This window comes from Streptomyces sp. P9-A4, from assembly GCF_036634195.1.
In the GTDB taxonomy this organism is placed as follows: Bacteria; Actinomycetota; Actinomycetes; order Streptomycetales; family Streptomycetaceae; genus Streptomyces.
Genome location: NZ_JAZIFY010000001.1, coordinates 2,705,452 through 2,820,794, shown reverse-complemented (window position 1 = coordinate 2,820,794; position 115,343 = coordinate 2,705,452). Strand labels below are relative to the sequence as shown.

Annotated in this window: 83 protein-coding genes, 3 rRNA genes, 1 other RNA gene and 1 pseudogene (1 of these 88 running past the window's edge); 60 read left to right on the top strand and 28 right to left on the bottom strand. The window is 71.6% G+C overall.

Going from position 1 to position 115,343, the window contains the following annotated elements; translation table 11 throughout:
* Positions 1 to 165 carry the beginning of a TIGR03089 family protein gene (locus tag V4Y03_RS12625; RefSeq protein WP_317878174.1) on the bottom strand. The gene continues 588 nt to the left of window position 1, outside the view, so only the first 165 of its 753 coding nucleotides appear in the window; the start codon lies at positions 163 to 165; the stop codon falls past the left edge of the window.
* Positions 166 to 302: 137 nt separating this feature from the next.
* Between V4Y03_RS12625 and V4Y03_RS12620 the strand changes: the two genes are divergently transcribed.
* The 3 genes from V4Y03_RS12620 (at position 303) to V4Y03_RS12610 (ending at position 4,274) form a co-directional block, all read left to right on the top strand.
* Positions 303 to 1,895 carry an N-acetylmuramoyl-L-alanine amidase gene (locus V4Y03_RS12620; protein ID WP_332434978.1) on the top strand — a complete coding sequence of 531 codons (1,593 nt, stop codon included), beginning with the start codon at positions 303 to 305 and terminating at the stop codon, positions 1,893 to 1,895.
* A 172-nt stretch (positions 1,896 to 2,067) separates the two neighbouring features.
* Positions 2,068 to 3,150, top strand: coding sequence for an NDP-sugar synthase (locus tag V4Y03_RS12615; protein WP_332434977.1), 1,083 nt, complete (start codon positions 2,068 to 2,070; stop codon positions 3,148 to 3,150).
* A gap of 92 nt (positions 3,151 to 3,242) precedes the next feature.
* A complete protein-coding gene (locus V4Y03_RS12610) occupies positions 3,243 to 4,274 on the top strand; it encodes a DNA-3-methyladenine glycosylase family protein (RefSeq protein ID WP_332434976.1) in 1,032 nt (343 codons plus the stop codon).
* A 28-nt stretch (positions 4,275 to 4,302) separates the two neighbouring features.
* On the opposite strand, the gene V4Y03_RS12605 is transcribed toward V4Y03_RS12610, so the two are convergent.
* From V4Y03_RS12605 to V4Y03_RS12590, 4 genes are all read right to left on the bottom strand, one after another.
* The gene (locus V4Y03_RS12605) at positions 4,303 to 4,824 is read right to left on the bottom strand and encodes a hypothetical protein (protein ID WP_332434975.1); all 522 of its coding nucleotides are present in this window, start codon (positions 4,822 to 4,824) and stop codon (positions 4,303 to 4,305) included.
* Between the two features lie 145 nt (positions 4,825 to 4,969).
* Positions 4,970 to 6,277 (bottom strand): coenzyme F420-0:L-glutamate ligase, encoded by a 1,308-nt coding sequence (locus V4Y03_RS12600; protein ID WP_317876954.1) that lies wholly within the window; start codon positions 6,275 to 6,277, stop codon positions 4,970 to 4,972.
* The gene (cofD, locus tag V4Y03_RS12595; RefSeq protein ID WP_332434974.1) at positions 6,274 to 7,230 is read right to left on the bottom strand and encodes a 2-phospho-L-lactate transferase; all 957 of its coding nucleotides are present in this window, start codon (positions 7,228 to 7,230) and stop codon (positions 6,274 to 6,276) included. The genes V4Y03_RS12600 and cofD overlap by 4 nt, the downstream gene beginning before the upstream one ends.
* A 21-nt stretch (positions 7,231 to 7,251) precedes the next feature.
* Complete coding sequence (locus V4Y03_RS12590; protein ID WP_317876956.1) at positions 7,252 to 7,797, bottom strand: cysteine dioxygenase; 546 nt, start codon at positions 7,795 to 7,797, stop codon at positions 7,252 to 7,254.
* Between the two features lie 654 nt (positions 7,798 to 8,451).
* Here V4Y03_RS12590 and V4Y03_RS12585 point away from each other — a divergent pair.
* The 3 genes from V4Y03_RS12585 (at position 8,452) to V4Y03_RS12575 (ending at position 14,236) form a co-directional block, all read left to right on the top strand.
* On the top strand, positions 8,452 to 8,715 hold the full coding sequence (locus tag V4Y03_RS12585; protein ID WP_015033978.1) for a WhiB family transcriptional regulator: 264 nt from the start codon (positions 8,452 to 8,454) through the stop codon (positions 8,713 to 8,715).
* 263 nt (positions 8,716 to 8,978) lie between these two features.
* Positions 8,979 to 12,680 carry a glycosyltransferase family 2 protein gene (locus tag V4Y03_RS12580; RefSeq protein WP_332434973.1) on the top strand — a complete coding sequence of 1,234 codons (3,702 nt, stop codon included), beginning with the start codon at positions 8,979 to 8,981 and terminating at the stop codon, positions 12,678 to 12,680.
* Positions 12,677 to 14,236 (top strand): DUF5719 family protein, encoded by a 1,560-nt coding sequence (locus tag V4Y03_RS12575; protein ID WP_332434972.1) that lies wholly within the window; start codon positions 12,677 to 12,679, stop codon positions 14,234 to 14,236. The genes V4Y03_RS12580 and V4Y03_RS12575 overlap by 4 nt, the downstream gene beginning before the upstream one ends.
* A gap of 73 nt (positions 14,237 to 14,309) precedes the next feature.
* On the opposite strand, the gene V4Y03_RS12570 is transcribed toward V4Y03_RS12575, so the two are convergent.
* A complete protein-coding gene (locus V4Y03_RS12570) occupies positions 14,310 to 14,765 on the bottom strand; it encodes a metallopeptidase family protein (RefSeq protein WP_317877895.1) in 456 nt (151 codons plus the stop codon).
* Between the two features lie 299 nt (positions 14,766 to 15,064).
* Between V4Y03_RS12570 and V4Y03_RS12565 the strand changes: the two genes are divergently transcribed.
* From V4Y03_RS12565 to V4Y03_RS12530, 8 genes are all read left to right on the top strand, one after another.
* Positions 15,065 to 15,499 (top strand): DUF3499 domain-containing protein, encoded by a 435-nt coding sequence (locus V4Y03_RS12565; protein ID WP_317877896.1) that lies wholly within the window; start codon positions 15,065 to 15,067, stop codon positions 15,497 to 15,499.
* Positions 15,500 to 15,602: 103 nt separating this feature from the next.
* On the top strand, positions 15,603 to 16,967 hold the full coding sequence (locus V4Y03_RS12560; protein WP_317877893.1) for a phosphomannomutase/phosphoglucomutase: 1,365 nt from the start codon (positions 15,603 to 15,605) through the stop codon (positions 16,965 to 16,967).
* Positions 16,968 to 17,068: 101 nt separating this feature from the next.
* Complete coding sequence (locus V4Y03_RS12555) at positions 17,069 to 17,251, top strand: Trm112 family protein (protein WP_317877894.1); 183 nt, start codon at positions 17,069 to 17,071, stop codon at positions 17,249 to 17,251.
* Between the two features lie 229 nt (positions 17,252 to 17,480).
* Entirely contained in the window at positions 17,481 to 18,632 is a 1,152-nt protein-coding gene (locus tag V4Y03_RS12550; protein ID WP_332434971.1) for an SIS domain-containing protein, read from the top strand.
* A 232-nt stretch (positions 18,633 to 18,864) separates the two neighbouring features.
* Complete coding sequence (gene manA, locus V4Y03_RS12545) at positions 18,865 to 20,016, top strand: mannose-6-phosphate isomerase, class I (RefSeq protein ID WP_317877651.1); 1,152 nt, start codon at positions 18,865 to 18,867, stop codon at positions 20,014 to 20,016.
* 66 nt (positions 20,017 to 20,082) lie between these two features.
* Complete coding sequence (locus tag V4Y03_RS12540) at positions 20,083 to 21,060, top strand: cation diffusion facilitator family transporter (RefSeq protein ID WP_332434970.1); 978 nt, start codon at positions 20,083 to 20,085, stop codon at positions 21,058 to 21,060.
* A 304-nt stretch (positions 21,061 to 21,364) separates the two neighbouring features.
* Positions 21,365 to 22,819, top strand: a complete 1,455-nt coding sequence (ahcY, locus tag V4Y03_RS12535; protein WP_332434969.1) for an adenosylhomocysteinase — start codon at positions 21,365 to 21,367, stop codon at positions 22,817 to 22,819.
* Between the two features lie 153 nt (positions 22,820 to 22,972).
* On the top strand, positions 22,973 to 23,587 hold the full coding sequence (locus tag V4Y03_RS12530; RefSeq protein ID WP_317877654.1) for a hypothetical protein: 615 nt from the start codon (positions 22,973 to 22,975) through the stop codon (positions 23,585 to 23,587).
* A gap of 3 nt (positions 23,588 to 23,590) precedes the next feature.
* On the opposite strand, the gene V4Y03_RS12525 is transcribed toward V4Y03_RS12530, so the two are convergent.
* Positions 23,591 to 24,493 (bottom strand): RDD family protein, encoded by a 903-nt coding sequence (locus V4Y03_RS12525; RefSeq protein ID WP_332434968.1) that lies wholly within the window; start codon positions 24,491 to 24,493, stop codon positions 23,591 to 23,593.
* 119 nt (positions 24,494 to 24,612) lie between these two features.
* Here V4Y03_RS12525 and V4Y03_RS12520 point away from each other — a divergent pair, with 119 nt between their 5' ends.
* The 4 genes from V4Y03_RS12520 (at position 24,613) to rrf (ending at position 31,328) form a co-directional block, all read left to right on the top strand.
* A complete protein-coding gene (locus V4Y03_RS12520) occupies positions 24,613 to 25,620 on the top strand; it encodes a stage II sporulation protein M (protein WP_332434967.1) in 1,008 nt (335 codons plus the stop codon).
* A gap of 580 nt (positions 25,621 to 26,200) precedes the next feature.
* Positions 26,201 to 27,726 (top strand): 16S ribosomal RNA (locus V4Y03_RS12515).
* 289 nt (positions 27,727 to 28,015) lie between these two features.
* Positions 28,016 to 31,137, top strand: a 23S ribosomal RNA gene (locus V4Y03_RS12510).
* A 74-nt stretch (positions 31,138 to 31,211) separates the two neighbouring features.
* Positions 31,212 to 31,328: ribosomal RNA gene (gene rrf, locus V4Y03_RS12505) — 5S ribosomal RNA — on the top strand.
* The 16S, 23S and 5S rRNA genes sit together here, the layout of an rRNA operon.
* Before the next feature lie 101 nt (positions 31,329 to 31,429).
* Here rrf and V4Y03_RS12500 read toward each other — a convergent pair.
* From V4Y03_RS12500 to V4Y03_RS12480, 5 genes are read right to left on the bottom strand one after another with little or no spacing between them, the layout of a single operon-like run.
* Positions 31,430 to 32,740: a DUF58 domain-containing protein gene (locus tag V4Y03_RS12500; RefSeq protein ID WP_332434966.1), complete on the bottom strand. Its 1,311-nt coding sequence runs from the start codon at positions 32,738 to 32,740 to the stop codon at positions 31,430 to 31,432.
* A 12-nt stretch (positions 32,741 to 32,752) separates the two neighbouring features.
* Entirely contained in the window at positions 32,753 to 33,736 is a 984-nt protein-coding gene (locus V4Y03_RS12495; RefSeq protein WP_332434965.1) for an AAA family ATPase, read from the bottom strand.
* Complete coding sequence (locus V4Y03_RS12490) at positions 33,733 to 34,929, bottom strand: DUF4350 domain-containing protein (RefSeq protein ID WP_332434964.1); 1,197 nt, start codon at positions 34,927 to 34,929, stop codon at positions 33,733 to 33,735. Before V4Y03_RS12490 ends, V4Y03_RS12495 begins: the two co-directional genes overlap by 4 nt.
* The gene (locus V4Y03_RS12485; protein WP_317877308.1) at positions 34,926 to 35,618 is read right to left on the bottom strand and encodes a DUF4129 domain-containing protein; all 693 of its coding nucleotides are present in this window, start codon (positions 35,616 to 35,618) and stop codon (positions 34,926 to 34,928) included. The genes V4Y03_RS12490 and V4Y03_RS12485 overlap by 4 nt, the downstream gene beginning before the upstream one ends.
* Positions 35,619 to 35,622: 4 nt before the next feature.
* Positions 35,623 to 36,837: a DUF7544 domain-containing protein gene (locus V4Y03_RS12480; protein WP_332434963.1), complete on the bottom strand. Its 1,215-nt coding sequence runs from the start codon at positions 36,835 to 36,837 to the stop codon at positions 35,623 to 35,625.
* 330 nt (positions 36,838 to 37,167) lie between these two features.
* Between V4Y03_RS12480 and mtrA the strand changes: the two genes are divergently transcribed.
* From mtrA to V4Y03_RS12450, 6 genes are all read left to right on the top strand, one after another.
* The gene (gene mtrA, locus V4Y03_RS12475; RefSeq protein ID WP_010356958.1) at positions 37,168 to 37,845 is read left to right on the top strand and encodes a two-component system response regulator MtrA; all 678 of its coding nucleotides are present in this window, start codon (positions 37,168 to 37,170) and stop codon (positions 37,843 to 37,845) included.
* 1 nt (position 37,846) lies between these two features.
* The gene (gene mtrB, locus V4Y03_RS12470; RefSeq protein ID WP_332434962.1) at positions 37,847 to 39,922 is read left to right on the top strand and encodes an MtrAB system histidine kinase MtrB; all 2,076 of its coding nucleotides are present in this window, start codon (positions 37,847 to 37,849) and stop codon (positions 39,920 to 39,922) included.
* Positions 39,912 to 41,774, top strand: coding sequence for an LpqB family beta-propeller domain-containing protein (locus V4Y03_RS12465; RefSeq protein ID WP_443079778.1), 1,863 nt, complete (start codon positions 39,912 to 39,914; stop codon positions 41,772 to 41,774). The genes mtrB and V4Y03_RS12465 overlap by 11 nt, the downstream gene beginning before the upstream one ends.
* Positions 41,775 to 41,878: 104 nt before the next feature.
* Entirely contained in the window at positions 41,879 to 42,688 is an 810-nt protein-coding gene (locus tag V4Y03_RS12460) for a ComF family protein (RefSeq protein ID WP_332434960.1), read from the top strand.
* Positions 42,689 to 42,981: 293 nt separating this feature from the next.
* Entirely contained in the window at positions 42,982 to 43,662 is a 681-nt protein-coding gene (gene hpf, locus V4Y03_RS12455; RefSeq protein ID WP_317877544.1) for a ribosome hibernation-promoting factor, HPF/YfiA family, read from the top strand.
* A 216-nt stretch (positions 43,663 to 43,878) separates the two neighbouring features.
* Positions 43,879 to 44,631: a response regulator gene (locus V4Y03_RS12450; RefSeq protein WP_017237000.1), complete on the top strand. Its 753-nt coding sequence runs from the start codon at positions 43,879 to 43,881 to the stop codon at positions 44,629 to 44,631.
* Between the two features lie 17 nt (positions 44,632 to 44,648).
* Here the strand turns inward: V4Y03_RS12450 and V4Y03_RS12445 are convergent, their stop codons facing one another.
* Positions 44,649 to 45,845 (bottom strand): winged helix-turn-helix domain-containing protein, encoded by a 1,197-nt coding sequence (locus V4Y03_RS12445; protein WP_317877543.1) that lies wholly within the window; start codon positions 45,843 to 45,845, stop codon positions 44,649 to 44,651.
* A gap of 63 nt (positions 45,846 to 45,908) precedes the next feature.
* Entirely contained in the window at positions 45,909 to 46,499 is a 591-nt protein-coding gene (locus V4Y03_RS12440) for a GNAT family N-acetyltransferase (RefSeq protein WP_317877542.1), read from the bottom strand.
* A 239-nt stretch (positions 46,500 to 46,738) separates the two neighbouring features.
* On the opposite strand from V4Y03_RS12440, the gene secA reads away from it, so the two are divergent.
* Positions 46,739 to 49,546 carry a preprotein translocase subunit SecA gene (gene secA / locus V4Y03_RS12435; protein WP_317877541.1) on the top strand — a complete coding sequence of 936 codons (2,808 nt, stop codon included), beginning with the start codon at positions 46,739 to 46,741 and terminating at the stop codon, positions 49,544 to 49,546.
* Between the two features lie 140 nt (positions 49,547 to 49,686).
* Here secA and V4Y03_RS12430 read toward each other — a convergent pair whose 3' ends face one another.
* Positions 49,687 to 50,163, bottom strand: a complete 477-nt coding sequence (locus V4Y03_RS12430) for an Rv3235 family protein (protein WP_332434959.1) — start codon at positions 50,161 to 50,163, stop codon at positions 49,687 to 49,689.
* A gap of 278 nt (positions 50,164 to 50,441) precedes the next feature.
* On the opposite strand from V4Y03_RS12430, the gene V4Y03_RS12425 reads away from it, so the two are divergent.
* Complete coding sequence (locus V4Y03_RS12425; RefSeq protein ID WP_317875611.1) at positions 50,442 to 50,948, top strand: DUF6912 family protein; 507 nt, start codon at positions 50,442 to 50,444, stop codon at positions 50,946 to 50,948.
* Between the two features lie 58 nt (positions 50,949 to 51,006).
* Complete coding sequence (locus V4Y03_RS12420; protein WP_317875612.1) at positions 51,007 to 51,663, top strand: HAD family hydrolase; 657 nt, start codon at positions 51,007 to 51,009, stop codon at positions 51,661 to 51,663.
* 100 nt (positions 51,664 to 51,763) lie between these two features.
* Here V4Y03_RS12420 and V4Y03_RS12415 read toward each other — a convergent pair whose 3' ends face one another.
* Positions 51,764 to 52,318, bottom strand: a complete 555-nt coding sequence (locus V4Y03_RS12415; protein ID WP_056558146.1) for a DJ-1/PfpI family protein — start codon at positions 52,316 to 52,318, stop codon at positions 51,764 to 51,766.
* Positions 52,319 to 52,749: 431 nt separating this feature from the next.
* On the opposite strand from V4Y03_RS12415, the gene V4Y03_RS12410 reads away from it, so the two are divergent.
* Positions 52,750 to 57,720 (top strand): NAD-glutamate dehydrogenase, encoded by a 4,971-nt coding sequence (locus V4Y03_RS12410; protein WP_332434958.1) that lies wholly within the window; start codon positions 52,750 to 52,752, stop codon positions 57,718 to 57,720.
* Positions 57,721 to 57,838: 118 nt separating this feature from the next.
* Here the strand turns inward: V4Y03_RS12410 and V4Y03_RS12405 are convergent, their stop codons facing one another.
* The 3 genes from V4Y03_RS12405 to V4Y03_RS12395 are packed head-to-tail and all read right to left on the bottom strand — an operon-like array spanning position 57,839 to position 60,895.
* Positions 57,839 to 59,143 (bottom strand): glycosyltransferase family 87 protein, encoded by a 1,305-nt coding sequence (locus V4Y03_RS12405; protein ID WP_332434957.1) that lies wholly within the window; start codon positions 59,141 to 59,143, stop codon positions 57,839 to 57,841.
* Between the two features lie 26 nt (positions 59,144 to 59,169).
* Positions 59,170 to 59,994, bottom strand: coding sequence for an ABC transporter ATP-binding protein (locus V4Y03_RS12400; RefSeq protein WP_332434956.1), 825 nt, complete (start codon positions 59,992 to 59,994; stop codon positions 59,170 to 59,172).
* Positions 59,987 to 60,895 carry an ABC transporter permease gene (locus V4Y03_RS12395; protein WP_332434955.1) on the bottom strand — a complete coding sequence of 303 codons (909 nt, stop codon included), beginning with the start codon at positions 60,893 to 60,895 and terminating at the stop codon, positions 59,987 to 59,989. Before V4Y03_RS12395 ends, V4Y03_RS12400 begins: the two co-directional genes overlap by 8 nt.
* A gap of 250 nt (positions 60,896 to 61,145) precedes the next feature.
* Between V4Y03_RS12395 and V4Y03_RS12390 the strand changes: the two genes are divergently transcribed.
* Positions 61,146 to 61,745: a TetR/AcrR family transcriptional regulator gene (locus V4Y03_RS12390; protein ID WP_332434954.1), complete on the top strand. Its 600-nt coding sequence runs from the start codon at positions 61,146 to 61,148 to the stop codon at positions 61,743 to 61,745.
* Between the two features lie 128 nt (positions 61,746 to 61,873).
* On the opposite strand, the gene V4Y03_RS12385 is transcribed toward V4Y03_RS12390, so the two are convergent.
* The 4 genes from V4Y03_RS12385 to V4Y03_RS12370 form a co-directional block, all read right to left on the bottom strand.
* Complete coding sequence (locus tag V4Y03_RS12385; protein WP_317875618.1) at positions 61,874 to 62,728, bottom strand: carbohydrate ABC transporter permease; 855 nt, start codon at positions 62,726 to 62,728, stop codon at positions 61,874 to 61,876.
* The gene (locus V4Y03_RS12380) at positions 62,725 to 64,089 is read right to left on the bottom strand and encodes a carbohydrate ABC transporter permease (RefSeq protein WP_332434953.1); all 1,365 of its coding nucleotides are present in this window, start codon (positions 64,087 to 64,089) and stop codon (positions 62,725 to 62,727) included. Before V4Y03_RS12380 ends, V4Y03_RS12385 begins: the two co-directional genes overlap by 4 nt.
* Positions 64,090 to 64,098: 9 nt before the next feature.
* A complete protein-coding gene (locus tag V4Y03_RS12375; protein ID WP_317875620.1) occupies positions 64,099 to 65,457 on the bottom strand; it encodes an ABC transporter substrate-binding protein in 1,359 nt (452 codons plus the stop codon).
* Positions 65,458 to 65,635: 178 nt separating this feature from the next.
* Positions 65,636 to 69,742 carry an FHA domain-containing protein gene (locus V4Y03_RS12370; RefSeq protein WP_332434952.1) on the bottom strand — a complete coding sequence of 1,369 codons (4,107 nt, stop codon included), beginning with the start codon at positions 69,740 to 69,742 and terminating at the stop codon, positions 65,636 to 65,638.
* A 607-nt stretch (positions 69,743 to 70,349) separates the two neighbouring features.
* Here V4Y03_RS12370 and V4Y03_RS12365 point away from each other — a divergent pair.
* The 4 genes from V4Y03_RS12365 (at position 70,350) to V4Y03_RS12350 (ending at position 75,751) form a co-directional block, all read left to right on the top strand.
* A complete protein-coding gene (locus tag V4Y03_RS12365; RefSeq protein WP_332434951.1) occupies positions 70,350 to 72,119 on the top strand; it encodes a serine/threonine-protein kinase in 1,770 nt (589 codons plus the stop codon).
* Between the two features lie 107 nt (positions 72,120 to 72,226).
* Positions 72,227 to 73,465: a protein kinase domain-containing protein gene (locus V4Y03_RS12360; RefSeq protein ID WP_332434950.1), complete on the top strand. Its 1,239-nt coding sequence runs from the start codon at positions 72,227 to 72,229 to the stop codon at positions 73,463 to 73,465.
* Positions 73,466 to 73,552: 87 nt separating this feature from the next.
* On the top strand, positions 73,553 to 74,656 hold the full coding sequence (prfB, locus tag V4Y03_RS12355; RefSeq protein ID WP_317878298.1) for a peptide chain release factor 2: 1,104 nt from the start codon (positions 73,553 to 73,555) through the stop codon (positions 74,654 to 74,656).
* Between the two features lie 381 nt (positions 74,657 to 75,037).
* On the top strand, positions 75,038 to 75,751 hold the full coding sequence (locus tag V4Y03_RS12350; RefSeq protein WP_332434949.1) for an LPXTG cell wall anchor domain-containing protein: 714 nt from the start codon (positions 75,038 to 75,040) through the stop codon (positions 75,749 to 75,751).
* 147 nt (positions 75,752 to 75,898) lie between these two features.
* Here V4Y03_RS12350 and V4Y03_RS12345 read toward each other — a convergent pair whose 3' ends face one another.
* Positions 75,899 to 76,081 carry a hypothetical protein gene (locus tag V4Y03_RS12345; RefSeq protein WP_317878300.1) on the bottom strand — a complete coding sequence of 61 codons (183 nt, stop codon included), beginning with the start codon at positions 76,079 to 76,081 and terminating at the stop codon, positions 75,899 to 75,901.
* A gap of 235 nt (positions 76,082 to 76,316) precedes the next feature.
* Here V4Y03_RS12345 and ftsE point away from each other — a divergent pair, with 235 nt between their 5' ends.
* The 5 genes from ftsE to ssrA all read left to right on the top strand — a co-directional run bounded on the left by ftsE (position 76,317) and on the right by ssrA (position 80,272).
* Entirely contained in the window at positions 76,317 to 77,006 is a 690-nt protein-coding gene (gene ftsE / locus V4Y03_RS12340) for a cell division ATP-binding protein FtsE (RefSeq protein ID WP_030692056.1), read from the top strand.
* A gap of 23 nt (positions 77,007 to 77,029) precedes the next feature.
* Positions 77,030 to 77,947, top strand: coding sequence for a permease-like cell division protein FtsX (gene ftsX / locus V4Y03_RS12335; protein ID WP_332434948.1), 918 nt, complete (start codon positions 77,030 to 77,032; stop codon positions 77,945 to 77,947).
* Positions 77,948 to 78,025: 78 nt separating this feature from the next.
* A complete protein-coding gene (locus V4Y03_RS12330) occupies positions 78,026 to 79,201 on the top strand; it encodes a S41 family peptidase (protein WP_332434947.1) in 1,176 nt (391 codons plus the stop codon).
* Between the two features lie 18 nt (positions 79,202 to 79,219).
* The gene (gene smpB, locus V4Y03_RS12325; RefSeq protein ID WP_317878874.1) at positions 79,220 to 79,759 is read left to right on the top strand and encodes an SsrA-binding protein SmpB; all 540 of its coding nucleotides are present in this window, start codon (positions 79,220 to 79,222) and stop codon (positions 79,757 to 79,759) included.
* 120 nt (positions 79,760 to 79,879) lie between these two features.
* Positions 79,880 to 80,272: a transfer-messenger RNA gene (ssrA, locus tag V4Y03_RS12320) on the top strand.
* 63 nt (positions 80,273 to 80,335) lie between these two features.
* Here the strand turns inward: ssrA and V4Y03_RS12315 are convergent.
* Positions 80,336 to 81,643 carry an MFS transporter gene (locus tag V4Y03_RS12315; RefSeq protein ID WP_332434946.1) on the bottom strand — a complete coding sequence of 436 codons (1,308 nt, stop codon included), beginning with the start codon at positions 81,641 to 81,643 and terminating at the stop codon, positions 80,336 to 80,338.
* An 83-nt stretch (positions 81,644 to 81,726) separates the two neighbouring features.
* Between V4Y03_RS12315 and V4Y03_RS12310 the strand changes: the two genes are divergently transcribed.
* The 7 genes from V4Y03_RS12310 to V4Y03_RS12280 all read left to right on the top strand — a co-directional run bounded on the left by V4Y03_RS12310 (position 81,727) and on the right by V4Y03_RS12280 (position 91,140).
* Positions 81,727 to 82,704 (top strand): LysR family transcriptional regulator, encoded by a 978-nt coding sequence (locus tag V4Y03_RS12310; RefSeq protein ID WP_332434945.1) that lies wholly within the window; start codon positions 81,727 to 81,729, stop codon positions 82,702 to 82,704.
* Between the two features lie 233 nt (positions 82,705 to 82,937).
* Entirely contained in the window at positions 82,938 to 84,320 is a 1,383-nt protein-coding gene (locus V4Y03_RS12305) for a nitrate/nitrite transporter (RefSeq protein ID WP_332434944.1), read from the top strand.
* An 84-nt stretch (positions 84,321 to 84,404) separates the two neighbouring features.
* A complete protein-coding gene (locus tag V4Y03_RS12300; RefSeq protein WP_332434943.1) occupies positions 84,405 to 85,625 on the top strand; it encodes a uroporphyrinogen-III synthase in 1,221 nt (406 codons plus the stop codon).
* Positions 85,626 to 85,691: 66 nt separating this feature from the next.
* Complete coding sequence (locus V4Y03_RS12295) at positions 85,692 to 86,246, top strand: GNAT family N-acetyltransferase (protein WP_317876017.1); 555 nt, start codon at positions 85,692 to 85,694, stop codon at positions 86,244 to 86,246.
* Between the two features lie 63 nt (positions 86,247 to 86,309).
* Positions 86,310 to 88,655: a HelD family protein gene (locus tag V4Y03_RS12290; protein WP_317876016.1), complete on the top strand. Its 2,346-nt coding sequence runs from the start codon at positions 86,310 to 86,312 to the stop codon at positions 88,653 to 88,655.
* A 410-nt stretch (positions 88,656 to 89,065) separates the two neighbouring features.
* Positions 89,066 to 90,496: an NAD-dependent malic enzyme gene (locus tag V4Y03_RS12285; RefSeq protein WP_317876015.1), complete on the top strand. Its 1,431-nt coding sequence runs from the start codon at positions 89,066 to 89,068 to the stop codon at positions 90,494 to 90,496.
* Between the two features lie 362 nt (positions 90,497 to 90,858).
* Positions 90,859 to 91,140, top strand: coding sequence for an HU family DNA-binding protein (locus V4Y03_RS12280; RefSeq protein ID WP_017237029.1), 282 nt, complete (start codon positions 90,859 to 90,861; stop codon positions 91,138 to 91,140).
* Positions 91,141 to 91,324: 184 nt separating this feature from the next.
* On the opposite strand, the gene murA is transcribed toward V4Y03_RS12280, so the two are convergent.
* Entirely contained in the window at positions 91,325 to 92,665 is a 1,341-nt protein-coding gene (murA, locus tag V4Y03_RS12275) for a UDP-N-acetylglucosamine 1-carboxyvinyltransferase (RefSeq protein ID WP_317876014.1), read from the bottom strand.
* 286 nt (positions 92,666 to 92,951) lie between these two features.
* On the opposite strand from murA, the gene V4Y03_RS12270 reads away from it, so the two are divergent.
* The 15 genes and pseudogenes from V4Y03_RS12270 to V4Y03_RS12200 all read left to right on the top strand — a co-directional run bounded on the left by V4Y03_RS12270 (position 92,952) and on the right by V4Y03_RS12200 (position 110,932).
* Positions 92,952 to 93,512 (top strand): YqgE/AlgH family protein, encoded by a 561-nt coding sequence (locus tag V4Y03_RS12270; RefSeq protein WP_317876013.1) that lies wholly within the window; start codon positions 92,952 to 92,954, stop codon positions 93,510 to 93,512.
* 76 nt (positions 93,513 to 93,588) lie between these two features.
* The gene (locus tag V4Y03_RS12265; RefSeq protein WP_317876012.1) at positions 93,589 to 93,873 is read left to right on the top strand and encodes a DUF3039 domain-containing protein; all 285 of its coding nucleotides are present in this window, start codon (positions 93,589 to 93,591) and stop codon (positions 93,871 to 93,873) included.
* A 302-nt stretch (positions 93,874 to 94,175) separates the two neighbouring features.
* A complete protein-coding gene (locus tag V4Y03_RS12260) occupies positions 94,176 to 95,519 on the top strand; it encodes an extracellular solute-binding protein (protein ID WP_332434942.1) in 1,344 nt (447 codons plus the stop codon).
* A 5-nt stretch (positions 95,520 to 95,524) separates the two neighbouring features.
* Positions 95,525 to 96,488, top strand: a pseudogene (locus V4Y03_RS12255) (carbohydrate ABC transporter permease).
* Positions 96,485 to 97,336, top strand: coding sequence for a carbohydrate ABC transporter permease (locus tag V4Y03_RS12250; protein WP_332434941.1), 852 nt, complete (start codon positions 96,485 to 96,487; stop codon positions 97,334 to 97,336). The pseudogene V4Y03_RS12255 and the gene V4Y03_RS12250 overlap by 4 nt, the downstream one beginning before the upstream one ends.
* Before the next feature lie 4 nt (positions 97,337 to 97,340).
* A complete protein-coding gene (locus V4Y03_RS12245) occupies positions 97,341 to 98,999 on the top strand; it encodes a beta-N-acetylhexosaminidase (protein ID WP_332434940.1) in 1,659 nt (552 codons plus the stop codon).
* Between the two features lie 225 nt (positions 99,000 to 99,224).
* Entirely contained in the window at positions 99,225 to 100,100 is an 876-nt protein-coding gene (locus V4Y03_RS12240) for an FAD binding domain-containing protein (RefSeq protein WP_332434939.1), read from the top strand.
* Positions 100,097 to 101,638, top strand: a complete 1,542-nt coding sequence (locus V4Y03_RS12235) for a (2Fe-2S)-binding protein (protein WP_332434938.1) — start codon at positions 100,097 to 100,099, stop codon at positions 101,636 to 101,638. The genes V4Y03_RS12240 and V4Y03_RS12235 overlap by 4 nt, the downstream gene beginning before the upstream one ends.
* Entirely contained in the window at positions 101,635 to 103,974 is a 2,340-nt protein-coding gene (locus V4Y03_RS12230; protein WP_332434937.1) for a xanthine dehydrogenase family protein molybdopterin-binding subunit, read from the top strand. Before V4Y03_RS12235 ends, V4Y03_RS12230 begins: the two co-directional genes overlap by 4 nt.
* 144 nt (positions 103,975 to 104,118) lie before the next feature.
* A complete protein-coding gene (locus tag V4Y03_RS12225; RefSeq protein ID WP_332434936.1) occupies positions 104,119 to 104,580 on the top strand; it encodes a hypothetical protein in 462 nt (153 codons plus the stop codon).
* Between the two features lie 92 nt (positions 104,581 to 104,672).
* Positions 104,673 to 106,130 (top strand): hypothetical protein, encoded by a 1,458-nt coding sequence (locus V4Y03_RS12220; protein WP_332434935.1) that lies wholly within the window; start codon positions 104,673 to 104,675, stop codon positions 106,128 to 106,130.
* 17 nt (positions 106,131 to 106,147) lie between these two features.
* The gene (mycP, locus tag V4Y03_RS12215; protein ID WP_332434934.1) at positions 106,148 to 107,395 is read left to right on the top strand and encodes a type VII secretion-associated serine protease mycosin; all 1,248 of its coding nucleotides are present in this window, start codon (positions 106,148 to 106,150) and stop codon (positions 107,393 to 107,395) included.
* Positions 107,396 to 107,466: 71 nt separating this feature from the next.
* Positions 107,467 to 107,886, top strand: coding sequence for a hypothetical protein (locus V4Y03_RS12210; protein WP_317877363.1), 420 nt, complete (start codon positions 107,467 to 107,469; stop codon positions 107,884 to 107,886).
* Positions 107,887 to 107,922: 36 nt separating this feature from the next.
* On the top strand, positions 107,923 to 110,241 hold the full coding sequence (locus V4Y03_RS12205) for a DUF6571 family protein (RefSeq protein WP_317877362.1): 2,319 nt from the start codon (positions 107,923 to 107,925) through the stop codon (positions 110,239 to 110,241).
* Position 110,242: 1 nt separating this feature from the next.
* On the top strand, positions 110,243 to 110,932 hold the full coding sequence (locus V4Y03_RS12200; RefSeq protein ID WP_332434933.1) for a hypothetical protein: 690 nt from the start codon (positions 110,243 to 110,245) through the stop codon (positions 110,930 to 110,932).
* Between the two features lie 22 nt (positions 110,933 to 110,954).
* On the opposite strand, the gene V4Y03_RS12195 is transcribed toward V4Y03_RS12200, so the two are convergent.
* Positions 110,955 to 113,057 (bottom strand): serine/threonine-protein kinase, encoded by a 2,103-nt coding sequence (locus V4Y03_RS12195; protein WP_332434932.1) that lies wholly within the window; start codon positions 113,055 to 113,057, stop codon positions 110,955 to 110,957.
* 73 nt (positions 113,058 to 113,130) lie between these two features.
* The gene (locus tag V4Y03_RS12190) at positions 113,131 to 115,323 is read right to left on the bottom strand and encodes a protein kinase domain-containing protein (protein ID WP_332434931.1); all 2,193 of its coding nucleotides are present in this window, start codon (positions 115,321 to 115,323) and stop codon (positions 113,131 to 113,133) included.
* Positions 115,324 to 115,343: the final 20 nt, after the last annotated feature.

Sequence of the window (115,343 nt, the reverse complement as noted above, 5' to 3'; positions counted from 1 at the left end):
CTGGAGCAGGTTCGCCGTCTTGGCCACCCAATTGGCGAAGGTGGCGACGGACAATTCCACCCGTTCACCGGTGGCGTCGTCGTAGAAGGTGACGAAGGGGCGGGCCGGGTCCGCGGCGAGCGCGGATCGCAGCAGGTCGGCGGGGGTGCGGTCGCTGGCGTTCACGCCGGACAGCGTACGCGGACGGCCGCGCGCGGGTCCGCCGTACCGGTGACGCCGTCCACCGGTCGGCCCGACGGCCCGTCAGTTTCCCGGCCGGTTCCCGGCGAGCGGAACGGCCCACGGGTACGCACGATCGGCCCATGCGTGCCTCACTCGCCTCCTCGATCGCCGTCACCTGCGCGGCGGTCCTCGCCCTGCCGGTCTCCCTCGCCGTCCCCGCGGCGGCCGTGGTGCCCTCGGCGCTCGGACTGCCACCGGCGGTCTCGGCGCAGCCACCCGCACCCGAACTCCCCGGCTCCACCCAGTCCCTGCCGCTGGCCCCGCTCGGCGACGCGTCACGGGCCCTGGGCGGCGGGACGGACGGCTCGGGCGAGCAGGGACTCACCCGGCGCGACGTCAGACCCTTCTCGCTCGTCGGCGTCGTCTGGGACGACCCGAAGGCCGTCCTGCACGGCACCGTTCAGGTCCGCACCCGGGCCACCGGCGGCGGGGCCTGGTCGGAGTGGCAGGACGTCGAGACCCACAACGAGGAGCACGGCGCCGACCCCGACACGGCGGAGGGTGAGGGACGCGCGCTCAAGGGCTCCACGGCCCCGCTGTGGGTGGGCGACTCGGACGGCGTGGAGATCCGGGTACGGGGGGAGGAGACGCTCCCCGAGGGGCTGCGGCTGGAACTGGTGGACCCGGGGGAGGACCCGGCGGCCACACCGGCACCGGGCACGACGGAGGACGCTGCCGAGCCGGGTACGGCTGACGGGGCTTCCGAGCCGGGTACGGACGAGGGTGCCGCCGCCGCGCCCGGTACGTCAGGGAGCGCCCCCGTGCCTCGTACGGCCGCCCGAGCCCCCTCCGTGACCCGCGCCGCCGCGCTCTCCGCCGTGCCCACCCCGGTCGCCCAGGCCGGCGCGAGCGCCGCCGAGGCTGCCGCCGGCGCGGTCAACGCGCAGCTCGCCCCGTACGGCGCCGCCTGGATCCCGGCGCTGTCGAAGGCGGCGACGGAGCTGACGGTCCAGCACCTGCCGCTCCCGCTCCCGCTGCCGATGTCACAGGAGGCGAAGGCCCCCTCATCCCCCTCCGCTCCCGAAGCGCAGTCCGTGCAGGCCGGCGCGGTGGCCTCGAAGCCGTTCATCGGCGCTCGACCCAAGATCATCACGCGCAAGGGCTGGGGCGCGGACGAGGGGCTCCGCGAGAAGGGCTTCGTCTACACGAACACCATCAAGGCGGCCTTCGTGCACCACAGCGCGACCGGCAACAACTACACCTGCCGCCAGGCCCCCTCCGTCCTGCGCAGCATCTACCGCTACCACGTCAAGAGCAGCGGGTGGAGGGACTTCGGCTACAACTTCGCCATCGACAAGTGCGGGAACATCTACGAGGGCCGGGCGGGCGGCGTGGCCAAGCCCGTCCTCGGTGCGCACACCCTCGGCTTCAACACGAACAGCATGGGCATCGCCGTCCTCGGCACGTTCACCCGTACCAACCCGCCGGCCGCCGTGGTGACCGCCGTGGCCCGCCTCACGGCCTGGAAGCTCGGGCTCCACGGGGTGAACCCGAAGGGGACCTCGTACCTCGTCTCGGGCGGCGGAAACCTGTACAAGAAGGGCACGAAGGTCCGGCTCAACTCCATCGCCGGACACCGCGACGGATTCGCCACGGAGTGCCCCGGCGCACGCCTGTACGGCAAGCTCGGAACCGCCCGCGCGAGCTCGGCGAAGTACCAGGGAAGGCCCTGAGGTGCCGGGGAAGGCACCGGGGACGGAGCCGGGGAAGGCGCCGGGGAAGGCGGGATGAGGTCGCGGATGGGGTCATCGGGGCAACCATCTGCATAAACTGACCGGTCATATCGCACGGACGACCGAGCCGGGCGAGCTGACCGAGCCCCGAACAGGAAGCAGAGACGACAAGGTGACAGAAGCGATCCTCCTGGTCGGTGGCAAGGGAACACGGCTGCGACCGCTCACGGTCAACACGCCCAAACCCATGGTCCCGGCGGCGGGCGTCCCCTTCCTGACGCACCAGCTGGCCCGTGCCCGCGCCGCCGGCGTCGAGCACATCGTGCTCGCCACCTCCTACCTCGCCGAGGTCTTCGAGCCGCACTTCGGTGACGGCTCGGCCCTCGGACTGAGCCTGGAGTACGTGACCGAGGAGGAGCCGCTCGGCACCGGCGGCGCGATACGCAACGTGGCCTCCCGGCTGCGCTCGGGCCCCGACGAACCGGTCCTGATCTTCAACGGGGACATCCTCACGGGCCTCGACATCCAGGCCCTCGTGGCGACCCACTCCTCCTCCGGCGCGGACGTCTCGCTGCACCTCACCCGCGTCGAGGACCCCCGCGCGTTCGGCCTGGTCCCCACGGACGCCACCGGCCGCGTCACGGCCTTCCTGGAGAAGCCGCAGACGCCCGAGGAGATCGTCACCGACCAGATCAACGCGGGCGCGTACGTCTTCAAGCGCTCGGTGATCGACTCGATCCCGACCGGCCGACCGGTCTCGGTCGAGCGCGAGACCTTCCCGGAGCTCCTGTCCTCCGGGGCGCACCTCCAGGGCATGGTCGACTCCACGTACTGGCTGGACCTCGGCACCCCGCAGGCCTTCGTGCGCGGCTCCGCGGACCTGGTCCTGGGCCGCGCGCCCAGCCCGGCGGTCCCGGGCCGCTGCGGCGACCGCCTGGTCCTGCCGACGGCCCGCGTCGCCGCGGACGCCAAGCTGACCGGCGGTACGGTCGTCGGCGCGGACGCGGTGGTCGGCGAGGGCGCCCGTATCTCCGGCTCCACGCTCCTCGCGGGCGCGGTCGTCGAAGCGGGCGCGGTGATCACCGACTCCCTGATCGGCGCGGGCGCGCGCATCGGGGCGCGTACGGTCCTCACGGGCGCGGTCATCGGCGACGGGGCGCAGATCGGCGCCGACAACGAACTGAGGGACGGTGTCCGCGTCTGGTGCGACGCGACCCTCCCGGCGGGCTCGGTCCGCTTCTCGTCGGACCAGTAACCCGCCCGCTTGCCCGGGCCGGCGCGCCCCCGCGCCGGCCTGTGCCCCCCGTTACAGGCGGCGCGCGAGCCCACCCGGCTACGCTCGTACCCATGGCCGGCCGCTTCCCCCTCGAACCCACCCGCACCACGGTCCGCGGCGGCCACACCCCCGTCCCCGTCCCCGTCCCCGTCACGGACGCGGCGGCCACGGAAGACCTCGCCGAGAACGAGAACCTCACCGAGGCCGCCCCCCTGGATCTCGGCCTCACCCTCGGCCCCCTCCGCCGCGGCCCCGCCGACCCCACCTTCCGCGTGACCCCCGACGGCTCCGTATGGCGGGCCACCCGCACCCCCGAGGGCCCCGGCACGCTCCGGATCCGCGCGACCGCTACGGGTTCCGGTACGGGTACGGGTACGGAGTCGGAGGCGTGGGGCCCGGGAGCCGCCTGGCTCCTGGACCGCCTCCCGGCGCTCCTCGGCGCCGAGGACGATCCGACCGCCTTCGTCCCCCGCCACAAGCTGCTCCTGGCGACCCACCGCCGCCGCCCGGGCCTGCGCCTCACCCGCACCGGCCTGGTCCTCGAGTCGCTGATCCCGTCGGTCCTGGAGCAGAAGGTCACGACGAACGAGGCCTACGGGTCGTGGCGGCTGCTCGTACGGAAGTACGGCGAACCGGCCCCGGGCCCGGCACCGGACGGGATGTACGTCATGCCGGACGCGCGCGCGTGGACGCGGATTCCGTCCTGGGAGTGGCACCGCGCGAACGTCGACGGCAAACGCGCGGCCACGATCGTCCGCGCGGCGAGGGTGGCGGCCCGGCTTGAGGAGGCCGCGCACATGGACCCGCCGGCGGCACGCGCGCGCCTGGAACTGATCCCGGGCATCGGCCCCTGGACGAGCGCCGAGACGATCCAGCGCAGCAACGGCGCCCCCGACGAGGTCACCACCGGCGACCTGCATCTCCCGGGCATCGTCGGCTGGGCCCTCGCGGGCGACCGTGCGGCCGACGACGAGGCGATGCTGGACCTGCTGGCCCCGTACGCGGGCCAACGCCACCGCGCGGCCCGCCTGATCCTCCTCAGCGGCCGGATCCCGCCCCGCAGGGCGCCGCGGATGACCCCGGGCGACATCACCGGGATCTAGCGGTACGGGGCCTCCGCCGCCGCTACCGCTACTCGGAATCCGGGTGCATCTGCACCCACCGGCCGCCGACCGACTTCATCTCCACGCCGTAGTACGGCTGGGGCTGCGCGGCAGGAGAGCCCCCGGACCGCACCCGACTCCGCCCTGCGGAGGACACCCGCTCGGGGGCCGCCTTCTTCCCGGCCACCTTCTTCACAGGCACAGGCACAGGCACAGGCACCGGCCTCCCAGCCGCCTTCTTCCCGGCCGCCTTCTTCGCAGCCACCGGCCTCCCGGCCTTGGCCGGTGCCGTTCCCTTCGCAGCCGTTCCCTTCGCAGCCGTCCGCTTCGAGGCCGTCCCCGGCTTCTGCGCGTCCCGCTTGCGCAACTGCTCGATCCTGCGCAGCATTTCGCCCCGGCTCATCGGCTTCGCGGGCTTCGGAGCTGCCGCCGCCGCGGCGGCAGCGGCCGCGGCGGCGACCTTGACGGGCACTCCGGTCACCGGGCGGCAGGCGCGGTGCGCCGGCCGCCCGTCACGGACGAGGACGAGCTTCTTCGGGGAGATCGGCATCGCGCAGACGATGCAGCACCTGAGATTCGAGGTGTTGGACGTGGACATGGCCCCCCTGTCGCACTTGGCCGAGACGGCAGGATAGTGCCCGCCCCCGCCCCGGAACAGGCCCTTCGGCCTCCCCGGGTGGGCCGCCCGCACCCCCTCAGCGCACCTCGACGAACTCCGAGGCCGACCGCGCCGCCCGTTCCCTGGGCGCCCCCGCCGCATGCCCGATGGCCACCGCGCCCAGCGGGTCCCACCCGGCCGGCAGGTCGAGGACCTCCCGTACGACGTCCCGGCAGAACATCGTCGAGGACACCCATGCCGAGCCCAGCCGCTCACCGGCGAGCGCCACCAGGAAGTTCTGCACGCCCGCGCCCGCCGCCACCACGAACATCTCGCGCTCGGCGGCGTCCCGGCGCGGGTCGCCGTAGTGGTGGGAGCCGTCCATGACGAGACAGGGCACGGCCAGGTAGGGCGCGTTGCGCAGCACGTCCCCGCGCCGGACCCGCTTCGCGATGGACTCCTCGGACTTCCCGTCCCGCCGCAGGTCCGCGATCCACGCGTCCCGCATGGCGTCGAGCAGCCGGACCCGCGAGGCCGCGGACTCCAGGAGTACGAACCGCCACGGCGTGGTGTGGTGCGGGGCCGGTGCGGTCACGGCCGCGGCGACCGCACGCCGTACCGCGCCCGGGTCGACCGGCTCGTCGGTGAACTCCCGTACCGTCCGGCGCAGCGTCACCGCCTCCCGTACGGCCTCCGACGTGCCGAGCCGGAACATGTCGTCGGCGGCGCCGCGCACCAGCGCCCGCGCCCCCGGCTCCTCGTCCCCGGCCACCACGTGCGGCAGTCCGCGTACGACGGCGACCGGCAGGCCGTTCGCCTTGCCCTTCACCAGGTCACCGGCGGCGGCGAGTTCGTCGGCGGTGGCGACCACGGTCGCGCTCAGCGGATTGCCGTACGCGTCGGTCCCGCCGCGCAGGTCGTCGAGGACCCGCACCCCGGCCGCCCCGATCGCGACGTCGGTGAGCCCGCTGCGCCAGGGCCGCCCGAAGGTGTCCGTGACGACGACGCCGACCTCGACACCGAGCGCCTCGCGCAGCCCCGAACGGATGCGGCGCGCCGAGGCGTCGGGGTCCTCGGGCAGCAGCAGCACGGTTCCGGCGGGGGTGTTGGAGGCGTCGACCCCGGCGGCGGCCATGACGAGCCCCTGCCGGTTCTCGACGATCCGGAGCGGACCGCGCCGGGCCACCACCCGTACCGTCTCGGCGTCGATGGCCTCCTCGCGGTCGTCGGCGGCGATCACCCGCCCCTCGGCCTTGCTCACGATCTTGGACGTGACGAGGAGGACGTCCCCGTCGACGAGTTCCGGCGAGACGGAGGCGATCAGCTTGGCCAGGTCGTCACCGGCCGCGACCTCGGGCAGTCCGGGCAGCGCCCAGACACGGTAGGAGGGCGGTACGGCGGTCACCCGCGGACCTCCTCGGCGAGCGCCAGGGCCTCCCGCGCCATCGCGGCGGTCGCCTCGACGTCGGTCATCATCAGCGGCACCGCCCGGCAGCGGATGCCCGCCGCCTCGACGGCCGCGACCGCGCCCGCGTCGACGGTGTCGACGAGCCAGCCGTGGACGAGTTCGGAGCCGTAGTTCTCGGCGACGGCCGCCGCCGTGGACTCCACGCCGACCGCCGCGAGGACCTTGTCGGCCATGCCGCGCACGGGCGCGTCGCCGACGATGGGGGAGAGGCCCACGACGGGCGCCTTGGCCGCGACGATCGCGTCACGGATGCCGGGCACGGCGAGGATCGTCCCGACGCTGACGACGGGGTTGGACGGCGGGAAGAGGATGACGTCCGCCTCGGCGATGGCCTCCAGGACGCCCGGCGCGGGCTTCGCGGCCTCCGCGCCGACCGGCACGATCGCCTTCGCGTCGACGGAGGCGCGCAGCTTCACCCAGTACTCCTGGAAGTGCACCGCGCGCTGCTCGCCGTCGACCTCGATCGCCACATGCGTCTCGACCCGGTCGTCGGACATGGGGAGGAGTCGTACGCCGGGCTGCCAGCGGGCGCACAGCGCCTCGGTGACGGCGCTCAGCGGGTAGCCGGCGCCGAGCATCTGCGTACGGACGATGTGGGTGGCGAAGTCCCGGTCGCCGAGGCCGAACCACTCGGGTCCGACCCCGTACGCCGCGAGCTCCTCCTTGACGGTGAAGGACTCGTCCGTACGTCCCCAGCCCTGCTCCTCGTTGATGCCACCGCCGAGGGTGTACATCACCGTGTCCAGGTCGGGGCAGACCTTCAGCCCGAAGAGATGGATGTCGTCACCGGTGTTGCCGATGACCGTGATCTCCGCGTCAGGCGCGGCCTGCTTGAGGCCGCGAAGGAAACGGGCACCACCGATGCCGCCGGCCAGAACCACAATGCGCATGTACGGCAGTCTGTCAGGCGGTCAGCCGACGACGACCCCAGGGGCGGCCGGGGCGCCGGACGCGCCGGACGCCTCCGCCTCGACCGGAGCGCACTGCTCGCGCGGCGACTCGTGCATCGGCATCTCGGTGAGGCCGGGGAAGTAGACGTGCAGGCTGACGGCCGGTTCGAGGGAGTCGTTGACGACCTCGTGGACGTAGCCGGGCGCGAACACCCGCTCCCCGCCCGGCGCGAGCGTCCGCCCGCCCCGGTCCGTACGCTCCGTCAGCTCGCCCTCCAGGACGGTCAGCACGCCGGAGGAGAGGCCGTGGCCGTGGAGCCCGCTGCCCTGGCCCGGCACCCAGGAGAGCAGCCACACCTCGTAGCCGGGGCCCGTGCGGAGCCGGTGGTACCAGCGGGTGGTGGCGTCGTACTCGACGTACGGGGCCCACTGGGCGCGGTCGGCGGCGATCGAGCGCGCGAGGCCGGTGAACTCGGCCACCGTCTCGGGGTGGGCGCGCTCGGGCTGGAGGAGGTGCGGGACCTCGAGGATGTCGCCGGCGATCTGAAGGTCGCTGTCCATGTTCATGGGTGGGGAGGTTCCTCAGCAGAAACAGAAGCGGTGGAGGGTCACGGAAGAGACGTGACGCGAGTGACGCAGGGTGACGCTGGGAGAAGAAGCTGGAGCTCTAGGGCATCAACAGCTGGAACAGCAACAGCAACAGCGCGCCTGGACAGCGCGGCGGAACCCACGGCTGTGGGTCGCGGCGGGCGCTGTGGTCGCTGGCATGCCACCAAAGGTGGCCGGAAGCGCACCCGACTGTCAACTCAATGCCCGATTTGGGGGTAATGTTTCACCTCATCCGGTTACAGTGCCCGGAGAAAGGTTTGTTCAGGCCCGGACCAGGCAACATGGCGCTGCAACCGCGCCCGTAAACATGGACCGGTCCATGATCGGGCTGTGATCAGGATCGCTTCCATGGCTGGATCGCAACAGGATCCGAGTCTCGGACGTCCTTTCTCGTGAGGGCCGCGCGGTGCACCCAGGTTGGTGGCATGTGTCATGTTTTTGGTGATTTGAACACTTTCCGCATAGGCTTGGTTCCGCAGAGTGAATACGGGGCCCGATAGCAGATCTCCGCTTGACTCGCGCAGAGCACGAACTTGTAATTTCACTCGTGTCGTTCGGCCGGGTTCGCAACGGCAAGACCACGGGGACGCACAGAACAGACGAGGGGCGCACATGACCGAGTTGTTCCAGGAACTGCTGGTCGAGGACGCGGACGAAGAACTCGGCTGGCAGGAGCGCGCGCTGTGCGCCCAGACCGATCCCGAGTCCTTCTTCCCCGAGAAGGGCGGCTCGACCCGCGAGGCCAAGAAGGTCTGCCTCGCCTGCGAGGTCCGCTCCGAATGCCTCGAATACGCCTTGCAGAACGACGAGCGCTTCGGCATCTGGGGCGGTCTCTCCGAGCGCGAGCGGCGCCGCCTGAAGAAGGCCGCCGTCTGAACGGCGGGAAACCCGCCGGGCCCCGCGCGCCACTGCGCGCACACCGGGAACACGGAGACCAGGCGAACGGTCCGCCCCCTGTGCTTCATCCACAGGTGGCGGACCGTTCTGCTTGTTTTGTACGGAAAGCCTTCCGGAGCCCTTCCGCCCGCTCTGTCCACAGGGCGTCGGACCGCTCCGCGCACAGCCGTTAGTGTGGGCCTCCGTCCGAGACGCACCCCACGCCCCCCGCGGGCGACCCCGGCCGGAGGGCCCGTAGCTCGATGTCCTCAACTCCTGAGTTTCCGCGACACGTCGTCACCGCCGTGCTCGTCACCCACGACGGCGCCCGCTGGCTGCCGGACGCCCTCGCCGGGCTGCTCGCCCAGGAACGCCCCGTGCAGAACGTGGTCGCGGCCGACACCGGCAGCGCCGACGACTCGGCGCAGCTCCTCGCCGACGCCGTCGGTGCCGACCGCGTCCTGCACCTCGCGCGCCGCACCGGCTTCGGCGCCGCCGTCGAGGAGGCCGCGCGCACCGCGCCTGTGCTCGGACCCGAGGACCTGCCCTACCTGAAGCGCCCCAGCGGCTGGGACCCCGTCAGCCGCACCTGGGACGACGGCGCCTACGACCTCCCCGAACTCCCGCACGGCGAACCGGTCCAGTGGCTCTGGCTCCTCCACGACGACTGCGCCCCCGAGCACGGCGCCCTCGCCGAACTCCTGCGCGTCGCCGACTCCGACGCGGACGCCGCCGTCATCGGCCCCAAGCTGCGCGGCTGGTACGACCGGAAGCAGCTCCTGGAGACCGGCGTCTCCATCGCCCGCAGCGGACGCCGCTGGACCGGGCTCGACCGCCGCGAGCAGGACCAGGGCCAGCACGACCAGGTCCGCTCCGTCCTCTCCGTCTCCACCGCCGGCATGCTCGTCCGCCGCGACGTCTTCGAGGAACTCGGCGGCTTCGACCGCAGGCTGCCCCTCATGCGCGACGACGTCGACCTGTGCTGGCGCGCCCACTCCGCCGGCCACCGCGTCCTCATCGCCCCCGACGCCGTCCTCCGGCACGCCGAGGCCTCCGCCCGCGAGCGCCGCACCGTCGACTGCGCCGGCCGGACCGCCGCCAACCCGCACCGCGTCGACAAGGCCGGCGCCGTCTACACCCTCCTCGCCAACACCCGGGGCGCCGCACTCCCGTACGTCCTGCTCCGGCTCGTCCTCAGCACCCTGCTCCGCACCCTCGCCTACCTCGTCGGCAAGGTCCCCGGCCAGGCCGTCGACGAGGTCATGGGCCTCCTCGCCACCCTGCTGCGGCCCGAGAAGATCCTCGCCGCCCGCAAACGCCGCAAGAACCCCGAAGTCCCGGCGAGCGAACTCCGCCCGCTGTTCCCGCCGCCCGGCGCCACCGTCCGCGCCGCCGTCGAGCAGTTCACCGCCAACTTCGGCGGCTCCGAGGCCGAGTCCGGCGGCTCCCGCCACGGCGTCATCGAGTCGGGCCCCGGCGGCGACGACGCCGACTACCTGGAGATCGAGCAGTTCGCCCGGCTCAAGAAGATCGCCCGCAAGCCCGGCCCGGTCCTCTTCGCCCTCCTGCTCCTCATCTCCCTCGTCGCCTGCCGCAACCTCTTCGCCGGCGGCTCCCTCGCGGGCGGCGCCCTGCTGCCCGCCCCCGACACCGTCTCCGGCCTCTGGTCGCGCTACGCCGACAGCTGGCACGCCCTCGGCACCGGCGGCACCCAGACCGCCCCGCCCTACCTCGCTGTGCTCGCCGCGCTCTCCGCGCTCTTCCTCGGCTCCACCTCCACCGCGCTGACCCTGCTGCTCGTCTGCTCGGTCCCGCTCGCCGGCTTCACCGCGTACTTCGCCGCCCGAGGCATCGTCGAGTCCCGGCTGCTCCGCGCCTGGGGCGCCATCGCCTACGCCTTCCTGCCCGCCGCCACCGGGGCCCTCGCCACCGGCCGGCTCGGCACCGCCGTCCTCGCCGTCCTGCTCCCGCTGACGGCCCGCGCCGCCGTCTCCGCCCACGGCTTCAACCGGCCCGACCGGGGCAGCTGGCGCGCCACCTGGGCGTACACCTTCCTGCTGACCTTCGCGACCGCGTTCACCCCGGTCGTCTGGCCGCTCGCCGTCCTCCTCGGCATCGGCGTGCTCGTGGTGCGCCGCTCCGACATCACGGCGTACGGCCTGCGCTTCCTCGCCGCCGTCGGCACCCCGCTGCTCGTCCTCGCGCCCTGGTCGCTCACCCTTCTCACCGACCCCGCGGCCTTCCTGCGCGAGGCCGGCCTCGACATCCGTACGGGCACGGCCACCGCGCTCGACCTGCTCGGCACCAGCCCCGGCGGCCCCGGCACCACCGGCGGCCTCCTGCTGGCCGGTCTCGTCCTCGCCGCCCTGGCCGGACTGCTCCGCGAGGAGCGGCAGCTCGCCGTCCGCGCCGCCTGGGCCGCCGCCCTCGCCGGCCTCCTCTTCGCCGCCCTGTCCAACGGCGCCGGCGGCACCGGCTGGGCCGGACCCGCCACCCTCGTCTACGGCGCAGCCCTCATCGCCGCCGGCATGATCGGCGCCGAGGGCGGACGCACCCGCGTCGCCGCCCACGGCTTCGGCTGGCGCCAGCCCGTCGCCGCCCTCATCGCCCTCGCCTGCGCCCTCGGCCCGGCCGTCGCCGCCGTCGGCTGGATGATCGGCGGCGCCGACGGCCCGCTGACCCGGCGCGACCCGGTCCAGGTCCCGGCCTTCGTCGCCGAGGAGAGCGCCACCCGCGACCAGCCCCGCACCCTCGTGCTCGGCGCGGGCGCGCCCGGCGAGGTCGCCTACACCCTGGTCCGCGGCTCCGGCGCCCGCCTCGGAGACGCCGAACTCACGGCGGCGGCCGAGGGCGACCCGCGCCTCGACGACGTCGTCGCCCACCTGGTCGCGGGCTCCGGCGCCGACCAGACGCAGGAACTCAGCGGCTACGCGATCCGCTACGTGCTCGTACGGGACGGGGCGCCGCGCCAGATGAGCCGCGTGCTCGACTCCACCCCCGGGCTCAGCCGCCTCAGCCAGCTCGACGGCAGCGCCCTCTGGCGCGTGGACCGCGAGATCGCCCGCGTGATGATCGTCCCGCCGGCCGCCAAGACGACCGGGGGAACGACGGAGCCCGCCAAGGGATCCGAGCCGGTCGCCGTCGCCGCGGGCCCCGTCGAGGCGCACACCACGGTCCCCGCCGGCCCCGCCGGCCGCGTCCTGCGGCTCGCCGACCGCGCCGACGAGGGCTGGACCGCCACCCTCGACGGCCGGGAACTCACCCGCACCACCGTCGACGGCTGGGCCCAGGGCTTCGAACTCCCCGCCCAGGGCGGCCGCCTCGACCTCACGTACGACCAGCCGCTCACGCACACCGCGTGGATCTGGGCCCAGGTCGGCCTCGCCGTCGTCCTGCTCGTACTCGCCCTGCCCGGCCGGCGCCGTGAGATCGACGACGACCTGCCGGAGGAGGAGCTCGCCATCCCCGCCCAGGCGACCGAGGGCGACGGCCGCCGGGCCCGCCGGCTCCGCGCCGCCGCCGAGGCGGAGGCCGAGGCCGAATCCGGGACCGCCCGGGAACAGGAACAGGAGCCGGATCAGGAACCGGCCCCGATCCCGGAGCAGCAGGCGTACGAGCCCCAGGAGTGGGACGGCAACGGCAACGGCTACGACCCCGCGTACGCCCAGGCCCAGGCCCAGGATCAGCAGGCGTACGCCGAGCAGGGCTACTACCAGGGTCAGCAGGAGTACACGGCCGACCCGTACCAGCAGCAGCCGTACACGTACCCCCAGCAGGGCTACGACCAGCAGCAGCAGCCGTACGGGGGCCAGCCCGGCTACGAGCAGCAGCCCGGGTACGGCCAGCAGTACGACGGGCAGCAGCCCCCGTACGACCCTCAGCAGTACGACCCGTACAACTACGGCTACGGATACCCCCAGGGCCACGAGCCCGAGCAGCGTCCCGACGGGAGCAGCAACCAGTGAAGCGCACCACCCTCTCCCTGATCGCGGGCGCCACGGCCCTCGCCGCCGTCACCGGCTTCGCCTCCCTCACCACCCCGGACGGCCCGGCGGCCCCCGAGGCCAAGGCCGCCACCCGCCTGCCGGTGCAGCGCGCCGGCCTGGTCTGCCCGGTGCCGAGCACCTCCGAGGTGGCCGAGACCCTGTACACCTCGTACACCCCGCCGAGCACGATCGCGGGTACGGGTACGGGTACGGGCTCGGGCGCGGCGAAGGGCGGCGGGTCCGGGAAGACCGAGCAGCCCACCGCCCAGCTGCGGCCCGCCGTGAACACGACGACCTCCGGCGGCACCGCCAAGGGCGGCAAGAAGGCCAAGGCCCCCAAGGCCCCGGCCACCGTCACCGCCCCGGGCAAGCCGGTGACCGCCGAGGCGGACGGCTCCGCCGCGCCCGCCCTGACCGGCGCGGCGACCGGCACCCTCGCCCCGGGCTGGACCGTCCAGCAGACCACCGTCGTCCCGGCGGGCGGCGCGCGCGGCCTCCTCGGCCTCGGCTGCGGCGCCCCCGACACCGACTTCTGGTTCCCGGCCGCCTCCACCGCCAAGGAACGCCAGGACTACGTCCACCTCACCAACCCCGACGACACGGCCGCCGTCGTCGACATCGAGCTGTACGGCCCCGAGGGCGCGCTCAAGTCCCAGTTCACCGAGGGCATCCCGGTCCCCGCCCGCTCCACGGTCCCGGTCCTCCTGCCCACCCTCACCGGCGAGGCGGCCCAGCAGGACGTCACCGTCCACGTCAGCACCCGCAGCGGCCGGATCGGCGCCGCCATCGCCGCCGCCGACGAGAAGCTCGGCAGCGACTGGCTCCCGGCCGCCGCCGACCCGGCGAGCAGCGTCGTGCTCCCCGGCATCCCGGGAGACGCGACCTCGGTACGCCTGGTGGCCTTCGTCCCCGGCGACGACGACGCCGACCTCAAGGTCCAGCTGGCCACCACCAGTGGCACGATCGTCCCGGCCGGCACCGACACCCTCCATGTGAAGTCCGGGATGACGGCCTTCGTCGACCTGCCGGGCCTCACCCGGGGCTCGGCGGGTTCCCTGCTGCTCACCCCGAGCGACCCGAAGAAGCCGACGCCGGTCGTCGCCGCCCTCCGGGTGGTCCGGGGCAAGGGAGCGGACACCGAGATCGCGTTCCTGCCGGCGACGGCCCCGGTCGTCGCCCGCGCGACGGTCGCCGACAACCGGGCCAAGGGCTCCACGCTCTCCCTGACGGCGCCCGGCGCGGCGGCCCAGGTCAAGATCACGGCCTCGGCCGGTTCGGGCGGGGGCACGCCGGTGTCGAGGACGGTCACGGTCAAGGCGGGCACGACGCAGGCCATCACCGACCTGGTCCCGGAGGGCCTCAAGGGCTCCTACGCGCTGACCGTGGAACCGGTCTCCGGCGGCAAGGTGTACGCGTCGCGGACCCTGGCGCTGCCGCTGGACGGCACGCCGATGTTCACGATCCAGACGTTCGTCGACGACCGGGGCACGGTGGAGGTCCCGGCGGCCCGCCAGGACCTCGGAGTCCTGGACTGACGAACGGCCCGGTCGGCCCTCGTACGACGAGCCCGACCGGGAGGGGTGCGCCGGGCCCGCCCCCGTAGGACGATCAGTCCTGCCCGTACCGAGGATCGACCGACTCGGGGGAGAGCCCGAGCAGTTCCGCGACCTGCTCCACGACCACCTCGTGGACCAGGAGCGCCCGGTCGTCACGGTTCTTCGAGCGGATCTCGACCGGGCGCCGGTAGACGACGACCCGCGCCGGCTCGTTCTTCTCGGCGGGCGCGGAGCCGCCCAGCGGCACCGTCTCGCCCGACACCGCCGGCGGCACCTCCATCACCATGAACTCGACGTCCGCCAGCTGCGGCCAGCGCCGCTCCAGGCGCTCCACCGAGTCCAGGACCAGATCGCGGAAGGTGTCGGCCCGGCTCGCGGAGAGCGGCACCTGCGGCGGGGCGACGGGCCCGCGCATCCCGCGGCCGTGCCGGTCACGGCGGCGCACCCGAGGCTCCGCGGGGGGCTCCGTGGAGTGGTGCGAGGGGCTCGGCGGCACAGGACTGTCCATCACTGACGCAGCGTAGCCCTCATCCGTCCCTCCGCACGGTGGCGCATCCTCGCCACCTCCCCCCGTGCTCCCGCCCCGCCGCCACACCCTCTGTCGAAACCTGACCATTCCGGCCAATCGTCCGCTCGATCCGGCTGCCCCTCACGATCGGCCATCTGGCCGTGGTTGACCGGATCCGTACCCCTGAGTGTCCGGATCGACTCCCGCCCGCGCCCCCGCGCGCCCCCTCTCCCGCAGGTCGGCGGAGCGGCTCGGGGAGGGCCGATGGCGGAGGTCACACCGCGACACGGTGGAGTGACCTGAGGGAGAGTCGTCGCGGCCCGCTCAAGAGTGCGGTACCGTCCAACGTCGTGAGCCCTGTACGTCGCTGTTCGCGCACTGCGTGCGGCCGCCCTGCCGTCGCGACACTGACGTACGTCTATGCCGACTCGACTGCGGTCCTCGGCCCGCTCGCCACCTACGCCGAGCCCCACTGCTACGACCTGTGCGCAGAGCACAGCGAGCGCCTGACCGCCCCACGCGGGTGGGAGGTCGTGCGGCTCACCGACGGTTCCGCCCCGCCCCGCCCCAGCGGCGACGACCTCGAAGCGCTGGCCAACGCGGTCCGGGAGGCGGCCCGCCCCCAGGAACGCGCGGCCGAGTCCGGCGGCAAGGGCGGCGGAGGCCGTGGCGGAGACCCCATGGAGGTCGGGCGCCGGGGCCACCTCAGAGTGCTCCGTTCCCCCGACAACTGACCGCAACAGGCCACCGTCCGCGCCCCCCTTCACCGCTCCGGGTAGTTTTGGCGTTCCGTAACACGCGCCGCATCGCGTGCCCAGAACTCAGGAGGGTGGATCCGTGACGACCGATCTGTCGCAGATCGTGAAGGCGTACGACGTCCGCGGAGTGGTCCCCGACCAGTGGGACGAGACGCTCGCCGAGCTCTTCGGGGCCGCCTTCGTACGGGTGACGGAGGCTGACGCGATCGTCATCGGCCACGACATGCGCCCCTCGTCGCCCGGCCTCTCGGACGCCTTCGCGCGCGGCGCCGCCCGCCTCGGCGCCGACGTCACCCTGATCGGCCTGTGCTCCACCGATCAGCTGTACTTCGCCTCCGGCAGCCTCGGCCTGCCCGGCGCGATGTTCACCGCCTCGCACAACCCGGCCCAGTACAACGGCATCAAGATGTGCCGCGCGGGCGCCGCCCCGGTCGGCCAGGACACCGGCCTGGCGCAGATCCGTGAGCTGGCGGAGGAGTGGTCGGGGACGGGCGCGCCGGAGGCCGCCGCGACCACGGGCACGATCACCCGTCAGGACACCCTGGCGGACTACGCCTCCTACCTGAGGTCCCTGGTCGACCTGACGACGATCCGCCCGCTCAAGGTGGTCGTCGACGCGGGCAACGGCATGGGCGGCCACACCGTCCCCACCGTCTTCGAGGGCCTGCCGCTGGACGTCGTGCCGATGTACTTCGAGCTGGACGGCACCTTCCCGAACCACGAGGCCAACCCGCTCGACCCGAAGAACATCGTCGACCTCCAGGCCCGCGTCCGGGCCGAGGGCGCCGACCTCGGCCTCGCCTTCGACGGCGACGCCGACCGCTGCTTCGTCGTCGACGAGCGCGGCGAGCCCGTCTCCCCGTCCGCGATCACCGCCCTCGTCGCGGCCCGCGAACTCGCGAAGACGCCCGGCGGAACGATCATCCACAACCTGATCACCTCCTGGTCGGTGCCCGAGGTCGTCCGCGAGCAGGGCGGCCAGCCCGTCCGCACCCGCGTCGGCCACTCCTTCATCAAGGAGGAGATGGCGAAGACCGGCGCGATCTTCGGCGGCGAGCACTCGGCGCACTACTACTTCAAGGACTTCTGGAACGCGGACACCGGCATGCTCGCCGCGCTCCACGTCCTCGCGGCCCTCGGCGGCCAGGACGGCACGCTGTCCGACCTGGTCTCCGTCTACGACCGGTACGCCGCCTCCGGCGAGATCAACTCCACGGTCGCCGACCAGGCCGCCAGCGCGGCCAAGGTGCGCGCGGCCTACGAGAGCGGGGACGTCACGCTCGACGACCTCGACGGCCTGACGGTCACGGCCGAGGACTGGTGGTTCAACCTCCGCGCCTCCAACACCGAGCCCCTCCTGCGCCTCAACGTCGAGGCCCGCGACGCCGCCACGATGGCCAAGATCCGCGACGAGGTCCTCGCGCTGGTCCGGTCGGCCGGCTGACCCCGCCACCCGCCGGGGAACGGGGCGCCCCCCGTTCCCCGGCGGTAGGCTGACCTGGCCCGTAGGGCAGTACCACCACCGTTTGTCCGAAGGGAAACCCCATGCCGCTCGAAGCCGGCCTCCTGGAGATCCTGGCCTGCCCCGCGTGCCACGCTCCGCTGAACGACCGCACGGCGGACGAGACCCCCGAACTCATCTGCACCGGCAAGGACTGCGGCCTCGCCTACCCGGTCCGGGACGACATCCCGGTCCTCCTGACCGACGAGGCCCGCCGCCCGGCGTAACGGGCCCGTACTCGCCGTCCGCCGCCGACGGCGAGCACCCCCACGGGAAGACCCGCACCTCTGTGTCCTCAGCGGCACGGGTGGTGCGGGTGAGAGCCACCAGGCCCGGCCGAAGGCCGGGCAACCACCCCGCACCCGCACCACCCCGCACCCGCCCGCAGGGCCCCGCACCCGCCCCGCACCCGCCCCGCAGGGCCCCGCGACGACGACGCGACCGGAGGCACCGCCCATGCTCGACGAGACCCTCCTCGACGCCCCGGACGACCTCGCCCTCGCCGACCGCCGCGGCCTCCTCCGAGGCGCCGCCGAGGCCGGTGCGAGGGTCCGGACCGCAGCCCGGCACGCCGCCGAGGCCGGCATCGCGGACCTCCGCCCGGAGGGCCGCCCCCGCGCCGTCCTCGTCGCGGGCCCCGGCACCGCCGCCGCCGGCGTCGCCGACCTGATCGGCGCCCTGGCCGGAGCCTCCGCCCCCGTCGTACGCCTCCAGCCGACCGGCGTCGCCCCCGCCGCCGGCGCCCTGCGGTGGGCCCTGCCCGGCTGGGCCGGCTCGGTGGACCTCCTGCTCCTACCGACGACGGACGGCTCCGAGCCGGGCCTCGCGCTCCTCGCGGAGCAGGCGTACCGCCGGGGGATCACGGTCGTCGCCGTCGCCCCGAAGGCCTCACCGCTCGCCGAGACCGTCAACGGCTCCCGCGGCCTGTTCGTGCCGATGGCCATCGCCCCGAACGAAGCCCCCGACGAGTACGCCGAGAACATCGCGGCCAGCCCCGGCGCCCTGTGGGCCCTGTTCACGCCGCTCCTCGTGCTCCTCGACCGGGTGGGCCTCCTCGAAGCACCGCCCGAGGCCCTGGAGAAGGTCGCGGACCGGCTGGACCGTACGGCCGAACGCTGCGGCCCGGCCATCGCCACGTACAACAACCCGGCCAAGACGCTCGCCGCCGAGCTGGCGGACTCGCTCCCGCTGATCTGGACGGAGGGCGCCGCCGCCGGACCGGCCGGCCGCCGGTTCGCGGCGGTCCTCGCGGAACTCGCGGGGCTCCCCGCACTCGCCGCCGAGCTGCCGGAGGCCCTGCCCGCGCACGGTGTCCTGCTCGCGGGCGACTTCGCGGCCGGCGCCGATCCGGACGACTTCTTCCGCGACCGGGTGGACGAGCCGCAGGCGCTCCGCGCCCGGGTCGTACTGCTCAGGGACCGCCCGTCCGACGGCCTCACGGCCGCGCACGCCGCCCGCGAACTGGCGCTCGGTCACGAGACCGCCATAAGCGAGCTGGAGCCGGAGGAGGGCGGCGACCTGGAGACCCTGGCGGAGCTGCTGGCCGTGACCGACTTCGCGGCCGTCTACCTGTCGCTGGCCACCCCGGGACGCACGGCCACCGACTGACGGCGCCCGGCCCGACCGCCGGGCCGCCCGCCGGCCCAGGCAGGGGCCCGCGCCCCTTCCGTACGCCACAGCCGACGGCCGCAGCCACAGCCGCGCGCAAGGTCACCACGCCGCACACCACCCCGGCCATCACCCCGCCCCCCACCCGTCACCCCACCGTCACCCGCCCCCTGTCACCTGTCTTCCGACACCCCTCACCATCCGTCACCACCCCGAGGAGCTGGCAGGCACCATGGACCGCCTCGTCAACACCGTCCGCCCCTACGCCTGGGGATCCACGACGGCCATCCCGGAGCTGCTCGGCATCGACCCGACCGGCGAGCCCCAGGCCGAGATGTGGATGGGCGCCCACCCCGGCGCCCCCTCCCGCACCGAGCGCGGCTCGCTGAACGAGCTGATCGACGCCGATCCCGTACGCGAGCTGGGGCAGCCCTCCCTGGACAAGTTCGGCCCGCGCCTCCCCTTCCTCCTGAAGGTGCTCGCCGCCGGCGCCCCGCTCTCCCTCCAGGCCCACCCGGACCTGGAGCAGGCACGGGCCGGGTACGCCGAGGAGGAGGCCGCCGGCATCCCGGTCGACGCCCCGCACCGCATGTACAAGGACGCCAACCACAAGCCCGAGCTGATCTGCGCGCTCACCCCGTTCGAGGGCCTGTGCGGCTTCCGCGCCCCCGTCGAGGCCGCCGACGTCCTCGCCGCGCTGGGCGTCGACTCGCTCAAGCCGTACGTCGACCTGCTCCACGCCCACCCCGAAGAGGCCGCGCTCCGCGAGGTCCTGACGGCACTGCTGACCGCCGACGCGGAGGAGATGGCGCACACCGTCGCGGAGGTGGCCGCCGCCGCCGACCGTCTCGGCGGCGCCCACACCCCGTACGCGACCCTCGCCCATCACTACCCGAGCGACCCCGGCGTCATCGCCGCCATGCTCCTCAACCCCGTCCGGCTCCAGCCCGGCGAGGCCCTCTACCTGGGCGCGGGCGTTCCGCACGCCTACCTCGACGGCCTCGGCGTCGAGATCATGGCCAACTCCGACAACGTGCTGCGCTGCGGGCTCACCCCCAAGCACGTCGACGTCCCCGAACTCCTGCGGGTGGTCCGCTTCGAGCCGGCCGACCCGGGCATCCTGCGCCCCGAGGCCTCCCCGAGCGGCGAGGAGGTCTACGACACCCCGATCGACGAGTTCCGGCTGTCCCGGTTCGTCCGGGCCGAGGGCGCGGCCCCGACCGAACTGACCGCCGCCACCCCGCAGATCCTGCTCGCCGTCGCGGGCCGCCCGAAGGCGGGCGAAGTGACCCTCGCCCCCGGCGAGTCCGTGTTCGTCCCGGCGGGCGAGCGCGTCGAACTCACCGGGACGGGGACGGTCTTCCGCGCCACGGTCGTGGCCTGATGCGACAATGACCGGCCGAACCGCGGCGACACTGCCGGTGCATCGACGAAGGGACCACGTACACCCATGAGCGCGTCAGGCGGAACCAAGGCGATCGTGGCGGCACTCGCCGCCAACCTGGCGATCGCGGTAGCCAAGTTCGTGGCGTTCCTCTTCAGTGGTTCGTCGTCGATGCTCGCGGAGAGCGTCCACTCGCTCGCCGACTCCGGCAACCAGGGCCTGCTGCTGCTCGGCGGCAAGAAGGCCAAGCGCGAGGCGACCCCCCAGCACCCCTTCGGCTACGGCCGCGAGCGGTACATCTACGCCTTCCTCGTCTCCATCGTCCTCTTCTCCGTCGGTGGCATGTTCGCCGTCTACGAGGGCTACACGAAGATCAAGGAGCCGCACGCGATCGAGGCCTGGTACTGGCCGGTCGGCGTCCTCGTCTTCGCGATCATCGCCGAGTCCTTCTCCTTCCGTACGGCCATCAAGGAGTCGAACCCGCTCCGCGGCGACCTCTCCTGGAAGGAGTTCGTCCGCCGCGCCAAGGCCCCCGAGCTGCCCGTCGTCCTCCTGGAGGACCTCGGCGCCCTCGTCGGTCTCGTCCTCGCCCTCGGAGGCGTCGGCCTCGCCCTGCTGACCGGCAACGGCGTCTGGGACGGCATCGGCACCCTCTGCATCGGCATCCTCCTCATCCTCATCGCGATCGTGCTGGCCGCCGAGACCAAGTCGCTGCTGCTGGGCGAGTCCGCCGGCATCGACGACGTCAGGAAGATCGAGGCCGCGGTCGTCGACGGCGACACCGTCACCCGCCTCATCCACATGCGCACGCTCCACCTCGGCCCCGAGGAACTCCTCGTCGCCGCCAAGATCGCCGTCCGGCACGACGACTCGGCCACCGAGGTCGCGAACGCCATCAACGCCGCCGAGGACCGCATCCGCGCCGCCGTCCCGATCGCCCGGGTCATCTACCTGGAGCCCGACATCTACAGCGAGAAGGCCGCCTCGGCCGGCGAGAACCCGGCCAAGGCCGAGGCCGAGACCCCGGACGGCACCGCCCACTGACCCCGTCCCGACGAGGCCCCCGCGACCCCACGGTCCCGGGGGCCTCGCTCGTATGGACGGGGCACCGGGAGCGCCCCGTCCACGGATGCGGACTGTGGCCCGCCGCATCGATCGGTGTAGATTCGTGACCAGCCAGACGTCGCTGCTGATGGCGGTCGGGCGGTCCTCACGGACCGGCCGAGGGAGAGAGGGCCTCCGACGACGGCACCGTGGAACATCCCGGGCATTCGTGTGCCCCGAGCCCTCCGTGGTGCCCCGGCGCCCATCGACCCTCGCCCCCGAACACACGAGGAGCAGCTCAGTCATGACGACTGCCACCCACCAGGACTTCAAGGTCGCGGACCTCTCCCTGGCCACCTTCGGCCGCAAGGAGATCACCCTCGCCGAGCACGAGATGCCCGGCCTGATGTCGATCCGCCGCGAGTACGCCGAGCAGCAGCCGCTCGCCGGCGCCCGCGTCACCGGCTCGCTGCACATGACCGTGCAGACCGCCGTCCTCATCGAGACCCTGGTCGCCCTCGGCGCCGAGGTCCGCTGGGCCTCCTGCAACATCTTCTCCACCCAGGACCACGCCGCCGCGGCCATCGCCGTCGGCCCGAACGGCACCCCGGAGAACCCGCAGGGCGTGCCGGTCTTCGCCTGGAAGGGCGAGACCCTGGAGGAGTACTGGTGGTGCACCGAGCAGGCCCTCACCTGGCCGAACACGCCCACCGGCGGCCCCAACATGATCCTCGACGACGGTGGTGACGCCACCCTCCTCGTCCACAAGGGCGTCGAGTTCGAGAAGGCCGGCTCGGCCCCGGACCCGGCCACCGCGGACAGCGAGGAGTACGGCTACATCCTCCGTCTCCTCAACCGCACCCTCGGCGAGAACCCGCAGAAGTGGACCCAGCTGGCGTCCGAGATCCGCGGCGTCACCGAGGAGACCACCACCGGCGTCCACCGTCTGTACGAGATGCAGCAGGCCGGCTCCCTCCTCTTCCCGGCGATCAACGTGAACGACGCCGTGACGAAGTCGAAGTTCGACAACAAGTACGGCTGCCGCCACTCCCTCATCGACGGCATCAACCGCGCCACCGACGTCCTCATCGGCGGCAAGACGGCCGTCGTCTGCGGCTACGGCGACGTCGGCAAGGGCTGCGCCGAGTCCCTCCGCGGCCAGGGCGCCCGCGTGATCGTCACCGAGATCGACCCGATCTGCGCGCTCCAGGCGGCGATGGACGGCTACCAGGTCGCCACCCTCGACGATGTCGTCGAGACGGCCGACATCTTCATCACCACCACGGGCAACAAGGACATCATCATGGCCGGGGACATGGCCAAGATGAAGCACCAGGCGATCGTCGGCAACATCGGCCACTTCGACAACGAGATCGACATGGCCGGCCTCGCCAAGGTCCCGGGCATCGTCAAGGACGAGGTCAAGCCGCAGGTCCACACCTGGAAGTTCCCCGACGGCAAGGTCCTGATCGTCCTCTCCGAGGGCCGTCTGCTGAACCTGGGCAACGCCACCGGCCACCCCTCCTTCGTCATGTCGAACTCCTTCGCGGACCAGACCCTGGCCCAGATCGAGCTCTACACGAAGCCGGAGGAGTACCCGACCGACGTCTACGTCCTGCCCAAGCACCTGGACGAGAAGGTCGCCCGCCTCCACCTGGACTCGCTCGGCGTCAAGCTGACGACCCTCCGCCCGGAGCAGGCCGCCTACATCGGCGTCCAGGTCGAAGGCCCCTTCAAGCCGGACCACTACCGCTACTGATGCCCCGGCCGGCGGCGCCCGCGCGCTGACGCGACACCGCCCCGGACACCCGTAGAGGATTCAGGCAGGCCCCCCGCACCCCCGTGCCGGGGGGCCTGCCCCGTCCAGCCCCCGCTACCTCTCCCGGAAGCGCCCCCTCCCGAGGACCGACCCATGCCCCGCGGCCGATATTCGCTCCATGACCCGCACGACCACACCCCCCTCGGTGAAGAACACTTCCACTGCGCGCCCGGCCCCTCCGGCTGGCGCTACGTCTCACAGATCACCACCCCCTCGGGCGATCACAAGGGCTCCGTCGACCTGGCCGTCGACGAACTCGGCCGCCCCATCCGCCTCGAACTCCACGCCGCCGGCTGGCAGGTCCGCGGCGCGGCCCTCGACGGCGTCACCTGGGTCCGCACGGACCCCACCGGAACCCACGCCACCGAAGGCAATGTGCGCGCCCACGCCTTCACCGGCACGTCCCCGGCATTCCTCGTCGCCCTGTCGCGACTCCTGCGTCTCACCCCCGATTCCCCCGAGACCCGTGTCAGGCTCGTCACCCTCACGGATCCGGTGCTCGCCCCCCTCACGGTCGACCAGTCCTGGGCCCTGCTGAGAAGTGAAGCGCACGCCACTGACAACGGCCCCCTGGTCGTGGACGAGTACCAGGTCAGCGCCCTGGACACAGGCGAGCGGCACACCGTCCACATCGCCGGCGACGTGGTCCTCGCGGCCCCCGGCATCGAACTCGAAGCCCTGGAGACCCCGCCCTCGGTCTTCCCCTGACGATCAGGCGGGCGGAGCGAACCCGGTGGCGGACCCCCCGGCGACCGGGGGAGCGACGGCCGGAGGAAGAACGGCGGGAGGAACAACCGCCGAAGCAACGGCCGGGGGAGCGACGGCCGGAGGCAGAACCGCAGCAGGAGCGGCGGTCGCCACCGCCGAACCGCTGAACACCCGCCGGGCCTCCCGTGCCTGCCGCTCGGCCACGATCCCCGCCAAGTAGGCGTCGGCCGGAACCCCCGGCGGCGGAGGCGTACCGGTCAGCGTCACCAGCTCGTCGGCCAGCCGCTCCGCGAGCCTCCGCCCCACGGCCGGATCCAGCTCGCGGGCCCGCGTGAGGTACTGCCGGATCTCCAGCCACACCCCTTCGGGGACCGCCGAGAGGTCGAGCCCGGCGAACCGCCCCACCAGCCAAGGCGGCGGCGGAGGCACGAAAGCGCTCCGGGCCGCAGGTATCCGCTCACGCACGACGAGCGTCCCCGCGAAGACGTCCCCGAGCCGCCGCCCCCGCTCCGACACCAGCGAGGCGATACAGGCGACGACCCCGAAGGTCATCAGGATCTCCACGACCCCCATCGCGCCGCGCACGAGCGCGTGCCGGAACCGGATCGGCCCGCCGTCGTCCCGCACCACGCGCAGCCCGAGGGCCATCTTCCCCAGCGACCGCCCGTGCGACAGCGTCTCCACCGCGATCGGCGCCCCCACCAGGATCAGCAGGAAGGACGCGACGGACACCGCCATCACCGCCGCCTCGTCGAGGGAGGCGGTGGCGACCGCGAGCCCGAACGTGATCAGCAGATACGCGGCCCACACCACCACCAGGTCGATGAGCACCGCCAGCGCCCGGCTCGGCAGCCGCGCGGGCTGCAACCCCAGTACGACGGCGTCTCCCGTCACCAGCCCACTCACGGCGCCCACCCTTCTCCGGCCTTCCCGACCCCACAGAACGCCAGTCTGCCAAGCTGACCCGCAGCGCGCCGCAGTAGTACGGACCCGTCCGCAGCCGATGCCTGGAGCAGCAGCCGATCATGGACCTCGACGTCTACGTCACCGCCCACCGCGCCGAGTGGGAACGCCTCGACCAGCTCGTGCGCCGGGGCGGGAAGCTCACCGGAGCCGAGGCCGACGAACTCGTCGCCCTGTACCAGCGCACGGCCACGCACCTGTCGATCGTCCAGTCCAGCGCTCCGGACCCCGTGCTCACGGCCCGGCTCACCCAGCTCGTCGCCCGCGCCCGCGCCACCGTCACCGGCACGCGCCGGGCCTCCTGGCGCGACGCGGCCCGCTTCCTCACGGCGGGGTTCCCGGCCGCGGTCTACCGCTCCCGCCACTGGTGGATCCACACCGCCGTCCTCTCCACCCTGCTCGCCGTCCTGATCGGCTGGTGGATCGGTACGCACCCGGAGGTCCAGGCGGCGATCGGCGCGCCCACCGACCTCCGCGAGATGACCCGTCCCGGTGGGCAGTACGAGACGTACTACTCCAGCCACCCGGCGGCGTCCTTCGCCGCCCAGGTCTGGACGAACAACGCCAGGGCCGCCGCCATGTGCCTGGTCCTGGGCGCCTTCCTGGGCATCCCGGTCCTCTGGATCCTCTTCATGAACATGCTGAGCGTCGGCGTCGGCATCGGCCTGATGTCCTCGGCGGGCCGGCTCGACGTCTTCCTGGGCCTGATCCTCCCGCACGGCCTGCTCGAACTGACGGCCGTCTTCGTGGCGGCCGGTACGGGCCTCCGCCTCGGCTGGACCGTCATCGAACCGGGCCCCACCACGCGTCGCGCCGCCCTCGCGGAACGCGGACGTGCCGCCGTCGGCATGGCGATCGGCCTGGCCCTGGTCCTCTTCGTCTCGGGCCTGATCGAAGGCTTCGTGACCCCGTCCGGCCTGCCCACCTGGGCCCGCATCACCATCGGCATCGCCGCTGAGCTGGCCTTCCTCGCCTACGTGTACGTCCTCGGTGGCCGCGCCGCCCGTGCCGGCGACCAGGGCGACCTGGAGGAGCCCGACCGCAGCGCCGAGCGACCCACCGCCGCCTGATGTGCGTACGACCCCCCTGACCTGCTAGTGTCCTCCGGTGCCCACAAAAACCGTTGACATGGTGGCCGTGGGGAGGTAGATTTGAACGGTTGCCTGGAACTGGACAGTTCGGCAGCGATCTAGTAAAGTCTCACTCACTCCGGTCGGGAATTGAATTCCACGGAGTCACCCCGATTCCAATCCGAATCACGAAAGCCACCGATTAGGTCGGCCGAAATGATTCTGATAAAGTCGGAACCGCCGGAAGGGCCCGGAGCGAAAGCAAAAGGGACCGGAAAGCACCGAGGAAATCGGATCGGAAAGATCTGATAGAGTCGGAAACGAAGGAAGCGCCGGAGGAAAGCCCGAGAGGGTGAGTACAAAGGAAGCGTCCGTTCCTTGAGAACTCAACAGCGTGCCAAAAATCAACGCCAGATTAGTTGATACCCCGTCCATCTTCGGATGGCAGGGTTCCTTTGAAAGTCCTGCCGGCCCTCGTGGTCAGCAGGCAACATACACAGCGAGGACGCTGTGGACAGTCGGCCCTATTCCGGCCTGACTGTCCCGCTCAACGCGAGTGTGACCCGATTACGGGTAAACATTCACGGAGAGTTTGATCCTGGCTCAGGACGAACGCTGGCGGCGTGCTTAACACATGCAAGTCGAACGATGAAGCCCTTCGGGGTGGATTAGTGGCGAACGGGTGAGTAACACGTGGGCAATCTGCCCTTCACTCTGGGACAAGCCCTGGAAACGGGGTCTAATACCGGATAACACCGGCTCCTGCATGGGAGCTGGTTAAAAGCTCCGGCGGTGAAGGATGAGCCCGCGGCCTATCAGCTTGTTGGTGGGGTAATGGCCTACCAAGGCGACGACGGGTAGCCGGCCTGAGAGGGCGACCGGCCACACTGGGACTGAGACACGGCCCAGACTCCTACGGGAGGCAGCAGTGGGGAATATTGCACAATGGGCGAAAGCCTGATGCAGCGACGCCGCGTGAGGGATGACGGCCTTCGGGTTGTAAACCTCTTTCAGCAGGGAAGAAGCGAAAGTGACGGTACCTGCAGAAGAAGCGCCGGCTAACTACGTGCCAGCAGCCGCGGTAATACGTAGGGCGCAAGCGTTGTCCGGAATTATTGGGCGTAAAGAGCTCGTAGGCGGCTTGTCACGTCGGGTGTGAAAGCCCGGGGCTTAACCCCGGGTCTGCATCCGATACGGGCAGGCTAGAGTGTGGTAGGGGAGATCGGAATTCCTGGTGTAGCGGTGAAATGCGCAGATATCAGGAGGAACACCGGTGGCGAAGGCGGATCTCTGGGCCATTACTGACGCTGAGGAGCGAAAGCGTGGGGAGCGAACAGGATTAGATACCCTGGTAGTCCACGCCGTAAACGTTGGGAACTAGGTGTTGGCGACATTCCACGTCGTCGGTGCCGCAGCTAACGCATTAAGTTCCCCGCCTGGGGAGTACGGCCGCAAGGCTAAAACTCAAAGGAATTGACGGGGGCCCGCACAAGCAGCGGAGCATGTGGCTTAATTCGACGCAACGCGAAGAACCTTACCAAGGCTTGACATATACCGGAAAGCATTAGAGATAGTGCCCCCCTTGTGGTCGGTATACAGGTGGTGCATGGCTGTCGTCAGCTCGTGTCGTGAGATGTTGGGTTAAGTCCCGCAACGAGCGCAACCCTTGTCCTGTGTTGCCAGCATGCCCTTCGGGGTGATGGGGACTCACAGGAGACCGCCGGGGTCAACTCGGAGGAAGGTGGGGACGACGTCAAGTCATCATGCCCCTTATGTCTTGGGCTGCACACGTGCTACAATGGCCGGTACAAAGAGCTGCGATGCCGCGAGGCGGAGCGAATCTCAAAAAGCCGGTCTCAGTTCGGATTGGGGTCTGCAACTCGACCCCATGAAGTCGGAGTTGCTAGTAATCGCAGATCAGCATTGCTGCGGTGAATACGTTCCCGGGCCTTGTACACACCGCCCGTCACGTCACGAAAGTCGGTAACACCCGAAGCCGGTGGCCCAACCCCTTGTGGGAGGGAGCTGTCGAAGGTGGGACTGGCGATTGGGACGAAGTCGTAACAAGGTAGCCGTACCGGAAGGTGCGGCTGGATCACCTCCTTTCTAAGGAGCACAGTACCGATTGCAGACAAACGTTCTGCACGGTCAGCTCATGGGTGGAACGTTGATTAGTTGGCGTGAGTGAACCTGATGGTTCTTCGAGTACTGCTTCGGCGTGGAAAGAAGAAGACGGACGGTGGCTCACGCTTGGCACGTTGTTGGGTATCTGAGGGTACGGCCGTAAGGTTTGTATCTTCGCGATGCCGGCCCCAGTGAACTCATCTGCTTGTCGGGTGGGGTGATGGGTGGCTGGTCGTTGCTTGAGAACTACACAGTGGACGCGAGCATCTGTGGCCAAGTTTTTAAGGGCGCACGGTGGATGCCTTGGCACCAGGAACCGATGAAGGACGTGGGAGGCCACGATAGTCCCCGGGGAGCCGTCAACCAGGCTTTGATCCGGGGTTTCCGAATGGGGAAACCCGGCAGTCGTCATGGGCTGTCACCCATGCCTGAACACATAGGGCATGTGGAGGGAACGAGGGGAAGTGAAACATCTCAGTACCCTCAGGAAGAGAAAACAACCGTGATTCCGGGAGTAGTGGCGAGCGAAACCGGATGAGGCCAAACCGTATGCGTGTGATACCCGGCAGGGGTTGCGCATGCGGGGTTGTGGGATCTCTCTTTCACAGTCTGCCGGCTGTGAGACGAGTCAGAAACCGTTGATGTAGGCGAAGGACATGCGAAAGGTCCGGCGTAGAGGGTAAGACCCCCGTAGCTGAAACATTAACGGCTCGTTTGAGAGACACCCAAGTAGCACGGGGCCCGAGAAATCCCGTGTGAATCTGGCGGGACCACCCGCTAAGCCTAAATATTCCCTGGTGACCGATAGCGGATAGTACCGTGAGGGAATGGTGAAAAGTACCGCGGGAGCGGAGTGAAATAGTACCTGAAACCGTGTGCCTACAAGCCGTGGGAGCGTCGCTCATTGAGTTTACTCAATGGGTCGTGACTGCGTGCCTTTTGAAGAATGAGCCTGCGAGTTTGCGGTGCGTTGCGAGGTTAACCCGTGTGGGGAAGCCGTAGCGAAAGCGAGTCCGAACAGGGCGATTCAGTAGCGCGCTCAAGACCCGAAGCGGAGTGATCTAGCCATGGGCAGGTTGAAGCGGAGGTAAGACTTCGTGGAGGACCGAACCCACCAGGGTTGAAAACCTGGGGGATGACCTGTGGTTAGGGGTGAAAGGCCAATCAAACTCCGTGATAGCTGGTTCTCCCCGAAATGCATTTAGGTGCAGCGTCGTGTGTTTCTTGCCGGAGGTAGAGCACTGGATAGGCGATGGGCCCTACCGGGTTACTGACCTTAGCCAAACTCCGAATGCCGGTAAGTGAGAGCACGGCAGTGAGACTGTGGGGGATAAGCTCCATGGTCGAGAGGGAAACAGCCCAGAGCATCGACTAAGGCCCCTAAGCGTACGCTAAGTGGGAAAGGATGTGGAGTCGCAGAGACAACCAGGAGGTTGGCTTAGAAGCAGCCACCCTTGAAAGAGTGCGTAATAGCTCACTGGTCAAGTGATTCCGCGCCGACAATGTAGCGGGGCTCAAGCGTACCGCCGAAGTCGTGTCATTGCAGCATGAGCCCCAACGGGCGCTGTGATGGGTAGGGGAGCGTCGTGTGCCGGGTGAAGCAGCCGCGGAAGCGAGTTGTGGACGGTTCACGAGTGAGAATGCAGGCATGAGTAGCGATACACACGTGAGAAACGTGTGCGCCGATTGACTAAGGGTTCCTGGGTCAAGCTGATCTGCCCAGGGTAAGTCGGGACCTAAGGCGAGGCCGACAGGCGTAGTCGATGGACAACCGGTTGATATTCCGGTACCCGCTTTGAAACGCCCAGTATCGAATCCATTAATGCTAAGGCCGTGAAGCCGTTCCGGACCCTTCGGGGAAAGGAAAGTGGTGGAGCCGCTGATCCAAGGTGGTAGTAGGTAAGCGATGGGGTGACGCAGGAAGGTAGTCCAGCCCGGGCGGTGGTAGTCCCGGGGTAAGGGTGTAGGGCGTTGTCCAGGTAAATCCGGACAGCACATAGCCTGAGACCTGATGCCGAGCCGATTGTGGTGAAGTGGATGATCCTATGCTGTCGAGAAAAGCCTCTAGCGAGTTTCATGGCGGCCCGTACCCTAAACCGACTCAGGTGGTCAGGTAGAGAATACCGAGGCGTTCGGGTGAACTATGGTTAAGGAACTCGGCAAAATGCCCCCGTAACTTCGGGAGAAGGGGGGCCACGTCTGGTGATGAGTCTTGCACTCTGAGCTGGGGGTGGCCGCAGAGACCAGCGAGAAGCGACTGTTTACTAAAAACACAGGTCCGTGCGAAGCCGTAAGGCGATGTATACGGACTGACGCCTGCCCGGTGCTGGAACGTTAAGGGGACCGGTTAGTCACATTTCGGTGTGGCGAAGCTGAGAACTTAAGCGCCAGTAAACGGCGGTGGTAACTATAACCATCCTAAGGTAGCGAAATTCCTTGTCGGGTAAGTTCCGACCTGCACGAATGGCGTAACGACTTCTCGACTGTCTCAACCATAGGCCCGGTGAAATTGCACTACGAGTAAAGATGCTCGTTTCGCGCAGCAGGACGGAAAGACCCCGGGACCTTTACTACAGTTTGATATTGGTGTTCGGTTCGGCTTGTGTAGGATAGGTGGGAGACTTTGAAGCAGCCACGCCAGTGGTTGTGGAGTCGCCGTTGAAATACCACTCTGGTCGTGCTGGATGTCTAACCTCGGTCCGTGATCCGGATCAGGGACAGTGTCTGATGGGTAGTTTAACTGGGGCGGTTGCCTCCCAAAGAGTAACGGAGGCGCCCAAAGGTTCCCTCAGCCTGGTTGGCAATCAGGTGTTGAGTGTAAGTGCACAAGGGAGCTTGACTGTGAGACCGACGGGTCGAGCAGGGACGAAAGTCGGGACTAGTGATCCGGCGGTGGCTTGTGGAAGCGCCGTCGCTCAACGGATAAAAGGTACCCCGGGGATAACAGGCTGATCTTCCCCAAGAGTCCATATCGACGGGATGGTTTGGCACCTCGATGTCGGCTCGTCGCATCCTGGGGCTGGAGTCGGTCCCAAGGGTTGGGCTGTTCGCCCATTAAAGCGGTACGCGAGCTGGGTTTAGAACGTCGTGAGACAGTTCGGTCCCTATCCGCTGCGCGCGTAGGAATATTGAGAAGGGCTGTCCCTAGTACGAGAGGACCGGGACGGACGAACCTCTGGTGTGCCAGTTGTCCTGCCAAGGGCATGGCTGGTTGGCTACGTTCGGGAGGGATAACCGCTGAAAGCATCTAAGCGGGAAGCCTGCTTCGAGATGAGTATTCCCACCTCCTTGAGAGGGTAAGGCTCCCAGTAGACGACTGGGTTGATAGGCCGGATGTGGAAGCCCAGTAATGGGTGGAGCTGACCGGTACTAATAGGCCGAGGGCTTGTCCTCAGTTGCTCGCGTCCACTGTGTTAGTTCTGAAGTAACGAACTGTGCCGATATCCGGTTGGTTAACTTCATAGAGTTTCGGTGGTCATAGCGTTAGGGAAACGCCCGGTTACATTCCGAACCCGGAAGCTAAGCCTTTCAGCGCCGATGGTACTGCAGGGGGGACCCTGTGGGAGAGTAGGACGCCGCCGAACAATCATTGTGGGAAAGCCCCGCACCTTATGGTGCGGGGCTTTTCTGCGTTTACGGGCCGGAACCCCATCGGAGCTCGAAGTGATGTCGGGGCCGCCGATGGTCAGAGGCGGCCGGCGGCCTTCAGGGCGAGATAGGCGTCCGCCAGGGCCGGGGCCAGGGTGTCGGGGGTGGCGTCGACGACCGTGACGCCGTGGCGCTGGAGCTGTTCCGCCGTACGGGAGCGCTGGGACTGGGTCTGGGTGGCGGCAGCGGCTTCGTAGACGCCTTCGATGGTGCCGCGGGTCGCGGCCATGCGGGCGACGTGGGGATCGGCGACGGAGGCCACCACGACCGTGTGGCGCCGGGTCAGCTGCGGCAGGACCGGGAGGAGGCCTTCCTCGATCGGTGCGGCGTCGAGGCTCGTCAGGAGGACGATCAGCGAGCGGCGCGGAGCGCGGGCGAGGGCGGTCGCGGCCAGGCCGCGGGCGTCGGTCTCCACCAGCTCGGGTTCGAGCGTGGCGAGGGCGTTGACCACGGCGGGCAGCACATCGCCGGCGGAGCGGCCCTGGACGTGGGCGCGGAGACGACGGTCGTAGGCCAGAAGATCCACGCGGTCGCCGGCGCGGGAGGCCAGCGCGGTGAGGAGGAGGGCCGCGTCCATGGAGGCGTCCAGGCGGGGGACGTCGCCGACCCGGCCCGCCGAGGTACGGCCGGTGTCGAGGACGACGAGGATGTGACGGTCGCGCTCAGGGCGCCAGGTGCGGACGGCGACCGTGCTCTGGCGGGCCGTGGCACGCCAGTCGATCGAGCGGGTGTCGTCGCCGGGGACGTACTCGCGGAGACTGTCGAACTCCGTGCCCTCACCACGCGTCAGAACACTGGTGCGGCCGTCGAGTTCACGGAGCCGGGCCAGGCGGGACGGCAGGTGCTTGCGGCTGGTGAACGGTGGCAGCACGCGGACCGTCCAAGGGACCTCGTGGTTGCCCTGGCGGGCCGCGAGGCCGAGGGGGCCGTACGAGCGGACCGTGATCCGTTCCGCGTGACGGTCGCCGCGGCGGGTCGGGCGGAGAGCGGTGGTGAAGCGGCGGCGTTCGCCGGCGGGGACGGCCAGGCGTTGGCGCGAGGCGGCCTGCTCGGTGCCGGGCAGCCAACTGCTGGGCGGCCAGGCGTCGCGGAGCTGGGCGCGGAGGCGTCGGTTGGACGGGTTGGTGACCGTGAGGTGGACGTTCGCCGCGTCACCGAGTCGAACGGATGTATCACCACTTCGGGTGAATTGGAGCGTTCGTACTGGCGCGGCCAGGGCGTAGTCGCACAGAATTGCTAGGGAGAGGGGCGCGTTCACCGCCAGCATCCCCGCCCAGCTGGGGGCGAGGAAGCCGACGGGGAGCGATCCGAGAGCGGCGAGCAGCGCGGTTCGTCCGGTGAGGGCCATGGGGCGCCGTTCTCAGCGGGGGACGGGGACGTGGGCGAGGATCGAGTTGATGACGGAGTCGGGGGTGACTCCCTCCATCTCGGCCTCGGGCCGCAGGTGGATGCGATGACGCAGGGTGGGGAGAGCGAGGGCCTTCACATCGTCCGGGGTGACGTAGTCCCGGCCGGTGAGCCAGGCCCAGGCGCGGGCGGTGGAGAGCAGGGCGGTGGCACCTCGGGGAGAGACCCCGAGCGTGAGTGAGGGGGATTCACGCGTGGCACGACAGATATCGACGACATAGCCGGCGATCTCGGCGGAGACCGACACCTTGGCGACGGCTGCCCGGGCGGCTTCGAGTTCGGCGGGACCCGCGACGGGACGGACGCCGGCGGCCTTCAGGTCGCGGGGGTCGAAGCCCTCGGCGTGACGGGTGAGGACCTGGATCTCGTCCGCGCGTGACGGCAGAGGGACCGTCAGCTTGAGCAGGAACCGGTCCAGTTGGGCCTCGGGCAGGGGGTAGGTGCCCTCGTACTCGACGGGGTTCTGGGTCGCCGCGACCAGGAAGGGTTCGGGCAGGGCGCGCGGGGTGCCGTCGACCGTGACCTGGTGTTCCTCCATCGCCTCCAGGAGGGAGGACTGGGTCTTCGGGGGCGTGCGGTTGATCTCGTCGGCGAGCAGGAGATTGGTGAAGACCGGGCCCGGCTGGAAGGAGAACTCCGAGGTCCGGGTGTCGTAGACGAGGGACCCGGTGACGTCGCTCGGCATCAGGTCGGGGGTGAACTGGACGCGCTTGGTGTCGAGTTCGAGGGCGGCGGCGAGCGAACGGACCAGCAGGGTCTTGGCGACTCCGGGGACGCCTTCGAGGAGGACGTGACCCCGGCAGAGCAGGGCGACGACGAGACCGGTGACGGCGGGGTCCTGGCCGACCACGGCCTTCGCGATCTCGGTGCGCAGGGCCTCCAGGGAGGCGCGGGCGCTGTCCGAGTTCGTAGCGGTCTCGGAGGTCGGGGCGCTCATGAGGTGCGTACCTCTCTTTCGAGGGCGTCGAGTTGGTCCGCGAGGCGGATGAGAGCGGCGTCGTCGGCGGGAGCCGGGCCGAAGAGGAGGTCCCGCAGGTCCGCCGTGGTCTCGGGGAGACGGGCGGAAAGGGCGGGGAGGAGGCGCTCGGAGGAGTGGGCGTCCTGGACGGGGACGCCGAGGAGCGGGGCGATCCGGGTGCGGGTCGCGGTGCGCAGGACGGCGGCGGCGCGGTCACGGGCGTTCGACCTGCGGTAGAGGCGGGCGCGGCCCTCGGTGGCTTCGGAGGCGCGGAGGGCGACGGGGAGGCGTTCGGTCACCAGGGGGCCGAGGCGGCGGCCGCGCCAGATGGCGGCGAGCAGGGCGGCGAGGGCGAGTTGGAGGGTGGCCCACAGCCAGCCGGAAGGGATGAGGTCGAGGAAGTCGCCCGTGGAGCCGGCGTCGGATGCGTCGGCGGTGGCATCGGAGAGCGAGGGGAGGTACCAGACGAGATGCGGCCGGGAACCGAGGAGTTGCAGGGCGAGCGAGGCGTTGCCCTGCTGGTCGAGACGGGTGTTGTGGAGGATGTCGGGCGAGCCGAGGAGGACGGTGTCGGTGGTGCCGGTGCCGGGGAGGCGGACCAGGGTCGGCAGGCCGTCGGAGGGGTAGCAGGAGTCGGCGGTGGTGCCGGGGTCGACGAGGTAGCGCTCGCCGCCGAGGTCGACGCCGCCGGCGCGGGTGGCGGCCGGCAGGGCGCAGGAGGGGTCGCGGTTCTCCACTGTGGTGCTGGTGGCGCTGGAGACGTCCGGGGCCAGCGTGGGAAGGGAGGGGGCGCCGGCGCCGATGAGGACGGTGCGGCCGGCGGAGTCCGTGATGAGCCCGCGCAGGGTGGACTGTTGATCGCCCGTCAGCAGGTCGGGGGTGGTGACCAGGAGCGTCGCATCGGTGCCGGTCGCGGCGGTGGCCTCGTCGAGCGTGGTGACCAGGGTGATCGTGACGCCATGGGCCTTGAGGAGTTCGGCGACGGCCCGGCTGCCGTGGGGGTCGGCGGAGCGGGGGTCGAGGGCGCCGTGGGAGCCGGTGGACCGTACCGTCGCGAGCGCGAGGCCCCCGATGAGGACCAGGGCGATGACGAGGACCGTGCCGCGTGCCCGGGTCCAGAGCCGGCGGGGGGTGGCGGCGGTGGAGGTGGCGCTGGTGACCGGGCGGCTCATGCGGGCGCCCTCGTGGAGACGGTGTCGAGGGTGGGCCGGGTCCGCTCCAGGGCGGTGTCCAGGGCCTCGACGCGGCGGTACGCGGGCTCGTCGGCGGTGCGGCCGCCATATGTGACGTCGTCGAAGGCTCGGACCGCGAGGCGCAGGTCGTCGGCGTGGGAGGGCAGCGAGCGGCTCGCCTCGGCTGCGGCTTCGTCGGCGGTGCGGCCGGGCCGGGGGTCGAGCAGGGCGCGTTCTTCCAGGGAGCGGACGATGGCCCGCATTCGTTCCTGGACGGCCTGGTTCCAGCGGCCGGCGGTGGCGTGCCGGGCGGCGGCCTCGCGGTGCTCGCGGGCGGTGCGGGGGCCGGCCGCGAAGAGGGAGTCGCCGGTGGTGCCGGGTGTCCGGTGCGGGGTGCCGAGCCGCCACCAGAGGGCGGCGGCGACGGCGGCCACGAGGAGGACGACCACGACGAGGCCGAGGACGCCGCCGGGGGAGGCCCCCGAAGCGGAGCCGAAGAGGTCGCCGAGCCACTCCCAGAAGCGGTCGAGGCCGCGCTGGAGGAGGTTCGGGTCGTTCTCGTGGTACATCGGCTTCGACAGCTCCCGCTCCGCCGCCTCGCGGGCGGGGAGCCGGGAGATGTCCACCGGTACGTCGCCTTCGGCGCGGAGCCGCGCCAGTGCCGTGGTCGTTCCCCCCGTGACCGTCACGGCATCAGCCTCCGACGGTCTCGGTGCCCGGTGTGGGGCCGTAGCCGGGGAGACCCGCGGCCCGTGCCAGTTCGAGGTCCAGGGCTTCGCGGCGGATGCGCTGGTCGACGTAGAGGAGGACCGTCACACCGGCCGAGATCGGGTAGGTGATCGCGCTGGTGATCACTCCGCCGATGCCCGTGACGATCAGGAACGGCCAGCCGAAGCCGGTGGAGGTGCCCTCGATCAGGCCGGAGAGGCCTTCGCCGTCGGCCGCGATGCCGATGATCATGAACGGGATCGCGACGAGCATCGCGAAGACGAAGACCAGCAGCTGGGTGAGGACGGTGATGCCGAAGATCCGCCACCACGAGCCCTGCACCAGCTTCGCGGAACGCTTCAGGGACGCGAACACGCCCTGGCGCTCCAGCATCAGGGCGGGAGAGGCGAGGCTGTAGCGGATCATCAGCCAGAGGGTGGCCGCGATGCCGCCGAGACCGCCGAGGAGGGCCAGGGCGACGCCTGCGGCGCCGCCGATGAGCACTCCGGGGAGCAGGGCGACGGTGACGACGGCCGTGCTCAGTGCCGCCAGCAGCAGGGTCAGGCCGACGAGCTGGAGGAGGCGGGGGCGGGCCTCCTGCCAGGCGGAGCCCAGCGAGACCGGACGGCCGAGCACGGCACGGCTGATGACCATGGTCAGCAGGGCCGCGCTCACCACGGATGCCATCAGCGTGACGAGCAGGGACGGGCCCATGCCGATCAGAGAGGACTGGACGGCGTCGAGGGACTGTTCGAGGGCCTCGACGGGGGTGACGTCCGGGCTCGTCGCCGGGGTCTGGGGGACGAGGTAGCGCTGGGCCAGGGTGTTCGCGGTCTGGGAGATCAGCGCGACCGTGACGGTGATCGTCAGTACCGTCCGCCAGTAGGCGCGGAGGGTCTTCGCCGCGCCGTCGAGGATCTCGCCCACGCCCAGCGGGCGCAGCGGGATCACACCGGGCTTGGCGGCCGGAGGCCTGCCCCAGTGGATGTTCGGGGGCGGGGCGCCCCAGCCGGGACCCTGTGCGGGGGGCGGCGTCTGGCCGGTCGGCGGGGACCACTGGCCGGCGGGCGGCTGGTCCTTGGACCACTGAGGGGCGGAGCCGTTCGCGTCGGCCGGAGTGGTGGGCCGGGGAATCCCGGAGCCGTCCTGGCCGTCGGAGGGGGCGGATCCGGGCGAGGTCCAGCCCGGAGTGTCGTTCACGGTCGTCCACCTCGGAGGAATGGTCGCGGTGCCGGATCGGCGAACCGGCTCGGTCACGGCGGCCGACACCTGGGACGGCGGCGGGCCGGGTGCCATCGTGCCACGCGGGGACCGCCCGTGGGCGGGACCGGCCTCGGCGGTCGTACCTTTGTCCGGACCTTCATCGTGCGAGCGGTCGGGGGCATATTGTGCGGATGCCCGATCAGGACGCACGAACCGTGCGGTGGCGGGCCGAGCGGGCTCCGGTCTACAAGATCGCGACCCGGGCTGGGGGAGGCGCTGTGGGGCAGGTCACGGCAGGTAACGATTGGCTAATGGGATGATGTCGATATGAAGGGACGCGTTCTTGTCGTCGACGACGACACCGCACTGGCCGAGATGCTCGGCATCGTGCTGCGGGGTGAAGGGTTCGAGCCGTCGTTCGTCGCGGACGGTGACAAGGCGCTTGCCGCATTCCGGGAGGCCAAGCCTGACCTGGTGCTGCTCGACCTGATGCTGCCGGGGAGGGACGGCATCGAGGTGTGCCGCCTCATCCGGGCGGAGTCGGGTGTGCCGATCGTCATGCTCACGGCCAAGAGCGACACGGTCGACGTGGTCGTGGGTCTGGAGTCCGGGGCCGACGACTACATCGTCAAGCCGTTCAAGCCGAAGGAGCTAGTCGCCCGTATCCGGGCACGGCTGCGGAGGTCCGAGGAGCCGGCGCCGGAGCAGCTCACCATCGGTGACCTGGTCATCGACGTGGCCGGGCACTCCGTGAAGCGGGACGGGCAGTCCATCGCCCTGACCCCGCTGGAGTTCGACCTGCTCGTCGCGCTGGCGCGCAAGCCGTGGCAGGTCTTCACCCGTGAGGTCCTGCTGGAGCAGGTCTGGGGATACCGGCACGCGGCCGACACCCGGCTGGTGAACGTGCACGTCCAGCGGCTGCGCTCGAAGGTCGAGAAGGACCCCGAGCGCCCGGAGATCGTGGTGACCGTCCGAGGCGTCGGTTACAAGGCGGGACCGAGCTGACATGAGCGAAGGCAGTACTGCTCCGAAGCCCGGGGACCCGGGGGACCGTGCGGGGCGGGCTGCCGGACCGGGGCGGGGGGGCTCGCGTTCCGGCCGTCTGCCGCGTGGCGGACGGCTGCTCCAGGACGGGGCGCCCGGCGGGCCGGTCCTCCGGCTCTTCGCCCGATGGGTGCGGCGGCCGTTGCTGCCCGCCGTGCGGCTGTGGCGGCGGAACATCCAGCTGAGGATCGTCGCGGGCACCCTGCTGATGTCCCTCGGAGTGGTGCTGCTGCTCGGCCTCGTCGTCATCGGCCAGGTCCGCAACGGTCTCCTCGACGCCAAGGAGAGGGCCGCCCAGAGTCAGGCGGCCGGCGGGTTCTCGGCCGCCCAGGACCGGGCGGCCACCACGTCCTCGTCCCCCGGGCAGCAGGACGGGGTGCGGGCCGGTGCCTCGGTGAACTGGCGGTCCACGCTCGTCGAGCAGCTCGCCAGTGGTGGCCAGAGCGCGTTCAACGTGGTCGCGCTCTCCCTCGACACCGGTGACGCCGCGAGCCGTGGCGCCCGCGCGTCCGGCGAGGTCGACCCGACCACCAGCATCCCCGCCGAACTGCGGCACTCGGTGGCCCAGGGCACGGACACCTTCCAGCAGTTCAGCCGCATCCACTACACCAGCGGCAAGGCGTCCGACGCCGGGCTCGTGATCGGCAAGCGGCTGAACGACGCCGACGGCGACCAGTACGAGCTGTACTACCTCTTCCCGCTGACTCAGGAGGAGGACTCCCTCTCTTTGGTCAAGACCACCCTGGCGACCGCCGGGCTCTTCGTCGTCGTCCTGCTCGGCGCCATCGCCTGGCTCATGGTGCGCCAGGTCGTCACCCCCGTACGGATGGCCGCCGGGATCGCCGAGCGGCTTTCCGCCGGGCGCCTCCAGGAACGGATGAAGGTCACCGGCGAGGACGACATCGCCCGGCTCGGCGAGGCCTTCAACAAGATGGCCACCAACCTCCAGACGAAGATCCAGCAGCTGGAGGAGCTGTCGAGGATGCAGCGGCGGTTCGTCTCCGACGTCTCGCACGAGCTGCGCACCCCGCTGACCACGGTCCGGATGGCCGCCGACGTCATCCATGACGCCCGGGTCGACTTCGACCCCGTCACCGCCCGCTCCGCCGAACTCCTCGGCGACCAGCTCGACCGCTTCGAGTCGCTGCTCTCCGACCTCCTGGAGATCAGCCGCTTCGACGCGGGCGCGGCCGCCCTGGAGGCCGAGCCGATCGACCTGCGGCAGGTCGTGCGCCGGGTCATCGGCGGCGCCGAACCCCTCGCCGAACGCAAGGGCACCCGGATCGTCGTCGTCGGCGACAAGCAGCCGGTGGTGGCCGAGGCCGACGCACGCCGGGTCGAGCGGGTGCTGCGCAACCTCGTCGTCAACGCCGTGGAGCACGGTGAGGGCCGGGACGTGGTGGTGAAGCTGGCCGCCGCGGGAGGCGCCGTCGCCGTCGCGGTGCGCGACTACGGCGTGGGACTCAAGCCGGGCGAGGCGACCCGGGTGTTCAACCGCTTCTGGCGGGCCGACCCGGCCCGCGCGCGCACCACCGGAGGGACCGGGCTCGGGCTGTCGATCGCCGTCGAGGACGCGCGACTGCACGGCGGCTGGCTCCAGGCCTGGGGCGAGGCCGGCGGCGGTTCGCAGTTCCGGCTCACCCTGCCGCGCACCGCGGACGAGCCGCTGCGGGGCTCCCCGATACCGCTGGAGCCCGAGGACTCGCGGCGCAACCGCGAGCAGGCGGCCGCCGCCGGGCGGGCGCACGAGAGCGCGCGCCTGATGGCCGTACCGGCGCAGCCCGCCGGTGACCGGCCGCAGCTCCCCGTACCGCCGAGGCTGCCCGCCCCGCCGCGGGCGACCGTCGACCCGACGGCGCTGCCCGGCAGCGGCGCACGGGTCGTGGCACGTACCACGGCCGACGCGGACTGCGCCGGGAGCACGGCGGGGGCCGGAGCGGCGGCCGGGAGCACGGCGGGTGCCGGGGCCGGTCCGGGGGCGGCCGGGGGGAACGGTAGTGGGAACGCGGAGCGGGAGGACGGGACACGTGGGCGCTGACTCCCGGGAGGGGTTCGTGGGACGTGGGGGGCGGGCGCGGGTGGCGGTGCTCGCCGCGTGTGGCGGGCTTCTGGTGAGCGGGTGCGCGACCATGCCCGACAGCGGGGGCGTCCAGCCGGTGCGGGGCACCAACCAGGGGGACTCGCAGGTACGGGTCTACGCCGTCGCGCCCCGGGAGAACGCCGACCCGGACGAGATCGTCGACGGCTTCCTCGAAGCCATGACCAGCGACGACCCGGGCTTCTCCACCGCCCGCAAGTACCTCACGAAGAAGGCCGCAGGGAGCTGGAAGCCGGAGCAGAGCATCACCGTGCTCACCACCGCCCCCAACCGCGAGCAGGCCGACCGCAACGCCGACCCCGACAACCAGGGCCGGGCCTACCCCCTCTCCGGGCGCAAGATCGCGACCGTGGACGCCCGCCACGCCTACCAGCCGATCAGCCCCGCCGAGTACGTGCAGGCGATCCACGTCGTGCAGCAGCCCACCGGCAACGGCAAGGGCAAGGAATGGCGCATCGACAGCCTCCCGCCCGGTCTGGTGCTCGGTGAGGCCGACTTCCTGCGCAACTACCGGTCGGTCAACAAGTACTACTTCGCCTCGGGAGAGGACTGGGTCGTCGCAGACCCGGTCTACATCCGGCAGCGGCAGGACCCCGTCACCCGGATGGATCCGGTGACGCAGACGGTCAAGGCGCTCCTCGAAGGCCCGACGAACTGGCTGAAGCCGGCCGTCGACTCCAGTTTCCCTTCCGGCACGGAGCTGCGGAAGGGCGTCACCACGCTGACGACCGACGACCAGTCCACGCTGAAGGTGCCGCTCAACGTCAGGGCGGACCGGGTGGGCGGCGAGGTGTGCCGGCGGATGGCGGCGCAGCTGCTGTTCACGCTGCGCGACCTGACCTCCGTACGCGTCGAGCAGGTGGAGCTCCAGGGGTCGAAGGGCCCGCTGTGCCGGCTGGGCAAGGGGCAGGCCACGGAGTTCGCCGCCGTCCGGAACACGGACCAGGAGGAGAACCCGTACTTCGTCGACGAGCACGGCAAGCTGATGATGCTGGACGTCGCCGGCAAGCAGGCGGCGCTGCCCGCCGAGGTGCCGGGCCCGCTGGGCAAGGACACGGCGCAGCTCGGGTCGGTCGCCGTCGACCGGGGTGAGACCCGGGCCGCCGGGGTCGGTGCGGGCGGACGCGAGCTGTTCGTCTCCTCCATCACCACGGAGCAGGAGCCCTCGCCCTCGGTCCTCAGCAGCAAGGCCGCCAAGCCCGCCGACCGGCTGTCCGCGCCCAGCTGGGACGGGCGGGGCGATCTGTGGGTCGCCGACCGCGACCCCGCCGCGCCCCGGTTGTGGATGGTGCCCGACGGCACCGGCGACCCCGTCAGAGTGAATACGCCGTGGCTCGGGGACGACGCCAGGATCGAGTCGCTGCGGGTCTCCGCCGACGGGGTCCGGATCGCGCTCGTGGTCACCCGGGGCGAGCGCACCACCCTGCAGATCGGCCGGATCCAGCGGGAGACCACGGAGGCGGCGCCGGTCGTCTCGGTGCTCGACCTCCAGCCCGCCGCGCCCCGGATGGAGTCGGTCACGGCCGTCTCCTGGGCCGGGCCGAGCCGGCTCGTCGTCGTCGGCAGGGAGGCGGGCGGCGTCCAGCAGATCCGGTACCTCCAGACGGACGGCTCGACCTCGGCGACCTCGGTGCTCCCCGGGCTGAACGGGGCCAACTCGGTGGCCGCCCCGAACACGGACTCCGCGCCGCTGGTCGCCTACTCCGGCAACGACGGCATCGTCAGGCTCGCGCCCGGCGCGAACTGGCAGCCGCTGGTCAAGACGGGGCACTCGCCGGTCTACCCCGGGTAGCCCCAGGGCGCCCTACCTGACGTACTTCCCGGGCGGCGGGCCTCATCCGCCGGGGGTTTTCCACAGGGGTGGCCGGGGAGCCCGCGAAGGCGCAGAGTGGAGCCATGCGGGGGTGGTGGCGCGAGATCGCCGGGCTGGTGCTGCCGGTGGCCTGCGGAGGCTGCGGCGTACCGCGGACGGAGCTGTGCCCGTCGTGCGCGGAGGTCCTGACCGGGGCGGGGGAGGGGCCGCGCAGGGTGCGGCCCGCGCCCGAGCCCGCCGGGCTGCCGGAGGTGCACGCCGTCGCGCCGTACGAGGGTGCCGTACGCGAGCTGCTGCTCGCCCACAAGGAACGCGGGGCGCTCGTCCTCGCCGGACCGCTGGGCGGCGCGCTGGCCGGGGCCGTGGAGGCCGCTGCAGGGGCCGCCGAGGGGCCCGCACCGCGCCCGCTGCTCCTCGTACCGGTGCCGTCCTCGCGGCGCTCCGTGCGGGCGCGTGGCCACGATCCGACCCGGCGGGTCGCCCGGTCGGCGGCCGCCCGGCTGCGGAGCGCGGGGCGGCCGGCGCGGGTGGTGCCCGTGCTGCGGCAGCGCCGGCACGTGGCGGACCAGGCGGGGCTCGGGGCGCGCGGGCGGCTCGCCAACCTCGCCGGGGCGCTGGAGGTCGTGCCGGGCGGAGGGCGGCTGCTCCTCGCCGGAAAGGTGGTTCTCGTGGACGACCTGATGACCACGGGGGCCTCACTGGCGGAGGCGGCACGCGCTCTCGGAGCCGTACACCTTCCGTTCATTCCTGGAATACCGCACGGCTTACCGGTCGGTTCGGCGCAGCGCGGATTCGAACAGCTGGTGGCGGCTGTGATCGCATCCTCTCCCGCTTCGTTCGAAATAAACCGGAACTCGCCAGGAACTTGGATCGTTGCAGGTGGTGAGAGGTGAAAGCGCCCGAACGGAGGTATGTCGCGGTAGCGGGTGCCGACACCCGTCCGAAGGGGCTATGTTCGGTTGTGAGGAATGGCGAAAGCCATCGCTCGCCGAATACATGGTTGCGCCTACAGGACAGGAGTTCAGGGCGAATCAACCTCTTGTCGATGGGGTGGGGATCTTGTCGACTGGGGAGGAGGAGGTGAAAGTCGCCAAGTCCGAGCTCCGGTAACCACCGGAGTCTGGTGCAAAGGGAGAAGCCCGGCGGCCAAGGAGCCGATCCGGGCGATCCGGGAACGGAGTTCTGCGTGGACATCGTCGTCAAGGGCCGCAAGACCGAGGTGCCCGAGCGGTTCCGCAAGCACGTGGCCGAGAAGCTGAAGCTGGAGAAGATCCAGAAGCTCGACGGCAAGGTGATCAGCCTCGACGTCGAGGTGTCCAAGGAGCTGAATCCGCGGCAGGCCGACAGGTCGGACCGCGTGGAGATCACCCTCCACTCCCGAGGCCCGGTGATCCGGGCGGAAGCCGCGGCAGGCGACCCGTACGCAGCGCTCGACCTCGCCAGCGACAAGCTCGAGGCACGACTGCGCAAGCAGCACGACAAGAAGTACACCCGCCGTGGGAACGGCAGGCTTTCGGCGGCGGAGGTCGGGGACGTCGTTCCCGGTGCCGCCCAGCTCAACGGCGACGGGCAGCTCGTCGCCGACGAGACCGACAAGGTGCCCACCACGATGATGGGCTCGATCGAGGTCCAGGGTGAGGGCCCGCTCGTGGTCCGCGAGAAGACCCACCGGGCCGCACCGATGACGCTCGACCAGGCGCTCTACGAGATGGAGCTGGTCGGGCACGACTTCTATCTGTTCGTGGACTCCGACACGAAGCAGCCGAGTGTCGTCTACCGGCGACACGCGTACGACTACGGCGTCATCCATCTGGAGAGCGACCCGCTCGCCGAGGGCGGCGGCGCCGGCGGTGCGCTCGGCGGCTGACCGGCCGTCCCGCCGCGCACCACCCACACACTCGGGTGTCCCTCACGGTGCCCCTGGAGCGCTTCTCGCGCACCCAGGGGCACCACCGTGCGTGCACGGGAACACTCCGTCGCCGCCGGGGCATGAAATCATGGCGTGCACGCCAACCGGTGCTCTTCGGGCAGTGGTTGGAGGACCGGAAACGAATTCAGGCCACGGCCTTCAGGGGGAGGAACGATGGCGGACAGCTTCGGGCCGGTGCTCAGCGGGCGTGAGCACGGTGGCGCGGTCCCGGAGGGATCGGATTCGGACAGCGGTGCATTCCGCAAAGAACCGATCCGGGTCCTCGTCGTGGACGACCATGCCCTCTTCCGCCGGGGACTTGAGATCGTCCTCGCCCAGGAGGAGGACATCCAGGTCGTCGGAGAGGCCGGTGACGGGGCCGAGGCCGTCGACAAGGCGGCCGATCTGCTGCCGGACATCGTTCTGATGGATGTACGGATGCCCCGGCGCGGCGGCATCGAGGCGTGTACCTCCATCAAGGAGGTGGCCCCCAGCGCGAAGATCATCATGCTGACGATCAGTGACGAGGAGGCGGACCTCTACGACGCGATCAAGGCGGGGGCCACCGGCTACCTCCTCAAGGAGATCTCCACCGACGAGGTCGCGACGGCCATCCGCGCGGTCGCGGACGGGCAGTCGCAGATCAGTCCCTCGATGGCGTCGAAACTCCTCACCGAGTTCAAGTCGATGATCCAGCGCACCGACGAGCGCAGGCTGGTGCCGGCGCCCCGGCTCACCGACCGTGAGCTGGAGGTGCTGAAGCTCGTCGCGACCGGGATGAACAACCGGGACATCGCCAAGGAGCTCTTCATCTCCGAGAACACCGTGAAGAACCATGTGCGGAACATCCTGGAGAAGCTCCAGCTGCACTCCCGGATGGAGGCCGTGGTCTACGCGATGCGGGAGAAGATCCTCGAGATCCGCTAGGCGGGTCCCGCCCCCGCTCAGCCCAGGGCGCGTACCAGCTCCGGTGCCAGTTCCGGCGGGTTCACCCGGTCGGGGACCACCGACACCGCGTCGCAGCCGACCCAGTCGGCCGCCTCGCGCAGCGCCCGCGCCACCGCCGGCACGGCCTTCGGGCCGTCCAGGGTCACCTGCCGGGCGACGAGCGTCCGGCCCTCCCGCGCCGGGTCCACCCGGCCGACGAGCCGGCCGCCGGCGAGGACCGGCATCGCGAAGTAGCCGTGGACCCGCTTCTGCTTCGGCACGTACGCCTCAAGGCGGTGCGTGAAGCCGAAGATCCGCTCCGTGCGGGCCCGCTCCCAGATCAGCGAGTCGAACGGCGACAGCAGGGTCGTACGGTGCCGGCCGCGCGGCTCCGAGGCCAGCGCCGCCGGGTCCGCCCAGGCCGGCTTCCCCCAGCCCGCCACGGTGACCGGCACGAGCCCCGCCGCCTCGACGACCGCGTCGAACTGCTCGCCCTTGAGCCGGTGGTAGTCGGCGATGTCCGCGCGCGTGCCCACGCCCAGCGCCTCGCCCGCCTGCCGCACCAGACGCCGCACGCACTCGGTGTCGTCCAGGTCGTCGTGGAGCAGCTGCTGCGGGATCGCCCGTTCCGCCAGGTCGTACACCCGCTTCCAGCTGCGCCGCTCGACCACGACCACCTCGCCGTACATCAGCGCCCGCTCCACGGCGATCTTGGAGTCCGACCAGTCCCACCACTCGCCCTTGTTCTTCGCGCCGCCCAGCTCGGTCGCCGTCAGGGGGCCCTCGGCCCGCAGCTGGTCGATCACCTTGTCGTACGCCCCCGCCGCCAGCTCGTGGCCCCAGTGCGGGCGGTCGCGATAGGCGCGCCTGCGGAAGGCGAAGTGCGGCCACTCCTCGACGGGCAGCACGCAGGCCGCGTGCGACCAGTACTCGAAGGCGTTGCGCCGGGCCGGAGGCGTGCCGTCGGGGCCCGTGGGCCAGTAGGCGTCCTCGACCGCCGTACGGCCGACGGCGCCCAGGCGCGCGTACGGGATGAGCTCGTGCGAGCGGGCCAGGACGGAGATCGTGTCGAGCTGGACCTGACCGAGACCGCGCAGCACCCCGCGCACCCCGGCGCGGCGGTCCGGCGCACCCAGGAAGCCCTGGGCGCGCAGCGCGATCCGGCGGGCGTCGTCGGCGGACAGTTCGGCGGCGGGGCGCGGCACAGTCGTCATGGACCGCACCCTAGGCCCCGGCTCTGACAGCCGGGGCGGCCCCGGGCGGGCACCCCCGGGGCCTCAGGGTGTCCGGGCGGGCAGGTCGCGGGACGGGAGGTAGGGCAGGGGACTGGGGAGGCCGAAGTCGGACGGGAGGAGGGCCGCGACCCAGCTGTCGCGGAGCGTGCCCTTGTTGGTGAGTCCGGCGCGCTGGGTGCCCTCCATGGCGAAGCCGACCCGCTCGGCCACCGCGCGCGAGCCGGCGTTGCCGACCTCGGCGCGCCACACCAGGCGCGTGCAGCCGAGCCCGGTGAAGGCCCAGTGGGCGAGGGCGCGGACGGTCTCCGTCATGTAGCCGCTGCCGCGGTGCTCCCCGGCCAGCCAGTAGCCGACCTCCCAGACGCCCATGCCGCGGCTGCTCAGGGTGACGGCGGCGAGCAGGGGGCCGCCGGCCAGCGGTTCGACGGCGAAGGTGTACTCGGTGTCCTCGCGCCAGCCGTCGGGCACGAGCCGGTTCAGGAACAGCTCGGCGTCCTGCCGGGTGTAGGGGTCGGGGACGACGGTCCAGCGCCGGATGTCCGGATCCTGACAGATGGCGTACACCGCGTCGGCGTCCTCCGGGACGAAGTTCCGCAGCCGCAGTCGGTCGGTGGTGAGGGTGATGGGATCCATGCCGGGATTGTGATGACCCGGGGGACGGGAAGCGAACACTTTTCGGGTGGGGCGGCACCTTCCGCCCACTTCGTGCGTTCTCTTTCCGGGCGGACGTACGGCTCCGGCACTGCGGGCCTCCCTCTGCGAGGGCGGTCTCGCTTACGATGGCCGTTGCGGTGGGGACCACCTGCCGTGCCCGCGCTCGCGTCCATCACAAGACCCAGTGCCAGGCCCGACCGGCAAGGAGACCAGCCTCAGTGTCCGTCTTCAACAAGCTCATGCGTGCAGGCGAAGGCAAGATCCTGCGCAAACTGCACCGCATCGCGGACCAGGTCAACTCCATCGAAGAGGACTTCGTCAACCTCTCCGACGCCGACCTGAGGGCGCTCACCGAGGAGTACAAGCAGCGGTACGCCGACGGCGAGAGCCTCGACGACCTGATGCCCGAGGCCTTCGCGACCGTGCGCGAGGCCGCCAAGCGCGTCCTCGGCCAGCGCCACTACGACGTCCAGATCATGGGCGGCGCCGCGCTGCACCTCGGCTATGTCGCCGAGATGAAGACCGGTGAGGGCAAGACCCTCGTCGGCACCCTCCCGGCGTACCTCAACGCGCTCTCCGGCAAGGGCGTCCACCTGATCACGGTCAACGACTACCTGGCCGAGCGCGACTCCGAGCTGATGGGCCGGGTGCACCGCTTCCTCGGTCTGACGATCGGCTGCATCCTCGCCAACATGACGCCGGCCCAGCGCCGTGAGCAGTACAACTGCGACATCACGTACGGCACGAACAACGAGTTCGGCTTCGACTACCTGCGCGACAACATGGCGTGGTCCAAGGACGAGCTCGTCCAGCGCGGCCACAACTTCGCCTGTGTCGACGAGGTCGACTCCATCCTCGTCGACGAGGCCCGTACGCCGCTGATCATCTCCGGCCCGGCCGACCAGGCGACGAAGTGGTACGGCGACTTCGCCAAGCTCGTCACCCGCCTCTCCAAGGGCGAGCCCGGCAACCCGCTCAAGGGCATCGAGGAGACCGGCGACTACGAGGTCGACGAGAAGAAGCGGACCGTCGCCATCCACGAGGCCGGTGTGGCCAAGGTCGAGGACTGGCTGGGCATCGACAACCTCTACGAGTCGGTGAACACCCCGCTGGTCGGCTACCTGAACAACGCCATCAAGGCCAAGGAGCTGTTCAAGAAGGACAAGGACTACGTCGTCATGGACGGCGAAGTCATGATCGTCGACGAGCACACCGGCCGTATCCTCGCCGGCCGCCGCTACAACGAGGGCATGCACCAGGCGATCGAGGCGAAGGAGGGGGTGGCGATCAAGGACGAGAACCAGACCCTCGCCACCATCACCCTGCAGAACTTCTTCCGCCTGTACTCGAAGCTCTCCGGCATGACCGGTACGGCCATGACCGAGGCCGCCGAGTTCCACCAGATCTACAAGCTCGGCGTCGTCCCGATCCCCACGAACAAGCCGATGATCCGCAAGGACCAGTCGGACCTGATCTACCGGACCGAGGTCGCCAAGTTCGCCGCCGTCGTCGACGACATCGCGGAGAAGCACGAGAAGGGCCAGCCGATCCTGGTCGGCACGACCTCCGTCGAGAAGTCCGAGTACCTCTCGCAGCAGCTCTCCAAGCGCGGTGTCCAGCACGAGGTCCTGAACGCCAAGCACCACGAGCGGGAGGCCAGCATCGTCGCGCAGGCCGGCCGCCGCGGCGCCGTCACCGTCGCCACGAACATGGCCGGTCGCGGTACGGACATCAAGCTCGGCGGCAACCCGGACGACCTCGCCGAGGCCGACCTGCGCCAGGCGGGCCTCGACCCGGTCGAGCACGTCGAGGAGTGGGCCGCGGCCCTCCCCGCCGCCCTTGAGCGGGCCGAGAAGGCCGTCAAGGCGGAGTTCGAGGAGGTCAAGGACCTCGGCGGGCTCTACGTGCTGGGTACCGAGCGCCACGAGTCCCGTCGTATCGACAACCAGCTGCGCGGTCGTTCCGGCCGTCAGGGCGACCCGGGCGAGTCCCGCTTCTACCTGTCGCTCGGCGACGACCTGATGCGCCTCTTCAAGGCGCAGATGGTCGAGCGCGTGATGGCCATGGCCAACGTGCCGGACGACGTGCCGATCGAGAACAAGATGGTCACCCGTGCCATCGCCTCCGCGCAGTCGCAGGTCGAGACCCAGAACTTCGAGACGCGCAAGAACGTCCTGAAGTACGACGAGGTCCTCAACCGCCAGCGCGAGGTCATCTACGGCGAGCGCCGCCGCGTCCTGGAGGGCGAGGATCTGCACGACCAGATCCGCCACTTCATGGACGACACGATCGACGACTACATCCGCCAGGAGACCGCCGAGGGCTTCGCGGAGGAGTGGGACCTCGACCGTCTGTGGAACGCGTTCAAGCAGCTCTACCCGGTGAAGGTCACCGTGGACGAGCTGGAGGACGCGGCCGGGGACCGGGCGGGCATCACCGCCGAGTTCATCGCCGAGTCCATCAAGGACGACGGCCGTGAGCAGTACGAGGCCCGCGAGAAGCAGCTCGGCTCGGAGATCATGCGCGAGCTGGAGCGGCGCGTGGTCCTCTCCGTCCTGGACCGCAAGTGGCGCGAGCACCTCTACGAGATGGACTACCTCCAGGAGGGCATCGGCCTGCGCGCCATGGCGCAGAAGGACCCGCTGGTCGAGTACCAGCGCGAGGGCTTCGACATGTTCACCGCCATGATGGAGGGCATCAAGGAGGAGTCCGTCGGCTACCTGTTCAACCTGGAGGTCCAGGTCGAGCAGCAGGTCGAGGAGGTTCCGGTGCAGTCGAGCGCTCCGTCGCTCGACAAGGGTGACGCGGTGCCGGCCGCGGCCGGGCGTCCGGAGATCCGCGCGAAGGGGCTCGACGCCCCGCAGCGGCCGGACCGGCTGCACTTCTCCGCCCCGACCGTGGACGGCGACGGCGGTGTCGTCGAGGGCGACTTCGCCTCCGACGACGCGGACGGCGACGGGATGACGCGTGCGGAGCGGCGCAAGGCCCAGAAGAACGCGGGCGGCGGGCGTCGTCGCAAGAAGTGACGTCGCGCTGATGTGCTGAGACGGAGGGGTCGGTCGCCCGGTGGGCGGCCGGCCCCTTCGCCATGCGGGGCGGACGGCCGTGCCGGGGCCGTCGAGTGCGTCGTGCGGGGCGGGCCGCTGTGCCGGGGCCGTCGAGTGCGTCATGCCGGGAGGGCCGTTGTGCCGAGGCCGTCCAGCTCCACGGCGGCGCAGCGCCAGCGCTGGTCCTCGCCGCGCTCCAGGCGGAACGCCATCGCCCGTACGCGGGGCCCGGTCGCGATCGTCGCGAAGGCCTCCAGGGCCGTACGGTCCTCGTCCACCTGGACCGAGCAGCGGCGCAGCACCGGGCGGGGGCCGTGGGAGCGCAGGGGCGTCTCCGGGGCGATCCGGACGAGCTGCTCGTACGCCTCGCCGACGGTGTGGCCGAGCATCCAGTGCACCGGGCGCTCCCCGCTGAGCACGGCGAGCAGGCGTTCGGCGAAGACGGTGTGCGGGGGCAGGGCGCGGGGGCGGCTGCGGGGCGCGGGCGTGCGGGGGTGCGTGCCCGCCGGGCCGCGGGGGCGGGCGCCGGCCGGGCCGCCGGGGGCCCGGCGGGGGCGGGGGGTGCTGCCCGTGGGGGTGAGCGTGGTGGTCGTCATGGCGGCGGGCCCCTGTCGTTGCGTAACCGGTCGGTACCAGTCAGTAACTTTCCTTGGGGATCTTGTACGGGTGGACTCGGAGTCTCCGCAAGGAGTCCCGCGCGGCCGGGCGGTCCGAAAACGGATTCACCTATCCGGGTGACGCGGGGGAAAATCGGGTCTCCGGGGCCCCGGAGAAGGCCCTTCCGGGGTGGACGTACGCCGACTTCGGCCGGAATCCCCGAAGGGGGACTCCGGACGTATCCTGAGGGCCTCTCCGTCTACGAAAGCGGCCAGCCATGCGCGTGTACGTCCCCCTGACCCTCCCCGGTCTCGCACAGGCGCACAAGGCGGGCGAGCTGGGCGCGGGTCCGCTGACCGCCTACGCCGTCACCCCCGCCCTGCGGGAGTGGTACGTCTCCGACGACATCGAGGAACTGGAGTACGCGGCGCTCAACCGGGCCGCCTCCGCCTCCCTGCGCATGCTGGCCGGCGACCCCGAGGCGCCCCGGCGCCGGATCGTCCTCGCCGTGGACGTCGCCGACAAGGACGCGGTCACGGACCCCGACAGCGGGCTGGACGCCGGATCCATCGGCGAGGTCCGGATCGCCGGGCCCGTACGGCTCGCCAAGGCCGCCGCCGTGCACGCCGACGCGGACGACGCCGAGGCCGATGTGACGGCCGCCGCCGGGGCGCTCGGGGCGGCGGACCAGGGCGACGACGACGCGCAGTTCGTCGTGGACGGCGCCGAGGACCACGAGCTGCTGTGGTTCGGGATGCAGGAGATTCCGGGGCTGCTGGGCTGACCACCCGCCCCCGCACAGGGTATTCCTGGCTGTCGGAGGCGGCGGGTACCGTCCTTCCATGGGGAAGCACGGGAAGCATCTGGTCTGGGACTGGAACGGCACACTGCTCGACGACATCGGCGCGGTCATCGGGGCGACCAACGCCGCCTTCGCCGAGCTGGGGCTCGAATCGATCACTCTGGAGCAGTACCGCGAGCTGTACACGGTGCCGGTGCCCAAGTTCTACGAGCGGCTCATGGGGCGGCTGCCCACCGACTCCGAGTGGACCGTCATGGACGGCGCCTTCCACCGGCACTACTGGGAGCGGGCCGAGGCCTGCGGGCTGACCTCCGGGGCCGCGGAGCTGCTCGCGGCGCGGCAGGCGTCAGGGTTCACCCAGTCACTGCTGTCGCTCGCGCCGCACGCGGAGCTGATACCGCTGGTGCGGCGGCACGGGATAGCGGAGCGGTTCGTACGGATGGACGGGCGGGCCGACGCGTCGACCGACGGGAAGTCCGGGCACATGGTGCGGCACCTCGCCGCGCTGGCCGTCCCCGCCGAGCGGGTCGTCGTCATCGGCGACGCCGCGGATGACGCGGTGGCGGCGGCGCATGTGGGGGCGAAGGCGGTGCTGTACACCGGGGGGTCGCACAGTCGGGCTTCGCTGTCGCGGGTGGGGGTGCCGGTGGTGGATTCGCTGGACGAGGCCGTCGCCGTCGCGGAGGAGCTGGTCTAGCCGACCGCGGGCACGCGCGTAGGGGGGCGGCACGGGTGGTTGTGCCCACCCGTTCCGCCCTTGCGGAACGTATGCCCACCACCACCCGCGGGCCCCGGCGTCAGCCCTTGGCGCGGAGGACCTTCAGGAATTCGCGCATCCAGGTCGGGTGGTCCGGCCAGGCGCGGGAGGAGACCAGGAGGCCGTCCACCACGGCCGCGCTGTCCTGGAAGGTCGCCCCGGCCGCCTGCATGTCGAGTTCGAGCGCCGGGTACGCCGTGACCCTGCGGCCCTCCAGGCTGCCCACGGCGGCCGTCAGGAGCGGGCCGTGGCAGATCTGGGCCACCGGCTTGTCGGCGTCGAAGAAGGACTTGAGGATCTTGCGCAGCTCCGGGTCGTTGCGCAGGTACTCCGGCGCGCGTCCGCCCGGGATCACCACCGCCACGTACGCGCCGGGGTCGACCTCGGAGAAGGCCAGGTCGGCGGGCCAGGTGTAGCCGGGCTTCTCCGTGTACGTGTCGAAGCCGGGCTCGAAGTCGTGGACGACGAAGCGGAGCGTCTTGCGGGCCGGGGCCGCGATGTCGACCTCGTACCCCTCTTCGAGGAGCCGCTGGTACGGGTACATCACCTCCAGCGACTCCGCCGCGTCCCCGGTCACGATCAGGATCTTCGCCATGGCTCTCCCAGATCACAGATGGTCGGTCTGCCGTACTGCGCCCATGCTCGCGTACACACGGCCCCCGGCGGGGCGCTTTGCCAAGAGGACATGTGTCGCTGTCCATAACGTCAAACTTCCACCCCCTGTTTTGTACACATACGGCTCATGACGGTTCGGGGGTCGGGGGCGATAGGCTTTTGCCGTGATCAGCGCGATACGCCGAGGGGGCAGTGAAGCCCCCGGCTGCCGCCCGACTCGCTACGGCGGTCGGGCCGCCCGTGCGTTCGCCGATCCTTCCCGTCCGGGCGCGCCGCGCTCTGTGGCCGATAACGACCCGGACATCTCTCATCCGGGCATAACGTCGACTTCGACCGGAATCACCGCGTCGTGGCGTTGTGCCCTTTCTTCCACCGACGTCACGCAACGGCGCGCGACAGGAGTCAGAGGACATGCAGACCAAGCTGGACGAAGCCAAGGCCGAGCTGCTCGAAAGGGCCGCTCGGGTAGCTGAGCACAGCCCGGTCGGGGGGCGACTTCCGACGGGCCCGGAGGGTGCCGGGGAGCGCCCGGACCAGGACACCGTGCTCGAATACCTCCAGCGCTACTACCTGCACACGGCGCCGGAGGACCTCGGCGACCGGGACCCGGTCGACGTGTTCGGTGCCGCGCTCTCTCACTACCGGCTCGCGGAGAACCGCCCGCAGGGCACCGCGAACGTGCGCGTCCACACCCCGACGGTGGAGGAGAACGGCTGGACCAGCAGCCACTCCGTCGTCGAGGTCGTCACGGACGACATGCCGTTCCTCGTCGACTCCGTCACCAACGAGCTGTCCCGTCAGGGCCGCGGCATCCATGTCGTGATCCACCCGCAGGTCCTCGTCCGCCGCGACGTGACCGGCAGGCTCATCGAGGTCCTGTCGGCGCAGATCCACGGCGAGCTGCCGCACGACGCGCTCACCGAGTCCTGGATCCACGTCGAGATCGACCGCGAGACCGAGCGGGCCGACCTCAAGCAGATCACCGCCGACCTGCTGCGCGTCCTGTCCGACGTCCGCGAGACGGTCGAGGACTGGGACAAGATGCGCGAGGCGGCCCTGCGGATCGCCGAGGGCCTCCCGGACGAGCCCACCGCCTCCGACCTGCGCCCCACCGAGGTGGAGGAGGCCCGCGAGCTGCTGCGCTGGCTGGCCGACGACCACTTCACCTTCCTCGGCTACCGCGAGTACCAGCTGGTCAACGGCGACGCCCTGTCCGCCGTCCCCGGCACCGGCCTCGGCATCCTGCGCTCCGACCCGCTGCACTCCGGTGACGACAAGGGCCACCACGCCCACCCCGTCTCGCCGTCGTTCAGCCGTCTGCCCGAGGACGTGCGCGCCAAGGCGCGTGAGCACAAGCTGCTGATCCTGACGAAGGCCAACAGCCGCTCGACCGTGCACCGCCCCTCGTACCTCGACTACGTCGGCGTGAAGAAGTTCGACGCCGACGGCAACGTCATCGGCGAGCGCCGCTTCCTCGGACTGTTCTCCTCGGCCGCCTACACCGAGTCCGTCCGCCGGGTCCCCGTCGTCAAGCGCAAGGTCCAGGAGGTCCTGGAGGGCGCCGGCTTCTCGCCGAACAGCCACGACGGCCGCGACCTGCTCCAGATCCTGGAGACCTACCCGCGCGACGAGCTGTTCCAGACCCCGGCCGACCAGCTCCGGTCCGTCGTCACCAGCGTCCTGTACCTCCAGGAGCGGCGTCGGCTGCGCCTCTACCTGCGCCAGGACGAGTACGGCCGCTACTACTCGGCCCTCGTCTACCTGCCGCGCGACCGCTACACGACCCGCGTCCGGCTGCGGATCATCGACATCCTGAAGGAGGAGCTCGGCGGCACCAGCGTCGACTTCACCGCCTGGAACACCGAGTCGATCCTGTCCCGGCTGCACTTCGTCGTCCGCGTCGAGCCCGGCACCGACCTGGCGACGCTCACCGACGCCGACGTCGACCGCATCGAGGCCCGGCTCGTCGAGGCCGCCCGCTCCTGGGCCGACGGCTTCGGCGAGGCGCTGAACGCCGAGTGCGGCGAGGAGCGTGCCGCCGAACTGGTCCGCCAGTACGGCAACGCCTTCCCCGAGGGCTACAAGGCCGACCACTCGCCGCGCGCGGCCGTCGCCGACCTGGTCCACCTGGAGGCCCTGGCCCGCACCGAGGGCAAGGACTTCGCCCTCTCGCTGTACGAGCCGGTCGTCGCGGGCCCCGGCGAGCGACGCTTCAAGATCTACAAGACGGGCGACCCGATCTCCCTGTCCGCCGTGCTCCCGGTGCTCAACCGGCTCGGCGTCGAGGTCACCGACGAGCGCCCGTACGAGCTGCGCTGCGCCGACCGCACCCACGCCTGGGTCTACGACTTCGGTCTGCGGATGCCGCTCCCGACCGGCAACGGCGGCGACTACCTCGGCGACGACGCCCGCGAGCGCTTCCAGGAGGCCTTCGCCGCCACCTGGACCGGCGAGGCCGAGAACGACAACTTCAACTCCCTCGTCCTCTCCGCCGGGCTCACCTGGCGCGAGGCGATGGTGCTGCGCGCGTACGCCAAGTACCTGCGCCAGGCCGGAGCGACGTTCAGCCAGGACTACATGGAGGACACCCTCCGCAACAACGTCCACACCACCCGGCTGCTCGTCAACCTGTTCGAGGCCCGGATGGCGCCGGAGCGCCAGCGCGCCGGCGTCGAGCTGACCGACGCGCTCCTGGAGGAGCTGGACGCCGCGCTCGACCAGGTCGCGAGCCTGGACGAGGACCGCATCCTGCGTTCCTTCCTCACCGTCATCAAGGCGACGCTGCGGACCAACTTCTTCCAGCTGACGCCGGACGGGAAGCCGCACTCCTACGTGTCGATGAAGTTCGACCCGCAGGCCATCCCGGACCTCCCTGCGCCCCGCCCGGCCTTCGAGATCTGGGTGTACTCCCCGCGCGTCGAGGGCGTCCACCTGCGCTTCGGCAAGGTCGCCCGAGGCGGTCTGCGCTGGTCCGACCGCCGCGAGGACTTCCGTACGGAGATCCTCGGCCTGGTCAAGGCGCAGATGGTGAAGAACACCGTCATCGTGCCGGTCGGCGCCAAGGGCGGCTTCGTCGCCAAGCAGCTCCCGGACCCGACCGTGGACCGTGACGCCTGGCTGGCCGAGGGCGTCGCCTCGTACAAGACCTTCATCTCGGCGCTGCTCGACATCACCGACAACCTGGTCGCGGGCGAGGTCGTGCCGCCCCTCGACGTGGTCCGCCACGACGAGGACGACACCTACCTGGTGGTCGCCGCCGACAAGGGCACCGCGACCTTCTCCGACATCGCCAACGGGGTCGCGGAGTCCTACGGCTTCTGGCTCGGCGACGCCTTCGCCTCCGGCGGCTCCGCAGGCTACGACCACAAGGGCATGGGCATCACCGCCCGCGGCGCCTGGGAGTCCGTCAAGCGGCACTTCCGCGAGCTGGGCCACGACACCCAGACCGAGGACTTCACGGTCGTGGGCGTCGGTGACATGTCCGGTGACGTCTTCGGCAACGGCATGCTGCTCTCCGAGCACATCAGGCTCGTCGCCGCCTTCGACCACCGGCACATCTTCCTGGACCCGACCCCGGACGCGGCCGTCTCGTACGCCGAGCGCCGCAGGCTCTTCGACCTGCCCCGCTCGTCCTGGGCGGACTACGACCCGTCGCTGCTCTCCGCGGGCGGCGGCATCCACCCCCGCAGCGCCAAGTCGATCCCGGTCAACGCGCAGGTCAGGGCCGCCCTCGGCATCGAGGACGGGGTCACCAAGATGACTCCGGCCGAGCTGATGAAGGCGGTGCTCCACGCGCCCGTCGACCTGCTGTGGAACGGCGGCATCGGCACGTACGTCAAGTCCTCGGCCGAGTCCAACGCCGACGTCGGCGACAAGGCCAACGACGCCATCCGCGTCGACGGCCAGGACGTCCGCGCCCAGGTCGTCGGCGAGGGCGGCAACCTCGGCGCGACCCAGCTGGGCCGCATCGAGTTCGCCCGCACCGGCGGCCCCGAGGGCCAGGGCGGCAAGATCAACACCGACGCCATCGACAACAGCGCCGGCGTCGACACCTCCGACCACGAGGTCAACATCAAGATCCTGCTCAACGGGCTCGTCGCCGAGGGCGACATGACCGTCAAGCAGCGCAACAAGATCCTCGCGGAGATGACCGACGAGGTCGGCACGCTCGTCCTGCGCAACAACTACGCGCAGAACACGGCCCTGGCCAACGCCGTCGCCCAGTCGCCGTCCCTGCTCCACGCCCACCAGCGCTTCATGCGCCGCCTGGGCCGCGACGGGGCCCTCGACCGGTCCCTGGAGTTCCTGCCCAACGACCGGCAGATCCGCGAGCTGCTCAACAACGGCCGCGGCCTGAGCCAGCCCGAGCTGGCGGTCCTCCTCGCGTACACCAAGATCACGGTGGCCGACGAGCTGATCGGCACGGAGCTGCCGGACGACCCGTACCTGCGCGGGCTGCTCCACGCGTACTTCCCGACGCTGCTGCGCGAGAAGTTCGGCGAGGCCGTCGACAACCACGCGCTGCGCCGCGAGATCATCACCACCGTCCTGGTCAACGACACCGTCAACACCGGTGGCTCGACCTTCCTGCACCGTCTCCGCGAGGAGACGGGCGCGTCGATCGAGGAGATCGTCCGGGCGCAGACCGCCGCCCGTATGGTCTTCCGCCTCGGCCAGGTCTGGGACGCCGTCGAGGCCCTCGACAACAAGGTGCCGGCCGACGTCCAGACCCGGATGCGGCTGCACTCGCGCCGGCTCGTCGAGCGCGGCACGCGCTGGATGCTCAACAACCGGCCGCAGCCGCTCCAGCTCACCGAGACCATCGAGTTCTTCTCCGACCGGGTCGAGGAGGTCTGGGCGCAGCTGCCGAGCCTGCTGAGCGGTTCGGACCTGGAGTGGTACCAGTCGATCCTGGACAAGCTGACCGAGGTCGGCGTGCCCGAGGAGCTGGCGCTGCGGGTGGCCGGCTTCTCGTCCGCCTTCCCGATCCTCGACGTCGTCGCGATCGCGGACCGGATGGGCAAGGAGCCGCTGGCGGTGGCCGAGGTCTACTACGACCTCGCCGACCGGCTGCGGATCACCGACCTGATGGACCGGATCATCGAGCTGCCGCGCAGCGACCGGTGGCAGTCGATGGCCCGCGCCTCGATCCGTGAGGACCTGTTCGCGGCGCACTCGGCGCTGACCGCGGACGTCCTGACGGTGGGCAACGGCACGACGAGCCCGGAGGAGCGGTTCAAGGCCTGGGAGGAGAAGAACACGGCCATCCTGGGCCGCGCGCGGACGACCCTGGAGGAGATCCAGGGCTCGGACACCTTCGACCTGGCGAACCTGTCGGTGGCGATGCGGACCATGCGCACGCTGCTTCGTACGCACAGCTAGTCGTGTGAATGGGAGGGGCCCCGCCGGTTTTCCGGCGGGGCCCTTCCCGTTGTGCGCTTCACGCGGTCCGTTCCGTGCGCTTCGTTCCGTGCGCTTCACGCGGTCTCTTCCGTGCGGTCTACGCCGTCTCTTCCGGGGGGCCCGCGACCGTCGACGTCCACAGGCGGCGGGAGGCGAGCAGGGCCGCCGCGAGCAGCAGTCCGTTGCGGAGCACCATGACGGCCAGGCCGCGGGTGGTGCCGGCGATGACCTCGTCGTACAGGACGGGGTACGCCAGCGAGCTGAGCGCCGCCGCCGGGAGGATCAGCAGCGCCACCGGGCGCATCACGGTGGCGCGTGAGGTCAGGCAGACGGCGGCGAGCCCGAGCAGCCAGATCATGTACTGGGGGCTGATCACCCGGCTGGTCGCGGTGAAGAGCAGGACGGCGGTGAAGGCGGCGTCGAAGGGGGTCGCGGCGGTCCAGCGGTGGGCCCGGACGCGCCACAGGAGCAGCCAGCCGAAGGCGAGCACGGTGAGCAGCAGGGCGAGGTGGCCGAGGCTGGAGACGTACGGGCCCACGTACTCGAAGGCGCCGTAACGGAACTCGACCGTGCCGGGCCAGATCCCGGAGGCGTGGGCGAGCGCGAGGGCCGTGCCGCCGAGCGACTCGATCTGGATGCCCCGGCTGCCCTGCTGGCGCAGGAAGCCGAGCGACTCGGAGAAGAACAGCGCGAGGGTGGCGAGGAGCGCCAGGGCGGCCACGACGGCGGCGGTCCAGGCCTCGCGGCTGGTACGGCCCCGGGGGGTGCCGATCAGGGTGAGCACCGGCCAGACCTTGACCATCGCGCCGATCCCCGCGAGCGCCCCGCCCAGCTGGTGGGCCGCCGTGGGGCGGGCGCTGAGGGCGAGCAGGGCGAGGACGGCCAGGGCGGTGGTCTGGACGTCGTAGCGGGCGAGCGGCAGGTGCAGGAGGAGCGGCAGGCCGCAGACCCAGTACCAGGATCCGTGGGTGAGCCGGGCGCTGTCGGCGCGGGCGAGCGCCAGGGTGACGACCGCGTCGGCGAGGAGGGTGAGGGCGACGAACGCCTGGAAGTAGGTCAGCCAGGGCAGCAGGCCCGGGGACATGATCACCAGCCCGGCGCCCGGCGGGTACTGCCAGGTGACGTCGCCGGGCGGGAAGGTGCCCTGGGCGAACTGCCCGTACCAGTGCTGGTAGAGGGCCACCTCGCGGCCGACCCCGCCGATGCCGAGGTTGTCGCGGAGCAGCAGCAGGACCATGCCGACGCGGGTCAGCAGCCAGACGGCGGCGAGGGCCAGGCGCGGGCCGCTGCCGACCGTGACGAAGGTCGCGGAGGTGAAGGTGTCCGAGTCGAAGGGGGACCCGGTGAGGGAGGGGGGCTCCGTCCCGGTCCGGCGCGGCGACTGAGGGTGATCGTTCGTCATCCCTCCGCACTTTAGCCCGCAATGCCCTATTTGTTCGTTGTCTTCGGGTCCGGCCCGGCGCTTGTCCTCGGGCCGGGACCGGCGGTGAACTCCTCGTACGCCGCCACCACCTCCTTCGCCGGGCCGTCCATCCGCAGCGTGCCGGCCTCCAGCCACAGCGCCCGCTCGCAGGTCTCCGTGATCGTCGAGTTCGAGTGGCTGACCAGGAAGACCGTGCCCGCCTCCGCCCGCAGCTCGTCGATCCGCGCCTGGCTGCGGCGGCGGAAACGCGCGTCGCCGGTCGACAGGGCCTCGTCGATGAGCAGCACGTCATGGCTCTTCGCGGCGGCGATCGAGAAGCGCAGCCGGGCGCCCATCCCGGAGGAGTACGTCCGCATCGGGCGGGAGATCGCGTCGTCCTTCTCGTTGATGCCCGAGAAGTCCACGATCCCGTCGTAGCGCTCCCGGACCTCCGCGCGGCTCATGCCCATCGCGAGGCCGCCCAGGATCACGTTCCGCTCACCCGTCAGATCGTTCATCAGGGCCGCGTTGACACCGAGCAGCGAGGGCTGCCCCTGGGTGTAGATCCGGCCCCGCTCGACAGGCTGGAGGCCCGCGACGGCCTTCAGGAGGGTGGATTTCCCAGATCCGTTCGAACCGATCAGGCCAATCGCCTCGCCCCGGTACGCGACGAAGCCGACCCCCTTCACGGCGTGGACCCGGCGCGCGGCCGGAGCCGCTCCGCCGCGACGCAGGATGCGGCTCAGCGCGGCCGTCGCGGCGCCCCGGCCACCGGAGTGGCCGCCGTTGACGGTGTACGTGATGTGGACGTCGTCGACCACCACGGTCGGTGTTCCTCGGGTGTCAGCCACGGCCGTACGTCTCCTCCGCCTTCCAGAACCAGATGAAACCGCCCGCGAAGGCCAGCAGGGCCCAGCCGACGGCGAGCGCCCAGACGTGCGGCGGGAGCTGCGCCGCCGTGTAGCTCCCGATCAGCGCGAAGCGCATCAGGTCGATGTAGACGGCCGCCGGGTTGCACTGGAGGGCCAGCACCACGCCCTCCGGGAAGCGCCCGCCGACCGCCAGGTTCTGGATCGACCACATGGCCCCGGAGGCGTACATCCAGGTGCGGAGCACGAACGGCATCAGCTGGGTGATGTCCGGGGTGCGGGCCGCGAGCCGGGCGAGCACGAGCGCCACGCCCGTGTTGAACAGCGCCTGGCACAGGAGCGCGGGGACGGCGAGCAGCCAGCTCCAGGTGGGGAACTCGCCGAAGCAGAACAGGATCACGACCAGCGCGGACAGCGAGAGCAGCAGCTGCTGGAGCTGCTGGAGCGCGAGCGAGATCGGCAGGCCGGCGCGCGGGAAGTGCAGGGCGCGGACCAGGCCCAGGTTGCCGCTGATCGCGCGGGTGCCGGCCATGACCGTGTCGGAGGTGAACGTCCACACGAAGATGCCGGTGATCAGGAAGGGCACGTAGTCGGGGACGCCGTGCTTGGCGTTCATCAGGACGCCGAAGATCGCGTAGTAGACGGCCGCGTTGAGGAGCGGGGTCATCACCTGCCAGACCTGGCCGAGGCGCGCCTGGCTGTACTGGGCGGTCAGGCGGGCGGTCGCGAAGGCGGTGATGAAGTCGCGGCGGGACCAGAGCTGCCGGACGTAGGCGGGGAGCGAGGGGCGGGCCCCGCTGACCGTGAGGCCGTGGCGCAGGGCGAGTGCGCGCAGGTCCTCGGCGGGGGCCTGAGGTGGGGGTGGGGCGAGGGTGGTGGTCACGGGCGGGCGCTTTCGGCGAGGGGGCGGGGCGCTTCCGGTGAGGCGTGGGGTGTGGTGCGTGACGCGTGGGATGCGAGGTGTGGTGCGTGGTGCGTGGTGCGTGACGCGTGACGCGTGGTGCGTGCTGCTCAGGTGTGACGATGGGACGGGTCCGTATCGTCGCTACGGGGAGAGTAGGGCGGGTCCACGCCGGAACGCAACCGTATCGTCGTAACGGTATCGAGGCGTCGCGGTTGGCTAGGATGCCCTCATGACCGATCCGACCCCCCGCCGCGCCCCCGCCGGAGCCGCCGTACTCCGCGAGGACGTGACCGAGGCCATCCGCGCCGCCGTCTTCGAGGAGCTCGCGGCCGTCGGCTTCGCCCGGATGTCCATCGAGGGCATCGCGCGCCGCGCCGGAGTCGGCAAGACCGCCGTCTACCGGCGCTGGAAGTCCAAGCTCTCCCTCGTCCTCGACCTCGTCGGCGCCTTCGCCGCCCAGGGCCTGCCGGCGCCCGCCACCGGGTCGCTGTACGGGGATGTGCGCGCCCTCCTCGAAGTGGCCATGCACGCCCTGCGCCACCCGGTCGCCTCGCAGGTCATCCCCGACCTGCTCGTCGAGGCCGCCCGGCACCCCGAGATCGCCGAGACCGTGAAGTCCACGCTGCTCGACGGCCAGCAGGGCGTGGTCACCGGCATCGTCCGCGAGGCCGTCGGCCGCGGCGAACTCCCCGAGGGCGCCGACCCCGCCCGCGCCCTCGACCTGATCGTCGGCCCCCTCTACTGGCGGCTCGTCGTCGTCCGTACGCCGCTGCCGCCGGGGTACGCGGACGACCTGGCGCGCTCGGCGGTGGCGGCGCTGCGCGCGTAGGCGTGGTCGGCGCCGCGCCCGTAAGCCCGGCGCCGGCGCCGTACCCGGAAGGCCGGCGCCGTACCCGGAAGGCCGGCGCCGTACCCGTAGGCCCGGCGCCGTACCCGTAAGCCCGGCCGGTCCGCGGCCTACTTCACCGCGCCCGCCATCACGCCCGTCGTGAACTGGCGCTGGAACGCGAAGAAGACCACCAGCGGCACCACCATCGACACGAACGCCCCCGGTGCCAGCACGTCCACGTTGTTGCCGAACTGCCGTACCTGCTGCTGGAGCGCCACCGTGATCGGCGGCGACTGCGAGTCCGCGAAGATCAGCGCGATCAGCATGTCGTTCCACACCCACAGGAACTGGAAGATCCCCAGCGAGGCGATGGCCGGACCGCCCAGCGGCAGCACCACCCGGGTGAAGAGCTTCACCTCGCCCGCCCCGTCGAGCCGCGCCGCCTCAAGGAGTTCGCGGGGGATCTCCGCGAAGAAGTTCCGCAGCAGGAAGATCGCGAACGGCAGCCCGAAGGCCGTGTGGAAGAGCACCACCCCGAGCGTCGTCTCGAACAGCCCGACCGCGCCGAAGAGCTTCGACACCGGGACCAGCGCCACCTGCACCGGGACCACCAGCAGGGCCACCACACCCAGGAACCACCAGTCCCGCCCAGGGAACTCCAGCCACGCGAACGCGTACCCCGCGAACGAGCCGAGGGCGAGCACCAGCAGCGTCGCCGGGACCGTGATCAGCACGGTCGACAGGAGGGACCCGGTGATCGTCTCGTTCGCGAGCAGCCGGCCGTAGTTCTCGGTGGTCAGCTCGGCGGGGGCGGTGAACACCCGCCACCAGCCGCTCGCCGCGATGTCCGAGGGCGAGCGGAGCGAGGAGAGCAGCAGCCCCACCGTCGGCAGCAGCCAGAACAGCCCGGCCAGGAGGAGGAACACACGGACCGCGCCACCGGCGGTGCGGGCGGCGATCCGGGCGACGAGCGACGGCCTCACCGGCGGTTCTCCCTTCGGATGCGGCGGATGTTGACCGCCATGACCGGCAGGACGAGGAGGAGCAGGACGACGGCGATGGCCGAGCCGACGCCGAGGTCGGCGTCCGTGCCGAAGGACGAGCGGTACAGCTGGAGCGCGAGCACGTTCGCGTCGTCCAGGGCCGAGCCGGGCGCGATGACGAAGACCAGGTCGAAGACCTTGAGGACGTTGATCATCAGCGTGACGAGGACGACCACCAGGACCGGCGCGAGCAGCGGCACGGTGATCCGGCGGAACACCTGCCACTCGTTCGCCCCGTCCACCCGCGCCGCTTCCAGCAGCTCGCGCGGCACGGCGGCCAGACCGGCGCCGATCAGCACCATCGCGAACCCGGCCCACATCCACACGTACGCCCCGATGACCGCCGGGGTGACAAAGTCGGGACCCAGCCACTCCACCCCGTCGTACTGCTCCCGGAAGTTGCTCGCCGGCAGCCGGAGCACGGCCCCGTCCGCGCGGTCGGCGGGCAGACTGAACGTGCCGTCGGCCGCCGCCGTGGTCCGGGCGACCACCTCGCCGTCCCGTACGGCCTCGATCCGCAGGCCCGCGAGGCCCAGTTCGGCGGCGTCGATGGCGTTCGGCCGGCCGCCGCCGCCCCGGGTGAAGTCCAGCCAGGCCGTCCCGGAGACGGTGCCCGCGGCGGACGCCCCCTCCCGGGCCGGGCGGGCCTCCTCCGGCATCTGCCCCGGAGCCACCCCGATCAGCGGCAGCCGTACGGGCTCCCCGGCGCGCACCGGCACCTTGGTGACGAAGGCGCCGTCCCCGGTGGCCTTCAACGGATGCACCGGCAGCGGCCGGGCGCGGGGGAAGCCCGAGGACTCGGCGAAGGTGTCGTGGACCCCGACCCACACGGCGTTGGCGACCCCCCGGTCCGGGTCCTGCTCGTACACCAGCCGGAAGATGATCCCGGCGGCCAGCATCGAGATCGCCATCGGCATGAAGACGACCAGCTTGAACGCCGTGCCCCAGCGCACCCGTTCGGTGAGCACGGCGAAGATCAGCCCGAGGGCCGTCGCCACCGCCGGGGCGACGACCAGCCAGATCAGGTTGTTGCGGACGGCGGTGCGCAGGGAGTCGTCGGTGACGAGCGAGAGGTAGTTGTCCAGGCCGACGAAGCCGTCACCCGAGCGGTCGAAGAGCGAGCGCTGGACGGAGTACCCGATGGGGTAGACGACCAGCGCGCCGAGCAGGAGCAGGGCGGGGAGCAGGAACCCCACCGCGACCGTCCTGCTCCTGCCGTTGCCACGGACGCTGTTGCCGCGCGCGCTGTTGCCACGGGTGCTGTTCCTGCCGTTGCCACGGACGCGGGCCGTTTTCGGCATGCCGGGACCTCAGCCCTTCGCCGCGGCCCGGTACGCCTTCTCCGCGTCCTGCTCCAAGCGCGCCTGTGTCCCGGCGATGTCCTTCGGGTTCTTGAGGAAGTCCTGGAGCGCCTTCCACTCGCCCTTGCCCGGCGTCCCGCCGAAGGACTGCGGCATCTGGTCCGACATGTCGAAGCGGAAGGCGTCGCCGGAGTCGAGGAGCGCCTTCGCGATCTCGCGCTGGACGTCGTTCGGGTACGCCGCCGGGTCCAGGTTCTTGTTGGGGGAGAGGAACCCGCCCTCGGCCGCCCAGATCTTCGCCGCATCCGGGGAGGCGAGGAAGGCGAGCAGCGCCTGCGCGCCCTTGGTGTCCTTCAGCGCCACGGCCGCGTCGCCCGCCGTCACGACGGGGGAGGTGCCGCCGTCGCCGACCTTCGGGAAGGGGAAGACCTTGGCGTCCGTACCGATCTTCGCCTTCGTCTGGGCGATGTTGACGGCGGCGAAGTCGCCCTCGAAGACCATCGCCCCCTTGGGCTGGTCGCCGCCCGTGAAGGTCTGGGTGACCGAGACCGGGTACTCGGTCTGCAGGGCGCCGTTCGTACCGCCCGCGATCAGCGCAGGCTTGCCGAAGAGCTCGGCCAGTGTCGTCAGGGCCGCGGTGACGGACGGGTCCGTCCACTTGATCGTGTGCTTCGCGAGCTGGTCGTACTTCGCCGGGCCCGCCTGCGAGAGGTAGACGTTCTCGAACCAGTCGGTGAGGGTCCAGCCGTCCGCGCCGCCCACCGAGACCGGGGTGACGCCGGAGGCGGAGATCGTCTCGGCGGTGCCGAGGAACTCCTTCCAGGTCTTCGGCTCGGTGGCGCCCGCGTTGTCGAAGACGGCGGAGTTGTACCAGACCAGGGACTTGTTGGCGGCCTTGAAGTAGACCCCGTACTGGGTGCCGTCGACCGCGCCGAGCTCCTGCCAGCCGCGCGAGTAGTTCGCGGCCAGAGCCGCCTTGGCCTCCGGGCCGACCGGCTTGAGCCACTTCTGCGCGGCGGCCTGCTGGATCGCGCCCACCTGCGGGAGCATCGCCACGTCCGGCGGTGCGCCGCCCGCGATCTTCGTCCCCAGGAAGTTCACGATCGGGTCCTGCGCGGGCACGAACGTGACCGTCGCGCCCGTGCGCTTCTCGAACTCCTTGAGGACCTTGGTGAAGTTCTCCTGCTCGGGGCCCGTCCAGACGGCGGCGACCTCGATCTTCTCGCCCTTGAGGGGGAGGGTGCGGTCGGGTCCGGATTCCGGGTCCTTGGAGGTGTCGCCGCCGCAGCCCGCCAGGGCGAGTGCGGCCAGTGCCGTGAACGCAGTGAGGGTCACTGCGGTTTTGCGTGGGCGAAGAGTTGTACGCATCGCTGCCCCGTCTCTACCGTGCGCGTCGCTGTCCCGTGCGACAGGTCTACGCCGGGGTGGCGGGCCCCGCAATACCGCCTTCCGTGTCAAGTGGGTCATCGTGACGCCCTCGTGACGTTGTGTCAGGTGGGGGTGGTGGGGTTGGTGGAGCTGAAACGGCGCGTGTGGCGTTGTTCCGTCAGGCGTGGGTGGCGGGGGTGAGCGGCGGCACGGGCGTCGCCTCCACCGAGCGGGCGGCCCGGTCGAGCGCGCTCGCCAGGAGGGCCAGATCCGTCGGCCCGTTGCCCAGCTCACGGACCGGGCGGCGGGTCGGCGGATCGCCCATCCGCTCCCACTCCAGCGGGACGACCGTCGGCCGGAGCGTCGCCGTCCGGGGGATCCGGCCGGTGACACGACCGCCCTGGAAGGGGGTCAGCCGGCCGTCCGGATGCCCGAGGCGCCCGCGGCCGGGCGCGGGGACGTCCGGGCCCGCGGTCGCCGGGGGCGCGTCGAGCACGATGCGCAGCCGGGCCCCGTGGGCCAGTTCGGTGTCGGAGGTGCGGTCCGGGCGGGCCGAGGTCGCGACGAGGTGCACCCCGAGCCGCTCGCCGTTCCGGGCGACGGCTTCCAGCGCCCGTACGACCGAACCGGCGGCGGGCCGGCCGGGGGCGCCGAGCGCGGGCGCGACGAGCGCGTCGAAGTCGTCGACGAGCACGATGAGGCGGGGGAGGTGGCCGGGCGCCGCGGCGGCCCTGGCGGGAGCCGAATCGCCGTGGGCGGGCGCGGGAATCCGCACCCCGGACTCGTCACCCGTGGACCGGGCGCCGCGACCGCCGTCGCCGAACCGGAGGGTGCGGCTGCCGGGACGGTCACCGAGGTCACCGTCGCCGGTCCGGGGGACACGACCGCTCGGGCGGTCGCCGAGGTCGCCTTCGCCGGTCCGGTAGGTGCGGCTGCTCGGGCGGTCGTCCAGGCCGCCGTCCCTGCGCGGCAGCCGTCCGCTGGGCGTGTCCGCGAGGTAGGCGTCACCGCCTCCCGAACGGGTCCGGGCACCGGACCGCTCGTCCGCCGCACCGTCCACGGCCCGGGGCACGCGGCCACTGGGGTGGTCGGTGAGGTCGCCCGCGCCGGGGTAGGGAGTACGTCCGCCGGGCGGCCCCGTGAGGTCGTCCGCACCGGTCCGGGAGACCCGGCCGCTCGGCCGGCCGCCGATGTCGCCCGCGCCCGGGTAGGCGCTACGGGCACTCGGCGGGCCCGTGAGGTCGTCCGCGCCGGTCCGGGGCACGCGCCCGCTCGGGTGGCTGCCGAGGTCGTCGTCGTTCGTGCGGAGGGTGCGGCCACTGGCGCGGCCCCGGACGTCGTCGGAGGACGAGTACGTGATCCGGCCGCTCGGGCGTCCGCCCGGGTCGTCCGCGCCGGGGTACGGGCTCCGGCCGCTCCTCGAACTGGGCAGCGCGCCGATCGTGCCGTCGCCGGTACGGAGCGTGCGGCTGCTCGGGCGGTCGGTCAGATCACCCGGGTACGGGGTCCGGCCGCTCGCCCGGCCGTCGATGTCGGTCGGGTACGGGGTGCGGCTGCTGCCCCGGCCGTCGATGTCGGTCGGGTACGGCGTCCGGCTGCTGCCCCGGCCGTCGATGTCCGTGGGATACGGCGTCCGGCGGCTCGGGTCCTCCGGCTCCGGGACGCGGGCCGTCGCACGCGCGCCCCTCGGGACCGACTCCGCCGCGCTCGGGGTCCGCTGGCCGATCAGCCGGTCCGTGGCGGCGGGCGCCGCGCGCGTACCCCTGCGGTCGGCGAAGTGACCGTCACCCAGCAGCTCCGCCCGGCGCTTCAGCTCCGCGCCGAGCGCCTGTGCGAACTCCCGCATCCGCACCGGGTCCGAGGCGATCAGATGCTCGGTGACGTGCGGCAGTTCCGTACAGGCCGCGAGTCCTTCGCCGCGCTCGCCGCCCGCCCCGTCCACCAGGAGCAGGCCGAGCCGGTCGGGCCGGCCGCCGGCCGCGAGGGACGCGGCGATCGACCGGAGCAGTTCCGTGCGTCCGCTGCCCGCGGGGCCCTCGATCAGCAGGTGCGGGCCCTCCTGGGTGAGGTCCACGGCGAGCGGCCCCCGGGGGCCCGCGCCCAGGACGACCGTGCCGTCACCGGCGGAGGCCCAGCGCGCCATCAGGGAGGCGGGGGTGGCGCGGGCGAGCCCGAGTTCGTCGAGGAGCCGGGCCTTGGGCGGCAGCGCGGAGGCGCGGGCACCGGGCGCCGCCGCCGCGTCCGTGCGCAGCGGGGCCAGCGCGCGGCCGAACCGGTCGGCCCAGGCGACGGACACCGCGTCGACCACACCGACGGTGCCGTGGCCCGCGACCCGCCCGCCGGAGGTCCTGAGCAGGCGCAGCGCCGTCGCCACGTCACCGCTGAGCAGCGCGGCGGCCCCGCACTCGCGGAAGGCGAGGGAGGAGGCGCAGGCCGTCTCGTACGTGGCCGCGACCGGGGACACCGGGGAGGCCGAGGGCGCCTCGGCGAGGCACAGGAGGTGGATTCCGGCGGCGGCGCCCGCCACGGCCAGCCGCGCCACGGTCTCGCGGAGCGCCGCCGAACCGGGGTCGCCGTCCACGACCACGACCGTGACCGGGCCCTCGTGGCGGGCGGCGGCCTCGGCGACGGACGCGCGGTCGGCGCTGGGCCAGCCGGGGCCGAGGGGGCCGTCGTCGAGCCGCCGGGTCAGCTCCGCCGTACGGGCCTGGGCCTGCTCGCGGTCGTACGCCAGGAGCAGCCGGGCGTCCTGGCCGTGCGCGGGCCGGACGTGCGGGAGCCAGCCGAGCCAGCCCCAGGCCCGGCGCCGCTCGTCCAGCGAGCGGTTCCGGTCGGCGCTGATCAGCACGATCTCCAGATCGGCGGGGGAGTGCAGGGCGGCGAGCTGGGCGACGACGGACCGGGCGAGCCCGGCGAGCCGGTCGGCGGGGCCGGCGAGGCCGAGCGAACCGGCCTCGCGCAGTCCCACGGTGACCGGTACGCCCGACAGGTCGGCGCGGTCCGTGGTGCCGAGCCGGACCACCAGGGCCTCGGGGTGGTGCCGGCCGCGCTCCCAGAGCCGGGGGCCGGGACCGAGGGCGGTGAGCAGGACGGTGGCCGGGTCGGGCCAGGTGTCGGCCGCCGGTACGGGTAGGGGGGCGTCGGCACGCGAGCCCGTGCCCGTACGCGTGCCCGCACCGTGCCGGGCTCCGGCATGGGTGTCGGGGGCGGACCGGTCGTCGGCGGCGGGGGCCGGGAACTCCTCGCGCCCGCCCGCCAGACGCCGGGCCCACGCGCCGAGTCCGCGCTTGCCGTTCCCCCGGGAGGACGAGGGGGCGGCGGCCTCCGACGGGGCCCGGTTCCGGGCCGCGTCGCTCCCGTGCTGGCCGGTCCTGTCGTGGGGCGTGCCGTCGTCGTGTCCGGCGCCGCCGTCGTGGAGGTCTCCCGCGCGCGCGTGGCCGGGGGAGCCGTCGCCGTAGGGGGTGTCGTAGGGGCGCGCGTACGGGTCCTCGTACCCGCGCTCGTACGGGTCGTCGGCCGGGCCGCCGTGCAGGGCGCCGCGCGCGCCGCCGTGCGTGCTGTCGTCCGCCGGTCCGCCGGGAGCCCGGCCGGACGCGCCCGCGTGGCCGGGCCGCTCCGGTCCGTCCGCGCCGAGCGCGATCCGCAGGTGGCCCTCGCCGTCCGGGGCCGTCGCCCTCGCGTCCGTACCGTCGAGGCCGTCGCCGGGGCCGGTCAGCCGGAGGGCGGATTCGCCGAGGCGGAGCAGCGCGCCGGGGCGGAAGCGCACCGGGCGCTCGCCGACGGGCACGCCGTCGAGGGTGGTGCCGTTCGTCGAGCCCCGGTCGGCGACGGTGACCCTGCCGTCCTCGCCGACGGTCACCGTGCAGTGCGCGCGGGAGACGTCCGGGTCGTCGAGCGGTACGTCGGCGTCGATGGAACGGCCGATTCTGATCGGTCCGCCGTGCAGCAGATGCACCCCGCCCGCGTCCGGACCCGCCACCACGTGCAGTCGGGCCGAGGCCGTCTCACGGACGCGCTCGTCGGGGCCGGGGACCTGGAGGGAGAGGACCGCGCCGTCGACGAGCGGGGGCTCGCCGAGCACGCAGCGCCGGTTGTCGAGCCGCTCCGCGCCCGCGTAGAGCACGGTCGTGCCCGAGGCGGAGGTGTCGGGGCCCGTGACGGCGGCGGCCAGGTTCGAGGCCACGGCGGAGAGCGCCGTCCCGGCGGGGGCCGTGACGAGCACGTCGCAGGCGCGCCCGGCGCCGTGGCCGGCATACGGCGCGAGGACGGTCAGCCGGATCTGCATCGCCGTCAGCGGTCCCTTCTGCGCGAGATGCCGGCAGGGGAACCGCCCTGTGACTCCCCCCACCCGGCACGGACGCGTCGTCCGGTACAGGTCTGCACGGCGCGGGGCTCCCGACCCCATCGATGCGACGTGCTGTAGGCATCCTCGCACCTGCCACCGACAACCCGCCCCCGGGTCGGCCGGAAGTGATCTTGAATGGTCGGCTGTGGACGCAAAAGTGCCTGCTTGAGCATGCCTTCGGAACATGCCCGGCAACCATCGCCGCCCGGGAAGCGTCTTCTTCCGGACAGAACGCCTGACGGAACCCGGACAGAACGCCCACCGGGGCAACCGGCGGTACGACCACCGGAACAACCGGCCGTACGACCACCGGAACAACCGGCGGAACGCCCGCCGCGAAGCCCGGCGGATCCCCCGACGGGACCTTTACGCGCTCCGGGGACACTCCCGGCGCGGCCTTCGGGAAACGGCCTGTGGACGACCGGCCGGTACCCCGTTCGGCGGCACTAAAGTGGGTCGGACACCCGGACGGGTCACAACAGAGGACAGGGACCCAGGGAACACCTCCGGTACACCCCAGGACGACGATCAGCAGGGAGCTCGTGACGTGCGGCCTATCGGCAGCAAGTACCTGCTCGAGGAGCCGCTCGGCCGCGGCGCCACGGGCACCGTCTGGCGAGCCCGCCAGCGGGAGACGGCGGGCGCCGAGGCGGCCGTGCCCGGCCAGCCCGGCGAGACCGTCGCGATCAAGGTCCTCAAGGAGGAGCTGGCCAACGACGCGGACATCGTGATGCGCTTCCTGCGCGAGCGGTCCGTGCTGCTCCGGCTGACCCACCCGAACATCGTGCGCACCCGCGACCTGGTCGTCGAGGGCGATGTCCTCGCCCTCGTCATGGATCTCGTCGAGGGCCCCGACCTGCACCGGTACATCCGGGAGAGCGGCCCGCTCACCCCGGTCGCCGCTTCCCTCCTGACCGCGCAGATCGCCGACGCGCTCGCCGCGAGCCACGCCGACGGCGTCGTCCACCGCGACCTGAAGCCGGCCAACGTGCTGCTGGCCGAACAGGGCGGCCAGATGCACCCGATGCTGACGGACTTCGGCATCGCGCGCCTCGCGGACTCCCCGGGCCTGACCCGCACCCACGAGTTCGTCGGCACGCCCGCGTACGTGGCGCCGGAGTCCGCCGAGGGCCGCCCGCAGACCTCCGCCGTCGACATCTACGGCGCGGGCATCCTGCTCTACGAACTGGTCACCGGCCGTCCCCCGTTCGCCGGCGGCACCGCCCTCGAAGTGCTGCACCGGCACCTCAGCGAGGAGCCCCGCCGCCCCTCGACCGTGCCCGGACCCCTGTGGACGGTCATAGAGCGCTGCCTCAGCAAGGACCCCGACCGGCGGCCGAGCGCGGAGAACCTCGCGCGCGGTCTGCGCGCGGTCGCCGCGGGCATCGGCGTGCACGCGACGCCCGCGCAGATCGAGGCGGCCGAGGGCGTCGGCGCGCTCCTCGCCCCCGACCCGGCGCCCGCGCCGGTCCCCGGGACCCCGGAGCCGGTGACCCCGGGCGCGGCCGACCCCACCCAGGTGCTGCCCACCGGTGCGGCCGGTGCCGGGATGCCGCCGCAGTACGACCCCGCCGGCGCGACCAGCGTCCTGCCGGCCGGCGGCCCCATGGGCGGCGCCGACCCGACGGCCGTCATGCCCCCCGTGCCGCCGCAGCCCCCGCAGGGCGCGCAGTCCGAGGAGCCGCACCCCTGGCAGAGCCAGCTGCGGGCGGCCCGCGACCGCAACGAGCAGACGCAGGTCCAGTACCTGGACCCGAGCGAGGACCCGCTGCGCCGGCGCCCGCAGCGCCAGCCGCAGCAGCCGCCGCAGGACCGCCCGCAGCCCGGCGGGTACGGGCAGCAGCCCGGCCGGCAGCAGTACGGACAGCAGCCGCCGCAGCCGTATCAGCAGCAGCGTCCGGCCCAGCAGCGCCCCGCGCCCCAGCCGTACCCGCCGCAGCATCAGCAGCACCAGCCGCAGCAGTACGCGCCGCCGCCCGCGCCCCAGCAGTACGCGGCGCCCCAGCAGCAGTACACCCCGCCGCAGCCGCCGCCCCAGGCCCCGGCGCCCCGCGAGCCGCGCCCGCCGCGACAGCGCAGCGCCAACCCCGTGAGGATCCCCGGTCTCGGCTGCCTCAAGGGCTGCCTGATCATGATCGTCCTGTTCGTGGTCGCGGGCTGGCTCGTCTGGGAACTGACCCCGCTCCAGGACTGGGTCGCCCAGGGCAAGGGCTACTGGGAGGCCATCGGCGACGGCATCACGACCGTGACCGACTGGATCTCCTCGATCGGCGATTCCACCGGTTCCGGGGGTACTACCGGCGGTACGGGGCAGTAATACTGCCGATTTATCGACTTCCGAGGGGTGAATTCCCCTCGGAAGTGACGACCGGCGGCCGTGGACGCGTAACTTTGCACCGAACCGCAGCCGCTGAGGGAGCAGTCTTGGCACGGAACATCGGCAGCCGCTACACCACCCACCAGATCCTCGGGCGGGGCAGCGCCGGAACGGTGTGGCTCGGCGAGGGGCCCGAGGGGCCCGTCGCCGTCAAACTGCTGCGCGAGGACCTGGCCTCCGACCAGGAACTCGTCGGCCGCTTCGTCCAGGAACGGACCGCGTTGCTCGGCCTCGACCACCCCCGGGTGGTCAAGGTCCGCGACCTCGTCGTCGACGGCAACGACCTGGCCCTCGTCATGGACCTCGTCCGCGGCACGGACCTGCGCACCCGGCTCGACCGGGAGCGGCGCCTCGCCCCCGAGGCGGCCGTCGCGATCGTCGCGGACGTCGCCGACGCCCTCGCCGCGGCGCACGCCGCCGGGGTCGTCCACCGGGACGTCAAGCCGGAGAACATCCTGCTCGACATGGAGGGCCCGCTCGGGCCCGGCGGCTCCCACCCCGCCCTCCTCACCGACTTCGGCGTCGCCAAGCTGATCGACACCCCCGGCCGCACCAAGGCCACCCGGATCATCGGCACCCCCGACTACCTCGCCCCCGAGATCGTCGAGGGCCTCCCGCCGCGCGCCGCCGTCGACATCTACGCCCTCGCGACCGTCCTGTACGAACTGCTCGCCGGCTTCACCCCGTTCGGCGGCGGCCACCCCGGCGCCGTCCTGCGCCGCCATGTCACCGAGACCGTCGTCCCGCTGCCCGGCATCCCCGAGGAGCTGTGGCAGCTGATCGTGCAGTGCCTCGCGAAGGCCCCGGCCTCCCGGCTGCGCGCCTCCGAGCTGGCCGCCCGGCTCAAGGACGTACTGCCGCTGCTCAAGGGCATCCCGCCGCTCGACGTGGACGAGCCGGGCGCGGAGCCGGCGCCGGAGCCGTACGAGGAGGACACGTACCCCACCGGTACGGCGAGCGGTGAACCCGGCCCGCGCCGGGCCGCCGTCCCGCTGGTCCCCGGCGCCTCCGCCGACTCCAACCGCGACACCCACACCTCGATGCGGGTGCCCGCGCCCGACGAGCTGTCCGGCGGGCCCCTGGGCACCGCCCGCGCCCCGCGCCCCGCGGGGGCCCGGCGCCCCGGCTCGGCCCGCCACAAGGCGGGCGCGGTCCGCAAGAGACGGATCACCCTCGGCGTCGCTGCGGTCGTCGTGGCCGGCGCGCTCGGGGTGGGCGGCTACCTCGCGGTCTCCGGGGACGCGGAAGCGCCGCCGCAGGACTCGAAGCAGTCCTCCCGGCCGTAGCACCCGTCACAGCCCCCTCACGGGCCCCTCGTGGGCCCCTCGTGGCCAAAGGTTCGGCTCCAGGCCCGGAGCCGTTACGCTGGACGCGTGGCAGTCGTCGATGTATCCGAAGAGCTGAAGTCCCTCTCCTCGACCATGGGGTCGATCGAGGCCGTCCTGGACCTCGAGAAGCTGAGGGCCGACATCGCCGTGCTCGAAGAGCAGGCCGCGGCCCCGTCCCTGTGGGACGACCCGGAGGCGGCGCAGAAGATCACGAGCAAGCTTTCGCACCTCCAGGCCGAGGTCCGCAAGGCCGAGACCCTGCGCGGGCGCATCGACGACCTCGCGGTGCTCTTCGAGCTCGCGGAGGAGATGGACGACCAGGACACCCTTGCCGAGGCCGAGACGGAGCTGACCTCCGTCCGCAAGGCCCTCGACGAGATGGAGGTCCGCACCCTCCTCTCCGGCGAGTACGACGAGCGCGAGGCCCTGGTCAACATCCGGGCCGAGGCCGGCGGCGTCGACGCCTCCGACTTCGCCGAGCGGCTCCAGCGCATGTACCTGCGCTGGGCGGAGCGCCACGGCTACTCGACCGAGATCTACGAGACCTCGTACGCGGAGGAGGCCGGCATCAAGTCGACCACCTTCGTGGTGAAGGCGCCCTACGCCTACGGCACGCTCTCCGTCGAGCAGGGCACCCACCGCCTGGTCCGCATCTCGCCCTTCGACAACCAGGGGCGTCGTCAGACCTCCTTCGCCGGCGTCGAGATCCTGCCGGTCGTCGAGTCCTCGGACCACGTCGAGATCGACGAGTCCGAGCTGCGCATCGACGTCTACCGCGCGTCGGGCCCCGGCGGCCAGGGCGTCAACACCACCGACTCGGCCGTGCGCATCACGCACCTCCCGACCGGCATCGTCGTCTCCTGCCAGAACGAGCGCTCGCAGATCCAGAACAAGGCGAGCGCCATGAACGTCCTCCAGGCCAAGCTCCTGGAGCGTCAGCGCCAGGAGGAGCGGGCCAGGATGGACGCCCTCAAGGACAGCGGCAGCTCCTGGGGCAACCAGATGCGCTCGTACGTCCTCCACCCGTACCAGATGGTCAAGGACCTCCGTACGGAGTTCGAGGTCGGCAACCCGCAGGCCGTCCTGGACGGCGAGATCGACGGCTTCCTGGAAGCGGGCATCCGCTGGCGCAAGCAGCAGGACAAGTAGTCCCACGGCAGTCCGGTCCGGGCCCCGCACCTTTCGGTGCGGGGCCCGGCGCCGTTCCGTCCGGCCGCGCGGATTCGCTGACGCAAGCGAAAGATGGGTGGTCGGGGCGCTTTGTCGACAAGGGAACTGCTGTGGTGGGGACCGGAGTTCTGGGTTTACGTCACAGTTGCATCGTCGCATGTGGGGTACTCCGTGATCTTTCGGGCATCGCACGCGCAACGACCTTGACGCTGCATCGGAAACTCGGAAGGGTGACGTACTGGCATGCGCATTTCTGGGGCGCGTGCGAACGGGGGCCGGCCCAGTACCGCGGGTGCCGCCCCTGTCGCGTGCCCCGAGCGCTGCCCCATGACGAGATGAGCTACTGGGGGTAGCAGCCAGATGACCAAGCAGATGCGAGTCCGTATCGCGCGCATTGCCGCCGGTGCGGTGATCGCCGCCGGTGCGTCGCTCACCGCGGCGGGTGCGGCGCAGGCCGTGGGCGCCTTCGGCGCAGAGCCGCTGAGCCCGAATGAGACGTGCATGCCCGGTGGCACCGGCTGCGAGACGACGGAGCCCACCACCGAGCCTCCGACCACGGAGCCCACGACGGAGCCGCCCACCACGGAGCCGACGACGGAGCCCCCGACGACGGAGCCCACCACCGAGCCTCCGACCACGGAGCCCACGACGGAGCCGCCCACCACGGAGCCGACGACGGAGCCTCCGACCACGGAGCCCACCACCGAGCCTCCGACCACAGAGCCGACGAAGGAGCCCACCAAGGGCCCCAAGCCGACCGCGACGACCGGCCCCGGCCAGACGGGCTCGCCCGTCACCCCGGTCGAGGAGGGCGGCGGCACCGACGCCGGTGACCCCGGCACCTGCACCGTCGACCTCGACGGCGCCGAGTGCGTCGACGCCGGCAACAGCAACACCGACACCGACAACGCCGGCTCCCAGCCGGTGCAGCAGGGCACGGCGAAGGAGGAGCTCGCCGAGACCGGCGCGGCCGAGACCTCGTTCCTGCTCATCGGTGCCGCGACCATGATCGCCGGTGGCATCGGCTTCCGCATGCTTCCGCGTCTCGTCGCCGGTGGCCGTACCGCCGCCTGATCGAACCGCGTGAGCGCCTGATGTACGGCACCTGCCGTACGGGCGCACGAAGAAGGGCCGGGGAACTCCTCCCCGGCCCTTCTTCGTGCTCTCCGGCTCGTGTGGCTCGTGTGTCGGGCCGCGCGGCTTGGATCCGAAAGACGGGACCTAGATCGTGCGGACCGCCGCGAGCAGGGCGATCGCGGCCAGCAGGGCGATCGCCAGCGTCAGCAGCATCGCGGGCGACGGACCCTGTGGGGTCAGACGCTCCCGGTTCGCGCGGCAGACGGGGCAGCGGCCCTCGGCGACCGGGGCCGCGCAGTTGGCGCACACCAGTCGGTCGTAGGTCATGCGCTCTCCTCCTCCCGCACTGGGCTATACACCAGGACAACGCCCGGAGGGGTCCGGACGTTCCCCCTACCACTCTGCCAGCTCCGCGGCGTTTCGGCGCGCCCCGCCGGTACGCCCCGGTTCCGCCCCCGAGGGCGAAAAGGATAAACGTCGCAAGCCCGGACCGCGACTGCGCGGGCCTTCTCCGTTCGCGTAAGGTCACGCACACCTACTCCCGGCCGACCGTGGTGCATCCGTGATCCGATTCGACAACGTCTCCAAGTCCTATCCGAAGCAGAGCCGCCCCGCGCTCCGGGATGTCTCCCTGGAGATCGAGAAGGGGGAGTTCGTCTTCCTCGTCGGTTCCTCCGGCTCCGGAAAGTCGACTTTCCTGCGACTGCTCCTGCGTGAGGAGCGCGCCAGCCAGGGCCAGGTGCACGTCCTCGGCAAGGACCTGGCCCGGCTCTCCAACTGGAAGGTGCCGCAGATGCGGCGTCAGCTGGGCACCGTCTTCCAGGACTTCCGCCTGCTGCCCAACAAGACCGTCGCGGAGAACGTGGCCTTCGCCCAGGAGGTCATCGGCAAGCCGCGCGGCGAGATCCGCAAGGCCGTGCCGCAGGTGCTCGACCTGGTCGGCCTCGGCGGCAAGGAGGACCGGATGCCCGGCGAGCTGTCCGGCGGTGAGCAGCAGCGCGTGGCCATCGCCCGCGCCTTCGTCAACCGCCCGATGCTGCTGATCGCCGACGAGCCCACCGGCAACCTCGACCCGCAGACCTCCGTCGGCATCATGAAGCTGCTCGACCGCATCAACAGGACAGGGACCACCGTCGTCATGGCGACCCACGACCAGAACATCGTCGACCAGATGCGCAAGCGCGTCATCGAGCTGGAGAAGGGCCGCCTCGTCCGAGACCAGGCGCGCGGCGTCTACGGATACCAGCACTGAGCAGCTAGGGGACAGAACACACCATGCGCGCTCAGTTCGTGCTCTCCGAGATCGGTGTCGGTCTCCGGCGCAATCTCACGATGACCTTCGCCGTCATCGTCTCCGTGGCCCTTTCGCTCGCCCTCTTCGGCGGCGCGCTGCTCATGCGCGAGCAGGTCAGCACGATGAAGGACTACTGGTACGACAAGGTCAACGTCTCCATCTTCCTCTGCAACAAGACCGACGCCGCCACCGCGCCCAAGTGCGCCAAGGGCGCGGTCACGGCGCAGCAGAAGGAGCAGATCGAGGCCGACCTCAAGAAGATGGACATCGTGGAGAACGTCCACCACGAGTCCGCCGACGAGGCCTTCAAGCACTACAAGGAGCAGTACAGCGACACCGCCATCGCCTCCGTCATCACGCCGGACCAGATGCAGGAGTCGTTCCGGGTCAAGCTCACGGACCCGGAGAAGTACAAGGTGGTCGCCACGGCCTTCGCGGGCCGCGACGGCGTCGAATCGGTCCAGGACCAGCGGAACATCCTGCAGAACCTCTTCGACCTGATGAACGGCATGAACATCGCCGCCCTCTGTGTCATGGGTCTGATGCTGGTCATCGCGCTGATGCTGATCGTCAACACCGTCCGCGTCTCGGCGTTCAGCCGCCGCCGTGAGACCGGCATCATGCGGCTCGTCGGCGCCTCCAGCTTCTACATCCAGATGCCGTTCATCATGGAGGCCGCCTTCGCCGGACTCCTCGGCGGCGGCGTCGCGTGTGTGATGCTGCTCGTCGGCCGGTACTTCCTGATCGACCACGGCATCGCCCTCGCGGAGAAGATGCAGCTGGTCAACTTCATCGGCTGGGACGCCGTCCTCGCCAAGCTGCCGCTGGTGATCGCCATCGGGCTGCTGATGCCCGCCGTGGCCGCCTTCGTCGCGCTGCGCAAGTACCTGAAGGTGTGAGAAGACACCTCTGACGGTGGATGGCGTCGTACGGCCAAAGCCCGTGCGGCGCCATTGCCTTGTCCTAGAGTGGGCGCCATGCCGACCGGCACCGACCTTCTCTGTCCCCGGCCCCGCGGAGTGCTCCGTGGGGCCGTTCTGACGTTGCTCTTCACCGGGGTCCTCGCCACCGCCGCCGCCACCGGGTCACTGCCCCGGCAGGAGTCCGCCGCGCGGCAGGGCGGGGCGTCCGGGGACGCCGCGGACGGCTCGACCGTCGACGGCGCCGCGCTCAGCCGGGCCGCCGCCGCGGCCATGGCCGACGGGAAGTCGGGCAAGAAGGCCGCCGAGGAGTTCGTCAGCCGCAGCGGCGACCGCTGGGGCGCGGTGTACGACAAGAAGGAGTACGCCGAGTTCGAGCAGGCCCTCGACGGCGCCTACACGGGCGTCGGGCTCTCCGCGGGCCGGTCCGACACGGGCCGGGTCCGGGTGACCCGGGTACGGGCCGGTGGCCCCGCCGAGCGGGCCGGGCTCAGGACCGGCGACCGGCTCGTCTCCGTCGACGGGCGCCCGGTCGACGGGCTCTCGGTCTCCGAGGTCGTCTCCCTGCTCCGCGGCGAGGGCGTGGAGGGCTCGGCCGTCGCCCTCCGGGTGGAGCGCGGCCGCGCCGCCTGGACGCAGACGCTGCGCCGGGCCCGGGTCGCGACGGAACCGGTCACCGTGAGCCGGCTCGACGACGGGACCCTGGTGATCCGGGTCGCCGCCTTCACCAAGGGCGCGGGCACGCGCGTGCGTGACGCGGTACGGGCCGCCCCGGCCGGCGCCGGGGTCCTCCTGGACCTGCGCGGCAACGCGGGCGGCCTGGTCTCCGAGGCCGCCGTGGCCGCCTCCGCCTTCTTCGACGGCGGCCTGGTGGCCACGTACGACGTCCGGGGCGAGCAGCGGGCGGTGTACGCGGAGGGCGGCGGCGACACCGGAAGGCCCCTGGTGGCGCTGATCGACGGGGGCACGATGAGCGCGGCCGAGCTGCTCACCGGCGCCCTCCAGGACCGGGGCCGGGCGGTCACGGTCGGTTCGCGCACCTTCGGCAAGGGCTCGGTGCAGATGCCGAGCGAGCTGCCGGACGGCTCGGTCGCCGAGCTGACCGTCGGCCACTACCGGACTCCGGCCGGTCATGCCGTGGACGGACGGGGGATCCTGCCGGACCTGGCGGCGGGGGAGCGGGCCGAGGACCGGGCGAGAACGGTATTGAGTGGCCTCGGAGGGGGCTCGTAGTGCGAAAATGAGTGCACTATGGCAAAGGGACTCGTGAACGTGCAGGGCAAGCCTGCGAAGAAGAACCAGGACAAGGCGCCCGAGCGCAAGCTGATCGCGCAGAACAAGAAGGCGCGCCACGACTATCACATCGTCGACACCTACGAGTGCGGTCTGGTGCTCATGGGCACCGAGGTGAAGTCGCTGCGGATGGGCCGTGCCTCGCTGGTCGACGGCTTCGTGCAGATCGACCGCCACGAGGCGTGGCTGCACAACATCCATGTGCCCGAGTACATGCAGGGCAGCTGGACCAACCACTCGGCGAAGCGGAAGCGCAAGCTGCTGCTGCACCGCGAGGAGATCGACAAGCTGGAGGCGAAGTCGCAGGAGACGGGTCACACGATCGTGCCCCTCGCCCTGTACTTCCTGAACGGCCGGGTCAAGGTCGAGATCGCGCTCGCCAAGGGCAAGAAGGAGTTCGACAAGCGGCAGACCCTCCGCGAGCAGCAGGACACCCGGGAGACCAACCGGGCCATCGCGGCGGCCAAGCGGAGGCAGCGGGCGGCCAAGACCGCCTAGCCGGGCGGCCGGGACCGCCCGGCGGCGCGGCAGCGGGTAATACGCTGGCGACAGCGCCCGTCGGTCACGTACGATGGGTCTCGCACCTCACAGCGGGTGCGGCTTTTGAAAACACAACATGGGGATGATCGGTTTCGACAGCGGATACCGATGCAGAGGAAGCGTGTCGAGGAAGCGGCAATGATCTCGTAAACCATATGTCGCAACCAATAATCGCCAACTCCAAGAGCGATAACTCCCGCTTCGCCCTCGCTGCCTAATTTTAGGTAACGACTAGAAGCCTCTGTGAGGAGCGTCAGCCCGGGGGTGGTCCCGACCCGGATCCTGGCGTCATTTAGGGATCTAAACCTCTCACCTCGGTCACGGGGGTGAGGGGGAAATCAAACAGTGACTGAGCCCGTCGGAGACTTGTCCGCGTGATCTCCGGGGCTGAGAAACTCGTAGCGGACTGCACACGGAGAAGCTCTGTTTCCGTACCGTTGGACGCGGGTTCGATTCCCGCCATCTCCACCGAGCGTCCGAGGGGGCCCGCCCTCCCGGACACCTCATCCCATGTGGGCAGAGGCCCGGCAGTCGTCACGACGACCGCCGGGCCTTCGTCATGCCGGGGCCGGGGCCGCCCACCCCGGTCGCCGTGCACAGGGCCAGGGCCAGCGCCGCCGCGGCGGCCGGGACGAGGAAGCCGAAGGCGGCGAAGGGCGCGTGGTCGGCGGCCCAGCCGCCGGTGGCCGAGCCGATCGCGATGCCGCCGAGAAGGGCGGTCACGGCCAGTGTCATCCCCTCGTTGAGCTGGGACGGCGGGGTCAGCCGCTGGACCATGCCCATGCCCGTCACCATCGTCGGCGCGGTCGCCATGCCCGCCACCAGGAGTCCGGCGGCCAGCGCGAGCAGCGAGCCCGTCGAGGCGGCGAGCAGCGGCACGGTCATCAGGGCGGCCATCGCGGCCAGGCACGTACGGAGCCGGGCGGTGCGGCGGGCGCGGCCGTAGAGCAGGCCCGCCGCGCCGGAGCCGGCGGCCTGGAGGGCGAGCACCGGGCCGGCGACGGGGCCGTCCACGAACGCCAGGGCCACCACCTCCATGGAACCGAAGATCGCCCCGGTGGCGAGGAAGACCGTCATGAGCGGGACCATGCCGGGGACCCGCAGCGGGGAGCCGGCGGCGGTGCGCGGGGCGATCGGCGGCTCGGTGGAGCGCTGGGCGGCGAAGAGCAGGACGCCGCCGAGGAAGAGGACGGCGCCGGTGAGGGTGCCTGCCTCCGGGAAGAGCGCCGAGCAGAGGAACGCGGCGATCACCGGGCCGAGCATGAAGCACAGCTCGTCGGCGGCCTGCTCGAAGGCGTTGGCGGTGTGCAGGGCGTCCGGATCGCCGCGCAGCAGATGCGCCCAGCGGGCCCGGGACATGCCGCCGGTGTTCGGGGCGGTGGCGGTCAGCGCGGTCGTGACGAAGAGGGCCCAGACCGGCGCCTTCTCGTGGACGCAGAGCAGCAGGACGAGATGGCCGAGGACCGCGTACGCGGTGGCGGGGACCGCGATCCGGGCCTGGCCGTACCGGTCGACGAGCCGGGCGATCCAGGGGGCGGTGAGCGCCCCGGCGGCCATGCCGGTGGCGGTGACGGCGCCGGCCAGGGCGTACGAGCCGTACGCCGCCGCGATCATGATCACGGCGCTGACGCCGAACATGCCCATGGGGAGCCGGGCGATCAGATTGCCGGCGGTGAAGGCACGGGTGCCGGGGAGGGCGAAGAGGCGGAGATAGGGGTTGCGGGGGGTGGGGGCGATGGCGTCGGTGGTGGTCGTCGCGGTGGGGGCCGGGCGGTCGCTTTCGCGGTAGCGGGGGGCGAGGGCCGGGCCCGCCGGGGTCAGGGTGAGGTCCGGTTGCGGCATGGACCAAGGTTCGGGGGAGCGGGCCCGCCGGGTCCAACACCTGTTCGGTGGTCATTCACGCGCCTGTGTTGTTAAATGCGCCGGTGGCCCTCCCGACCGTCTCACGCGCCCCGCGCGACCTCGACCCCCGCCTCCTGCGCGCCTTCGCCGCCGTCGCCGAGGAGCTGCACTTCACCCGCGCCGCCGCCCGCCTCTACGTCGCCCAGCAGGCTCTCAGTCGCGACATCCGGCGCCTGGAACGCGAGTTGGGCGCCGAGCTGTTCGTACGGACCACCCGGCAGGTCACCCTCACCCCCGAGGGCGAACGCCTCCTCCCTTACGCACGGCGGGTGTTGACCGCCCACGACGAACTGACCGAGGCCTTCGGGGCCGCGCCCCGGCCCCTGCTCGTCGACCTCAACAGCCCCGGCCTCGCCCAGGGGGACGTCCTGTCCCGGGCCCGTGAACTCGCCCCGGAACAGGAGCTGATGGCCCGCTACGAGAGCGGGCTCACCGGCGCCGTACGGGAGATCCTCGCCGGTCGCCTCGACGCCTCCTTCGGCCGGTACGGAGGGCTCGACGCGGCGCTGCGGGCGCGGCTCGGCGTGCAGTTCGTACGGTACGAGCGGATGGCCGTGATCCTCCCCGAGGGCCATCCGCTCGCCGGGCTGCCCGAGGTGCCCCTCGCCGCCCTCGCCGGGGAACGGATCTACGCGGGCGCCGGGAACGACCGCACGCCCGAGTGGACCGACCTCGCCGCCCGGCTCTTCGCGGGACGCGGCATCGAGGTCGCCCCGCCCGCGCCGCTCGCGATCGGCAAGGAGGAGTTCCGCCGCATCATGGCCAAGCACCGCAACCCGGTGCTCGCCGTCGTCGACTTCCCGCCGATGCCGAACTGCGTGCTGCGCCCGCTCGTCGACCCCGTACCCCTGTCACCGGTGAGCCTGGTGTGGCGCAAGGGGCTGCGCCACCCCGGTCTGGACGCGCTGCGGGCCGCCGCCGCGGAGATCGGCGCGGCGGCGGGGTGGCTGGAACGCCCGGCAGGCTCCTGGCTCCCGGAGGACGAGCCGGGGATCCCGTAGCGGGTGGCCTGCCACACCCGCCGCAGACAAGCCCCCGCCGCAGGCAAGTCCCCCGCAGACAAGCCCCCGCCGCAGACAGGCCCCCGCTCACAAGCCCCCCACGTCCCGGGTGAGAGCAAGGTTCCGCCGCCGTCACCTCGCGGCACCGGCGCGAAACGCGGCCTCCCTAGCGTCGGTGGCAGGTGGATCCGGGCTATGGACGCCCCGGGACCCGACACCCGCGGAGGTACGACATGGGCGGCGGCCGGTGGATCGAACGGTGGGAGCCGGAGGACGAGACCTTCTGGCGCGAGACGGGGGAGCGGACCGCGCGGCGGAACCTGGCTTTCTCCGTGCTCTCCGAGCACATCGGCTTCTCGGTCTGGAGCCTGTGGTCGGTCATGGTGCTCTTCATGGGCCCGCAGTACGGCATCGACCCGGCCGGCAAGTTCTTCCTGATCGGGACCGCGACCTTCGTCGGCGCGCTGATCCGCATCCCGTACACCTTCGCCGTCGCCCGCTTCGGCGGCCGTAACTGGACGGTGTTCAGCGCCCTGCTGCTCCTGCTGCCCACCGGCTTCGCCTTCGCGGTGACCGAGCCCGGCACCTCGTACGGCACCTTCGTCCTGGTCGCCGCCCTCACCGGCATCGGCGGCGGCAACTTCGCCTCCTCCATGACCAACATCAACGCCTTCTTCCCGCTGCGGAAGAAGGGCTGGGCGCTCGGCCTCAACGCGGGCGGCGGCAACATCGGCGTCCCCGTCGTCCAGCTGGTCGGCCTCCTCGTCATCGGCACCGCGGGGGCGATGCACCCGAGGATCGTGCTCGGCGTCTACCTCCCCCTGATCGTGGTCGCCGCCGTGTGCGCCGCGCTCTTCATGGACAACCTCGCCCCGGTCAGGAACGACACCGGAGCCGCCAAGGAGGCCGTACGGGACCGCCACACCTGGATCATGGCCTTCCTCTACATCGGCACCTTCGGCTCCTTCATCGGCTATGGCTTCGCCTTCGGGCTGGTGCTCCAGACCCAGTTCGGCCGCACCCCGCTCCAGGCCGCCTCGCTCACCTTCATCGGCCCGCTGCTCGGCTCCCTGGTCCGCCCGGTCGGCGGCTTCCTCGCCGACCGGCACGGCGGCGCCCGCATCACCCTGGGGACCTTCGCCGCGATGGCCGCCGCGACCGGCGTGGTGATCCACGCCTCCGTGACCGAGTCCCTCACCGTCTTCCTCGTCGGCTTCATCGGGCTCTTCGTCCTCAGCGGCCTCGGCAACGGCTCCACGTACAAGATGATCCCGGCGATCTTCCTCGCCCAGGGGCACCGCGAGGGCCTCTCGGGCGAGGCCGCCGAGGCCCACGGGCGCCGCCTCTCCGGGGCCGCCATGGGCCTCATCGGGGCGGTCGGCGCGCTCGGCGGCCTCGGCATCAACCTCGCCTTCCGCCAGTCCTTCCGGGCCGCCGGCACCGGGACGGCCGCCTTCGTCGCCTTCCTGGTCTTCTACGCGGCCTGCATGGCCGTCACCTGGGCGGTATACCTTCGCCGCCCCACCGCCGTCCCCGCCACCGCTCCCTCCGCCGTCCCCGGGACCGCCGGGGACGGCACCCGGCCGGAGCCCCGTCCCGTCTCGGCGCGGGTGTGATCACCGGTGCCCGGCGCGGACCGTAACGACCAGGAAATACGGGCGAACCGAATCCGTCACGCGGTCCCGTCAGGCTCGGTCCCCATGGACGAGCAAGAGCACGGCCCCCTCGCCGGCTTCACGGTCGGCGTCACCGCGGCGCGGCGCGCGGACGAACTCATCGCGCTGCTCCACCGGCGCGGCGCCGCCGTCGTCCACGGCCCCGCCCTGCGGATCGTCCCCCTGGCCGACGACACCGAACTCCTCGCCGCCACCAAGGAACTCATCGGCCACGCCCCGGACGTCGTCGTCGCCACCACGGCGATCGGCTTCCGGGGCTGGGTCGAGGCCGCCGAGGGCTGGGGGCACGGGCAGGAACTCCTCGCCGTCCTGCGGGGCGTCGAACTCCTCGCCCGGGGGCCCAAGGTCAAGGGAGCCGTACGGGCCGCCGGGCTCACCGAGTCCTGGTCGCCCGGCTCGGAGTCCATGGCCGAGGTCCTCGACCGGCTCCTCGGCGAAGGGGTCGCAGGCCGCCGGATCGCCCTCCAGCTGCACGGGGAGCCGCTGCCCGGCTTCGTGGAGGCGCTGACGGCGGCCGGGGCCGAGGTCGTCGGCGTCCCCGTCTACCGCTGGATGCCGCCCGAGGACATCGGCCCGCTCGACCGGCTCCTCGACACGGTCCTCGCCGGCGGCGTGGACGCCGTCACCTTCACCAGCGCCCCCGCCGCCGCCTCGCTGCTCTTCCGGGCCGAGGAGAAGGGGGTACGCGCTCCGCTCGTCGACGCCCTGCGGCACGAGGTGCTCGCGGTGTGCGTGGGCCCCGTGACGGCGCTCCCGCTCCAGGCCGAGGGCATCACCACGTACCAGCCGGAGCGCTTCCGGCTCGGCCCGCTCGTCCAGCTGCTCTGCGGGGAACTGCCCGCCCGCACCCGGGTCCTGCCGGTCGCCGGCCACCGGGTGGAGGTGCGCGGCCACGCCGTCCTCGTCGACGGCGCCCCCCGGCCCGTCCCGCCCGCCGGGATGGCCCTCCTCGGGCTGCTCGCCCGCCGCCCCGGCTGGGTGGTGTCCCGGGCCGACCTGCTGCGTGCGCTGCCCGGCGCGGGCCGCGACGAGCACGCGGTGGAGACGGCGATGGCGCGCCTGCGGGCGGCGCTGGGCACGCCGAAGCTGATCCAGACGGTGGTGAAGCGGGGGTACCGCCTGGCGCTGGACCCGACGGCGGACGTACCCGACCCGACGGCGGACGTACCCGACCCAGCAGCGGACGTACGGGAACCCACGGAGGACGCACCCGACCCCGCGGTGGGCGACAAGCACGCCGGGTAGCGCCCGGCCCGCGCCACGCTGGGTAGCCCCCCGCCCGGCCCGCACCGCGCTGGGTACCGTACGCGGATGACCGAACACGACGTGCGGATCCGGGCCGCCCACCCCGACGACGCCCCCGCCCTGGCCCTCGCCCTCGTCCGCAACCGCGCGTACATGAAGCCCTGGGAGCCGTACCGGCCCGAGTGGTTCTACACCGCCGAGGCGCAGGCCGAGCGGCTCACGGACGGTGGGGTGCGGTGGTTCGCGGTCGCCGGGGACCTCGTCGTCGGCGGAGCCACCCTCTCCGGGATCGCCCTCGGCCCCTTCCGCAGCGCCTCCCTCGGCTACTGGGTCGACCAGGGACACACCGGGCGCGGACTGGCCACCGCGCTCGTCGAGGAGGTCTGCCGGGCCGCCCGCGAGGAACTGGGGCTGCACCGGGTCGAAGCGGGTACCGTCCTGGACAACCACGCCTCCCAACGGGTCCTCGCCAAGAGCGGGTTCACCCGCATCGGGACCGCGCCCCGCTACCTCCACATCGACGGTGACTGGCGCGATCACCACCTCTTCCAGCGCCTCCTGCACGACGACCCGCCGCCCGGTGTTCCGGCCTCCGTCCCCCCGAACGGTGATCTCGCCTGACACGGCGCCTTCCGGTGGCGTACGCTCGACGGCTGCCCAGTGCACGTCAGAAGGGGGCCTTAGGTGGCCGCGCAGGAAGCCGTGGACACGGTCAGAGACCGTGAGATCGGTGTCGAGCAGGAACATCTGGATCACGTCTACCGCCGGCTGGAGGAGAAGATCCACGAGGCGGAGTTCCTGATGAACGACGCCGCCCAGCGGGGGCAGGTCGGCACGCCCGGCGCCCTCGCCGAGCGCGACGCCCAGGTCTTCCGGGCCGGCATCCACCTCAACCGGCTCAACAACGAGTTCGAGGACTTCCTCTTCGGCCGGATCGACCTGCTGTACGGCAAGGACGGCAAGAAGGGTCCCGACGGCGCGTACACCTCGATCGAGCCCGCCGAGGACGCCGTACGCCCGGACAGCACCGCCGAGATCGGGGAGACCCTCCACATCGGCCGCATCGGGGTCCTCGACTCCGACTACGCGCCGCTGGTGATCGACTGGCGCGCGCCCGCCGCCGCGCCGTTCTACCGGTCCACGCCGGTCGACCCCGGCCGGGTCGTACGCCGCCGGGTCATCCGCTCCAAGGGCCGCCAGGTTCTCGGCGTCGAGGACGACCTGATGCGCCCCGAGCTGCGGGCCACCCTCGACGGGCGCGAGCTGCCCGTCATCGGCGACGGCGCCCTGATGGCCGCCCTCGGCCAGGCCCGCAGCCACACCATGCGGGACATCGTCTCGTCCATCCAGGCGGAGCAGGACCTCGTCATCCGGGCGCCCGCCGCGTCCGTGACGTACGTGGAGGGCGGCCCCGGAACCGGCAAGACCGCCGTCGCCCTGCACCGGGCCGCCTATCTGCTCTACCAGGACCGGCGGCGGTACGCGGGCGGCATCCTGATCGTCTCCCCGACCCCGCTCCTCGTCTCGTACACCGAGGGCGTCCTGCCCTCGCTCGGCGAGGAGGGCCAGGTCGCGATCCGCGCCGTCGGCTCGCTGGTCGACGGCGCCGAGGCCACCGCGTACGACGACCCGGCCGTCGCCCGGATCAAGGGCTCCTCCCGCATGCTCCACGTGCTGCGGAAGGCGGCCCGCGGCGCTCTGGAGACCCCGGCGCCCAGGGCCCCGCAGGCCCAGCTCGCCCTCGGGGAGGACGAGGACGAGGCCGCCGTGCCCGCCGGCACCCCCACCCGGCTGCGGGTGGTCGCCTTCGGCCGCCGTCTGGAGCTGGAGTCCGACGAACTGCGGCGCATCCGCCACAACGTCCTCGGCGGCACCGCCCCCGTCAACCTGCTCCGGCCGCGTGCCCGCCGCCTCCTCCTCGACGCGCTGTACGCCAAGTCGGGCGCGGTCGGCCGGCACAGCGACCCCGAACTCGCCGCCGAACTGCGCTCCTCCTTCGACGAGGACGTCTCCACCGAGGACTCCTTCCTCGGCTTCCTCGACGCCTGGTGGCCCGAGCTCACCCCGCGCAAGGTGCTCGACGCGATGGCCGACGAGCGGCGGCTCGGCCGCTGGGCCCGCCGGATCCTCAACCCGGGCGAGGTGCGGCGGCTCGCCCGCTCGCTGCGCCGCAAGGAGCTGTCCGTCCACGACGTGGCCCTCCTCGACGAGCTGAACACGCTGGTCGGCGCGCCGGCCCGGCCGAAGAGGCGCCGGGAGTACGACCCGCTGGACCAGCTCACGGGCCTGGAGGAGCTGATGCCCGTACGCGAGGAGACCCAGCGCGAGCGGGCCGAGCGGCTCGCCGCCGAGCGCACCGAGTACGCGCACGTGATCGTCGACGAGGCGCAGGACCTCACGCCCATGCAGTGGCGGATGGTCGGCCGGCGCGGCCGGCACGCCACCTGGACGGTCGTCGGCGACCCGGCGCAGTCCTCCTGGTCGGACCCGGACGAGGCCGCCGAGTCCCGTGACGAGGCCCTCGGCTCCCGGCCGCGCCGCCGCTTCGAGCTGACCGTGAACTACCGGAACCCGGCGGAGATCGCCGAGCTGGCCGCCAAGGTCCTCGCGCTGGCCATGCCGGGCAAGGAGTCGCCGCGAGCGGTGCGCTCGACGGGCGTCGAACCCCGCTTCGTGGCGGTCCCCGAGAAGGGGGATCTGGCCGAAACCGTACGTTTCGAGGCGCGACAGCTGCTCGAACGGGTGGAGGGCACGGTGGGCGTCGTCGTCGCCATGAACCGGCGCAAGGAGGCGGCCCGCTGGCTCGCGGAGCTGGGCGACCGTGTGGTGGCGCTCGGCTCCCTGGAGGCGAAGGGCCTGGAGTACGACGCCACGGTGGTCGTCTCGCCGGCGGAGATCGCGGACGAGTCCCCGGCCGGCCTGCGGGTGCTCTATGTGGCCCTCACCCGGGCGACGCAGCAGCTCACGGTCGTCGCTGCGGCCGGGGACCTGCCGGACGAGGCGGGGGTCCCGGACCTGCTGAGGGACTGATCCCAGGGGTCCGATGGGCTGATCGAGCGGGGCGCAAGAGGCCGAATTCCGGTCAACCTGTGGCGCCGGAATCACCAGCCAGGGTGGTTTGTTAGCCTTGTCGTGGCACCGGCTCGATCCAAGCCCCCGGGCCCAACCTTCGTCCCTTTGAGGGACCACTTGCCGCGAGGCGAGCATGGCGGGTCGGTGCCACTTAGACATATGTACGAAGTTGAGGCCCCTGTCACCTCCGGTGACGGGGGCCTCTTCTGTTTCCCCGACACTTCTCGTATGGTGGAAACTACTTTCCGAAAACAAAATGACCGCATTACCTGCTACCGGCAGGTAGGTGCGACCATCGGAGGGCGTCGCCGGGCAACCAGCCGGGGCGGCGTAGCAACGAAGCTCAGGGAAAGCAGAGGAAGTCGGCCATGGCAACGGCGCCCAGCGTCTCGTACTCGATGACGGTCCGGCTGGAGGTTCCCGCGAGCGGGACCGCGGTCTCCCAGCTCACCACGGCGGTGGAGTCCCACGGCGGATCCGTCACCGGCCTCGACGTGACCGCCTCCGGCCACGAGAAGCTCCGCATCGACGTCACCATCGCCGCGACCTCCACCGCGCACGCCGACGAGATCGTCGAGCAGCTGCGCACCATCGAGGGCGTCGTCCTCGGCAAGGTCTCCGACCGTACGTTCCTGATGCACCTCGGCGGCAAGATCGAGATGGCGTCCAAGCACCCCATCCGCAACCGTGACGACCTCTCCATGATCTACACCCCGGGCGTCGCCCGGGTGTGCATGGCGATCGCCGAGAACCCCGAGGACGCCCGCCGCCTCACCATCAAGCGCAACTCCGTCGCGGTCGTCACCGACGGCTCCGCCGTCCTCGGCCTCGGCAACATCGGCCCGATGGCCGCGCTGCCCGTCATGGAGGGCAAGGCCGCCCTCTTCAAGCGCTTCGCCGGCATCGACGCCTGGCCGATCTGCCTCGACACGCAGGACACCGACGAGATCGTCGCGATCGTCAAGGCCATCGCCCCCGGCTTCGCGGGCATCAACCTGGAGGACATCTCCGCGCCGCGCTGCTTCGAGATCGAGGCCCGGCTGCGCGAGGCCCTCGACATCCCCGTCTTCCACGACGACCAGCACGGCACCGCCATCGTCGTCCTCGCCGCCCTCACCAACGCCCTGCGCGTGGTGAACAAGGGCATCGGTGACGTACGGGTCGTCATGTCCGGTGCCGGCGCCGCCGGTACGGCCATCCTGAAGCTGCTGATCGCGGCGGGCGTCAAGCACGCCGTCGTCGCCGACATCCAGGGCGTCGTCCACGCGGGCCGCGAGGACCTGGTGGACGCCCCGGCCGACTCGCCGCTGCGCTGGATCGCCGACAACACCAACCCCGAGGGCGTCACCGGCACCCTCAGGCAGGCCGTGGTCGGCGCGGACGTGTTCATCGGCGTCTCCGCCCCGAACCTGCTCGGCGCGGCGGACGTCGCCGCCATGGCGGAGGGCGCGATCGTGTTCGCGCTCGCGAACCCCGACCCGGAGGTCGACCCGGCCGCCGCGCGCCAGACGGCCGCCGTCGTCGCCACCGGCCGCTCGGACTTCCCGAACCAGATCAACAACGTGCTGGTCTTCCCGGGTGTCTTCCGCGGGCTCCTCGACGCCCAGTCCCGTACGGTCAACACCGAGATGATGCTGGCGGCCGCCACGGCCCTCGCCGACGTCGTCTCCGAGGACGAGCTGAACCCGAACTACATCATCCCGTCGGTCTTCAACGACAAGGTCGCGGGCGCGGTCGCCGGAGCGGTCCGCAACGCGGCGAAGTCCGCGGCCGGCGGCGCGGCGACGTCCGGGCTCTGACCGAGGGCGCGGGAGCGGGCACCGCGGCGGGCGCCGACAGCGCGCGCTGACGGCGCGTCGCGATTCGCGGAGCCGTAAACCCGCCTTTAGGGTGGCTTTTCGGCTCCGCTTGGTTTTCGTGGAGTCGACAGAACGTCACCACCACGGGGCTCTGGCGCTTTTCGTGTGACCCGAGGGGGTGCCGGATTGGCGTTCCCGCCGCTGGTGGGGGCAGGATGCGTGTTTGGGCGCGAGGGTCTGTCATTAGACCCGGGTCCGGGGACTGTCCGAAGGCCCTGGCAGCATCGGCTTCGCTGTACCCAATCACGCGGCTTCCGCCGCGTGGCACGCCTCACAGGCAAGAAGAACACGGGAGTAACAACATGAACCGCAGTGAGCTGGTGGCCGCCCTGGCCGACCGTGCCGAGGTGACCCGCAAGGACGCCGACGCCGTGCTGGCCGCTCTCGCCGAGACCGTCGGTGAGGTCGTCGCCAAGGGCGACGAGAAGGTCACCATCCCCGGCTTCCTGACGTTCGAGCGCACCCACCGTGCCGCTCGCACCGCTCGTAACCCGCAGACCGGCGACCCGATCAACATCCCGGCCGGCTACAGCGTGAAGGTCTCCGCGGGCTCGAAGCTCAAGGAAGCCGCCAAGGGCAAGTAAGGCCACGAGGGCGCGTAAGCGGCCTGGAGGCGCGGAAAGGGCGGCCACCCTGTCAGGGGGTGGCCGCCCTTTCGTATGGGCTTGTACGGGCCTGTGCGGGGCTTCTACGGGCCCGCAGGGGCCGCTTGTACGGGTCCGTGGGGGCCGGTGGCGCCTTACAGGGCCCCGAAGGGCCCCGTACGGACTACACCAGCGCGCTGCCCGGGAGCTCGACCTTGGCGCCCAGCTCGACCAGCTTCTCCATGAAGTTCTCGTAGCCGCGGTTGATCAGGTCGATGCCGTGCACCCGGGAGGTGCCCTGGGCCGCGAGCGCCGCGATCAGGTACGAGAAGCCGCCGCGCAGGTCCGGGATGACCAGGTCGGCGCCCTGGAGCCTCGTCGGGCCGGACACGACCGCCGAGTGCAGGAAGTTGCGCTGGCCGAAGCGGCAGTCGGAGCCGCCCAGGCACTCGGCGTACAGCTGGATGTGCGCACCCATCTGGTTGAGCGCGGAGGTGAAGCCGAGCCGGGACTCGTACACCGTCTCGTGGACGATGGAGAGGCCGGAGGCCTGCGTCAGGGCCACCACCAGCGGCTGCTGCCAGTCCGTCTGGAAGCCGGGGTGCACGTCCGTCTCCAGGGCGATCGCGTTGAGCGAGCCGCCCGGGTGCCAGAAGCGGATGCCCTCGTCGTCGATCTCGAAGGCGCCGCCGACCCTGCGGAAGGTGTTGAGGAAGGTCATCATCGAGCGCTGCTGGGCGCCGCGCACGTAGATGTTGCCCTCGGTCGCCAGCGCCGCGGACGCCCAGGAGGCCGCCTCCAGGCGGTCCGGGAGCGCCCGGTGGGTGTAGCCGTCGAGGCGGTCGACACCGGTGATCCGGATGGTCCGGTCGGTGTCCATGGAGATGATCGCGCCCATCTTCTGCAGTACGCAGATGAGGTCCTCGATCTCGGGCTCCACGGCGGCGTTCGACAGCTCGGTGACGCCCTCGGCGAGCACCGCCGTGAGCAGCACCTGCTCGGTCGAGCCGACCGAGGGGTACGGCAGCCGGATCTTGCAGCCGCGAAGGCGCTGGGGGGCCTCCAGGTACTGCCCGCCCTCCCGCTTCTCGATGGTGGCGCCGAACCGGCGCAGCACGTCGAAGTGGAAGTCGATGGGCCGGCCGCCGATGTCGCAGCCGCCCAGGCCCGGGATGAAGGCGTGGCCGAGGCGGTGCAGCAGCGGGCCGCAGAAGAGGATCGGGATGCGGGACGAGCCGGCGTGGGCATCGATGTCGGCGACGTTCGCGGACTCGACGTGCGTCGGGTCGAGAAGGAGTTCGCCGGGCTCCTCGCCCGGACGGACCGTCACCCCGTGCAGCTGGAGCAGTCCGCGGACCACGCGGACGTCACGGATGTCGGGCACATTGCGCAGCCGGCTTGGGCCGCTGCCGAGCAGGGCGGCGACCATCGCCTTGGGCACGAGGTTCTTCGCGCCGCGGACGCGGATCTCGCCCTCCAGCGGGGTTCCGCCGTGGACAAGCAGGACATCGTCTGTGCCGGTCATGAATCTCGCGTTCCGGTGGGGTCGGTCGGGTGGCCAGAGAAAAGGGTAAAGGTCCATGAGACCCCGATCGGATGCCCCGGGGGGTCTGTCAGATGTAATGAATTCGGCACAACACCCTCTGTTCCCGTGATCTTGCGGAGCGTCACCGTCCGCTTGAACCGGTTCGTCAGGGCCGGACGACCGCCCGCGCCCTCCTGATCTGCGAAGGCCGTCGACTTCCCGCCGCCGCGCCCCCGTCGTGCCCGACAGCCCACGCGAACGCCGAAGATGCGAGATCATGTGTCGCATGACCGAGGTGTCCTCGCTCACAGGACGGCTGCTTGTCGCCACCCCCGCGCTGGCGGACCCGAATTTCGACCGCGCGGTGGTGCTGCTGCTCGACCACGACGACGAGGGCTCGCTCGGCGTGGTCCTCAACCGGCCGACGCCCCTGACCGTCGGCGACATCCTCGCGCCCTGGGCCGGACTCGCCGGCGAGCCCGGCGTCGTCTTCCAGGGCGGACCCGTCTCCCTCGACGCCGCCCTCGGCGTCGCCGTGATCCCCGGCGACGAGGGCCCGCTCGGCTGGCGGCGGGTGTACGGGGCGATCGGACTCGTCGACCTGGAGACCCCGCCCGAACTGCTCGGACCCGCCCTCGGCTCGCTGCGGATCTTCGCCGGGTACGCGGGCTGGGGCCCCGGCCAGCTGGAGTCCGAGCTCGGCGACGGAGCCTGGTACGTGGTCGAGTCGGAGCCCGGCGACGTCTCCTCGCCCCGCCCCGAGAGCCTCTGGCGGCAGGTGCTCCGGCGGCAGCGCGGCGAACTCGCGATGATCGCGACCTACCCCGACGACCCGTCCCTCAACTGAGGGCGACCCGCCCCCCGGTCCGGGGCCGCCGCCTTCGGTCAACCCGGGGTCCCGGCTTTCAGTACCCTTGGCGGTTATGAGCACTCTCGAGCCCGAGCGCGGGGCAGGTACGGGAACCCTCGTCGAGCCGACGCCGCAGGTGTCCCACGGTGACGGCGACCACGAGCGCTACGCCCATTACGTCCAGAAGGACAAGATCATGGCGAGCGCCCTCGAAGGCACGCCCGTCGTGGCGCTGTGCGGAAAGGTCTGGGTGCCGGGGCGCGACCCCAAGAAGTACCCGGTCTGTCCGATGTGCAAGGAGATCTACGACTCCATGGGCGCCGGCGGCGACAAGGACAAGGGCGGCAAGGACAAGTAAGCGGTCCTGACGTCGGGGTAGTCGGTGACGGCCCCCGTCGCGCGTGCTTCGGCATGCGCGGCGGGGGCCGTTCCGTTTTTCCGGTTCCGTCCTCCGGTTCCGTCCTCCGGTTCCGGTTCCGGTTCCCTCCCTCGTTCGCCGTCCGGTTCCGTTGCGCGGGGTGCTTCCGGCGGTCACGGAGTGGTTGAAGTGGTCGAGACCTCTTGTCGGGCCGCCGGAGGCACGCCTAACCTCACGCGTGTTGTGAAGCACGAAACGCTCGTTGCGCATGTTGCAACACATGCTCGGAGGGGAACCGTTTCATGAAGCTTTCCGGCCTGCCCCCTGCTCTCGGCTTCGCTCGAGCAGGGAGGACCCCCGTCACCGCCATCGCCGCCGCACTCCTGCTGGCCGGCCTCACCGCCACCGCCTGCGCGCCCCAGACGTCCGACGGCAGGGCCACGACGGACGAGAAGACCGGCACCCTGCGCGTCTGGCTCTTCCAGGAAGTGAGCAACAAGCCCAAGGAACAGGTCGTCGACCGGGCCGTCGCCGCCTTCGAGAAGGGCCACCGGGGCGCGAAGGTCGAGGTCGAGTACATCCCCGTCGAGACCCGCGCCCAGCGCGTCAAGGCCGCCTTCAACGACCCCGGGTCCGCCCCCGACCTCATCGAGTACGGCAACACCGACACCGCCGGGTACGTCAAGGACGGCGGACTCGCCGACATCAGCGCCGAGTTCACCGCCTGGGACGAGGCGAAGGACACCGACCCCACCGCCAGGCAGTCCGTGACCGTCGGCGGCAAGGTCTACGGCGCTCCGCTCTTCGTCGGCGTCCGCGCCCTCTACTACCGCACCGACGTGTTCAAGGAACTCGGCCTCACCGCACCCCGGAGCCAGGCCGAACTGGTCACCACCGCCAAGAAGATCCGCAAGGCGAAGCCCGAGCTGTACGGCCTCGCCGTCGGCGGCGCCTACACCTACGGCGCCATGCCCTTCGTCTGGGCCGCCGGCGGCGAACTCGCCACCACGAACGGCGACTCGTACAAGGCGGCCGTCAACAGCGAGGCCGCCCTCAAGGGCATCAGCACGTACACCTCGCTCTTCGGCGAGGACAACTGCCCCGCCGCCAAATGCGCCCAGATGGGCGGCAACGCCACCGTCACCGCCTTCGCCTCCGGCAAGGCCGCCATGGCCATCGGCGGCGACTTCAGCCACGCCGCCGTCGAGGCCGGCACCGTGAAGGGCAGGTACGCCGTCGTCCCGCTGCCCGGCACCACCCCCGGCTCCATCGCCCCCGCCTTCGCGGGCGGCAACAACATCGGCGTCCTCAGGAGCACCTCGCACCGCGGCCTCGCCGTCGACCTCCTCAAGTCCCTCACCGGCAAGGAGACCCAGGGCAAGCTCTTCGACGCCATGGGCTTCCTGCCCACGTACACCGACGTCCGGGCCGCCGCCGCCCGGCGCCAGCCCTTCGTGAAGCCCTTCATCGACACCCTCGGCGCCGGCACCAGGTTCGTCCCCGCGTCCCCCGGCTGGGGCCGGATCGACGCCTCCCTCGTGCTGCCCACGATGTTCCAGGAGGTCGTCAGCGGCCGTAAGGACGTCAAGGCGGCGGCCGACGACGCCGCGAGGAAGATGGACGCGGCCTTCGCCCCGGCGGGCTGAGCCGGATGACGACCCAGCTCACCGCTCCGGAGAAGCGGCCGGGTGCGACCGCGACCCCGGCCCCCGGGCCCGCACGGCGCGGTGGCCCCAGGGGCCACCGCCCGTGGACCCCCTGGCTGTACCTCCTGCCCGCCCTCGTCGTCCTCGGCGGACTCCTCGTCTACCCCGTCTACCAGCTCGGCCTGATCTCTTTCCTGGAGTACACCCAGGCCCAGGTCAGCGGCGGCGAACCCACCTCCTTCAAGGGCTTCGGCAACTACACGGCCCTCTTCTCCGACCCCCAGTTCCGGCAGGTCCTCCTCGCCACCGTGCTGTTCGCCGCCGCCTGCGTCGTCAGCACGCTCGCCGTCGGCTGCGCCCTCGCCGTACTCCTCACGCGCGTGCGTGCCCTGCCCCGGCTGGTGCTGATGGTGGCCGCGCTCGGCGCCTGGGCCACGCCCGCGATCACCGGCTCCACCGTCTGGGTCTTCCTCTTCGACCCCGACGGTCGGCCCCGTCAACCGACTGCTCGGGCTGGGCGACTTCTCCTGGACGTACGGGCGGTACAGCGCCTTCGCGCTGGTCCTCCTCGAAGTCGTCTGGTGCTCGTTCCCGTTCGTGATGGTCACCGTCTACGCCGGCATCAGGGCCATCCCCGGCGAAGTCCTGGAGGCCGCCGCCCTCGACGGCGCCTCGCAGTGGCGGATCTGGCACTCGGTCATGGCACCGGTGCTCCGCCCGATCCTGGTCGTCGTCACCATCCAGTCGATCATCTGGGACTTCAAACTCTTCACCCAGATCTACGTGATGACGAACGGCGGCGGCATCGCCGGCCAGAACCTCGTCCTCAACGTGTACGCCTACCAGAAGGCCTTCGCCTCGTCCCAGTACAGCCTGGGCTCGGCGATCGGCGTCGTCATGCTGCTCCTCCTGCTGGCCGTGACGCTCGTCTACCTGCGGCTGCTGCGACGCCAGGGAGAAGAACTGTGAGCGCATCGGTGACCCGGTTCCGCATCCGCCGCCCCGGACGGCTCGCCGCCGAGGCGGTCACCCTGCTCGTCGCCGGCGCCGTCGCCTTCCCGCTCTACTGGATGGTCCTCTCGGCCTTCAAACCGGCTGGCGAGATCCAGTCCACCGAGCCCCGGCCGTGGACGCTGTCCCCGTCGCTCGACTCCTTCCGGCGGGTCTTCGAGCAGCAGGAGTTCGGCCGCTACTTCCTCAACTCGCTGATCGTGGCGGTCACGGTCGTCCTCGCCTCCGCCCTCATCGCCTTCCTGGCGGCGACGGCCGTCACCCGGTTCCGCTTCCGGTTCCGGACGACGCTGCTCGTCATGTTCCTCGTCGCCCAGATGGTGCCGGTCGAGGCCCTGACGATCCCGCTGTTCTTCCTCATGCGGGACCTCGGCCAGCTCAACACCCTCGGCTCGCTGATCCTGCCGCACATCGCCTTCTCGCTGCCCTTCGCGATCTGGATGCTGCGCGGCTTCGTGAAGGCGGTCCCGGAGGCGCTGGAGGAGCAGGCCCAGATCGACGGCGCGAGCCGTACCCGCTTCCTCTGGCAGATCCTCTTCCCGCTGGTCTTCCCCGGCCTCGTGGCGACGAGCGTCTTCTCGTTCATCTCCACCTGGAACGACTTCCTCTTCGCGAAGTCGTTCCTCATCAGCGACACCTCGCAGTCGACCCTCCCGATGGCCCTGCTCGTCTTCTTCAAACCAGACGAGAACGACTGGGGAGGAATCATGGCCGGGTCGACCGTGATGACGATCCCGGTGCTCGTCTTCTTCGTACTCGTACAGCGCCGCCTGGTCTCGGGACTGGGCGGGGCGGTGAAGGACTGACGCGATGACTCCCACTGACCCGTACCCCGGCATGGACCTGATCCCGGCGCCGCTCCTCCAGGAGGTACGCGGGGACTCCCCGGGCCGTTTCCCGCTCGACGAGCGGACCACCCTCGACGCCGGAACCGGCACCGGGTCCACCGCCCGCTGGCTCCGTACCGTCCTGGGCGCCGCCACCGGGCTGCCCCTCCCCGACGGGGCCGGCGAGCACGCCGTACGCCTGCGGATCAGCGAGGACGTGGAGCGGGAGTACGGCCCCGAGGGCTACCGCCTCACCACGGAGGACCCCGACGCCGCCGTCGTCATCGAGGGCGGCGGCCCCGCCGGAGTGTTCTGGGGCGCCCAGACCCTCCGTCAGCTCCTCGGCCCGGAGGCGTACCGCAGGGCGCCCGTCGGAGCCGGGCACCCGGACCTCCCGTACGTCACCGTCGCCGACCGGCCCCGCTTCGGCTGGCGCGGCCTCATGCTCGACGTCTCCCGGCACTTCCTGCCCAAGGACGACGTCCTGCGCTACCTCGACCTCCTCGCCGCCCACAAGCTCAACGTCTTCCACTTCCACCTCACCGACGACCAGGGCTGGCGCATCGAGATCAAGCGCCACCCCCGGCTCACCGAGGCCGGCTCCTGGCGGGCCCGCAGCAAGTGGGGGCACCGGGCCTCGCCGCTCTGGGACGACACCCCGCACGGCGGGTTCTACACCCAGGACGACATCCGCGAGATCGTCGCCCACGCCGCCGAGCGGCACATCACCGTCGTCCCCGAGATCGACCTCCCCGGCCACTCGCAGGCCGCCATCTCCGCCTACCCCGAACTCGGCAACACCGACGTCGTCGACACCGCCGCCCTCACCGTCTGGGACACCTGGGGCGTCAACCCCAACGTCCTCGCCCCCACCGAGACCGTCCTGCGCTTCTACGAGGGCGTCTTCGAGGAGGTCCTCGGCCTCTTCCCGTCGACCTTCGTGCACGTCGGCGGCGACGAGTGCCCCAAGGACCAGTGGAAGGCCTCCCCGGCAGCCCAGGCCCGCATCAAGGAACTGGGGGTGGCGGACGAGGACGGCCTCCAGTCCTGGTTCATCCGCCACTTCGACCGCTGGCTGACCGTGCGCGGACGCCGCCTCATCGGCTGGGACGAGATCCTTGAGGGCGGCCTCGCCGACGGCGCCGCCGTCTCGTCCTGGCGGGGCTACGGAGGCGGCATCGCCGCCGCCGAGGCCGGGCACGACGTCGTCATGTGCCCCGAGCAGCAGGTCTACCTGGACCACCGTCAGGCACCGGGCGAGGACGAGCCGATGCCCATCGGATACGTCCGCACCCTGGAGGACGTCTATCGCTTCGAGCCCGTACCGCCGGGCCTCTCGCCCGAGGCCGCCGCCCACATCCTGGGAACCCAGGCCAACGTCTGGACCGAGGTGATGGAGAACCGGTCCCGCGTCGATTACCAGGTCTTCCCCCGCCTCGCCGCCTTCGCCGAGGTCGCCTGGTCCGCGCTCCCCGCGCCGGAGGCGCGCGACCACCCGGGCTTCGAGCGCCGGATGCGCACCCACTACCGCCGTCTGGACGCCCTCGGCGTCGACTACCGGCCGCCCGCCGGACCCCACCCCCGGCAGCAGCGCCCCGGGGTCCTCGGGCGCCCCCTGGAAGGGACGCCCCCGATCGTGTGAGAGACCCGACATCCCCCTTCACCCAAGAGCGGCGAAACGGAAGTTACCGTCTCCCCTCGGGGCGTCCCGGACGGAACAGTCCTTCGCGGGCCCTCGCGCCGGACCGCTCGGAAGATGTGCCAGAGTTGCCACGTCCGGCCTGTGAGCACGTACGGTACGCCCACACGCAGGCGCGACCGCCGGGCACAGTCGGGGACCACCGGGACACCGGGAAGGGGCAGCGGGTTGACCACGCACGCACCACAGACGGCGCAGTCCGTGACGCTGCCCGCCTCGCTCGACGAGGCCGTGGCGGCGCTCACGGCGATGCCGGCCGCCGTCCCCGTCGCCGGTGGCACCGACCTGATGGCCGCCGTCAACAAGGGGCAGCTCCGCCCCGCCGGACTCGTCGGCCTGAGCCGCATCAACGAGATCCGCGGCTGGCAGTACCAGGACGGCCACGCCCTCCTCGGCGCGGGCCTCACCCACGCCCGGATGGGCCGCCCCGACTTCGCCGCCCTCATCCCGGCCCTCGCCGCCGCCTCCCGCGCCGCGGGGCCGCCCCAGATCCGCAACGCCGGCACCCTCGGCGGCAACGTCGTCACCGCCGCGCCCACCGGCGACTCGCTGCCCGTCCTCGCCGCCCTGGAGGCCGACCTCGTCGTCCTCGGGCCGCTCGGCAGCCGCGAGATCCCCGTCTCCCACCTGCTCGCGGGACGCGACCTGCTGGCCCCCGGCGAGCTCGTCGCCTTCGTCCGCGTCCCGCTCCTCCACGCCCCCCAGGTCTTCGTCAAGGCCACCGGCCGCACCGGCCCGGCCCGCGCCACCGCCTCCGTCGCCGTCGTCCTCGACCCGGCCCGGCGCGGGGTGCGCTGCGCGGTCGGCGCCGTGGCCCCGATGCCGCTGCGCCCGCTGGAGGCGGAGCGCTGGATCGCCTCGCTGGTGGACTGGGACAACGACCGGGGCCTCGCCCCGGAGGCACTGGCGGCCTTCGGCGAGTACGTCGCCGCCGCCTGCATCCCGGACCCGCCGGGCGACGAGGCGTTGCCCCCGGCCGTACAGCACCTGCGGCGCACGGTCGCCGCACTCGCCCGACGGGCACTGGGGAGGGCACTGTCGTGAGCAACAACGAAGAGCAGCACCGGAACCCGGGCGGCTGGGAGCCGATCCCGCAGAGCGAGGGGTACGACGGCGACGCGACGGCGTTCGTCCAGCTGCCGCCCGACTTCATGCTGGACGGCGTCCCGCTGGAGGCGCCGGGCCACGGCTACGTACCGCCGATGATCACCCCGCTCCAGCCCCTCGCCCCGCAGGCGGCGACGGACCCGGCGGCGACGGGCACCTGGGCGGTCCACCTGCCGGCGCAGGCGGAGCAGACGCAGTACTTCGACGGGAACGAGTACGTCGAGGGGGCGGAGCGGGGGTTCGGGGGCGCGGAGCAGTTCAGGCCGCCCGCGTACGTGGAACAGGTCGGGCAGGTCGGTCAGGTCGGTCAGGTCGGGGAAGCCGGCCGGATCGGGGAGGCCGACCGGGCCGGGCACGCCGAGTACCTGGCGCAGGACCCGCACGCGACCGCCGAGTGGCGCTTCACGGAGGTGGCGGCGCCCGCCGTGGACCCCGGCTCCACCGGACAGTGGTCGATTCCGCCCGTACCGGAGACGGTTGTACCGGAGACGGTTGTGCCGGAGGCGGTCGTGCCGGACGCGGTGGGAGTGGCCGAGGCGGGTGCGGAGCAGGGCGAGTTCGCCGCCCCGCCCCTCAGGCCGTACGCCGAGGCCCCGGCGACGCTGCCGGGTGGCGCTCCGGCACCGTGGGCGCTGCCGGAGGAGCCCGTGGCGGAGGCCCTCGCCGAACCGGGTGAGGAGCCGGTGGAAGACGCGGGGCCGGATGGCGCAGCGGCGGACGGCGACGCGGATGCCGCGGACGGCGGTGAGACGGCCGATGAGCCGGGCACGCCCGACTCCGACCTCGGCCCCGACCCTGCCCTCGGCCCCGACCCTGCCCCTGCCCCTGCCCCTGCCCCTGCCCCCGATCCCGCTCCTCCCGAGGACGTAGTCGAGCCCGCCGCGGGCGCCTTCGCGTCCACCGACAGCGACGAGCACCCCCACACCTCGTACACCCTCCGGGTCAACGGCGCCGACCGGCCCGTCACCGGTTCCTGGATCGGTGAGTCCCTGCTCTACGTGCTGCGCGAGCGGCTCGGCCTCGCGGGGGCCAAGGACGGCTGCTCGCAGGGCGAGTGCGGCGCGTGCAACGTGCAGGTCGACGGCCGGCTCGTCGCCTCCTGCCTGGTCCCGGCGGCGACCGCCGCCGGGAGCGAGGTGCGGACGGTCGAGGGCCTCGCGGTCGACGGCGAACCCTCCGACGTGCAGCGGGCGATGGCGAAGTGCGGCACGGTCCAGTGCGGCTTCTGCATCCCCGGCATGTGCATGACGGTGCATGACCTCCTGGAGGGCAACCACGCCCCCACCGAGCTGGAGGCGCGCCAGGCGCTCGCGGGCAACCTGTGCCGCTGCTCCGGCTACCGGGGCGTGCTCGAAGCCGTACGGGACGTCGTCGCCGAGCGCGAGGCGAGCGCGGCGGCCACCGCGCACGAGGGCTCCGACGAGCCCCGTGTCCCGCACCAGATTCCCCACGCGTACGACGGAGGCATGGCGTGAGCAGCGACGCGACCACCACCGTTCCCACGGCCCCGGTCCCGGTCTCCGAGCTGTCGGGGGCGGGGCCCCTGGGCCAGGAGCAGCCCGCGCACGGCCTCGGCACCTCGCTCCCGCAGGCCGAGGCGCGGGCGAAGACCGAGGGCACCTTCCCGTACGCCTCCGACCTGTGGGCCGAGGGCCTGCTGTGGGCGGCGATCCTGCGCTCCCCGCACCCGCACGCGCGCGTGGTCTCGGTCGACACGAGCGCCGCGACGGCGATGCCGGGCGTACGTGCGGTGGTGACGGCCGCGGACGTACCGGGCGCGGCGACGTACGGGCGGCAGGTCGCCGACCGGCCGGTCTTCGCCTCCGACCTGGTCCGGCACCACGGCGAGGCGCTGGCCGCCGTCGCCGCCGACCACCCCGACACGGCCCGGCTGGCCGCCGCGGCGATCACCGTCGAGTACGAGGTGCTCGACCCGGTGACCGACCCGGAGAAGGCGTTCGCGGCCGAGGCGCTGCACCCGGACGGGAACCTGATCCGGCACATCCCGCTGCGCTTCGGGGACCCGGACGCGACGGGCGAGGTCGTGGTGGAGGGCCTGTACCGGATCGGACGGCAGGACCCGGCGCCGATCGGCGCCGAGGCGGGCCTGGCCGTGCCGCGCCCGGACGGCGGGGTGGAGCTGTACACCGCGTCGACGGACCCGCACACCGACCGGGACCTGGCGGCGGCCTGCTTCGGGCTGCCGGCCGACCAGGTCAAGCTGGTCGTCACGGGCGTCCCGGGCGCCACCGGGGACCGTGAGGACCCGGGCTTCCAGATTCCGCTGGGCCTGCTGGCGCTGCGTACCGGCTGCCCGGTCAAGCTCACCGCCACGCGCGAGGAGTCCTTCCTCGGCCACGCCCACCGGCACCCGACCCTGCTGCGCTACCGCCACCACGCGGACGCGGAAGGACGCCTCGTGAAGGTGGAGGCGCAGATCCTGCTCGACGCGGGCGCGTACGCGGACTCCTCGTCCGAGTCGCTCGCGGCGGCCGTGGCCTTCGCGTGCGGCCCGTACGTCGTCCCGCACGCCTTCGTCGAAGGCTGGGCGGTCCGTACGAACAACCCGCCGTCCGGCCATGTGCGGGGCGAGGGCGCGATGCAGGTGTGCGCGGCGTACGAGGCGCAGATGGACAAGCTGGCGGCGAAACTGGGCGTGGACCCGGCGGAGCTGCGGATGCGGAACGTCATGGCGACGGGCGACATCCTGCCCACCGGCCAGACGGTGACGTGCCCGGCGCCGGTGGCCGAACTCCTGGCGGCCGTACGGGAATTCCCGCTGCCGGCCCTCCCGAAGGACACCCCGGAGGGGGACTGGCTGCTGCCCGGCGGCCCGGAGGGCGCGGGCGAACCCGGCGCGGTGCGGCGGGGCGTGGGCTACGCGCTGGGCATGGTGCACATGCTGGGCGCGGAGGGCGCCGACGAGGTCTCGACGGCGACCGTGCGGGTCCTGGACGGCGTGGCCACGGTCATCTGCTCGGCGGTGGACACCGGTTCGGGCTTCTCGACGCTCGCCCGGCAGATCGTGCAGGACACGCTGGGACTCGACGAGGTGCACGTGGCGCCCGTCGACACCGACCAGCCGCCGGCCGGACCGGCGGCGCACGGCCGCCACACCTGGGTCTCGGGCGGGGCGGTCGAACGGGCCGCGAAGATGGTCCGGACGCAGCTCCTCCAGCCGCTGGCCCACCAGTTCGGGATGTCGACGGAGCTCCTCCAGATCACCGACGGCAAGATCACGTCCTACGACGGGGTGCTCTCGACGACGGTCACCGAGGCGATGGACGGCAAAGAACTCTGGGCCACGGCCCAGTGCCGCCCGCATCCGACGGAGCCGCTCGACGAGGCGGGCCAGGGCGACGCGTTCGTCGGCCTCGCGTTCTGCGCGATCCGCGCGGTGGTCGACGTGGACATCGAGCTCGGCGCCGTACGGGTCGTGGAGATGGCCGTCGCCCAGGACGTCGGCCGCATCCTCAACCCGGCCCAGCTGACCGCCCGCATCGAGGCGGGCGTCACGCAGGGCGTGGGCGCGGCGCTCACGGAGAACCTGCGCACGGCCCGGGGCCTGGTGCGGCACCCCGACTTCACGGGGTACGCACTCCCGACATCCCTGGATGCCCCGGACATTCGCATCGTGAAACTGGTCGAGGAACGCGACGTGGTCGCGCCCTTCGGCGCGAAGGCGGCGAGCGCGATCCCGGTCGTCACCTCACCCGCCGCAGTGGCCTCAGCGGTACGCGCCGCAACGGGCCGCCCGGTCAACCGCCTCCCGATCCGCCCCCAGGCGGCCGTCGCCGTGCCCAATTCGTAACCATGTGATGTCCGTTGCTTGTGCAACCGGGAGATGCGCACTGTCGTCGTTCCTGACTACAGTGAACTTCTAGACTTGGTGGTAGGCGTCACGCAGTGGACGCCACGTCATGGTCATGACGGTTCACGGGGGAGGAGCGCGGGCATGGAAGCCTACGTGGGCGGGGGCATGCGAACGCAGGCCGTGAAGTACAGCGCCGACTCCATGCAGAAGTTCAAGCAGCGTGTCGACGAGCTCATCCTGGAGCTCAACGGCTCGGACGCGAGCTCCGGGGAGCTGAAGACGGCTCCGGTGTCCCGCGCGCAGTTCGGCGGAGGCGGCGCGGCCTGGTCCGAGGCCCAGGGGGCCTACGCCGCGTACGACGAGACCCTCGGGCGTCTGGTGGCGCTCTCCGGTCTGCTCAAGGACTGCCTCGAAGGTCTCGGGATCGCCGTCGTCGCCTCGAAGCAGGGCTTCGAGGCGATGGACGACGACATCAAGCGCAAGATGATCGAGATCCACCAGCGGACGCAGGACGCCAAGGACAGGGCGGACAAGGAAGCGGGCCGCGAAACCTCGGCGGGCGGACAGGGCGACACGCCCGAGGGTGACGGCCCCTACCAGTAGGCGGGCGCGGACAGAATTTCAGCGGCACGGGGAAGAGGCGAGGAATGAGGCCTGCAGAGAGCGGCGGAGGCGGCGGAACCAACTTCGCCGGCATGGAACACCAGAAGATGCTGTCATGGCTGGACGAGGCGAGCAGCTACTACGTCAGGGACGCGGCGGACCGGCTGAAGTCGGTCTCGGACCAAATGGCCACGATCGCCTCCGACTTGCGCGCCACCATGAGGAACATGGACTGGGAGGGCGAGGCCGAGAAGGCCTTCGTCGAGTGGGCCACCGAAGTGGCCAACTCGACCACGCTGCTCTCGGACTACAGCGAGCGCGGGGCCAAGCGCATGGCGGAGAACGCCACGGCCATCGCCTCGGCGCAGAGCGCCATGCCCCGGTACGTCTCCCACGCGAACGCGAAGGAGAACCTGGAAGCCGCCCTGAAGTACCGCAACGACCCGGACTCGCAGACCGTCGCGCGGAACGCACGCGGTTCCATGGCGACGAGCGACGACGCCGCGGCCATCGCGGCCAAGGAGCTGGAGAACAAGCAGGCGGCGGCGGCCGAGATGTACCGCCTCTCGGACGCTTACAAGTGGTCGTCGTTCTACATGAAGAACGACGAGGCGCCGACCTTCCCGCCGCCGCCGGGGGCGTTCGTTCCCGAGGAACAGGGCACCCGCGAGAGCAAATCCACCTACATCGGTTCCGCACCTCAGAGCGAGTGGCGTTCCACGGGTACGGACACCCGGACGACGACGTCGGACACCACGCGTCCGCAGCAGGAAATCCGCTCCACGTCCGACACCAACACGATCCCGCCGAGGGGCGACACCACCGGGCCGACGCACATCATCCGCCCCGAGGTCCGGCCCGACGCCCCCGTCGACCTCGGCATCGACAGCGTGGAGACGCTGCCGCAGCCGACCACGACCAACCCGACCACGCACACCCCGGGCGGTCAGCCGCCGCTCACCAAGCCGGACGGCGGCACGCCCCCGTTCGTGACGCCCACCGGCGTCCCTCCCTTCACCGGGAAGGGCGGCCCCGGGCCGCTGGCTCCCACCGGCCCCGTCACCGGCGGCACACGCAACCCGATGAACACCGGCCGCGGCCTCCCGGGCCCGCTGGGCGGCACCCGCGAGGGCATCAGCGGCGGCCGTCAGGTGCCCAACACGCAGGGGCGCCCGCAGACCGGCCTCCCGCGGAGCACCGTCATCGGCAACGAACAGGGCAGTGGCCGCAACGGCACGGGCATGGGCCGCGGCATGGGCGGCGGTATGGGCGGTCACATGGGCGGCGCGGGCGCCGGCCAGAGCGGCATCAGCGGCGGACGCCGCCTCGCCGGTGAGGCCGGCGGGGTCGTCGGCGGCAAGGCACAGCGCGCCGGCGCCGCCGGTGGCACCGGGCGTCCGTTCACGCCGGGCGGTTCCGGCCTCGTGCGCGGAGGCGCCACGAAGCCCGGCGACCGCGAGGAGCAGAACGGAGAGCGTCCCGACTACCTCGTCGAGGACGAGGAGACCTGGCAGCAGGGCCGCCGCGTGGCGCCGCCCGTCATCGACTGATCAGCGCGAGGAAGCAGATGCGTACCAGCAGTATTCGTCGGAGCCGTGCCCGAGTCACCGCCTCGGCCGCCTTGGGGATGCTGCTGGTGGGCATCGCCTCCGTCCCTGCCCATGCGGAGGGCATCCGGGACCAGCAGTGGCAGTTGGACGCCTTCGGTGCCGAGGAGATCTGGCAGCTCAGCACGGGGAAGGGCGTCACTGTCGCGGTGATCGACTCCGGTGTGGAGAGGAACAACCCGGACCTCCGCGGCCAGGTGCTCGAAGGCAAGGACTTCGCGCCGGAGGAGTCCGGTGACCAGTTCACCGACTACCTCGGCCACGGTACGGGGATGGCGGGCCTGATTGCCGGTACCGGAGCAAGGGACGGCGGGAACGGGGCTTTCGGGCTGGCACCCGGCGCCAAGATCCTTCCGGTGCGTGTTCCCGGACTTGAGGCGGGCGACGGTAGCAAGGCGGAAAGCGACAAGGATTTCAACCGCGTCGTGCCTCCGGCGATCAAATACGCGGCCGATTCCGGCGCCAAGGTCATCAACATCTCCCTGGGTGCCACCGCCGGCTCGCCTGCACTCACTGACGCGGTGAAGTACGCGCTGGACAAGGGTTCCCTCGTCTTCGCCGCCGTCGGGAACAGCGCTGACAAGGGCAACCAAACCGAGTACCCGGCAGCGACCCCCGGCGTCGTCGGGGTCGGCGCCTCCGACAAAAAGGGCAAGCGCATCACGATGTCCCAGTTCGGCCCCCAGGTGGATCTCGTAGCCCCGGGCAAGGACACCGTGCACGCCTGCGGCGGAGGCACCGGACTCTGCAAGTCCACCGGTACCAGTGAGGCCACCGCCCTCGCCTCGGCCGCCGCCGCGCTGCTCTGGGCCGAGCACCCCGACTGGACCAACAACCAGGTCCTCAAAGTCATGCTCAACACCATCGCCCGGCCCCAGGGCGGCGAGAAGCGCAGCGACTACATCGGCTTCGGGGCCATCCGCCCCCTCCGTACCCTGAAGACCCCCGGCGACCCCGGCCCCGCCGACACCCGGCCCATCGACGACCTCGCCGAGGCCGCACCCGAGACTCCGACCGCCACCGCGACCGACCTGCCGTCGGCCGACCCGGCCCCCTCGGAGTCCACCCCCGCCCCCGCCCCGGCCCCCCAGGCCGCCGCCGCCGAAGACAGCGGCAACACCGGTCTCTGGATCGGTCTCGGCATCGGCGCTGCCGTGCTCATCGGTGCCGCCGTCGCCGTTCCCGCCCTCCGCTCGCGGCGTAACTGAGCCCGCTCGCCGCCGAGTCCGCCCACCCGCCTGCCGCCAGGCCGTACGTCACTCACCCATGGGGGAAGCACATGTCGTTCGACGAGGAGTGGAGCCAAGCCCGCAGCGAAAGCGTGGCGATGAGGCTCAACAGCGTGCCCACCGACCCCGGCGGGGGCGGTGGTGGTCCCAGCGACTACAAGGTGACCTCCGCCGACCTCAAGGCCATCGGCAACGAGGCCCAGGAGCTCTTCCACTGGTTCGAGCGGGACGCCTTCCACGCCGGCGCCCAGACCGACACCGCCTCCAAGAGCCTGGACGGCGACGGCTTCCGCACCGGGTCGGCGATGTGGACCATGTGGGACACCTGGCGCGGCCAGGCCGAAACGCTCCTCAGCGCCTGCGCGCACATTCACAACCACCTCGAAGACACCGTCATCAGCCACGCCAACCACGAAGAGGTGCTGGTGACGAACTTCTCCATGTCCACGATCGACAAGCACTTCAAGTGAGCCGACGCCGGTAACAGCGGCTGACGAGGGATACAGATGCTGAAGTTCGACCAGGTCCTCCACGCCCGGCTCGGCAGCCTCAACGAGGCGGTCACCGTTTGGTCGGAGACGGTGACCAAGCTGGAGAAGACCAAGGAGAAGGCGGAGACCGGCCTCCGGAACAAGGCCGACAAGGCCGACTGGAAGGGCGAGAACGCCGGTGTGACGCAGGCGTTCGTCCGTAAGACCGCCAAGGAGTTCGGCGACGCCCTGACCGAGGCGACCAGCATCCGCAACATCCTGCGGGACGCGCAGAGCGAGTTCCAGGCGGCGAAGAGCGAGCTGGAGAAGCTGGTCGGGGAGGCACCCGGCAAGGGCATCCGCATCGACCCGGACGGCGTCGTCAGCTATCTGATCCACCCCGACCGCCGGGCCAAGGACTACGACGGACCCAAGCCGCAGCAGGCCGACTTCGAGGCGATGCGCGCCGCGATCAAGGCCGCGATCACTCGCGCCGACGATGCCGACGACGTGGCCTCCCGCGCCCTGCGCGGACTCGTCGGCAACGACAAGAACAACTTCTCCGACACGAGCTACGCCTCCCTCGCGGCCGCCTCGAAGGCCCAGGACGCCGAGGACGCGCACGCCGCCTACGAGCTGTACAAGAAGGGCGACGACGCCACCCCCGAGGAGATCGACAAGCTCAACGCCCTCTTCAAGGCCAACCAGAAGGACCCGTTCTTCGCCGAGAGGTTCGCCCTGGAGATCGGGCCGAAGGGCAGCATGGAGTACTGGGCGGACATGGGCGACCCGAGCGACGGCTCGCGTCTGGGCGCCGACCACCGGGACAAGCTGAAGGAACTCCAGACGAACTGGAGTCTGACGCTCGCCACCGCGACCCATTCCACGAGCCCCGAGATGGAGCAGTGGAAGGCCGACGTCATCAAGGCCGGCAGCGAGCCGATCCAGACGCGCGGCAGCCATCCGTACGGCTTCCAGGTCATGAGCAACCTGATGCGGGCCGGCGACTACGACGACAAGTTCCTCAAGGACTACGGCAACGCCCTCGTCGTCACCGAACGGAAGATGACGCACGACGGCCGGCTGCCCCCCGACCGCGCCTGGCAGCAGGGGGGCGGCATGCCCAACCACCTCAACTGGCAGGGCGGCGACCTCGGCACCGACCCCATGGTCGGCTTCATGGAGGGGCTCGGGCACAACCCGAAGGCGTCGACGGACTTCTTCAGCGGCTCCATCGACCTCACGCCCGAGAACACCAAGGACGGCAAGAAGCTCGACCCGTTCGACTACTTCACCAAGGACCGTGACTGGCCCGAGGAGCTGAACGACAAGGGCGAGCGCACCAAGGAGCCCGGTTACAACGCGCTCGGCCACGCCCTGGAGTCCGCGACCACCGGTCACCCGTACGACGCCGAGACCGAGGGCCTCAAGGACGTACGGACCAAGGAGAACGCGGAGGTCATGCAGAAGGTCGTCGAGCGCTACGGCAGCGACCCCAAGGTCATGCACAAGCAGCCGGGCATCGACGACAGCCTCGGCAAGATGGGCGCCGCGTACATCGACGAGCTGAACCGCTCCCTGGAGACGGACAGCGACACGACGATGGACGAGAAGAAGAACTCCCCGTTCGGCTTCAACGACGGCAAGGGCGGGTCCCGGTTCGGCGCCGATTTCGACACCAAGCTGCTCTGGAACCGCGGCGACGCCGTCAACTTCATGGGCATCGTGTCGCAGAGCGAGACCGGTCACTCCACCCTGTCGGCGGCCGAGTCGCTGTACACGACGAGCGTCCTCGACCAGGTGGGCCCCAAGCCCGGAACCCCCTTCGACGACCGGGACCTCACCGACGCGCGGACCACTCTGCGGATCGGGTCCGAGGCGCAGGGAATCCTGGACGAGACCCGCATGGCGCAGATCGACAAGGACTACGAGAAGGACTCCGAGGAGCACAAGAAGGCCGTCGGCAAGACGACCGAATGGGTCAAGTTCGGTGTGGGCGCGGTCGCCGCGGGCGGTGTCGTCGCGCTGACCGGCGGCGCGGGTGGCGTACTCGTACCGCTGGCCGCCGAGACGGTGGGTGGCGCCGTGGTGACCTTCATCGGCATGGAGGCCGACGACATCGGCGAGAAGTACGAGAAGGACGAGCTGCTCAAGAAGAAGTCCGACGACCTGAGCGACGAGGCGCTTGCCATGGGCAAGGAGAACTCGCTCAGGCCGGGCATCGCCTACGCGAACGCGGACGGCTGGAGCGAGAAGGACCGCAACTATCTTGACGAGGAGCTGGTCAACTACGTCCGGACCTCGCGTCTGCACGCGCGGGACAACTCGCTGCCCGACCCGTACGAGAAGGACTGACATGCGGTCTGCACTGACCAGGATCGGTGCGGCGGTCGCCGTCGCCGCCGTACTCACGAGCTGCTCCGGCGGGACCGGAAGCGGGAACGGGAGCGGCGGCGACGGTACGGAGCAGCCGGGCGGCGTCTCGGCGGCCGAGATCTGCGGCGGCGTCTTCGCCGGGGACGCGGCGGCGACGGCGGCGCTGGAAGGGGCGATGGGGGCCGAGCGGTTCGAGGAGGGTTCGTCGAAGCCGGAGAAGGCGCTCGGCCTGCTGCGCGACGCGACCCACGCGCCGCTGGCCGACTCCTACCGGCCGCAGCCGGTGAAGTACTGCGATCTCCACGCCGCCGGAAGCGGGGGGACCGACCTCTCCGTCCAGCTCGCCCCTGCCCACGGAGCCCCGGGACTGAACGCGGAGCACGCGAAGAAGGTGACGTCCTACGCCTCGGGGCTCCAGGCGTTCTCCTCCTCGGAGGTCGGCTACCTCTACTTCTCCTGCGGTCTGGAGGCACCTGCCCACAAGACCGTCGTCGAAGTGAAGGTGTGGGGCCCGCCCGGCACCCCGGAGACGGACCTGAAGCAGCGCGACCGCCTGATGACCCTCACGAACACGGCGGCCCGGAAGGTCTCGAAGGAACTGGGCTGCAAGGAGGACGGCCTCGCGGCCGGAACGCTGAAGACCGTCCCGAACCCCACGACGGCTCCGTAGCCGAGGCCGTCCGCCCGGGCTCCTACACCCCGAACACCGGCATCGCCGCGATCCGCCCGCCTCGGGCGATGAAGACGCGGTTGGCGTCGCTGGAGAGCTGGTAGGAGCCCGTGCGCAGCATCGTGACGGTGAAGAGGTTCTCGCCCGACACCTTGTGGATGACCTCGACGGACTTGTTGTCGGGGGAGTGGACCCAGACCGTCGTGCCCTCCACGGCCGGCGGGTTGACGCTGCCCTCGCCGTAGCCGTCCAGCACCGTGGACCACATCGAATTCGGGAGGTCGATGTCCGGGATGGTGCCGAGGCGGGAGACGGTGTACGTGTCGACCGCGACGACCAGTTCGCCGTCCGCGGCCGGGGTGCCGTAGCCGTGGTACGAGGCGTCGCGGAGGGTCTCGTCCTTCCACAGGAAGTCGCCGCGGTCGAGGCGTCGGGCCGTGAGGGCGTGGCCGCCGAGGTAGACGGTGTTGCCGCCGATCGCCGGGGCCTGGCCCGCGGTGCCCTGGTTGGTGATCTGCCAGTCCGTCTCGCCGTTCTCGGTGTAGAGCCCGGTGACGCGCCCGTCCCGGCCGTGGACCACGAGCCGCTGCCTGCCCACGGCGGCCTTCGCAGGGCCGTTCTGGGAGCGGGGCGAGTGCATCGGCCGTGACCAGGTCGTGGCCAGGGTCCAGGCGTTGACGGCGTGGAGTTCGTTGTCCTTGGTCGCCAGGTAGACATGGGTGTCGTCGGCGGCGAGCACGTCGTCGACGTTCTCGCCGGTCTGCCAGACGGGAGCCCCGGTGGAGGCGACGAAGGCGTTCAGGACGCCCTTCTTGTCGACGGCCACGACCAGCCGGTCGGCGACCGAGACGAATCCCGCGTCGGCGTCGATCTCCTTGGCCCGCCACCGCTCCTTGCCGCTGGTGACGGAGAGGGCGAGCAGCCCGCCCGTCTTCGCCTGGACGACGACCACATCCCGTACGGGAAGGGGGAGTTCACCCTCCGGCGCCACCACGTCGAGCGGCCCCCACAGGGGCTTCGGGGCCTGACCCGGCTCGGTGTCGATGGCCGAGGCGAACGCGGCCTCCGGGGTCGGCACAGCGGGTGGCACATCGGCCGTCGGTGACTTCCCCTCTCCCCGGCTCAGCCACCAGGCGCCCGCCCCACCCCCTGCCCCGAGCACCGCCACGGTCACCGCCGCGCCGGTGAGGAAGCGGCGCCGGGACGACGACGCGGACGTCACGGCGGTGTCGGCGGGCGCCGTCAGGCGCTTCGTGGCGGCCTCGCGCCGCTTGATGTCCTCGGCCAGCGGCCCCTTGCGCCACACCCGGTCGGCGCCCTTCGGCGGCGCGAAGGCCTCCACGATCCGGGGCGGCTGCGGACGGTACGCCGGGTCCTTCGCCAGGCACGGCCCGATCAGCTCCTGGAGCTCCGGCGGCACCAGGCTCAGGTCCGGGACGCCGTGCACGACCTCGTACTGGACCGCCGCCACATGCGCGCCGTCGAAGGTGCGCCGCCCGCTCGCCGCGTACGCGAGGACCGCGCCGAGCGAGAAGACGTCCGAGGCCGGGCCGACCCGCTGTCCGAGGACCTGCTCCGGCGCCCCGTACCCGGGGGTCACCGGGATCTGGCCCGTCGTCGTGAGGGTGAGGCCGTGCTCGGGGCGGGCGATGCCGAAGTCGATGATCCGGGGGCCCGTGGAGGTGAGCACGATGTTCGCGGGCTTGAGGTCGCGGTGGATCAGACCGGCCGCGTGGATGTCGTGCAGGGTGCGTGCGAGCTGGGCGGCGAGGGCGCGGACCGCCGGCGCCTCCATCGGACCGTACGCGCGGACGGCCTCGTCGAGCGTCGGACCGGCGAGGAACTCGGCGGCGATCCACGGCCGTCCGCCCTCGGTCTGCGCGCCGAGGACCCGAGCGACGCCCTTGCTGGTGACGGCCCGCGCCATGTCGGCCTCGCGGACGAACCGCTGGGCGAGGTGCTGGTCGTGGGCGAGTTCGGGGCGGAGGACCTTGACGGCGGCGGGCACCCCGTCGGCGTCCCGGCCGACGTACACCTTGCCCATGCCGCCCTCGCCGAGGACGCCGAGCAGGCGGTACGGGCCGAGCCGGAGCGGGTCGCCGGTGGCGAGGGACTGAGTGGTCACGGGGTGCTCTCCGGGTCGGGAGTGGAGGGGCGGGGAGGGCTACGGGAGGGAGGACACGGCGGGTGGGTGTCCGTCACGCGTACGGGATGGCCATCACGGACGTCGCTCCCGCCCCGATGATCCTGGTCCGCTCCTTGTCGACGACATAGCGGCTGGCGTCGGTCGGGAACACCCACATCGAGCGTTTCGACGTCATCCCGACCGCACTCAGCCCGCCGTGGACGGGGGCGTACACGAACCTGTCCCCGGCCACCGGGGCGGCGAGGTAGTCGGGAGTCAGCGCGCGGCCCGAGGGGCGCTCCGTCCAGAACAGCGTGCCCTTCTTGCCCACGACAGCCACGAGACCCGGGGACGCCCTCCGCTCCTGCGCGTAGATGATGTCGTTCCGCCCGACGGCCGGCAGGCCGAAGTGGGTGGAACCGGAGCCGTACTCCCAGGCGGTCGTGCCGTCGGTGAGGCGCAGGGCGCGGAGCCGGTCGCCGCCGATGTACACGTGCAGTTCGTCGATCGCGAGCTGGCCGGGCTTGTAGGACTGGGAGTCCCTCAGCGCGATTCGGCGCTGCCAGAGTTGGCGCCCGGTGCGCACGTCGCGGGCCTGGACGACGAAGAACTCCAGGTCGCCGCTGTTCTTGCCGAGGATCAGCCGGTCGCCGACGACCTGGGAGAGCCAGGGGCGAACCCCGTCCCACTCGTACGGCCGGCGCCATGCCTCCTTGCCCGTACGGAGATCGACCGCGATCAGGTGCCAGCCCCTCTCGTTCGCGTCCGGGTCGGTCTCCTTCTTGCCGCGCCGCGAGGACGCGAACAGCATGCCGCCGGAGGCGGTGAGGAGTTCGGTGCCCGAGCTCGAACCGTCGAAGCCGTTGAGGGCGATCTGCGGGGCCGTCTCCTTGCCGGTGCGCGGGTCGAGCGTACGGATCCTCAGGGCTCCCGGGCCTTCGTAGCTGCCGTCCGACAGGTAGAAGGAGGTGCCGTCGGTGGTGATCTGCTGGGGCTCCATGACCGCGTTCTCGGACCAGAGGTCGCGGCCGTCCCGCGGATCGCGGGCCCGGAAGGCGACGGTCTCCGCGAAGCCGACGACATCGCCCGCGAGGAGCTGCGTGGTCTCCTCCTCGCGGTCGAGCGAAGCGGCCTGCCACAGCGCCACCGGTGACCCGTCGGCGGCCGTCGGGGCCGGCCGGGCGGTGGGACCCGTGGAGACCTGGGCGCCGTTGGCGGCCTCGGGGGTGTCCCGCGACCCCAGCCACGCCCACACCCCGCCCCCCGCCCCCGCCAGCCCCAGCGCCGCCGCCCCCGTCGTCGTCAGGAGGCGGCGGCGGGACAGCGGGGTGTCCGGGACCGTTTCCGCCGTGGCCGAGCCCGCCGGGGCCGGGAGGCGGTGGGGGGCGTGCAGCCAGACGTCCGTCGCGCGGCGGGCGATGTCCGTGAGGACGAGCGGCGGGAGGTGGTCCGCGAACTCGCCGTGGCCGTCGTGGAGGTGGTCCACCAGTGCGGCCGTGGTGGGCCGGGCCGCCGGGTCCTTGGCGAGGCAGGCCGTCAGGAGCGGCAGCAGTGCTTCCGGCACGCCGGTGAGGTCCGGCTCGGCGTACCGGACGCGGTAGAGGAGGTCGGCGGCGGAGCCCGTACCGAAGGGGCCGTGGCCCGTCGCGGCGAAGACGAGGACACCCGCGAGCGCGAACACGTCACCCGCAGGCGGGTGTTCCTGCCCGCTCGCCTGCTCCGGCGACATGAACGCGGGCGTACCGGCCGCCGCCCCCGTCCGCGTGAGGTGGTCGTCGCCGGCCGCGCGCGCGATGCCGAAGTCGATGATCTTCGGGCCGTACGCGGTGACGAGGACGTTCGACGGCTTGAGGTCGCGGTGGACCACGTCCGAGGAGTGCAGCTGCGCGAGGGCCCCGGCGAGCGCGGCGCCGAGGGCGCGGACGGTCGGTTCGGGGAGCGGGCCGCCGAGCGCGACGGCGTCGTCGAGCGGCGGGCCGAGGACGTACTCGGTGGCCAGCCATGGCGTCCCGGCCAGCGGGTCGGCGTCCACGACGGCCGCGCCGTGGCGGGCGCCGATGATCCGGGCGGCGTCGGTCTCGAGGCGGAAGCGGGCCCGGAACGCCGGGTCGGTGGCGAGCCGCGCGTGCACGGTCTTGAGCGCGACGGTACGGCCGCCGGGGGTGCGCGCCAGATAGACCGTGCCCATGCCGCCGGAGCCGAGGCGGGCGAGGAGACGGTACGTGGCGACGGCGACCGGGTCGTCGTGGGTCAGGGGCGACAGCATGGGATGAGGTCCGTCAGGTC

Bases quoted from the DNA above. Each gene is read 5' to 3' on its own strand.
- V4Y03_RS12620 (WP_332434978.1), top strand. From the start codon at position 303: ATGCGTGCCTCACTCGCCTCCTCGATCGCCGTCACCTGCGCGGCGGTC.
- V4Y03_RS12610 (WP_332434976.1), top strand. From the start codon at position 3,243: ATGGCCGGCCGCTTCCCCCTCGAACCCACCCGCACCACGGTCCGCGGC.
- V4Y03_RS12605 (WP_332434975.1), bottom strand. From the start codon at position 4,824: ATGCCGATCTCCCCGAAGAAGCTCGTCCTCGTCCGTGACGGGCGGCCG.
- cofD (WP_332434974.1), bottom strand. From the start codon at position 7,230: ATGCGCATTGTGGTTCTGGCCGGCGGCATCGGTGGTGCCCGTTTCCTT.
- V4Y03_RS12590 (WP_317876956.1), bottom strand. From the start codon at position 7,797: ATGAACATGGACAGCGACCTTCAGATCGCCGGCGACATCCTCGAGGTC.
- V4Y03_RS12585 (WP_015033978.1), top strand. From the start codon at position 8,452: ATGACCGAGTTGTTCCAGGAACTGCTGGTCGAGGACGCGGACGAAGAA.
- V4Y03_RS12580 (WP_332434973.1), top strand. From the start codon at position 8,979: ATGTCCTCAACTCCTGAGTTTCCGCGACACGTCGTCACCGCCGTGCTC.
- V4Y03_RS12570 (WP_317877895.1), bottom strand. From the start codon at position 14,765: ATGGACAGTCCTGTGCCGCCGAGCCCCTCGCACCACTCCACGGAGCCC.
- V4Y03_RS12555 (WP_317877894.1), top strand. From the start codon at position 17,069: ATGCCGCTCGAAGCCGGCCTCCTGGAGATCCTGGCCTGCCCCGCGTGC.
- V4Y03_RS12550 (WP_332434971.1), top strand. From the start codon at position 17,481: ATGCTCGACGAGACCCTCCTCGACGCCCCGGACGACCTCGCCCTCGCC.
- manA (WP_317877651.1), top strand. From the start codon at position 18,865: ATGGACCGCCTCGTCAACACCGTCCGCCCCTACGCCTGGGGATCCACG.
- V4Y03_RS12540 (WP_332434970.1), top strand. From the start codon at position 20,083: ATGAGCGCGTCAGGCGGAACCAAGGCGATCGTGGCGGCACTCGCCGCC.
- ahcY (WP_332434969.1), top strand. From the start codon at position 21,365: ATGACGACTGCCACCCACCAGGACTTCAAGGTCGCGGACCTCTCCCTG.
- V4Y03_RS12530 (WP_317877654.1), top strand. From the start codon at position 22,973: ATGCCCCGCGGCCGATATTCGCTCCATGACCCGCACGACCACACCCCC.
- V4Y03_RS12520 (WP_332434967.1), top strand. From the start codon at position 24,613: ATGGACCTCGACGTCTACGTCACCGCCCACCGCGCCGAGTGGGAACGC.
- V4Y03_RS12500 (WP_332434966.1), bottom strand. From the start codon at position 32,740: ATGGCCCTCACCGGACGAACCGCGCTGCTCGCCGCTCTCGGATCGCTC.
- V4Y03_RS12495 (WP_332434965.1), bottom strand. From the start codon at position 33,736: ATGAGCGCCCCGACCTCCGAGACCGCTACGAACTCGGACAGCGCCCGC.
- V4Y03_RS12490 (WP_332434964.1), bottom strand. From the start codon at position 34,929: ATGAGCCGCCCGGTCACCAGCGCCACCTCCACCGCCGCCACCCCCCGC.
- mtrA (WP_010356958.1), top strand. From the start codon at position 37,168: ATGAAGGGACGCGTTCTTGTCGTCGACGACGACACCGCACTGGCCGAG.
- mtrB (WP_332434962.1), top strand. From the start codon at position 37,847: ATGAGCGAAGGCAGTACTGCTCCGAAGCCCGGGGACCCGGGGGACCGT.
- V4Y03_RS12460 (WP_332434960.1), top strand. From the start codon at position 41,879: ATGCGGGGGTGGTGGCGCGAGATCGCCGGGCTGGTGCTGCCGGTGGCC.
- V4Y03_RS12450 (WP_017237000.1), top strand. From the start codon at position 43,879: ATGGCGGACAGCTTCGGGCCGGTGCTCAGCGGGCGTGAGCACGGTGGC.
- V4Y03_RS12445 (WP_317877543.1), bottom strand. From the start codon at position 45,845: ATGACGACTGTGCCGCGCCCCGCCGCCGAACTGTCCGCCGACGACGCC.
- V4Y03_RS12440 (WP_317877542.1), bottom strand. From the start codon at position 46,499: ATGGATCCCATCACCCTCACCACCGACCGACTGCGGCTGCGGAACTTC.
- V4Y03_RS12430 (WP_332434959.1), bottom strand. From the start codon at position 50,163: ATGACGACCACCACGCTCACCCCCACGGGCAGCACCCCCCGCCCCCGC.
- V4Y03_RS12425 (WP_317875611.1), top strand. From the start codon at position 50,442: ATGCGCGTGTACGTCCCCCTGACCCTCCCCGGTCTCGCACAGGCGCAC.
- V4Y03_RS12420 (WP_317875612.1), top strand. From the start codon at position 51,007: ATGGGGAAGCACGGGAAGCATCTGGTCTGGGACTGGAACGGCACACTG.
- V4Y03_RS12415 (WP_056558146.1), bottom strand. From the start codon at position 52,318: ATGGCGAAGATCCTGATCGTGACCGGGGACGCGGCGGAGTCGCTGGAG.
- V4Y03_RS12410 (WP_332434958.1), top strand. From the start codon at position 52,750: ATGCAGACCAAGCTGGACGAAGCCAAGGCCGAGCTGCTCGAAAGGGCC.
- V4Y03_RS12405 (WP_332434957.1), bottom strand. From the start codon at position 59,143: ATGACGAACGATCACCCTCAGTCGCCGCGCCGGACCGGGACGGAGCCC.
- V4Y03_RS12390 (WP_332434954.1), top strand. From the start codon at position 61,146: ATGACCGATCCGACCCCCCGCCGCGCCCCCGCCGGAGCCGCCGTACTC.
- V4Y03_RS12380 (WP_332434953.1), bottom strand. From the start codon at position 64,089: ATGCCGAAAACGGCCCGCGTCCGTGGCAACGGCAGGAACAGCACCCGT.
- V4Y03_RS12375 (WP_317875620.1), bottom strand. From the start codon at position 65,457: ATGCGTACAACTCTTCGCCCACGCAAAACCGCAGTGACCCTCACTGCG.
- V4Y03_RS12370 (WP_332434952.1), bottom strand. From the start codon at position 69,742: ATGCAGATCCGGCTGACCGTCCTCGCGCCGTATGCCGGCCACGGCGCC.
- V4Y03_RS12350 (WP_332434949.1), top strand. From the start codon at position 75,038: ATGACCAAGCAGATGCGAGTCCGTATCGCGCGCATTGCCGCCGGTGCG.
- V4Y03_RS12345 (WP_317878300.1), bottom strand. From the start codon at position 76,081: ATGACCTACGACCGACTGGTGTGCGCCAACTGCGCGGCCCCGGTCGCC.
- ftsX (WP_332434948.1), top strand. From the start codon at position 77,030: ATGCGCGCTCAGTTCGTGCTCTCCGAGATCGGTGTCGGTCTCCGGCGC.
- V4Y03_RS12330 (WP_332434947.1), top strand. From the start codon at position 78,026: ATGCCGACCGGCACCGACCTTCTCTGTCCCCGGCCCCGCGGAGTGCTC.
- smpB (WP_317878874.1), top strand. From the start codon at position 79,220: ATGGCAAAGGGACTCGTGAACGTGCAGGGCAAGCCTGCGAAGAAGAAC.
- V4Y03_RS12315 (WP_332434946.1), bottom strand. From the start codon at position 81,643: ATGCCGCAACCGGACCTCACCCTGACCCCGGCGGGCCCGGCCCTCGCC.
- V4Y03_RS12305 (WP_332434944.1), top strand. From the start codon at position 82,938: ATGGGCGGCGGCCGGTGGATCGAACGGTGGGAGCCGGAGGACGAGACC.
- V4Y03_RS12300 (WP_332434943.1), top strand. From the start codon at position 84,405: ATGGACGAGCAAGAGCACGGCCCCCTCGCCGGCTTCACGGTCGGCGTC.
- V4Y03_RS12295 (WP_317876017.1), top strand. From the start codon at position 85,692: ATGACCGAACACGACGTGCGGATCCGGGCCGCCCACCCCGACGACGCC.
- V4Y03_RS12285 (WP_317876015.1), top strand. From the start codon at position 89,066: ATGGCAACGGCGCCCAGCGTCTCGTACTCGATGACGGTCCGGCTGGAG.
- V4Y03_RS12280 (WP_017237029.1), top strand. From the start codon at position 90,859: ATGAACCGCAGTGAGCTGGTGGCCGCCCTGGCCGACCGTGCCGAGGTG.
- murA (WP_317876014.1), bottom strand. From the start codon at position 92,665: ATGACCGGCACAGACGATGTCCTGCTTGTCCACGGCGGAACCCCGCTG.
- V4Y03_RS12270 (WP_317876013.1), top strand. From the start codon at position 92,952: ATGACCGAGGTGTCCTCGCTCACAGGACGGCTGCTTGTCGCCACCCCC.
- V4Y03_RS12265 (WP_317876012.1), top strand. From the start codon at position 93,589: ATGAGCACTCTCGAGCCCGAGCGCGGGGCAGGTACGGGAACCCTCGTC.
- V4Y03_RS12260 (WP_332434942.1), top strand. From the start codon at position 94,176: ATGAAGCTTTCCGGCCTGCCCCCTGCTCTCGGCTTCGCTCGAGCAGGG.
- V4Y03_RS12245 (WP_332434940.1), top strand. From the start codon at position 97,341: ATGACTCCCACTGACCCGTACCCCGGCATGGACCTGATCCCGGCGCCG.
- V4Y03_RS12225 (WP_332434936.1), top strand. From the start codon at position 104,119: ATGGAAGCCTACGTGGGCGGGGGCATGCGAACGCAGGCCGTGAAGTAC.
- V4Y03_RS12220 (WP_332434935.1), top strand. From the start codon at position 104,673: ATGGAACACCAGAAGATGCTGTCATGGCTGGACGAGGCGAGCAGCTAC.
- mycP (WP_332434934.1), top strand. From the start codon at position 106,148: ATGCGTACCAGCAGTATTCGTCGGAGCCGTGCCCGAGTCACCGCCTCG.
- V4Y03_RS12210 (WP_317877363.1), top strand. From the start codon at position 107,467: ATGTCGTTCGACGAGGAGTGGAGCCAAGCCCGCAGCGAAAGCGTGGCG.
- V4Y03_RS12205 (WP_317877362.1), top strand. From the start codon at position 107,923: ATGCTGAAGTTCGACCAGGTCCTCCACGCCCGGCTCGGCAGCCTCAAC.
- V4Y03_RS12200 (WP_332434933.1), top strand. From the start codon at position 110,243: ATGCGGTCTGCACTGACCAGGATCGGTGCGGCGGTCGCCGTCGCCGCC.
- V4Y03_RS12190 (WP_332434931.1), bottom strand. From the start codon at position 115,323: ATGCTGTCGCCCCTGACCCACGACGACCCGGTCGCCGTCGCCACGTAC.